This is a genomic window from Lysinibacillus sp. Y5S-8, assembly GCF_036894365.1.
GTDB classification, from domain to species: domain Bacteria; phylum Bacillota; class Bacilli; order Bacillales_A; family Planococcaceae; genus Lysinibacillus; species Lysinibacillus fusiformis_D.
Genome location: NZ_CP145889.1, coordinates 1 through 115,343, shown reverse-complemented (window position 1 = coordinate 115,343; position 115,343 = coordinate 1). Strand labels below are relative to the sequence as shown.

Here is a 115,343-nt window from a genome sequence, read left to right as displayed (position 1 = left end):
GGGATTCTCACCCGTCTTTCGCTACTCATACCGGCATTCTCACTTCTAAGCGCTCCACCAGTCCTTCCGGTCTGACTTCAACGCACTTAGAACGCTCTCCTACCACTGACATCGTAGATGTCAATCCACAGCTTCGGTGAATCGTTTAGCCCCGATACATTTTCGGCGCAGCGTCACTCGACCAGTGAGCTATTACGCACTCTTTAAATGATGGCTGCTTCTAAGCCAACATCCTGGTTGTCTGTGCAACGCCACATCCTTTTCCACTTAACGATTACTTTGGGACCTTAGCTGGTGGTCTGGGCTGTTTCCCTTTTGACTACGGATCTTATCACTCGCAGTCTGACTCCCGTGCATAAATATCTGGCATTCGGAGTTTGTCTGAATTCGGTAAACCGGGATGGCCCCCTAGTCCAAACAGTGCTCTACCTCCAGTATTCTCATCACGAGGCTAGCCCTAAAGCTATTTCGGAGAGAACCAGCTATCTCCAAGTTCGATTGGAATTTCTCCGCTACCCACACCTCATCCCCGCACTTTTCAACGTGCGTGGGTTCGGGCCTCCAGTAAGTGTTACCTTACCTTCACCCTGGACATGGGTAGATCACCTGGTTTCGGGTCTACGACCACGTACTATTTCGCCCTATTCAGACTCGCTTTCGCTGCGGCTCCGCCTTCTAAAGCTTAACCTCGCACGTAATCGTAACTCGCCGGTTCATTCTACAAAAGGCACGCTATCACCCATTAACGGGCTCTAACTACTTGTAGGCACACGGTTTCAGGATCTCTTTCACTCCCCTTCCGGGGTGCTTTTCACCTTTCCCTCACGGTACTGGTTCACTATCGGTCACTAGGTAGTATTTAGCCTTGGGAGATGGTCCTCCCAGATTCCGACGGAATTTCACGTGTTCCGCCGTACTCAGGATCCACTCAGGAGAGAACGAACTTTCGACTACAGGGCTTTTACCTGCTCTGGCGGACCTTTCCAAGTCGCTTCATCTAACTCGCTCTTTTGTAACTCCGTATTGAGTGTCCTACAACCCCAAGAGGCAAGCCTCTTGGTTTGGGCTCTTCCCGTTTCGCTCGCCGCTACTCAGGGAATCGATTTTTCTTTCTCTTCCTCCAGGTACTTAGATGTTTCAGTTCCCTGGGTCTGCCTTCAAGACGCTATGTATTCACGTCAAGATACTACGCGATTAAACGTAGTGGGTTCCCCCATTCGGAAATCTCCGGATCAAAGCTCACTTACAGCTCCCCGAAGCATATCGGTGTTAGTGCCGTCCTTCTTCGGCTCCTAGTGCCAAGGCATTCGCCGTGCGCCCTTAATAACTTAACCTATCAGCTTTCAATACACATCACATTTCGTTGTCAGCTTCACTCGTTCAATCAGTCACGTACTCAAGTACGCTCCTTCATTCACTCGATTGCTTCCTAGAACTGCTCGTGTCTTGAAACCTTTTAATGTTATTAAGCCTATAAAAAAACTTAAAAAAATAAATGTGTTTGTTACAATTTCAATGTCGTTTTATCCAGTTTTCAAAGAACAAGTTTTGAAGATGTTCATTCAAGAAGAATGAACCTTCAAAACTGAACGCAAAACGTAATCTTACAAACCCTAGGTTTGTATTCCGAAATAATCCTTAGAAAGGAGGTGATCCAGCCGCACCTTCCGATACGGCTACCTTGTTACGACTTCACCCCAATCATCTATCCCACCTTCGGCGGCTGGCTCCAAAAAGGTTACCTCACCGACTTCGGGTGTTACAAACTCTCGTGGTGTGACGGGCGGTGTGTACAAGGCCCGGGAACGTATTCACCGCGGCATGCTGATCCGCGATTACTAGCGATTCCGGCTTCATGTAGGCGAGTTGCAGCCTACAATCCGAACTGAGAACGACTTTATCGGATTAGCTCCCTCTCGCGAGTTGGCAACCGTTTGTATCGTCCATTGTAGCACGTGTGTAGCCCAGGTCATAAGGGGCATGATGATTTGACGTCATCCCCACCTTCCTCCGGTTTGTCACCGGCAGTCACCTTAGAGTGCCCAACTAAATGATGGCAACTAAGATCAAGGGTTGCGCTCGTTGCGGGACTTAACCCAACATCTCACGACACGAGCTGACGACAACCATGCACCACCTGTCACCGTTGCCCCCGAAGGGGAAACTATATCTCTACAGTGGTCAACGGGATGTCAAGACCTGGTAAGGTTCTTCGCGTTGCTTCGAATTAAACCACATGCTCCACCGCTTGTGCGGGCCCCCGTCAATTCCTTTGAGTTTCAGTCTTGCGACCGTACTCCCCAGGCGGAGTGCTTAATGCGTTAGCTGCAGCACTAAGGGGCGGAAACCCCTAACACTTAGCACTCATCGTTTACGGCGTGGACTACCAGGGTATCTAATCCTGTTTGCTCCCCACGCTTTCGCGCCTCAGTGTCAGTTACAGACCAGATAGTCGCCTTCGCCACTGGTGTTCCTCCAAATCTCTACGCATTTCACCGCTACACTTGGAATTCCACTATCCTCTTCTGCACTCAAGTCTCCCAGTTTCCAATGACCCTCCACGGTTGAGCCGTGGGCTTTCACATCAGACTTAAGAAACCACCTGCGCGCGCTTTACGCCCAATAATTCCGGACAACGCTTGCCACCTACGTATTACCGCGGCTGCTGGCACGTAGTTAGCCGTGGCTTTCTAATAAGGTACCGTCAAGGTACAGCCAGTTACTACTGTACTTGTTCTTCCCTTACAACAGAGTTTTACGAACCGAAATCCTTCTTCACTCACGCGGCGTTGCTCCATCAGGCTTTCGCCCATTGTGGAAGATTCCCTACTGCTGCCTCCCGTAGGAGTCTGGGCCGTGTCTCAGTCCCAGTGTGGCCGATCACCCTCTCAGGTCGGCTACGCATCGTCGCCTTGGTGAGCCGTTACCTCACCAACTAGCTAATGCGCCGCGGGCCCATCCTATAGCGACAGCCGAAACCGTCTTTCAGTGTTTCACCATGAGGTGAAACAGATTATTCGGTATTAGCCCCGGTTTCCCGGAGTTATCCCAAACTATAAGGTAGGTTGCCCACGTGTTACTCACCCGTCCGCCGCTAACGTCGAAGGAGCAAGCTCCTTCTCTGTTCGCTCGACTTGCATGTATTAGGCACGCCGCCAGCGTTCGTCCTGAGCCAGGATCAAACTCTCCATAAAAGAAATTTGAATAGCTCAAATTGTTTTGCTGGCATCATTTTTTGATGTCCAAAATTTTGTTTCATTCACTAACCGAAGTTAGTTACTGAAAACTTTATTGATTACGTTTTGCTTGTTCAGTTTTCAAGGTTCATTTCGTCAACCATCTTTCGACAGCAACTTTTATATTATAACAACATCTTTTCTCGTTGTCAACATCTTTTTCAAGAAAACTTTCATTCCCAGAAGAGACAACTTTTAAATCTTATCATAACCACTTTACCAAGTCAACATCTTTTTATTCAAATTGTTTTTGAAGTTTGATGTTAGTTCTTACGTCGTCTTAACGACAAGTAATAATTTATCACGTTATGATAGACTTGGCAAGTGTTTTTTTAATAAAATCTATTGAATTAAAAAAACATAAATTTATAAGCATTTTTGTGCATTTACGAGAATACCAAATTGAGATATTCTCTTTGCTTACTTAATTATTTGTTTTACTATACATCTCTTTCTTTTAAATCTCAATGTTTTAAAATAAAAATACTTATTTATTCTCAAGATACCATTTGTTTAGGGAAGGAAATCTCAGTGGTATTTGTTTGTAAACATTACTCCTTCAGATTTATAAATCAAAGTCTTGTAAATTGTAATCAACATAGCAATATAATTTCATGCTATAACGCTACTATGAATAAATCCCGTTGTCTTCTGGATAGTTTGAATCTAAGCATTTATGTTTAACCTTTCGCACAAACCTACTTTTAATTTTATAACCGCTATAACAACGTTTCCTATATAATTCACTATAAAGTTCTATTTAGTTTTTCATTTCCTAACAAATAAGCAGGCGCTAAAGTGCTTCTACTGCACTTTAGCGCCTGCTTACTGCTATTTATGTCCCTATTTAAGGTCATCCGCTTGAGGATCCACAATATTTAAGCACCATAAGAAATTGTCCCACGCAGAATACCAGCCACTGAAAACTTCAGAAGAGTCATCCCAACGAACGTCGAATTTCTTGTGGCCATCTATTTCTACTAAATATAAAGTAAGGTTCTCATCTTTTTTAGCAACCACTAATTTCATACCATTCTCAAGTTCTTCTTCAGTAAATGGCACATCAGAAACCGAACGTAGTTGTGCCTGTTCAAATACTTGTTTGTTAATAATTTTGTAATTCATTATAAGCCCCCAATAAAAATACTTCTTTTTATACTTTTTGAATTTGAAAAACATAGAACTATAAAAGTATAACCTAAATTTAATCCTCGTTTAAACAACTTAATTTTTTTATAGCTTAAAAAGAGGAGAACTCACCTATATTGTGAATTCTCCTCTTCATTCATTACTATTCTTTTATTGCTTCACGAAAAGACTTCATTACAATTTAACTATTTTGTAATATGACGCATTGTTGGGAATAATAATACATCACGAATTGATGGTGAATTTGTAAGAAGCATGATTAAACGGTCAATACCAATACCTAGTCCACCTGTTGGGGGCATACCGTATTCCAACGCTTCAATGAAATCGTTGTCCATTTCATGTGCTTCATCGTTACCAGCTGCTTTTTCTGCTAATTGCGCTTCAAAGCGTTGGCGTTGGTCGATTGGATCATTTAATTCTGTGAAGGCATTTGCATGCTCACGACGAACAATAAATAGCTCAAAACGATCTGTGAAACGCTCGTCCTCTGGATTCTTCTTCGCAAGAGGTGAAATTTCTACTGGATGACCATATACAAATGTTGGCTGCACAAGAGTCTCTTCTACTTTTTGTTCAAAGAATTCATTAATGATATGACCTACTTCATGAACATCTTTCACTTCTACTCCGTGCTCTTTTGCAAGTGCTTGCGCTTGCTCTTTTGTCATTGGCTGCCAGAAGTCTACACCTGTTGCCTCTTTTACAGCGTCTACCATGTGTACTCGTTTCCAACCTACTGCAAGGTTGATTTCATCTTCTCCATATTGAACTGTCGTTGTACCAAGAACTTCTTGCGCAACATGTGCAATAAGGTTTTCAGTTAGTGACATGATATCTTGATAATCAGCATATGCTTCATATAGCTCAATCATTGTAAATTCAGGGTTGTGACGTGTAGAGATTCCTTCGTTACGGAATACACGACCGATTTCATAAACTTTCTCTAAACCACCAACTATTAAACGTTTTAAATGCAATTCGATTGCGATTCGCATATATAGTTCCATATCTAGTGCATTGTGGTGCGTAATAAATGGACGAGCAGCTGCACCACCAGCAATCGTATGAAGCATTGGTGTTTCTACTTCTAAATATCCAGAGTTATCTAGATAATTACGGATTGCACGAATGATTTTAGAACGAGTTATAAATGTTTTTTTACTATCTTCATTTGTCATTAAATCTAAGTAACGTTGGCGATAACGTTGCTCAACATCCTGTAGGCCGTGGAATTTCTCTGGCATAGGACGAAGTGCTTTTGTAAGGAACGTGAAGCCCTCCGCTTTTACTGAAAGCTCTCCAACTTGTGTACGGAATACGTTTCCACGTACTCCAACAATATCTCCTAAGTCTGCTTGCTTAAATAATTCATATGCTTCCTCGCCTACATGATCTTGACGAACATAAATTTGAATTTGGCCACCTAAATCTTGAATATGGGCAAAGCCAGCCTTTCCTTTACCACGTTTCGTCATAATACGACCCGCAATAACAACCTCCTGAAGGTTTTCTTCTAGCTGCTCTTTTGTTTGGTCTGCAAATTGCTCACGCACTGCTGTTGATAAATGTGTACGCTCAAAACGGCTTCCGAAAGGGTCTTGTCCGTTTTCTAGTATTGTCGTCATTTTTTGGCGTCTCACCAAAAGTTGATCATTTAATTCTTCTATATTATTTGACACTTGTTTCACTCCTTAAGTAAATTGTCCGCGTTTACGTCCATAATATTTCTATTGTACACAATTTTAGTGCTGTAATCATCTGTTTCAATTTATTTTCAATCCAACAAAAGATGATTAATAATTCTAAAAATTAAAGTTAGCAACACAAAGGCGCCTCTTTTAAAAATACCGAGACGCCCTATACATATCACTATACAATTAATTCCTTAGCTTCTGGACCGACTAAATTAAATTTGCTCTCTTCATATTCCTGCACAAGGCCATTTAATAGCACACGAAGGTCTGCCGCCGTTTCTGTTTGATTAATAGCATTACGTGCTTTCCCATTACCACGAATTCCTTTTAAATACCATGACGCATGTTTACGCATTTCACGCACCGCAATTCCTTCTCCTTTTAATTGGAGAAGACGTTCAAAGTGTAGGAGACATACATCCATTTTTTCTCGAACACTTGGTTCTTCCTTTAACTCACCTGTTTCTAGGTATTGAACCGTGCGGTAAATCATCCATGGATTACCTAATGCAGCACGTCCAATCATGACTGCATCTACTCCTGTAGTTTCAAGCATACGTTTAGCATCTTGTGGTGTTTCCACGTCTCCATTACCAAGCACAGGAATGTTTAAATTCTCCTTCACTTGACGAATGAAATCCCAATTCGCTTTACCTTCGTACATTTGTACACGTGTACGACCATGAACCGCCACCGCTGCTGCCCCTGCACGCTCAACAGCTTGTGCATTTTCCACCGCAAAAATATGCTCGTCATCCCAGCCAATACGCATTTTTACGCTGACCGGTTTTTTGACAGCATCCACAACAGCCGCTACCATTTCATATACTTTATTTGGATCAAGTAACAAGCGGGCTCCTGCTTCACATTTAATGATTTTATTAACAGGGCACCCCATGTTGATATCAATAATATCAGCAGTTGTATTTTCATCCACATATTTCGCCGCTTCCACTAAAGTTGCTTTATCTCCACCAAAAATTTGCAATGACAGAGGATTTTCACGTTCATCGATATAAAGCATCCCTAATGTTTTTTCGTTTTTTTGGACAATACCCTTATCACTAATCATTTCAGCATACACGAGACCTGCTCCGAACTCTTTAACCGTTAATCGGAAAGCAGAGTTACAGATCCCAGCCATCGGCGCTAAAACCACTCGATTGTCCATGACGATATCGCCAATTTGAAACGGCTTCTCTGTTGTAAGACTCAACGTTGTCTTCCTCCTCTAAAAGCTTTTACCTATTATTTGCTATCTATTGTTAATGCTATGCATTGATCATTCATCCACACACTATTACTTAATGCACCGTTGAAAACTCTTCAAACGGACTCCATAGGATTATACCTTCATTTTCGCAATCCATTTGCTGCAACAGATCGTGCGCTTGTTGTAGCTGTACATCAAAGGGTGATGCTGCAATCTCTACTAATGGTACTAAGACGAATGCTCTTTCGTACATTCTTGGATGGGGAACTGTTAAACTCTCCGTTTCAATATTTTCGTGATTGTAAAGTAAAATGTCAAGGTCAATGATTCGTGGGCCCCAGCGAAATTCTCGAACACGCCCTAATTCCTGTTCTATGGATTGGCAAATCTTCAACATATCAGCAGAAGAAACATCTGTTTTTAGATGAACAGCAATATTTAAAAAATCTGCCTGATCTGTATAACCCACTGCAGCAGTTTCATAAACGGACGATACACAAATAAGCTTAATACCTTCCTTTTCCTTTAAAAGGGTAACTGCGTGCTGAAGATTCTCATATCTCTCTCCCATATTCGTTCCGATAGATAAATAGACATCCTTCATTAGAAATCACCTCTCGTTACCTCAACAGACACCTCTTTGTAATAGCCATGAATTGGTGGGTCTGGTTTAATTAGTTCTACACGAACTCCTTTTACTTTATCAGGGTAGGTTGTTAATATTGCATCCGCTACTCTCACGACCAAAGCCTCAATTAGCTTAAACGGTTCACCCTCCACAATATCACGGCATAATGCATAGACCTCTGCATAGTTCACTGTATAAGAGAGATCATCTGTTTCTCCAGCCTTTGTCATATCTACAGCAAGGGAAACATTTGCTCGAAAGCGTTGACCTAGAGTTGTTTCTGCTGCTAATACACCATGGTAGCCATAAAACTGCATGTCCTTTAAATGAATGTAATCCATCACGCTTCCTCCTTAAACAAACGTTTTCCCACTAAGACATCAGCCATATACGTTGCACGCGTCATTTCCTTTACATCATGAACACGTATCATATGACAGCCCTTTTCAATTCCATAAACCACTGTCGCACTTGTTCCTTCAAGACGCTCTTCAACAGGTAGTTTTAAGACATTGCCGATCATTGATTTACGTGACGTTGCTAATAATACAGGATAACCCATAGCTACTAAATCCTTTAAGTGTTGCATCATAACTATATTTTGGCCAGTATTTTTAGCAAAGCCGATACCTGGATCTAAGATGATATGATGTTCAGGAACCCCCGCTTGCTGAGCGATGGCAATACTTTTCTCTAAATCCATTTTTGCTGTCGCCCAAAAATCAACACCATAATCCATATTTTCGCGATTATGCATTAAAATAATAGGCACATGTAAATCCGCAGCAACCTGAGCAATTTCTGGCTCAGCCTTCGCACCCCAAATATCATTAATCATATGTGCCCCTGCTTCAATAGCGGCACGGGCTACATGTGCTTTATACGTATCAACGGAAATAACAGCCCTTACTTCTTTCGCTAATGCTTGAATAACGGGTACAATACGTGCAATTTCATCTTCATCTGAAATTCGTTCATACCCAGGGCGTGTAGATTCCCCACCTACATCAATTATTTTAGCCCCTTCAGCCACCATTTTTTTCGCTTGAGCAACAGCAGCTTCTACATTGTTGTATTTTCCACCATCTGAGAAGGAATCTGGTGTAACATTGAGAATCCCCATAACAAATGTTTCTTTTGTATAGTCTAATGTAATACCATTAAGCGTTAATGGTTTCTTATATTTTTCTAGCATGTAAACGCTCCCTCTATCCTTGCTCCACTTCTTGAACAAATGCCTCATGTAAACACGAATAAATCGGCCCATTATTACCTAAAAATTGCACATTCTCTAAGCTACTAATCGGCACAAGCTCTTGTACTGAATTGGTAATGAAGCATTCCGTACTTTGTAGTAAGTCTTCTTTTGTATAAAAACCTTCTTTAACTTCTAGATCGAGTGCAGAGGCCTTCTCTATAACCCACGCTCGAATAATACCCGGTAAAATACCTGTCTCTAAGGAAGGCGTATATAGTATATCATTTTTTATCCAAAAAACATTTGATGTCACACCTTCAGCCACATAGCCCTGTTCTGTTAAAAAGAACCCTTCTCGTTGTGCCAGTGATAGCATTTCAAAGCGGCCAAGCACGTTGTTACCATAATGATGTGATTTAACTCGCAATCCTTGTTCAGGTGTATTGCGTGGCGTTGAAAGCCATTGCGCAATTTTTTCCGTCCCACGTTTTGTATTCTGAAGTTCTTTTCGAAAGATAATGACATTGGGTTGTTTATATTCTGTTGGCTGTAATCCAATATGATGTTCTCCAGCTGATACATTTAAACGGAAGTAGCCATCCTGACCGCCAGCCAGCTTGTTTAACTGTTGCACAACTTCAAGTAAAAATTTTTCAGGATAGGTTAAATGAATGTGATACTGAGATAAAGCAAGCTGTAATCTATCCATATGCTCTTCCCAGCGAAATACCTGACCTCTATATGTGCGGAATGTTTCAAAAAAGCCCAATCCATATAAAAAGCCATGATCAAATGGAGAAATCCGCAAATCCTGTGCGTCCATATAGTTTCCATTCATCCAGCACTGCATCTATTCCACTCCTTCTACATACTTCTCTATAAATTGACGCAATAGTTTTTTGCCTTGCTCTGTCATAATAGATTCTGGATGATATTGTACACCCTCTATCGAATATTCCGTGTGACGAAGCCCCATAATTTCTCCCTCTTCTGTCCAAGCGGTTACTTCTAGACATGCCGGTAATGTCTCTTTTTCTACAATAAGAGAGTGGTAACGTGTGGCCTGGAAGGGATTTGGCATACCTTTATGCAAACCCACTTCAGCATGTAGCACAGGTGATGTCTTACCATGCATAAGATGCTCAGCTCGTATGACATTGCCGCCAAACACCTGTGCAAGTGCCTGATGACCCAGGCAGACCCCTAAAATCGGAATATTTCCCGCGAAATATTTAATAATGTTCAGGCTTTCACCTGCCTCATTTGGACTACATGGTCCTGGAGAAATAACAATCATATCAGGTGCAAGTTGCTCAATCTCCTCTACTGTTATATCATCATTTCGTTTCACTACTATCTCATGACCAAATTCACCTAAATATTGTACGATGTTGTAGATAAATGAATCATAATTATCAATCATTAAAATCATTTTGCTCGCTCCTCTGCCATTGCCTTTGCCTGCCACATTGCCTTCGCCTTATTTAAGGATTCCTGATACTCTCTTTCTGGCACAGAGTCAATGACAATACCTGCTCCAGCTTGAATATGTGCAACTCCATCTTTTATAAATGCTGTACGGATCACAATATTAAACTCCATATCACCTGTATAGCCGAGCCAGCCGATAGAACCTGTGTATAAACCTCGTCGTACAGGCTCCAGTTCTTCAATAATTTCCATGGTGCGGATCTTTGGCGCACCTGTAATCGTCCCACCTGGGAACATTGCACGGATAACATCTGCATTCGTTTTATCTTCCGCTATTTCTCCTCGTACATTTGAAACAATGTGCATGACATGTGAATAGCGCTCAATGACCATAAATTCGTCCACTTCCACTGTTCCATAGGCTGATACTCGTCCTAAATCATTGCGCTCTAAATCCACTAACATCACATGCTCAGCACGTTCTTTCTCATTATCAATCAACTCTTGTGCCAATGCTAAATCTTCCGCTTCGGATTTCCCTCTTGGTCGAGTACCTGCAATGGGTCTTGTCGATAATTCATTGCCATGACGTTTTACTAATAACTCGGGTGACCCAGAAACTACAGCAAAGTCAGGCGCTTCAATATAAGCCATGTATGGCGACGGATTAAACGCTCGTAAAGCCTCGTAGACATCCATCGCAGTCGCATTTAAGTTCTTGGACTGACGAACAGACAAGTTTACCTGAAACACATCACCCTGTGCTATATAGGTTTGAATTTTCTTTACAGCTTCTTCAAAATCAGTTCCTGCAAATGAGACAAGCAATTCATGCTCATCATTAGCAACTTCTACAGCATTTGTTTTTTCAAATTTACGCGCCTCTAAACCAGACTGTGCTGCAACCTGCCAGTTGTTAGCCCATTCTTCCAAGTTAACGTTACTATCTTCTAGCTTCATAAGAGTAACTGTATTCGTTTTCACATCATTTACTGCCCAACTATCAAAAATATAAAAATAGATATCTGGTATTTGCAAGTCATCCTTTGCCATATTAGGAAGTACTTCAATTTTACGTGCATAATCATATGCAACAAACCCAATAGCCCCTCCTTGAAAAACAGGAAGGTCCACATTATAAGAAATTCGATATTCCGCTACAAGCTCTTCCAGTAAAGCTAGAGGCTCACCTTGTAAAACTTCTTGTCTACCATTTCTCCAGTTTACTAAAAGTCCCTCCTCTACTGATTGTGCAGTAGCTAACGGATTCCAAGCAGCTATTGTAAAATGCCCTCCGCGTCCACTCTCTAAAAATACATGCGCTTGCTGTGTCTCTGTTTGCTTCTTATAGCTATAAAAAAATGAATCTGCATCCATTGTTAATGTTTTTGTAAGTATTGTTTTCAAGTTATTTTCCCCTTTAAACATGTGGTGTGATTCCATCTTAACTTGAATATTACATAGAAGCGAATATTTTTATAATTTTAATAGTGTCCATTTTTTTGCACTAAAAAGGACCCCTTTTAAAAAGGAGCCCTTACATAAAAATCTTTATTTAGTCTTCAAATTGGTATAAAGGTGTTGAAAGGTAACGCTCACCGTTAGAAGGTACAATGGCAAGAACATTCGAACCTTTACCTAAACGTTTTGCCGCTTCAATTGCAGCATAGATTGCAGCACCAGATGAAATACCACATAGAATACCTTCTTCACGCGCTACTTTACGGGCTACCTCAAAAGCAACCTCATTTTCAACAGGGAATACTGCAGAATAAACTTCTGTATCTAGTACTTCTGGTACAAACCCTGCTCCAATACCTTGAATTTTATGTGGCCCTGGTTGACCACCAGAAAGAACTGGTGAATCTTTTGGTTCAACAGCAATGATTTCAATGTTTGGATACTTTTCTTTTAATACAGCACCTGCACCTGTAATGGTACCACCTGTACCAACGCCAGCTACAAATGCATCAAGTGTTAGGCCATCAAATGCTTCTACAATTTCAGGACCTGTTGTCAGACGGTGAATAACAGCGTTCGCTGGATTTGTAAATTGTTGTGGGAGGAAGTAGCCATGCTCAGCAGATAGTTCTTCTGCTTTAGCAATTGCACCCTTCATACCTGCTGGACCAGGTGTTAACACAAGCTCTGCACCATAAGCTCGTAATAGGTTACGACGCTCTAAACTCATTGTTTCTGGCATAACTAGAATCGCTTTGTATCCTTTAGCAGCAGCAATCATCGCAAGACCGATACCTGTATTACCAGAAGTCGGCTCAATGATTGTACCACCCGGTTTTAATGTCCCATCTTTTTCGGCAGCTTCAATCATTGCTAAAGCTAGACGGTCTTTTACTGAGCTTCCTGGATTAAAATATTCTAATTTTACATACACAGTACCTTCATTTTCATTTGTTGCATGATTTAATTTTACAATTGGTGTTTTACCAACTAATTCAGCCACTGAATTCGCTAATCTACTCATTTACTAATCCACTCCCAATCCCTACTATTTTTATAGGTTTTACTTATTTTGTATTTTATCAATTTTTCCATTCGATTGTCAATAAATAAAACTTATATTTTCAGAATATTTATCATTACTTAAAAAGGAAAAGCCTTATCATCTGTCAACAAAAAAAGAATCTGCATCCATTGGGTATGTCACTACGAATGCCTGCAAGTTTGATCAGACTCATTTTACCCCGCAAAACCTGCAGACTCTTTTCATGTATTATTTTTCTTTTTTAGACTCTCCATAATACCAAGTAGCATTAAATTCAGACCAAAATGCTTCCGGTGTAACAGATTGCGTCAATTGCTCTAAAGCCAATTCACGCTCAATATGTTCTTTCACATCGTCATATGTAAAGGATTGTCCTTCTAATACCTCTTGCACTTGAACAATTCCATAATGACCATTATCTAACTTAAAGGCTTTACTTACCTCATTTGCCTTAAGAGATTTCACAGTATTAATAATGGTAGGGTCCACATTCTCCTGATTCTCTGTGAGGAAACCAATATCTCCTCCTAGACTGGCTGAAGCACTATCAACAGATATTTCTCGTGCCAGCACTGTAAAATCAGAGCCATTTTTCAATTCACCTAGTGCCTCATCAGCAGCTTTTTTTGAATCGACTTCAATAAAATTCGTACGATAGCTTGTTTTTGTATTATATAACCCCTGATTTTCCTCATAATACTTTTCAACACTTTCTTCCTCTATCACTACGTCCTTCGTGAGTACTTTATCCAATATAAGCTGTGAACGAATTTTTTGGCGTAGTTGCTCTACTGATAGATTTTGCATGGCTGTATCAAACTTATCTTGAGCAGAACGCATTAACGCAAGTTCAAGATCTATTTCTTTATCGGTAACTTTAATTTTATATGTTTTTGCTGCCTTTTCCATTACCGATTCATTTACTAAATTTTGTAGTGTTTCTTTACCATATCGTTCTTCCATGGCAATCATCCACTCTTGGCGCGTGATCACATCCCCATCAATGGCAGCGACTTGTTCGTCGCTACCAATTTCCTGACCTTTGTTTGGGATTAACCAGCTGATGAACCATAAAATATTTCCTAATAACAGAATCGCTATGACAGCTAAAGCAGGCTTTGTCTTTAAACGACGTTGCAGTAAAGGCGTTTGGTTTGGTGTTACAGTGGTTGAAGGTCGTCGATTACGCGTTGAGCTCATCAATAAACCCTTCTAGCTCATCCTTAGAAAAACTGTATGTCTCTAGGCAGAAGTGACACTCTGCTTCTGCTCCGCCATCCTCTTCAATCATTTCTCTAATTTCCGCTGCTCCTAAACCTAAAATTGCTGCACCAAACCGCTCTTTTGTACATTGACATTTAAATTCAACTGGCATGGAATCTAAAATTTGTAGATGTCCATTTCCTAAAACAGCTTCTAAAATTTGCTCTGGTGTAAAGCCTTTTTCAATCATTTTTGAAACAGGCTCTATTGTAGCAAGATGTTGTTCAATTTCATTGATTGTTTCTTCCTCACAGCCCGGCATTAATTGAAGAATAAATCCGCCTGCTGCAAGAATAGTGTTGTCTGGATTGACTAATACACCTAATCCAACTGATGATGGTACTTGCTCAGATGTTGCGAAATAATAAGTAAAGTCTTCAGCGATTTCACCCGAAACAATTGGTGTTTGTCCAGAGAACATATCTCTCAATCCAAGATCTTTAACAATTGTAAGAAATCCTTCTGTACCAACGCCTGCTCGAACATCTAACTTCCCTTGCTCATTTAAATCAAAGTGAACATGGGGGTTTGTAACAAATCCGCGTACTTCCCCATGTGCATTACTATCAATTACCATAGGGCCAATTGGACCGTCACCCTCAATTTTAATCGTGATTTTCTCTTCACCTTTTAACATAGCTCCCATCATGACAGCTGCTGTCATTGAACGACCTAAAGCTGCTGACACAACTGGCCAAGTATCATGACGACGTTGCGCTTCACCTACTGTAGCAGTTGTACGAGCTGCAAACACACGAACTTGCCCATTAAATCCTAACCCTCTTACTAAATAATCATTCATAAATGGAATGTCCCTCATTTCCTATTGGTTACGTTTATATAGCTTATATAAACCCTTCAAAGTTAAAAACGGATCCACAACATCAATGATTTGTGTCTCCCCTGCGATTAAATTTGCTAGCCCACCTGTAGCAATAACTAATGGCTCCTCTTTACTTTGTGCTTTCATCCGGTTAACAATGCCCTCTACTTGTCCTACAAAGCCATAAAAAATACCTGCCTGCATGGCAGAAACGGTCGTTTTCCCGACAATATGTGAAGGCCGTACTATTTCAATACGCGGCAATCTTGCAGCCTGTGTATAAAGAGCCTCTGTAGAAATCGTTATACCCGGCGCGATAGCACCACCCATGTAATCGCCCTTCTCATTCAAATAACAATAGGTTGTCGCTGTACCAAAATCAACTATGATACAAGGGGCTTTATATAAATCTAGAGCTGCTATGGCATTCACAATGCGATCTGACCCAACCTCACGCGGATTTTCGTATTTAATATTTAAACCCGTTTTCACACCCGGGCCAACTACCAAAGGCTTTCTTCGAAAATATTTCTGACACATCGCGTCTAATGAAAACATAATTGGTGGCACAACTGAGGATATAATAATACCTGTAATTTGTTCAAATGAAATGCCTGCATGATTAAAAAATGAAAGTACTTGCATAGCATATTCATCCTCTGTTTTATGAAGGTCCGTCACCATACGCCAATGGAAAGCTAATTGTTCGGTGTCATCATAGACACCTAATACAATATTAGAATTCCCTGCATCTAAAACTAAAATCAAGGCTGACACCTCCCCTATTATCATTGCACCTTTCATAAACCTAACATGACAGCTACAATCTAATTGAAATGAAGTTAAAATACTTTAGAAAATGATACCATACTTTTTACCTTGATTCAGCATTCATCTCCTTCCTCTAAAGGCGTGAGCGGAATGCTTACTTTATTTTTCCAGTGGATGTTCATCTATAACGATGAAAGCTTCTTTAAAAAGGAGCTCCCTAAATTAGGCAGCCCCTTTGAAAATCATTTAAAATTAAATTTTTCTGGATCTGGACCACAACGTAGACCATCATTCAATGCATCCAACTGTGTCATTTCTTGCTCAGATAACGCAAAGTCAAAAACATCAAGGTTTTCAGACATACGTGCCGGTGTCATCGTCTTTGGAATTGTGACAACATGATGCTGTACATCATAGCGTAACACAATCTGTGCCGGTGTCTTGCTGTATTTAGAGGCTAATTCTTGAATCAACGCTTCTTCAAGTAGAGAGCCATTCATCAATGGAGACCACGCCTCCACCTGTATACCCTTATCCTCACAATAGGCACGTACTTCCTCTTGTGTTAAATGTGGGTGAAATTCAATTTGATTAATAACAGGAATAACAGTCGTTTCCTTCAAAAGGCTTTCTAAATGATGCACATGGAAATTACTAACACCAATTGAGCGTACTCGACCATCTTGATAAATTTTTTCTAGTGCTTTGTAAACCTCAATATAATTTTGATCAATTCCTGGCCAGTGCACTAAATACAAATCTAAATAGTCTAATCCCATTTTCTCTAAACTGCTATCATATGCGGCAAGTGTTTTTTCATAGGAAAGACCATCGTTCCAAACTTTGGATGTGATAAATAGTTCTTCACGAGTTACTAAACCTTCTTCAATTGCGGCTTGTATTCCACGACCAACACTTTCTTCATTGCGATATACTTGTGCTGTATCAATGCTACGATAACCTTTAGCAATAGCTGTTTTTACGGCTTCTGCTAGGTCATCTCCTTCAGGTACTCGAAAAACACCATAACCAACCAAAGGCATCTTAAGTCCATTATTCAATGTTACATTTCCCACGTTAAACACTCCAATCTGTTTTCACTAACATTACATCTTCTCTCCACCCTAAGAGCAGAGTTATATGTAACTGTCTTACATAAATATATCCTAATGCTTATTAGCAAGAAAAGGCAAAGAAAAAGACTGTTTACCTAATTTTGGTAAACAGTCTTTTCTACTTTAATCACGTTTCTCATCGATACCTTTAGGAGCATCATTTGGTTCTTTACTTTCTTTTGCCAGATTTAAAGTTGTTGGGTTAGGCTCTTTGCTAAGTAGCTCTTTCTCAACAGTTGGTTCACCAATAGTATCTAATGTTGGCTTCGCTTCAATTTTCGGAGTGCTCTCCTCAATATTTTCTACGACCTCTGGCTCTGGTAAAATACCATGATCACGTAAATGTTCGATTTCCTGTGCATTTAATGTTTCTTTCTCCATTAAAGTATTGGCAATTAAATCAAGCAAATCACGCTTCTCCGTTAGGATACGTTTTGTACGCTCATATTGTGTATCAATAATTTTTTGCATTTCTTTATCAATTTCATAGGCTACTGAGTCAGAATAATTTTGATCTGAATTAAAGTCGCGACCAAGGAATACATTGCCACCCTGACTTGAACCAAATTGCATAGCACCAAGGTTTTCACTCATTCCGTATTCGGTAACCATAGCACGGGCAATGCTTGTAACCTTTTGGAAATCGTTATGTGCCCCAGTAGAAACTTCACCAAGAACAATTTCTTCAGCTACACGACCACCAAGAAGGCCTGCAATACGATCTAAGAGCTCTTGCTTTGTTGTAAAGAAACGTTCTTCCTTCGGTAACATAATCGCATATCCACCCGCTTGACCACGAGGAACAATTGTTACTTTGTGCACTGTATCCGCTTCATCAAGCTCAAGACCTACTACTACGTGACCAGCCTCATGGAAGGATACCAGTTTTTTCTCTTTGGCTGAATATACTCGACTTGCTTTAGCTGGACCCGCAATTACTCGGTCAGAGGCTTCATCGATATCCGCCATACTAATCGTACGTTTACTTTTACGAGCTGCTACAAGTGCTGCTTCGTTTAGTAAGTTTTCTAAATCTGCACCGGAGAAACCTGGAGTACGTTGAGCAACTGCAGCTAAATCAACTGTATCTGCTAAAGGTTTATTACGTGCATGTACTTTAAGAATTGCCTCACGCCCTTTTACATCAGGATGACCTACAGTAATTTGGCGGTCAAATCGACCTGGACGTAATAACGCTTTATCTAAAATATCTGGGCGGTTTGTTGCAGCGATGATAATAATACCTTCATTTGCTCCGAAACCATCCATTTCAACTAATAATTGGTTCAGTGTTTGTTCACGTTCGTCATGGCCACCGCCAAGACCAGCGCCACGTTGACGACCAACCGCATCAATCTCATCGATAAAGATGATACATGGTGCGTTTTTCTTCGCGTTTTCAAATAAATCTCGGACACGTGATGCACCGACGCCGACAAACATTTCTACGAAGTCAGAACCTGAAATTGAGAAGAAAGGAACGCCTGCTTCGCCTGCCACTGCACGTGCAAGTAATGTTTTACCTGTACCTGGAGGACCGACAAGTAAGATACCTTTTGGAATGCGTGCACCGATTTCAGTGAACTTGCGATGGTCTTTTAAAAAATCTACAACCTCTACAAGCTCTGCTTTCTCTTCATCAGCACCTGCTACATCTGTAAAACGAACTTTTTTCTTTTGGTCATCATAAAGTTTAGCTTTACTTTTACCAAAGCTCATCACTTTATTACCGCCACCCTGAGATTGGCTCATTAGGAAGAAGAATAAGAAAATGATGATGATGAAAGGAATAATTCCTGTAAAGAATTGAATCCATCCACTTGTTTCTGGTGCTGCTAAATAACTAATATTACTATCTTTATCCTTAGCAGCCTCATCGATACGGTCCATTAAAGATTGGTTATCACGAGGGATATTCACAGTAAAGCTTTGACCCTTCTCATAACCTTTCAGTGTACCTTCAACGATGTAAACTGATTTATCAGGTTGAATTGTAGCACTTGTTATTTCTTTCTTATCTAGAGCTTGTTGAAACTCATGATAAGATAACTCTTTCGTTGGTGAATTTCCACTATTGAAAGTACCAAAAATACCGATAATCACTAGGAAAATCAGTAAATAAAATATGGTATATCGAAATATTCGATTCATCTCCAGCCTCCTCATTACAAACAGAAAAATTATAAGTAAAATCTTAACATATCATGATTTCATCATACAACGAAAAGCCCTACTTAAAAAATGTTTCGTTCACTTTTGCCGTTATCAAAACAGTTTTAGGCCATCTTTATATGTCCCAGCGTAATTGTACCTGTTCCTTGGACTCGATATAGCTGAACATTGTGTCAAGATTTTGAATTATGTTAAACATAACGAAAAATACGTGACTTGCGCTGGAGGCCTTTGCATTTATAGCTGGTTTTTGTAACTTAGAAAGAATAAACTTCAGGCTTCAGTATACCAATATAAGGTAAATTACGATATTTTTCTGCGTAATCTAAGCCATACCCTACAACGAAGCCATCCGGCACTTCAAAACCAACATAGTCAGCAGATAAGTCCACTTTACGGCCTGATGGTTTATCTAATAATGTAACAATTTTGATGGACTTTGCTTTGCGGTATTTAAATAAATCTACTAAATAGCTTAACGTTAAACCACTATCGATAATATCCTCGATAATTAATACGTCACGTCCCTCAACGCTTGTGTTTAAATCTTTTAAAATTTTCACTTCACCCGATGACACTGTAGCATTACCATAACTAGAAACATCCATAAAATCTAATTCGATGAAAGAATCGAAGCGTTTCATTAGGTCTGTCATGAATGGCATTGCTCCTTTAAGCACACCAACAGCTAATGGGAATGCATCTTTGTATTCCTCTGTTAATTGTGCACCTAAATGTGCAATTCTTTCTTGCAGTTGTTCTTCTGTAATCATAATTTTTTCGATGTCGTTTTGTAACATATCGATTCCTCCTCGTGATGTATCAAAAAATTTTCAACCAATTACGGTGAAATATTTTACAAAGACCTTAGTCTACGATGAGCACTGTATCATCGTTTGGTTGCGGAGTGGTTGAAAAAAATATTCCCATACGCACACCAATTACCGCTACCACCTCATCAGATTGAGAAATCAGTAACGGCCAGCTATTTCGCTCATTTAAAGGAATCTTTTCATCTATAAAAAGGCGAGATAAGCGTTTTGGCTGATCCATTCCTTTTAACAGCATTCTGTCTCCGTCCTTGCGTGCCCGAATATAGAGCGGTAGTTGGAGTTTACTAGCGTTAAAATAAAAAAGCTGTGCAGTATCCGTCAGCAATTCAGACGATAAATCATGCAAATTGACTACGCATAAGCGTTCACCATTTGTCAGTGTTGTCCATCCATCAGCAGCCGTAATCATTTGTTTCTCAGGAGATGTTTGGCCCCCTAATGGCTTATTCTTCTGAATCGTTAATTTCCCGTAAAGGCGAACTGCTAGAAAATCTTCAGGCAAGTGAATTTCAGCATACCCTGCTGTTGTATCACAAAGCTTTAAAATTGAAGTCAATAAAGCATAACTTTGTATCGTATTTGAATCTTTGTAAAGATAGTTTAATAGTATTAAAATGAGCCTCCTTTGTAAAGCAAGTGGTACCAATTGAAAAGCCTCAATTTCCATGCTATATGTATTTTCGTTACTTCTTATGATGGTTTGAGAAAATACATTTTGGGCTAATGTCATTAAAAAGGTATCGTCTTCTTGCAATTGCTTTGTGAAATGGGCCACCTGCTCAGTCACTCTCGGATTTTCTGCCTCCAGTAAAGGCACCACATGATGTCTAAAGCGATTGCGTACATAGGTGTCTTTGGAATTGCTAGCATCTTCTCGATAATCCAAACCTTTTCTAAGTAAATATTCCCTTATTTCAGACTTTGTAACCGTTAAAAACGGACGAATTAATGATTTGCCTTCAAAACATCGTTGAGGACGTATGCCTTGCATACTGTTCATTGTTGCATTTTTTGTAAGGGCCATTAATACTGACTCCAGTTGGTCATCCGCATGATGTGCAGTTACAAGCTTATTGGCATTTGTTTTTCTCAAGATTTCTTTGAAATATCGATACCTCTCCCTACGACAAATTAACTGTGTATTACCATTTTCCTGTGCCATAATTGCAGGTATTGGAATCTCTGTAGCATGTAAGTAAACACCATTGTCGTCACAATACTTTTGGACAAATGCTCTATCTTCAGCAGAGTTTTGTCCTCTCAACATATGATCGACATGTACTGCTTCCACCTGAATGTTCCACTGCCCCTGTGTTTGGATAAAGTAATGGAGTAACGCCATAGAGTCTACCCCACCCGAAACGGCGATGAGAAGATGATCGCCTTGCTGTAATAATTGCTCTTCTTCAATAAATGTTTTGACCTTTAATTCAAATGACAAACGCTTCTCCTCCCCTTTTCGTTGTTATTTTAAGATGAATTACTCATAGAATACTGAGCTGGTCTAAAGACAGCCCATGTCGGTACAACATGCGTCACCTCTAACATTAATACTGTACAGTCATCTTCTATTTCGAAATACCCTTGGAATGATTGCATGATTGTTGTTAGCTTTTCTTGAATGGTTTTATTTGTACTTGCAACCTGCTGTGCAAAAGCTAAAAATGTTTCCTCTTGCTCATCCCAATCATCTACACTTGAAAACAGGCCATCTGAGTGCATTAAAATAACGTCTCCTGCCTTCAATTTTCTTTTTTCAGCTTCTACTGTTGAAATAGATAAAAATCCTACAGGTGCTGCATTACTTTCAACTTTCAGCACCTCTTTTCCACGTAAAATATAGGTCGACATACCTCCAGCCTTCCACGACCACAAATCACCATGCTGTAAATCAACAAGTGCAAAATCAAGTGTTGCATACATATCATCCTGTTGCTTTAATGACATAACATAATGCAATGTATGCATCGCCGTTTCTGGATTCATATTGTAATTAAGACACTCTCGCATCAAGTGGATCAATTTTCTACTTTCATGTTGTGCTTCTTTATTTTGCCCCATACCATCAGACAGCAAAATGGCAAATAGTCCTGGATGCAATTGGAAGAGGGCATGAGAGTCTCCAGAATATAGTGTTGCATCTTTCGACATGCTATATATATCATACTCTACTTCAAAGCTAATAGCTGATCTAAAGCATATTTGAACATGACGAAACGGTATTTCACAGGCTATTACTTTTTCTATTTCAAAAGGTTCATCGAAAATCTCATAAAGAATTGGCAGAATCATGCGTTCAGCTAATGTTGTATCTTCCTCCCAATTGACACGTGCTGGTGCTAAAGCACAAACAATCTTTCTTGCACCTGGCTTATTGCTAAGCACATCTAGTTGAAAACATTCAATATTGGCATCCTTTAAGCGTTCAGCAATATCCTTTTCTACACTAACAAATGAAATTGTATCCTCCTTCATCTCAGCGATTAACTGGTTTAAATGGTTACTCATATCACGAAGTTGCAGGGCAATCATTTTTTTACCATGAAAGTACTGCCCATTAATGCGTTCCCTATAAAGCTCTGTATCTAATTCCTCAAAAATCTTCGTCGATTTTACGCATTTATAGCGTATTTGTTCTTCTACACGATGAATAGCTGATTCCTTGCCTACTCCTTTCATATGAAACCAGTCTGTCACTAGCTTGTCCATACCGTTATTTTTAGCACCCCAGCAATGTTCATAGCGGAAACAGCTTAAACAAGTGTTCATTGGAGATACTTCCTTCGCAGCTTCAACTGGAGCCGTCATAAAGCGATCAAATACAAGCTCCTTCATGAATTGTACAAAATGCTGAAAATGCTCTAATTTATACGTTACATGTTCGGTTAACCAATTCTGTCGTGCCAGTAAAATCTCCTCACGTTGTGGGAAAAGCTTGTCCCTCACCCTATCTGAATATTTCTTTGGGATCGTTAGAAAAAGAATGCTCCCGATGGCAATGGAGGTAAAATACACGCTATCTAAAGGCAGTGTAGCGTCATAAAATAAAAAAAAGACACTTGGCAAAATACTACCGATCGCAACACCAAATCGACCACCTTTAGCTCCCATTCCTGCACACAGCCCCGTTAAGGTCGCAACTGAAAGCATCCCGGTAAATGAAAGCTTAGCAATACCGATAAGAGTTCCCAGCACTGCTCCGATTACCGTTGCTAATGGGACACTGCCAACCAATGCACCAAAACAGATAAAAAGCTGCAATAAAAAAATGGGAAGTGAAAAATAGCTAATCACAACTGCTTGCATCCCAGTAAGCATGGCAGCAAACACGACTAATCCAGAGCCTAGCTTCTCATATGTCCAATGACTCGTAAACCATTCATACGAGTTAACAAATAGCACTTGCATAAACAGCGTCATAATAAGAGCTAGAGCTGCCTCACAGCCTACATAAAATTGTACAAGCACTGGTGGTAAGCCTTGATACATCACCCCTTGCCACATTATTTGTACCAGTAATACAGCTAAAGACACCGCAATACTTTGGGGCAACTGCCAGTAACGGAAACGCATGATACATTCATACATAACAATTTGTAACGCTAGAATGAAGACTTGTCCAAAACCAAGGAAAAAACAACCTGCTAAACTACCGAATAAAACGAATTTGGCATACTCCCTATACTTTGTTCGAATAATGGCCCAAAAAGGAACTGAGAACGGTACAGCTGCTTCAAATACAACAGATTGAGCTAAGAAAAAGGCGGTTAAAAAAAAGAGAGAACCTATTAGGATCTGCTTCTTTTTCATACCGATCTTTTGGTCATCTACATTCGTTGTATTATACCATTCAATACTTGTCATTTAATTATCCCCTTTCCGCACTTTTGGTTATTATAAAAAATTATGTGCGGAAAGATTGTCTGACGTTGACAGAAAAAAAAATAAATATTTCGACTAATAGCTATTCATAAATACGAGAATTGGCAACAATTTCTTTCGCAACAGCTTAACATTCATGAAAAACGTTGAAAAATCCACTTATAAAAACAAAATTGTAATGACTTGCTATTCATCTTAAAGCTTAGTGCGAGGGCATTCTATAAGCTATCAATCACTTTATTCAACTGTTACCACGATACATTTCTACGTAAGAACAAAAAATCCGCTAAAATACCCTTCTATGCTAGTTTTCATGAAATATATTTTTTTAAAAAACCTACTTGACACTAGCACGTTTGGCTTGTATTATTTAACTTGTTGCTTAAACGACTATGCGGAAGTAGTTCAGTGGTAGAACACCACCTTGCCAAGGTGGGGGTCGCGAGTTCGAACCTCGTCTTCCGCTCCATATACTAATTGGCGGCCTAGCTCAGCTGGCTAGAGCGTACGGTTCATACCCGTAAGGTCGGGGGTTCGATCCCCTCGGCCGCCACCATAGTAGGCCCGTTGGTCAAGTGGTTAAGACACCGCCCTTTCACGGCGGTAACACGGGTTCGAATCCCGTACGGGTCATCTCAAATAGGCGCCTCAGAATTTAGTTCTGAGGCGCCTATTTTTATTGTAATCTATTAGTTGTCACTATTCCCATCTATCCGTCTGTTCATTTATAGCTATGTGACTGCGTATAAAAATATGGCATACTAAAGAAAAGAGTGTTTTTTAGGAGGTTAAATTCCCTTGAGTGCATTAACAAAAGCCGCGTTAATTTGCGGAAGTGGCTCGATGATTATTCTTATTTCGATTCTTATTAATTTACCTTTTTTTGTTCAAATAATCCTATTACTTTGTGGACTTGCCGTGAGTATGTACGGTGTTTTCTTACTTGTCACAATAGTTACTCATCCAGTGGAGAAAACATCCATAGCTTCTACCGATGAAAAAACAATAAACCCCACAAAAAAGAAAAAGAGACCTTCTTCTACTTTGTAGGTAAATGAAAAAAAGGGATTAGCTTTATTAAAAAAGCTAATCCCAACTCTATTTCATACACTTTTTCTACGATTAAAACAGTCAGCAAACTACCCTCTTCTAGCTCCGCGACCTCCGCGTTTTGATTCTGTAGCACGTTTAAGTGTTGCTAGACGTTCGTCACTATCTTTTAAGAAGCGTGCCATTTTTTGCTCAAAATTTTCTTTTGGCTGGTGGCGTTCGTTACGATCATTAGAACGATTATCACGACGTGGACGTGCTGGACGCTCTGGTCTCTCAGCTTGAGGCTTTGCTTTACGGATTGAAAGACCGATCTTCCCGTCCGCTTCAACATTCATCACTTTTACTTCAACTTCATCTCCAACTTTTAGATGCTCATTGATATCTTTTACATAATTGTCAGCAACTTCACTAATGTGAACTAAGCCTGTTTTGCCATCTGGCAGCTCAACGAATGCTCCAAAATTTGTGATTCCTGTTACTTTACCTTGTACCTTGCTGCCTACTTCAATTGACATAAAAAAAATGCTCCTCCTTAAAAATTAAGCGACTCATTTGAGCCATGTAATCAATTTAATCAAACCTTTTATTGCATTAAGCTTCTCTTTTCATTATATATAACAATAAAAGAGTGTCAACAATACACAGCTTTTCAGTCGTCTTTTTTATCTTCCTTATCTGGAATGATAAAAATAATCTCACCTTCATCAGATAAGTAATACTCTTTTCTTAATAGCTTTGCGATATATTCATCATCCTGTAATTGTTTGATTTTAAGATTTAATGTATCTTGTTCTTCTTTCAATTCAGTGAGATGCTGATTCGCTTCTTTCTTTAATTTCTCTTTTGCTGCTAAAGTTTCATTTTGATGTGATAGCACATTTAAGAGAAGAGCGATAATAATGACTGGTACAATCGCAAAAAAGACAATACGACGCAATTTACGTTTACGAGCCTGCTGTTTGCGATTTATAGCTCTATCCGTGTTACGGACATAGTCATTATCAAGCTTCGTGAAATTTTGTTGTTCATCATCTGATGAATGACGTCTAGTCATGCCCGCACCTCCGAAAATTATTGTTGCTTTCTATTATACTTCAAATATCGTAATTTTTTAAAAAAAGTGTAGGACAAATACGAATAAATTTTGACAAAAGGTCTTATAATAAACATTACTATATTTATGAATAGCTGCAAAATTTGTCGAATAACAGCGACTATGAAGCGTACAATGAACCAGAAGGGTCTCCAAGTTATATTCACCACAATTCTAGCAATGAAACGCAAAAAAGTTTGAAATAACGATTGATACAAAAAAATTCCGGCTATTTGCGCTAGCGGGTCATAAGCCCGCCAAGCGCCGTCTTTTAGCCAAAATAATAAATAGTATGTCGCTCCCCCAAGTAGAATCCATGTTATTAATTCAACAATCATCATCCACTTTCGAAGGCTTGACCTTTTTGGAGTTGAAAAAACTACGAGCCTTACACTATCAATAATGAAACCAACTGCTATACCGCTCAAAACCATGACAATTAATTGATATAATTGTTCACTAACAATCATCCAAATAACTTATGAAGGAAACCTTTCGAGAAGCCACTTTCCTCCTCGTCGTACTGTAAGGTTTTTACAGTTCCTTCAAGCGTCAATAATCCTTTATCAACATCTAAATGAACGATATGCAGTTCTTCTCCGCGAATTAACAAGTGCCCTTGGGACGTCTTAATGAAAAACTCTTCCTGATCAAAGCGTTCAATTGATTTTACAGAAGTCATGTCCATTCTTTTACGATTACGAATCGTTAAAATATGCTCTCCAGATGGAATTGTGTAACGATTACTTTCTTGATGTAGCGTCATTTTTTTCCTCCTTTAGTCGTCCTAGCTTCTGTTCACTTTATGCGGACAACCTTCAAAGCATGACAACTTTATTTAAGTTGTGTAATACTTTCATCCACAAAAGAAAGGTGGGACAACATTAGGAGATTTAAAAAATAAATTTAACTTTAATCCTCATCATCAATAAATTCAGGTTCAACCTTTTCTAGTCTTTCTTCCTTCAAAATGGTAAACATTTTTGCGGCATCTTCTTTTTTCACCGTATCACGTAATTCTTCTACACGTGCAGTCACTATTTTTTGACCAAAACGAATAGCTAGCTCATCTCCTGCTTTTACTGTACTACTAGCTTTCGCTACCTTATCATTGATTGTGATACGACCTTGGTCTGCCACCTCTTTCGCTAAAGTGCGGCGTTTTATTAAACGGGATACTTTTAAAAATTTATCTAGTCTCATCTTTTTACTCCTTTTCTAGTTGCTTTGCTTCATTCCAAAATGCATCTAATTGCTCTAATGTAAAATTGGAAAAAGACTTTCCACTGATCTTTACCTGTTCCTCTACATAACCGAAACGTCGTGCAAATTTTTCATTTGCATGTAGCATAGCCTCTTCTGGTGACAGTTTGTAGAAACGCGCTAAATTTACTAGTGTAAACAACACGTCACCAAATTCATCCAAACGGGATGCATTAGAGCCTTTCGTTACTTCCTGGCGAAATTCCTGCCACTCCTCATCAAATTTATCCCATGCCCCATCCACATCTGGCCAGTCAAAGCCCACTTTTGCAGCTCTTTTTTGGTAATTATATGCTGTTTGTAATGCAGAAGAGGCTCTATACTCCTCGTCTAATAGTGGTTTATTGCTAGTACCCTTTTCTTCAGCCTTAATAGCCTCCCAATTGGCCACGACATCGTCCGCATCTTCCACTGCAACATCACCAAAAACATGTGGGTGGCGGCGAATCATTTTTTCACTAATGGAAGCTAACACATCTTCAAGTGTAAAGTAACCTTCATCTTCTCCAATTTGTGCATGTAAAAATACTTGTAATAGCACATCACCAAGTTCCTCGATCATTGCAAAATCGTCCTCAGCATCTATAGCAGCCAAATATTCATGTGCTTCTTCGAGTAAGTATTTTTTTAACGACTCATGTGTTTGTTTTTGATCCCAAGGACAGCCATTCGGACCTCTTAGCGTTGCAATAATCTGACGGAATGTTGTCCAGTCTTTTAATGCCTCTTCTTGCGATTTTACAGGTGGTACATAGACTGTTGTTAAATTATTAACTTCTACACTTTGATCGAGTTCATAGAGAGGTACCGTGACAATCTGTTCTTGTGCAGACCCTGCAGCCGTCACAACCGTCACAGGGTACTCGTCATCATATTTCTCCATCAACGTTAGCTTTACTTCCGAGGCACTAAATGTATCGTATACTTGTGCGATCAAAATATGTTGACGCATGTTGATGTCATGCATTGAAAAGCGGGTACCATCAAGCAATTGAAAACCTTCTATTGGATCAATTTTTAATGCACCAAAAATCGGATCTATGAAACTCTGACCACCCTCAATAACTAACTTAATTTTGCCTTCATCCGCTGCTGCAATAAGCAGTTGCACTGTCTGTTCTGCAACTAATGGATGGCCTGGCACAGCATACATAATATCCTCAACAGCAGCAGCTTCAATAAGTGCATCTGCTATTTCCGCATAGACAGGCTGGAATGCATCATGTTTTTCATATACTTTATCAAAGCTTTCGAATTTAACACCCTCTGCTGCTAATTCCTCTAATACTGGGTGATCTATCGTACGTACATATAACTTTTTAGCAGCCTTTAATTTTCTATAAACACCCATTTGCAGCTGATTAAAATCTCCTGCACCTAAGCCAATAATTGTTAAAGTTTTCAATATTCACACCTACTTCTTTGAATTTAGCCAAAGTTGGTAAACAGCCATTCTACGTCCAAACGGCAATAAATACCACTCTTTCTCCACTAATACTCGTTTCTTCGCAATAACAGTCAGCATAACAAATGCCCCTATGGATACAGCTGTTAAACCGGTCACCAAAGCTACCATACGTGAAGACAGTGAATGGCTTAAGATTGCCGATACAAACTGTAACCAGACAAGTACAACGACTGCCATACTGAAAGATGCTGTCCCAACTTTTTTATAAAAATCGACAGATGCTAGCTGAATGCCCGTCAATGTTTTTAAATAAATAATTAGCAAAATCGCTGTTAATAATAATCCTATATCATTTACGATAGCCGCTCCTAATACACCTAACCAACCGATTAATCGTACATTCAGTATCATTTTTAGCAGAAAACCTAGCATTAAAAACAGAGCTGGCTTTTTTAATTTTCCATAGCCTTGTAAGATCGCTGTAAATGTAAGAATAATCGACAATGGAACAATTTGGAATACATAGACGATTAATACTTCGGATAAAGTATTCGTTTTGAAAAGCATTTCATTTAAATACGGCATAACTAGCATTAAACCCAAGGCCGCAGACCAGCCGAATAGTATGGACGCTTTGTATGTTAATTGTATAAATGGAACTGCACTGCGCCCCTCTTGTTTTTTAGATAAATGAGCAACAAGCGGAACAATAGCAAGCGACAATGAGGATGCAATGACAACACCTAGTTGAACTAAAGGTTGTCCACGATCATAAATACCTTTTGTTTCCTTCGCCATTGTAGGAGCCATGCCATTATCAATTAATGCTGAATATATCGTAAACGAATCGACAAGCTGATATCCAAGTAGTAGGAGACCACTCATACTGACACTTAAGCTTAGCCATGTCACCTCTTTAACAATGGGCAAACTTGAAATAGGATGTAGTTGTAGTTTAGTTAGCTTTAGCCCAAAACGTTTATATGAGATATAGGCAAGTAATAACAAGGCCGTAATTTCACCAATTACAGTACCAATAACAGCCATTCTACCTGCACCATAAAGGGATTTAGTAGTCGTCATAATGATAAATGTTCCTGCTAAAATAACAGTAACTCTTACCGCTTGTTCGAGGACTTGAGCATAAGCAATCGGCTCCATAATGCCTCTAGATTGGAAGCCACCTTTTAAAATAGCCAATGCTGGCATAACCAGTACTACAAATGAGCCTGAGCGAATCAATGGTGCTAATTGAGCATCTCCCATCAATTGGGCAATTTTTTCAGCTCCTCCAAATAAAACTGCAAAAAACAGTAGCGATAACACCGTCAAATACCGGAAAACCACACGCATAATAGTCCTTCGTCTTTCATTACGTTCTATTGTATCAACAATGCAATCATTATCTGCAAGCATTTTAGAAATGGCTATAGCAAAGCCACTAGATGTCCAAACAACGAAAATCGATATAACTGGATATACCTGTTGATAGATATAAAAGCCTTCATCTCCAACTAGATTTTGAAAAGGTACACGATAAATTGCACTAAGAACCTTTACAATAAGAGCCGCTATTGTCAATAAGGCGGCACCTTTCATGTAGCTTTTCATGCCAAAACGTTGCGACATAAATTGCCCTCTTTCCTTCTTAACAATGCCAATAGTATAGCATATCTCAAAAGTTTGACGCGCTAAGGAGCTATACTGTTCCTATATTGACCAATCTTTATGTACGCAAAAAAAGTTATTGTTCAGCCTTAAAGGTCATCGCAATAACTTTTCCATGCATCAACTATTCATTTGTTTAGCTAAGAAGTTTGCAGCTGTTTCCACTACTTTTACCTCTACTTCACCGACAAAATGCACTTTAGATAAGGCAATAATGCAACCTATCGGATCACCGTTCACCATAATAGGTGTCGCACAATACGATTTCACTTGCTCATATTGCCCAGGGACAATTTCAATCGTTGTCTCCATTTTTTCTATTTTTGTTGAGCGCTCTTCCATGAAGCTCTCCGCAAAGGATGTAATGCGACGGTTAATATATTCCTTTTTACCAATCCCTGCAACTGCGATTACCTCATCGCGGTCAGTGACAAATGCTGGTGTTCCTAATGTTTCATAAAGTGTTTCAACATATTCTCTTGCAAATTCACCCAAATCATTGATGGGCGAATATTTTTTTAATATGACTTCACCTTCACGGTCCGTATAAATTTCAAGCGGGTCGCCTTCACGAATACGTAGCGTCCTACGAATTTCTTTCGGAATAACCACACGCCCTAAATCATCAATACGACGAACAATTCCTGTTGCCTTCATTCTAATGCCTCGCTTTCGCTACAATGAAATTTTTATTCAACTATAGTATGGTTTTTTTTTAAACAATCTATGCAAAAACTGAAGAAAAAGGATTTCACAACCATCAAATTTTTTCAAAAAACTTTATTACTTACATCAATCAACTCCTTATTAGATTACCCAAGGAACAAATTTCTATAATCAATTCATAAAAAAAACTGGAAAAATAAAAAGGCTATCTTATCTCTTCCATAAAAAGATAAGATTAGCCTTTTGCTATTTTTTTGCCTTATCGATAATTTGCATTAGCTCTTCCAAAATATCAAAGGGTTGATATTTTCCGCTCTTACGCTCATCGATTGTTAATTTCAACTGCATGCCATCCATACCAAAACCAACAGCACGCTCAAACTTCATTGACGCTTCAATAATCTTACTGCCATCGACATTGGCTGTCCCCTGTTCGGATAATAGGATAGTAATAATTTTTTGCTTTTCCTTTACAGATACTACTCCAGCACCTAAGCCCCAAACCTTCATTCTTGCTATTCGTAGTAGACGCTCTGTTTCTATTGGAAGATCGCCAAATCGATCCTCCAATTCCTCCATGATTTCTTCGTACTCCTCCACCTGATCCATTGCCTTAATACGTTTATACATTTGGATTTTTTGATACCCATCTGGAATATAGGCATCAGGGATATAAGCATCAACACTCAGCAATATTTCTATATCTGGCTTTTCTTCTTTTTTCACGCCTGTTTGACGTTCAGCAATGGCATCCTGAAGCATTTGTGAGTATAAATCAAAGCCGACTGAATCGATAAAGCCATGCTGCTGCGCACCAAGTAAGTTACCTGCTCCCCGAATAGATAAATCACGCATAGCAATTTTAAAGCCGGAGCCTAGCTCAGTAAATTCTTTAATTGCCTGCAATCGTTGTTCCGCTACATCTGTCAATACTTTGTCACGTTGGTACATAAAGTATGCATAGGCTACCCTGTTAGAGCGACCAACACGTCCACGTAATTGGTAGAGCTGCGCTAAGCCCATGCGATCAGCATCATGAACAATTAATGTATTCACATTTGGTATATCGACGCCTGTCTCAATAATCGTTGTTGTAACAAGCACATCATAGTCACCCTCTAAAAAGGCTAAAATCACAGATTCCAGCTCTGACTCTGTCATTTTTCCATGCGCAAAGCCTATACGTGCTTCAGGGACAAGCACTTGAATCTCCTCAACCTTTCGAGCCATATCTTCTACTCGGTTATATAAATAAAACACTTGTCCGCCACGCGCCATTTCCCGCTCGATAGCTTCTCGCACTAATGCACCACTGTGCTCCATCACATATGTTTGAACCGGGAATCGGTTAGCAGGAGGCGTTTCAATAACAGATAAATCTCGGACCCCTACCATTGACATGTGAAGTGTCCTCGGGATTGGAGTTGCCGTTAAAGTTAAAACATCAACATTTGTCTTTAGCTGTTTAATTTTTTCCTTATGTGTCACACCAAAGCGTTGTTCTTCGTCAACAATTAACAAACCAAGATCTTGGAAAATTAAATCTTTAGATAAAATTCGATGTGTTCCTATAACTATATCAACGCGCCCTTCTTTTAAGCCTTTTAATGTGGCAGACTGCTCCTTTTTCGTTCGGAAACGAGATAACAGGCCAACATTAATGGCAAAATCCTGAAAGCGCTCACGGATGGTTTCATAATGCTGCTGGGCTAAAATCGTTGTAGGAACGAGGAATGCAACCTGTTTACCATCTTGAATAGCTTTAAATGCTGCACGAATGGCTACCTCGGTTTTACCATAGCCTACATCACCGCACACTAAACGGTCCATAGGGCGTTCTCGCTCCATATCTCGTTTCACTTCTACAATAGAACGTAGCTGATCCTCCGTTTCCTCGTAAGGGAACAATGACTCAAAATTACACTGGTCATCATTATCAGGTGTAAAAGCATGCCCCTTCTCAGCTTCACGCTTCGCATATAGCTTAATTAAATCGTCGGCAATATCCTGTACAGCAGAAGATACCTTCGCTTTAGCCTTTTTCCATTCAGCGCCACCTAATTTATGTAGCTTCGGTTCACGATCCTCTGACGCCACATATTTTTGGATTAAGTCTATTTGTTCTACAGGTACGTATAGTTTATCGTCTGCACGATAGCGAATATGCAAATAATCCTTATGTGTACCATTGACCTCTAATGTTTCTACACCAATATATTTACCAATCCCATGATGAACATGTACAACATAATCCCCTGGTTTAATTTCCGTATAGCTTTTAATACGTTCAGCATTAGTCATTTTTTGTGTACGTGCTTTTTTCTTTGCCTGCTGTTTAAAAAGCTCGTCTTCTGTGACAATTGCTAGACGTTGCAGGGGCAATTCAAAGCCACTCGACAAGCCACCATCTACTATATAGATACCAGGTTCTGTTGGTTCACCAATAGCCGTATGAATATCGTATTCTCCAAGCATGTGCTGAACTCGTTTAACACGTTCTTTATCTCTTGCAACAATCAGTACGGTAAATTTACCAAGTAACCAGCGTTCCACTTCGGTTTGAAGCAATGACATTTGTCCGTGAAATTGCTGCATTGGCTTACAAGAGAAATTAGTTGTCTTATTAAACGTTATTCCCGCAAATGTTCTTGAAAATAATGAAAATGATAGCTTTTGTTGTGACAGCATTGCTTGTATTTCTTTTAATGTAAAGGCAGGTTTGACATCATGAACCATTTTTCCTTCTTCAATTAAAGATAAAAACCATTCATCCTCTTCACGTTCCCATGCATCCATCACTTCTTGAATGCGTCCAAGCTCGTCAAAGAGCACAATACCATCTTGTGCAAAATAATCTCCTAAATAAGCTGTTTTATCGTATAATAATGAGCCATATTTATTTACGTAGTCGGGTAAATTTCCTTGCTGTAACAATTCAATATCATATTGAATATATTGATACAGAAGTTCTTTTGTCTCCTGCTTTTTAACCTTCTTTAGGCTTGCAGCCAATGCCGCTTCTAAACGGCCTGCTAATGCCTGCCTTTCTAATTTAGTTAGAATGACCTCTGAAGCAGGAAGAATACGAATCTTTTGTAATTTATCAATCGAACGTTGATCATCTGCTGAAAATGTTCGTATGGAATCAACCTCGGTATCAAATAATTCAATTCGAATAGGTGCTTCCAAATAAGGTGGATAAATATCTAGTATGCCTCCGCGCAACGCAAATTCTCCAGGTGTCGTTACCATTGAATTACGCACATAGCCCATTTCAACTAATGTTTGTAACCAAGTATCTATTTCAACCTCATCGCCTACAGCTGTTTGTAAAAAATATTGTAGCCAATGTTCCTTAGGCTGCATTATTTTACGTAAACCTGCCACTGGTATGACGTAGACAGCCTTCTCACCTCTAGCTAAGCAATCGAGTGTTGCAATTCGCTCCGCACGTAGTTCTGGTGAAGCAACAGAAAGGTCTGCTGCAATGAATTCATCCGCTGGATAATAATGAACATGCTCTTCACCTAATAATCCGGCAAGCTCATCAACCATCTTCTGTGCCTGCAGTAGATTAGGAGAAACAATGTAGATTGGCTTCTTCACATGCTCAAATAACGCATCGACCATTACGGGGCGTGCGCTTCCTGTTAAACCAGTAATAAGCTGTGATGCAGTTTGACCGCTCTGAATCTCCTGTAAAAATGATGTAATATGTTTATCCTGCGACACAAGCTGTCGTAAAACCTCCACAGTCAAAAGCTCCTTTCAGCATAAAATTCTAAATTTTCAATGCTATTATTCTAGTACTATTTTATTTATCTTTCTTATCAGCTATTTTATAAAATGGAAAAAGCCTTGAACACACATGAAGTGCGTCAAAGCATCCTTCCAATTATTGAATCCATTTATTGAGTGCGTGATAATCTGGATATTGTTTCAGCGAATCCTCACATTGCTCACAAATGCAGTGCACAGTCGTTTGTCCATGTTGATCTTTCTCAACATAATCATCTGCTTCTCCCAATTCAAAAATATGCAATTTTCGAATTGTATCATCTGCATCAAATGGTAGTGTCCCTATTTCTACTTCACAATGCCGACATCGGTAGCGAACTGACATCTCCAAATCATCCTCCTTTAAGCAGCTTTCTACTTAAAGTATAGACATTTATAAAACAGATTATGCACTTTCCAATGTCATCCGCATTGCAATAACTTGAAAATTAGAGAATTGATTTTTGCTTGTAGTGAATACTAATCACTACAAACATCAGCTGTCATGATAGTAAAAGGTCTGTAGTCATTCACCTTAAACCAGTCCAATTATCCAAAGACTTTAACGGAAATTTATTAGTGGCATTCCATCTATTTGCTAGCGTTAAAGTGATTCATCACATCAAGAAACGGCTTTGAAAGAGATGCTTCAACAGCATTTACAGAATTTTCAATGGCTTCTTCAATAAGACCTTGATCGTCCTTTGAAAATCTTGCTAATACATAGTCTGCTACCTTCATACCAGCTAGCGGGCGGCTAATCCCTACTCGGATACGATTAAATTCCTGAGTACCAAGATGCTGAATTAAGGATTTAATGCCGTTATGACCACCTGCACTTCCTTTTTGTCGCAGACGTAATTTACCTGTTTCTAAATCTAAGTCATCATAAATAACAATCAAATCTTCTACATCAATATCAAAATAATCCATAAGGGGACCCACACATTCCCCTGATAAATTCATATATGTTAAAGGTTTAACAAGTAGAACCTTTCCCTCAGGTCGATGTACAGTTGTATACATCCCATTAAATTTCGAGTTTGTTAAAGGTGTCCCCCATTTTTCTGCTAATGCATCAATAACATCAAAGCCAATATTATGTCTTGTATGTTCATAAGGTTTACCTGGATTTCCTAATCCAACGATAATTTTCATAAGTACCTCTCTCTTCTTTCCAATCTAATAGTCATTATTTTACCATATAGCACACCTAGAAAGCATTTTGTACAATCCTACTGACATAAAAAAGGCTAATAAGAAAGCCGTAGCCTTCTTATTAGCCTTACCCATTATTTACTTTTATACTTGCTCTTCCACACTTTCTGTAGTCTCTTCCTCTACAGAAGGAGGCGCCACAACGGTTACTAATATATAGTCATCTTCACTGATGATTTCAACAGGTATTTTTTCACGAATATCTGCTACCGTTAGGGATTCCCCGATTTTCAATGCTGAAATATCAACATCAATTGATTCAGGTAACGCCGCAGGTTTTACTTTCACTTTCAATTCTAAGTTAGGCTGCATTAAAATACCACCCTCACTTACTCCAACTGACTGACCAAGTAATTTAATCGGAACATCAGCTTCTAACTCTTCAGCCATATTAATAGCTAAAAAGTCGACATGATTTACTTCATCTTTCAATGAACATTGCTGTACCTCTGACACAACAGCATTCACTTTTTTCCCCTCTAACTCTAGTGAAAACACACTATTTTGCCCATTTTTTTGAATGGATTTTTTAAAATCTTTTGCAGCAATAGAAATTGGGGTTGAATCTAACTTATAGCCGTAAATAACTGCAGGAATGGCTCCCCCTTTTCTAAGTTGGGTTAATGTCGAACGATGCCCAGTTTCGCGCCTTGTAACACTTAATACTGTACTCATACCTCTTTATTCCCCTTCCAAGAAAATTATTTACGCCTTATCAACAATGTATTTGTTGAAGGCTATGATAATATTTAGCTCTATTTTTTAACTTAGAGTAAATATTATTAAGACACATTATCTATTATACCCCTTTGTGAGATGATTCACACCAAAAGCACTCATCTATTACGTCACCTTCACAAAAATGAATATAAAAAAGACAAATCCACCCAAAAAGGTAGATTTGTCTTTAACTCGCCATATTTATTAATCAAATAGAGTACTTACAGATTTGTTTTCATAAACACGAGAAATAGCATCAGCCATTAATTTAGCTACAGAAAGCTCCGTAATTTTAGGCGATTTTTTCTCTGCTGGCAACTGAATTGTATTTGTCACAACTAATTCTTTAATAGAAGAGTTTTCAATACGTTCAATCGCTGGGCCAGATAATACAGGGTGTGAGCAGCAAGCATAAACTTCTTTAGCGCCAGCAGCACGTAAAGCATCGGCACCAATTGTAATTGTACCTGCTGTATCAATAATATCATCAATCAAGATTGCCACTTTACCATCAACATTACCAACAATGTTCATAACTTCCGCAACATTTGGTTTCGGACGACGTTTGTCAATAATTGCAATCGGTGCTTTTAATCGTTCAGCCATTTTACGAGCACGTGTTACCCCACCATGGTCTGGTGAAACAATCACGATTTCATCATCTGGAATACCTTTAGATTTGAAGTAATCAGATAGTAATGGTACCGCCATTAAGTGGTCAATTAAGATATCGAAGAAACCTTGGATTTGAGGTGCGTGTAAATCTAATACGATAACACGTGTTGCACCAGCAGTCTCAAGTAGGTTAGCCACTAATTTAGCTGTAATTGGCTCACGCGCCTTGGCTTTACGGTCTTGGCGTGCATAACCATAATAAGGCATTACAACGTTTACTGTACGAGCAGACGCACGTTTAACTGCATCTACCATAATTAAAAGCTCCATTAAATGTTCGTTTACTGGTGCAGAAGTAGACTGCACGATAAACACATCACAACCACGAATACTTTCTTCAATGCTAATTTGAACTTCTCCATCGCTGAAGTGCTTAACAGAAGATTTACCTAATTCAACGCCCATTTCCTGCGCAATTTCTTGAGCTAATGGATTATTGGAATTAAGTGAAAATATTTTTAATTGTGAGTTTGCATAATGATACGGCATGATGGCCTCCTGTTTAGTTGATAATTATTTTGAATTTAATTTGCTTACATAATTCGGTTTGTTTTCTTGTCGTGCACGAGCTATTGCTAGTGCGTCTTCAGGAACTTCTTTAGTAATTGTAGAACCTGCTGCAATAAATGAACCTTTTCCAACTTTCACTGGTGCTACTAAGTTAGTATTACATCCTACAAATACATCATCTTCAATAATTGTTTTGAACTTGTTTTTTCCATCATAATTTACTGTAATGGAACCACAGCCAATATTGACGTTACTGCCTATTTCTGCATCACCAATATAGCTTAAATGCGATACTTTCGTATCATTATCTAGCTTGCTTTTCTTCACTTCTACAAAGTTACCAATTTTTACATGGCTACCGATGTCTGAAAGTGGTCGAATATGAGCAAATGGCCCAATAGCTGTATCATCCGCAATAGCGCTTTCACGTACAACAGAAGAGTGTACAGTTGTGCGGTCACCAATGCGACTATCTACAATTTGAGTATTTGGTCCAATTATGCAATCTTCACCGATAACAGTGGCACCTTCAATCATTGAGCCTGGTTGAATAACCGTATCGCGCCCAATAACTGCGTCTGCACTAATATGCGTTGTTTCAGGATGTATAATTGTGACACCATTACGCATATGTTTTTCATTGATTCTCGTACGCATTAATGTCTCAGCTTGTGACAAAGCCACACGATCATTGACACCTAATGTTTCTTCAAAATCATCAGTGACATAAGCTTCTACAATATCACCTTGCTTTTGTAAAATTTCAATGACATCCGGTAAATAATATTCACCTTGTGCATTGTCATTTTTCACAAGCTTCAATGTTTCAAATAATAATTTGTTATCAAAGCAGTATGTGCCCGTGTTTATTTCTTTTACTAATTGCTGTTCTGCTGAAGCGTCCTTTTGCTCAACAATTTGCTCAACCTGTCCGTTATCGCCACGTAAAATACGACCATAGCCAGTTGGATTTTCCGCAATCGCTGTTAAAATAGTTGCTTTAGCATTCTTTGCTTGGTGATGTTCGAATAAAGCCTGCATTGTTTCAGGACGAATTAGTGGTGTATCTCCACATACAACTAATGTAGTTCCTTCTTCGTTACCTAAAATAGCCTCAGCTTGTTGAACAGCATGAGCTGTACCTAACTGTTCGGCCTGCAGAACATACTCGCTTTTATCCCCAAGCTGTTGTTGCACTTTCTCTGCACCATGTCCAACAACCGTTACAATGCGATTTACATCTAACGTTTGAATATGATCCACCACATGTTGCACCATTGGTTTCCCACATACTGGATGGAGCACTTTATATAATTTGGACTTCATACGTGTACCTTGACCTGCAGCCAAAATGACAGCAAAAATATTGCTCATCTGTAAGTCCTCCAATACGCTCATTTTCTCTTATGACTATATAGCAAAATTCATCTCTTTTCAAGGCATGTAGAGTTGACAAAAAGATGAATTACAAAATCCATTGCACCTTATGCTCGAATGTCATGAAGTATATCCTGAAATTACTCATATTCTCTTTTTATCAAAATAAAAAGAACCCTTCCTACTAGAAGAGTTCTTCCTCATTTTCTACGCATTAATTTGTAGCAAATCCTTTAATAGGTATTTATTACCTTTTTATTACACACCAATACCCTCTAATTCTTCCTCTTTGCCCGTTTCCTCTATTTCGCTAGAGTTATGATAGGCGTTTAAAATGATCTCTTGAATTTTATTTCGAGTGTCAGAATTAATTGGATGCGCAATATCTCTAAACTCCCCATCCGGTGTTCGTTTACTTGGCATAGCTACGAATAAACCAGTATTTCCATCAATTACACGAATATCATGAACAACAAACTCATTGTCAAGTGTAATGGAAGCAATCGCACGCATGCGACCATCCGTCTGTACTCGACGTAATCTCACATCAGTAACTTCCATTTTCTCACCACCTCTCTTCTTAGATGCCTTCATGAAAATATCATATCCTCAATTACCGAATATTTTCCTTTTAATAGTCTATCAAATTTTCTAAAAAATTTGAATACTTATTAGAATAATATTTTTTCTTATATACGGAATTTTTGACAATTGTTTGTCAGCCTAAAAAAATTCCCTAAAAAGAAGAGCATTTCTCTTTAGGGAACTTAACGAATTATTTTATTTTACGATTGCGATAACTTCGATTTCTACTTTTACATCTTTCGGAAGACGAGCTACCTCTACAGCTGAACGTGCTGGTTTATGATCACCAAAATGGCCTGCATAAACCTCATTCATTGCGACAAAGTCGTTCATATCCTTCATAAAGACCGTTGTTTTCACAACATGATCTAAAGAAGTTCCAGCTTCCGCTAAAACTGCTTTTAAATTAGCGAACACTTGATTTGTTTGAGCAGTAATATCGCCTTCCACTAATTCACCTGTAGCTGTTAATGGAATTTGACCAGAGCTATAAAACATACCGTTAACAATAATCCCCTGTGAATATGGTCCGATTGCTGCTGGCGCATTTGTTGTTGCTACTACTTTCATTTGTCATGTCCCCTTTTAGAAAAATAGTTACCTTCACTTAATGCAATTGTACGATCTTTTTCGTTTACTTCATGAAGCTTTACAAGTGAATAATAATCATCTACTAAAGTTTCGTCCGCATGCTCAGCCTCCACAAGCACCGCAATGCCTGCTAGCTGACAGTCAAATTCCTCTAATAGATTTTTCATGCCGTTCATAGTACCACCGACCTTCATAAAGTCGTCAGTAATTAACACACGTTGTCCACTCTTCATGCTTCTTTTTGATAATACCATTGTCTGAATTCTTCTGGAAGAACCAGACACATAGTTAATGCTAACTGTAGAGCCCTCAGTTACTTTACTGTCTCTTCTTACAACTACTACTGGTACATTTAAATGTCTTGCAATGGCATGGGCAATGGATATCCCCTTAGTTGCTACAGTCATTATGACATCGATTTGTTGATCTGCAAAGGCAGAAGCAAAGACCTTCCCTACACGATTTATTAAATCTGGGTTTCCTAGCAAATCTGTCATAAATAAGTAACCGCCTGGTAACAATCGATCTGAATGTTCAAGCTCTGCCTTTAAATCCTGAATGACTAAACGTACTTCTGCCTCGGACATCTTCGGAATATACTTTACTCCTCCAGCAGCACCTGGCACTGTCATCAATAACCCGATTCCTTTTTCTTCGAATGTTTCCTTTACAATCGTTAAATCCTCACTAATGGATGACTTCGCAGATTGATATAGTTCTGAAAAATAAGTTAGCGGGATCAGCTGATGTGGATGTTCTAGTAAGTAGTACGTCATATCAACTAGTCGTTCACTACGCTTCCATTTCATGCGACCCTCTCCTAAACACGAATATTTATAGGTAAAATTAACACAAATTTGCGTTTCTAAGCAAGCGTATTCCGCTCACCTAAAATTCGCACTGCATACACTTCCTCACAAAAACCACGTAAACCATTATAAATGCGACTAACACGAGCTTCACTATCAACTAGTCCAAACACAGTCGGGCCGCTTCCACTCATTAACGTAGCATCTGCACCAAAGCGTTTCATTTGTTCTTTTAACATCACAACTTCTGGATGTAAGTTAAATGTTACAGTTTCCAAAACATTTCCTAATGAAGAACATAATAGCTCATAATCTTTTGTTTCTATCGCTTGTATCATTTGCTTGGTATTTGGATGTTTCAACCCTTCAACCTTAAGACCCCCATATACCTCAGCCGTTGACACGCCAATTTTAGGCTTTGCTAATACAACCCAACAGTTTGGAGGGGCTGGTAATTCAGCTATTTTTTCTCCACGGCCTGTAGCGAGTGCTGTGCCACCATAGACACAAAACGAAACATCCGAGCCAATTTTAGCACCCAGCTCCGCTAATTCATCTATCGATAACCCTAAATCCCAAAGCTCATTTAGTCCCTTTAATGTAGCTGCTGCATCACTACTGCCACCTGCAAGTCCAGCCGCAATGGGTATTTCCTTTTCAATAGTAATGGATACACCTTGCCTAATGCCGTATGTATCTTTAATGAGACGCGCTGCCTGATACGCAAAATTACGATGATCATTTGGTACAAAATTATCTGTTGAAATAATTTGAATAACACCGTCTTCTCGAGATTCAAGACTGATACGATCAGCTAAATCGACAGTTGTCATAACCATCTCTACTTCGTGAAAATTATCTGGCCTTTTATAAAGTACATCTAATGTTAAATTGATTTTTGCAGGCGCCTTTACATAAAGCATCTTTCTTCCTCCCTTATAGCTACACGTATAAACAGTTCTTTTTTTCGCGCAAGATTATTCATTTTATTTTACCATAATGAGAATGCGAAAATGGAAAAAAAGAACCGTTTACCCTGTTCGGAGTAACGGCTCTCTCTCGTCAGTTGTATTTGTTGTGTCAGTAAGGATTTTCATCCTTGCTGAATGAAACTTTATAAGATGACTACTTTAATAAAAATAGCCTACTTATGCTCTTGCTCATTACTTGCCCGTTCAGCCATTTCTATGGCACGTTTGACCATATTACCAGCATCTCGAGCTTTTATGCCGCCCCAGCCTTCCTTTTGCACAACATCATAAAATCCAAGCTCTTTTGCGATCTCTTCTTTTAATCGAGGTGACATGATACCTTTTCTAGGCATATAAACTCCTCCTTTAACAACTGACGAATTTAGTATGCCCGTGAAAACGCAAAACACTCATGTAGTTTTAACATACATGAGTGTTTCTAAAATATAGAAATAAGTACTAGAAACTATTTTGCGACAGCAGCTTTTGCTTCGTCTAAAAATGTAATCTCTACTGCTTCAGTTAAAATATCTGTGTAGCTATACGATACGCGCTTGCACGTATTGTCTTCTTGATCGAGCTCTACTACAAAGATAGCGCGATATGTCTCACGTAATATCCCTGCACACTCAACCGTTTTCTTGCGACCACCATTTGCTTTTAATTGCAAACGTTTACCCAAATGACAATCCAACGACTTTTTAATGTCCGCTAAAGTTTTTGGCATTTTCGCTTACACCTCACTACTAACTAGTATAAGCGAATCGCCCAAAAATGTCAACAAAATATAATATTTTATCAGCCCGTTATAAATCTTGTCAACTTATTTTTTATAAAAAGCATATATTTTTTTACATCCACGAAAAAATGTTAACAAAAATTCTTACTTTGCAAACACAGGATATAGTGCATCGGCTAATTTTCCAAACTCTTGAATAGTAAGTGTTTCTCCTCGACGAGTTGGCTCAATTGCTGCTGCCTCTAATGCCTGTAAAATTTGTTCCTTTTGTGCCTTCCCATTTGGTAAACCAGCTTGCAGATTATTGTAGATTGTTTTTCTTCTTTGAACAAAAGATGCTCGAGTCACAACAAATAAAAAATCCTCATCTATTACTTTTACTGGTGGCTCATCATGCTTGATGAGGCGAATAACCGCTGAATCGACATTAGGTTGTGGCATAAACACTGTTTTTGGCACAGTCATAGCAATATCAGCCTTAACATAATACTGAATCGCAATAGATAATGAACCATATTCCTTCGTTCCAGGCATAGCCGTTATACGATCAGCCACCTCTTTTTGCATCATGACAACAAAACCTCTGATTGGTAATCGGTCATTTAGCAATTTCATTAAAATTGGGGTAGTAACATAATACGGTAGATTGGCCACGACCATAATATTTTCAATACCTGGCATTTCCTCCGCAATAATCTTCGCAACATCTGCCTTAAGAATGTCAGAGTGGATAATAGACACATTATTATATGGACTAAGTGTGTCTTCTAACACAGGTAATAAACGTTGATCAATTTCAAAGGAAACAACCTTTTTGGCACTTCTCGCCAAATGCTCTGTTAGGGCACCAATACCAGGACCAACTTCAATTGCGCCACTATTTTCCGTTAAATTTGCGTGACTTACAATATTTCGTAAAATATTAGGATCAATTAAAAAGTTTTGTCCTAAGCTTTTTTTAAATGAAAATCCATATTTTTTTAAAATTTCCTGTGTACGAATTGGTGTTGCAATATCCTTATGCATCATTTTCCTCCTGATCTAACTGTGCGACCGCCGCACCAAATTGCTGTTCTGTAATCTGAAACATTTTTAACCTTTTATGAAGCTGTTTACCGTTTGTAGCACCGATATTTAAAATTTCTCCCAGTCGATCACGTCGCTGTTTTGATTGTGGATAGCCAATCAAACGTGCTGTCATTAAATCTTCCAGTGTAATATCATCTTCGTTTGGCACATCTTGTTTAGGGGTATAGACATGTCGTAATGCTTCCCGTATATCATCGTCAGCTGCATGCTCAATCCCCAAGCCTTTACCATTCTTCGCAATTGTTTTGGCTTTTGGTAAAAAGGCATGTTTCACTCCTTGAACACGCTCTTCAATAATGGCGCGTATTCGACGTCCTGGGTAGTCAGGATCCGTAAATACAATAACACCACGCTTTTCTTGAGCATGTTGGATTCGCTTCAATGTTTCTTCAGAGATAGCAGATCCATTTGTTTCTATAGTATCTGCTTGTACGGCACGCTTAATAGCTGTCGTATCATCTTTTCCTTCAACGACAATGATTTCTTTTATTTGCAAAAAGACTCCTCTTTTCTGTCTACCTTATCTTCTGACCATTTTACAACTGCAAGATACCGTTTGTACAGAAATACAAGGTTTGAACGAGCCTTCTAGCGAACGTACCGTCAAACATTGCTAATAATTAGCATTCCAACGCCTCCTTTACAGGGGCGTTTGTTGTACTTAATGTTTAAACAGTTGTTAAAACAAGAAAAAAGCTTCCCTGCCAGTCAAAACAGGAAAGCTCCATTAGTGAAATAACATTTTGATTAATTTTACAAATTTTTTAATTTAATACTTTAATACGCACTTTCTTACGTCCCCAGTTACGTGCCTGGGCATCTGTTTGTACAAGTATATCGATCTTATTACCCTTAATTGAGCCACCAGTATCTCCAGCGATAGCTGTACCATAGCCTTCAACCCATACTTTTGAGCCTAATTTAATAACAGAAGGGTCAACTGCGATTACCTTCATACCAGAATTTGAACGCAAGTTTATACCAGTTGCTGATGTACCAGTACAACCGTTGCAATATGGTGTATAAGCTGTTGCCGTTACATAGAATTCTTTACCACTAGCTGGCTCTGCTGAACCACGTGACACAGTTGCTGCACTTGCAACGACTGTTTTTGTGCCAATTGCAACGACTTGTTTTTTTGGCTCTTTTAAAATTGCCTCAGCTTGTAGGTTTTTAGCTACAACCTTGCCATTTTCTTTGACAACTTCATACGTACGAGAAATTGAGCCCTTCTCGCCTGTTGCCACTACCTTTTGTTTCCCCTTTTGCAATGAAGCATCCTGCTTCTTTTCAACTGCGAAATCTAAAGAGTCTTCCACTACATCGATAACCTTTTCTACGCGAACTACTGCGATTTTACTCTGTGGAGTAATAACGTCCTCCAGGTTATTTTCGACACGATCGAATTCATTTAACTGAATTCCTTGTTGTTTTAAAAAGTTAGCGACCGTAGTCGAAGTGGACCATACTTGTCTTTTATTTACGCCATCGACAAGCGCTACTTGAAACGCTTTTTGAATATCGATTTTGTTCTCTGCTCCTAGTTCAGTATCTAGACCTTGTGCTAAAGAGTCGTGTTCAGATACTTCAATATTTGCTTCCTTCAAAATGTCTTTCACTAGTGTTTCAGTTGTCCAAACTTTTGACTGATTTCCATCAACTGAAATAGTTACTTCTTTTGCCTGTTCCCATTGAATTGCTAATCCATTAACAATTTTGGTGTTCAGAGAGGGTGATATTTTATCATGCGCTGCTACATCTATATTTCGATCTTGTAATAATTGTTCTACAGTTTTGGCATGTGTTGAAACTTCGATTGTTTCTCCGTTTGCTTCAAGCGTTACGGCTTTTTTCGTACCTTGATAAAGTACGAAAGAGATTACAGATACAAACAGGACAAGTGAAATAATTCTTATCACTGCTTGCTTACTCCTCAATGATCCTAAGAACAAGTTTTTCATGGAATTATTTGACATGAAAAAACGCCTCCTTAATACAAGGTTGGATTATACGGACTAGTTTTGGCACTGTCAACCCGAAAGTATTTCTCTGAAAATTGACTTCTATGTTTTTGCCAACCACAAACCCTGTATTGGAGGCATCTAAGCTAGTTAATTGTCAATCCCAAAAAAAATTTTCGCATTGGCGGTAGTTGCTTGTGCAATTTCCTCAATTGTTAACCCCTTCAATCGCGCAATTTCCTCCGCAACTAAGGGCACAAAGCTTGGTTCATTACGCTTACCTCGATGTGGATGTGGCGCCAAATATGGTGCATCTGTTTCAATCATCAAGTGCTCTAGAGGTATTTCCGTAGCCACTTCCTTTGGCAGACGTGCATTTTTGAATGTCACTGGTCCACCAAGACTAATCATAAAATTCATAGCTATACATTCACGTGCGGTTTCTACACTCCCACTAAAGCAGTGCATAACACCCCCTACGGATGCTGCGTTTTCTTCACGCAAAATTTGTACAACATCCCCTGTTGCATCCCTGTTATGAATAATGATTGGCAAACCTAACTTTTGCGCTAATTGAATTTGCTTGCGGAAAAGTGCTTGTTGAACTTCTTTTGGTGACTTATCCCAATAATAGTCCAAACCTGTTTCACCAATGCCAACTATTTTTGGATGTGCAGCTAATTCCTCAATCCAATCTAAATCTTGTTGCGTACAATCAATAGCGTCTACTGGATGCCAGCCAATGACACCATAAACAAAATCATATTGCTCTATTAATTGCATTGTTCTATTAATGGTTTTACGGTCAAAACCAATAACAACCATTTTCTCTACTCTAGCTTCAAGGGCTCTATCAATTACCTCTTGAAGGTCTTCCTCATACTGATCTGCATTCAAATGTACATGTGTATCAATAAACATCCTCATTCTCCTAACATCGATTTTATTAAAATTTATTATTTCATATTTTTCGTAAGCATTACAATTTTGTTACAAACCATTCGGTATTGTGACATTCCACTTAATCGACAATACTTGCAATGATTCTATATACCCATAAAATCACATTTTTCATGCCGAATAAATTATTTCGAAATAACAATAACCTAATTTCTCTAACAGATTTGAAAAGCCTGCTGAATAATATGTATTCAGCAGGCCTTTCTTAGTTTGTTACTTTACTTTTGCACCATTCTCTAGTTTTGAATCAACTGATGCTAATTTTAAAATTCCATCTTTTTCACCAGCTAGAATCATTCCTTGTGATAATTCACCACGTAGTTTAACAGGCTTCAAGTTTGCTACGACGATCACTTTTTGACCGATTAAATCATCAGGTGTATAGAATTTTGCAATACCTGAAACTACTTGGCGTTGCTCATATCCTAGATCCACTTGAAGCTTTAATAATTTATCTGCTTTTGGAACAGTTTCACATGCCGTAACAGTCGCCACACGCAAATCAATTTTCATAAAATCATCAATGGTAATTTCAGGAATTTCTGGGTTTTCGTCAGTCTTTGAAGTCTTTTTAGTCTCTTCTTCTTGTGGTGTTTTCACAGAGCCACGCATTTCCTCACGAATATAAGCAATTTCAACTTCATTTTCCAAGCGTGGGAAAATTGGTATCCCTTTTTCTACCACTTTAATGTTTGTTGGAATAGTATTGCCGAATGTTTCAATTGTATCCCATGCTAAGAATTTGTCATCTAAACCTAACTGATCGATCATACGTTTCGGTGTTGTTGTCATAAATGGTTGTAACATGACAGCAATTTGGTGTAAGCTCTCTGCCAAATTTCGCATAACAGCTCCTAATTTTGGCTTATCTGACTCTTCTTTTGCTAACACCCAAGGCTGTGTCTCATCTATATATTTATTAGTACGCGACACCAGTGTCCATAAGTCAGCAAGAACGACACTAAATTGCATTTTTTCCATACTTTCTTCATATTTAATACGCACCGACTCAGCTTGCTCTTTTAATGCTGCATCAAATTCTGTCGATTGAAGATTTTCTGTAGGAATAATACCATCAAAATATTTATTAATCATTGAAATAGTTCGATTTAGTAAATTTCCTAAATCGTTCGCCAAATCAAAGTTTGTGCGTTCAATAAATGATTCTGGCGAAAATACACCATCAGAGCCGAATGGTAATTCACGTAAAAGGAAGTAACGTGTCGCATCTAGGCCATAACGTTCGATTAACATTTCTGGATAAATGACATTACCTTTTGATTTAGACATTTTACCGTCTTTCATCATAATAAAACCATGTGCAAATACTTTTTTCGGTAATGGTAAATCTAACGCCATTAAGAAAATTGGCCAATAAATTGTATGGAAGCGCACAATATCTTTCCCTACTACATGTACGTCTGCTGGCCAGTACTTGTTGAATAGTGTTTCATCGTCAGACATGTACCCTAGAGCTGTAATATAATTCGTTAATGCATCCACCCATACATAAATGACATGCTTTGGATCCCCAGGTACTTTAATCCCCCAATCGAAGGACGTTCTTGATACTGATAAATCTTCTAGCCCTGGTTTAATGAAGTTATTAATCATTTCATTTTTTCGTGATTCTGGCTCAATGAATTCTAGGTTTTCTTCATAATAAGTTAATAAACGATCTGCGTATTTCTTCATATTAAAGAAGTACGATTCTTCTTTTACTTTGTGTACTGGTCGACCACAGTCTGGACAGTTCCCATCAACTAATTGAGTTTCTGTAAAGAATGATTCACATGGTGTACAATACCAGCCTTCATATTCGCCTTTATAAATATCACCATTATCTAAAAACTTTTGGAAAATCTTTTCGACAGCTTTCGTATGTCGCTCTTGCGTTGTCTGTATAAAGTCATCATAAGAAATATCCATTAAAGACCAAAGCTTTTTCGCAGCATCTGCAATTTCATTTACATAATCTTGAGGGTGTTTCCCCGCTTCGGCTGCTTTTTCTTGTATTTTTTGCCCATGTTCGTCCATTCCTGTTAAAAAACGAACATCATAACCACGTAAACGTTTATAGCGTGCAATAGTATCAGATGCAACGGTTGTATATGCCGTACCAATATGAAATTTCCCACTTGGATAGTAAATGGGTGTTGTTATATAGAATGTTTTTTGTTGTTCACTCACAAGAACTGCCTCCATTGTTTTACAATATACTTTCTATTCTAACGAAGTACCAAATTCGTTTCAATGAAAGTTTATCATATGCGAAAATTGTCGAATAATATATTGAATCCATTAAATGACTTAAATAAGAATCTTTTTTACTATTACTGAAAATATTTATTAAAAACCTTTTAAAATGAATAAAATAACTGCATTCTTCTCAAAAATTTTTTTTAGAAAGCATAATATTAGTGTATTAATTAATTGACGTTTATGGCATTACTTGGTATGATAACTATCAGACAAGGAAATTATGTCGAAATTTGACGAAATACCAATATAACTTTTAATAATTAGGAGGAAATCTATTATGAAATCAACAGGGATTGTTCGTAAAGTCGATGAGTTAGGTCGTGTAGTAATTCCTATCGAGTTACGCCGTACGCTAGGTATTGCTGAAAAGGACGCTTTAGAAATCTATGTGGATGACGATAAAATCATCTTAAAAAAATATATGCCTAATATGACATGTGCTGTTACTGGTGAAGTTTCCGATGATAACTTCCGTCTAGTTGGAGGCAAATTAATTTTAAGTCCAGAAGGCGCTGAAATGTTAGTAAAAGAAATCCAATCTAACTTAAAAAAATAATTGATTGCTCACCTAAATCAAATACAATGATTTAGGTGTTTCTATTTATATAATTTACTATACCCAATTTCTGAACCCCTTATAATGTCCATGTCAGACCTTTCTATTTAAGGGTACTATTATTTACAGTTATTATCAATTTAAAATCAAATAAAGAGCTACCTTAGTAAGGTAACTCTTTACTATTATTGACTATGATATTCATTATAAACATCTCTTTTAGCTACTTGTCTCAACTTGGCTACTTCCTTAATGGCTTCTTTTGATGTTATATTCGATTGATCTATGATGAAATCAACATGTTCAATAATGGACATTGTCTCCCAATAGGCTTTTGCATGTTCATCTTCCTCTTCGGCAGAGCTATTGCCTTCAAGAACAATACAAAACTCTCCACGAATCTCCTGGGTTTGCGACCATTCTACAGCTTCAGCCAATGTGCCGCGTAAAAACTCTTCAAATTTCTTTGTCAGCTCACGCGCGAGGACAACGCGACGGTTTCCGAGTATTGCTTCCATATCTTTTAATGTATCTTTTAAGCGATGAGGTGCCTCATATAATAAGATAGTTTCTTGACGTTTTTTTAATTGCTCTAACTGCTGGCGTCGATCTTTTTTTCCACGATTCAAAAACCCATAAAAGAAAAATGGCTGTGGTGTTAATCCAGAGGCAATTAATGCTGAAATCGCAGCATTGGGACCTGGCACTGGCACAACTGGAAAGTTTTGAGCGATTGCTTTTTCAACTATGTCTGCACCTGGATCAGAAATACAAGGTAAACCTGCATCACTTACTAATGCAATTGTTTTCCCTTCGTGAAGCATAGATAATAATTTTTCGCCACCTACTGCTAAATTATGTTCATGGTAACTGATTAATGGTGTTTCGATATCAAAGTAATTACATAGCTTCTTTGTATTTCTCGTATCTTCTGCCGCAATAATATCGGCTTCTTTTAAAATGCGAAGTGCACGTACACTCATATCCTCTAGATTTCCAATAGGCGTTCCTACCAGATATAAACAACCTGTCAGATCGTGTATTGTACTTTTTTGTGATTTCACGATTCACCCCTCCTTATATAATTTATTTTCTGCATTCTTGTTAATTGCTTAAAAGCATATTCAGCACGCATTGCTTCTTGCTTTGTCTCAAACATTTCTTTATAAATACATTTCACTGGGCCTCTAGCTCTTGTATATTTTGCCCCTTTACCAGCGTTATGTACAGCAACACGCTTTTCTATATTATTTGTATACCCTGCATAAAGGGTTTGATCCGCACACTCTAGCACATAAAAGTAGTGATTACTGCTCTTTTCCATAAAGAATGTCTCTCACTTCTGCTGTATATTCGTTATTGCCATCATAGACATACAAGGGTGGCAAGATTTTTAAATCTGGTTTTCCATCTTTTATCCCTTCTATTAATAATGTATTGGCTTCTTTTCCTTTTTTCGGATAAATGAGTTGCATCCGTTTGGGCTCTAAGCGATTTGCTCGCATAGCTGTAACAATATCTAATAATCGACCTGGACGATGGACAAATGCCGCCTTGCCACCTTGCTTTAATAATTTACTTGCAGATTGAATGGCTTCCTCTAATGTTAAATATAATTCATGTCGTGCAATGGCATGATGTTCACTGAGATTTTTATCACTTGCTTCATGTGCTAAAAAATAGGGAGGATTGCAGGTAACAACATCATACTGTTCTATGCCTAAGTGTTTTGGTATTTCTTTTACATCACCAAGAATCATTTGAATTTGGTTTTCCAGTTGATTGTAATGGATGCTTCTCTCTGCCATATCAAATAAACGGGGCTGAATCTCAACTCCCGTAATTTCCCCTTTTGTACGTGCACTTAAAAAGAGAGGAATTACACCATTTCCTGAGCATAAATCAACAATTTTTCCCTTATGATAGGGGATATTGACAAACTTTGAAAGCAACACTGCGTCTAACGAAAACGAAAAGACAGAAGGACTTTGAATAATACGCAAATTCTCAGCCAATAAATAGTCTAATCGCTCATCATCCTTTAACCATTTTTCCATGCTTATTCCTCCTACACTACAAAACAAAAGACTGATACCACCGTAGTGGGAATCAGCCTTCTATTACACATTTTGTTTATTTAAAAATGATAGACAAAACAGACAATCTTCACCTTTACGTGAACTTCCAAAATGAACATGACAAACGTGGAAGCCTTCCTGGTATAAGCGAGCTAGGTTATCATAACCTTCACCTATATCTAGAGGACTCTCTTTCTTTACTTCAGCAGCTTGTACGGAGTTTGTATTAGAAAGTAGTTCTTCCAGACGTGTACGAAGATGATGATTTTCTGTTTCAAGCGCCTTATGCTCTTCCATCATTAACGCTACAAATTGTTTCAATGCACCAAATTGCTCCTGCATTGCTTCGAGCTGTTGTTCGAACTCCATAACGGTATCCAAGAAATTACGGTCCTTCACCCAAGCCACCTCGTTAAATTCTCTATCTTAAATAAGATTTTTTTCGCATGCTAGCAGTTCTTCTAGTGTATACTCAACTGTGCGTTCCTGCTCATGTAAATATACTTGAATAAGTCTTTCCAGCACATTTAACCCTACAACTTTCCCGCGACCATCTGGTGTCATCGCTACCTCACCTATATCTGGCATGCCCTCTTTTGCTTCTTCATATTCATCATTTTCATACTTTAAGCAGCACATTAAACGTCCGCAAAGACCTGATATTTTTGAAGGATTTAAAGATAAGTTTTGATCTTTAGCCATTTTAATAGAGACTGGCTCAAAATCACCTAAAAATGTGGAGCAACAAAGCATTCTTCCACACGGTCCGATACCACCTAATAATTTTGCTTCATCACGGACACCGATTTGGCGAAGTTCGATACGTGTTCTAAAAACCGAAGCTAAATCTTTTACAAGATCCCTGAAGTCAACACGTCCTTCAGCTGTAAAATAAAAAATAATTTTATTACGATCAAATGTATATTCAACATCTACAAGTTTCATTTCTAAATTATGTTCTATAATTTTAGTACTAGCGAGTTCAAATGCACGTTTCGACTCAGCTGCATTTTCCTCTACTTGTATACGATCACGATCATCTGCTGGTCTAAGTACTTGTTTTAGTGGTAATACAACATCATTATCACCTACTACTTTTTGAGGGACAACCACTTTTCCATACTCTACTCCGCGAGCTGTCTCTACAATAACATATTGACTATCTTCTAGTAGAAATGATGCCGGATCAAAATAATATATTTTACCCGCCTTTTTAAAGCGGACTCCTACTACATTATACAAATGTATATCCCTCCTGCAGATTTAGCATTAACTGCTCAATCAATAACGTCCTATTCATGTTACGCTGTAAAGAGGCGCGCGCTTGTAAAATAGATTCCATCTGACTTGATAGTCGCTCATAAGTGGAATGTAACGCAACTTCTTTAAATAGTGGTAACATGTCTGGATAAGTACAAGCTGCCTCGGGATTAGCTTTTATTGACACTATATCACGGTAAGCAAATAGTAGTAAATCCAATGCTTGCTCCATCTCGCCCTTTTCTTTAAAATGTGGTAACCACTCTTCATGTGCAATAAGCATTGCCTCGTGTACATTTTGCCGAATGGCCTCCACTAATTTTAACACTGTTTTTCGAGCGAGTGCAAACTGCTCATCATTTGCCAAAAATATAGCCATTTCGAGCTCGTTTGTCATCATGCTTACGGTTGAAGCCATCGAATCCGAAATATTATTGTCCTGTAAGTGCTTCAACAAAACATGACGTGGCATTTTTTGAAATTTGATATGTTGGCAACGAGAACGGATTGTTGGAAGTATTGACTGCATTTGCTCTGTTAATAATATGGCAGTTACTTCTCCATCCGGCTCCTCTAAAAATTTAAGTATCATATTGGCTGATGCTGTATTCAGACGGTCTGCATGATGAAGCACATAGATTTTACGCCCTTCTTCTACACCCATCATTTTCATCTCGCCAATAAGTTCTCGCATTTGATCAATTTTTATAAATTGACCATCTGGATAAATTTGATGAATATTTGGGTGATTTCCCGAATCCACACGTCTGCAATTTCGACATGTTTCACATGGAACATTTCCACTTGGTTGCTCACATAGCATTAATTTGACAAAAAAGGTCATAATACCTGCCTTGCCTGTCCCTTTTTCGCCATCAAAAATATATGCATGTGCTAATCTATTTTTGTCAAAAATCGTTTGAAGTTGCTTCATTACGACTGGCTGTAGCGTGAATAGCTCTTCAACATTCTTGGCCATACATTTTAATTCCTTCCTGTATCTACAACAAAAAGCGTAACTGTCTCCAATTCTTACTTTTTGAAAAGAAACATTACAGTGATTCCTAGTTTAATGGCAAGCTGCCAAATCAAAATTTGAAAAAAGCCCGCGCCTAAATGAGAATGAGACACGGGTTTTACATATATAAATTAATTAGTAAGCCTTTAATCTCACCGATTTTATCAAGGAGGTCTATCGCTTCTTTTTCCTCGTCTAAGAGATCTTGGGCAAGTTCGACAAGACGTGTATCAATAGTTTCAATGATTTTTAATCGTCTGCCTTCGCCAAAACGATTCCATGTATGTGATTGTTTTAAATCCATTCCATGTTCTACTGTCTCTTGTAGAAATCGTTTTACAAGCATTTTAAACTTAGCAAGTTCCCGTAAATTACGTGATCTTGCAACACGATCACCAGCACTCGAAATATCTCCTAATAAACGTGTTAGTTGCTCTGTTTGCAGCTTGTTACCTTGCTTAACGACCAGATCTCCAAATCGGTTATTTTGATTATTATTTTGTAGTGGCTCATTGCGATTTGTATTTAACCCGACACGTATATCTTGATTAATCTTCAAGCTGGTTTCGCCCCCACTATCTTTATCAATTTCTCCCTGCATTGGGATAAATATCAGGCTCATTAGATAAGCCTAATATAAGCGACCTCTTACGAATGGAGGCTACTTATTAAAAATGATGGAATTGTTCAATTGGTAAAACAAATACAGTAGCTCCTCCTACCTCTACCTCCACAGGATAAGGTATATAGGAATCGGCATTTCCTCCTAATGGAGAAACTGGTGCAACCATTTGCTCACGTGCTCGACAATTATCCCGAATAATATCTAAAAGTTTGGGTATGAGAGAGTCTTCAGTTCCTATAAGAAATGTCGTATTTCCTGAACGTAAAAATCCTCCTGTGCTCGCTAATTTAGTTGCGCGAAACTGATTTTTCGTTAAAGCATTTGATAAGCGACTGCTATCCTGATCTTGCACTACAGCTACGACTAACTTCATTCGCACTCACCCCTTTTATAAGATTCACCTAAATAGGTTTTCATACTATTCCTAAGCATTTATAAACATTAATACTTCGACTGTTATCCATGTGAAATTAATTACACCTGGGCATAATTACGTCCATATTTTATCAAGCTTACTCGTAATTCAGTAGGTATCTGTTGAATTAGATAAAATAATGGATAGTATCATTATATCACAATGTTGTGGACAACTTCATGCTTTTAGTGCATTGCTTCCAATAATAATAACCATACATCTTCAACAACATGCTCAATATGTTGGTCTGCATTCACTACACGTATACGTTCTGGGTACCGCTCTACTAGTTGTAAATATCCTTCACGTACCTTCTGATGAAACGGCAAACTTTCAACGTCTAAACGATTTATTTCTCTCTTGTTAGTTGCATGAATACGTGCTAATCCAACTTCTGGAGGAAGGTCAAATAATATAGTTAAGTCAGGTAATTTCTTACCGATAGCAAATTCGTTAATAGAAAGTACCTCATCAACACCTATTCCTCTTGCATAACCTTGATAAGCTAAAGATGAGTCGATAAAACGATCACATATTACCAACTGACCAGCATCTAAAGCTGGTTGTACTTTTTCAAAATAATGCTGACTTCTTGCTGCAGCATATAACAATGCTTCTGTTCGCTCGTCCATAGCTGTATGTGCAGGATTTAAAATAATTGTTCTTATCTTTTCTGCAATTTCGATGCCGCCTGGTTCTCTTGTTGCTAGAACGTCAATATTTTTTTCTGCTAGTCGCTCAGCTATCATTTGAATGATTGTTGTTTTCCCTGCTCCCTCTGGACCTTCGAATGTAATAAATAAATTGCTTTTCATGCTGTTATTGCCTCCAACTATCTAATGACCTGAATCATTTTTTCTGCTAATCGATGATTTCCTTGGAATGTCGCTCCTGCTGCTAATAGCTCTTCCAGTTGACTTAATTTTGCTACGGTTATTCTTTCTCCTGGGACAAGTAATGGAATACCAGGCGGATAAGGAATAATCATACTTGCTGAAACCCTTCCCATTGTACGCATATATGGTAACCATTCTTTACTTAATGATGCAATTTCATTAAAGGTATAAATAGGTTCAGTAATAGGTACAAAATGATAGGCTGTTTGAGAAGCAGCTATGCTATCCGTTTTAGCTGTGTTTAATAGCATTGTTATAGCTTCTTTTATGCGGACTCTTATTTCAGCAAATGGGTAAGGATATCCTTGCTTCAGCAAAGGTAACACAAATAATACTTGATTCGCATCAGCTAGTTCTCCATAGACATGCTTAGCTTCTAGTACCTCCTGTAATTGAAAACCACTATAACCATTGACACGTAACAATACCTTAAGTGGATCATCTACTTCAATTACTTCTAAGGAACCAATTGATCGTAATGCTTCAATCCATTGATTCTTTTTTTCTATTATATATGCCCCATCACTCTCCATATATGTCTGTACATAATAGCGAGCATCATCTAATGAGGCTAATAATACATAGGATGGGCTACTAGATTGCAGCATACGTAGATAGTGATGTATTTTGTCAGCATCAATTAATTTCGACTTAACATGCATAAAGGATGCCATCGTCATCGCAGGTAATGTCTTATGTGCTGATTGTACAACGACATCTGCTCCTAATGACAAAGCAGATGGTTGAAATAATGTACACGCATTAAAATGAGCGCCATGTGCCTCATCCACTAAGACAGGGATTTCTTTTTCATGACAATAAGCAATTTGTTGCTGTATTTCATTCGATGTCATCCCATAATAAGTAGGATATGTTAAAACGACAGCTTTCGCCTCTGGATAATTTTTCACTGCTTCTTTAAGATCTTTATAAGTGACATGCGTTGCCGTTAACGTTCGCTCATCCCAGATTGGTGAGACAAAAATAGGCTTAGCCCCCACAAGTTCAATGGCGTGGAAAATTGATTTATGGGCATTACGTTGGACAATAATGGTATCGCCTTTATCACATGTAGCATAAATCATCGCTAAATTCCCAACAGTAGAACCGCCCACTAGAAAGAAACTCTTCATTGCTCCATATGTATCTGCAAGTAAATTTTCTGCTTCTAATATCATTTCCTCAGGGTAATGCAAATCATCTAAACCTGTTAATTCAGTTACATCATAACGCATAACATCTTTAAATGCTTGCGGAAGATAGGACAGTTCGCCATGCTTATGACCTGGGACATGAAAAGAAATATTTTGTTGTTGTCTAAAACGTTCTAATCCCTCTATAATTGGCTTTTTCTTTTGCAAAACAAACACCCATTTTCGTTAGATTCTTATTTAATTATACGAAATTATAACGAGATAAAAAAGCTATCCCTCAACAAGGTTCTCCATATTTATCTGTTGAACTAAAATTTTTCAACAAAATGTCTTATTATCTCTGTTTCCATTGCATCTAGATTACTTTGAGTTTACTCCAAAAGAAACATCGTTTAGAGGCTATGTGACAACATAATTTAGTCACGCCGGCATTCTATTTCAATAGATATTTGAATAGCCACTAAAAAACAGACATTCTTTACCTCATTATCGAGGAGAGAACATTTAGTAAAAAAACATTTGCTCATTCAATATAAAAACCGATTATTGCCGTTATCTGCAATAATCGGTTCTCCCACCCTTTTCCACAAAACTATTCTTTCACCACTTTAACGGCCATTTCCTTTACTAATTGCTCCACTAGTCTTGGGACAAAATTATCTAAAACTGGATTCATCATTCCTGCTAAAAAGCCGCTAGCCTTCATTGTTAACTTACCAGTAAGTTGCAATGATTGATCTTGATTTTGTTTTATTTCAAATGAACCATCGCCATTTATCGGATCGGATAAGCCCTCCAAATCAAAATGTATCTGATGAGCATCTGATTTTTTCACCTTAAGCTCCACTTTAACAGCTTTTTGAATAATGCCAAAATCTCCTTGAAAGACCCAAATCATATCATTTTCATTCAGTAATTCGTGGTGTAAGTAACCTGGCATTAAAACGGCCCATTGTTCTTTATTTTGAATAAATTCCTCTAACTTTTCTTTCTGCATACTGATACTCTTACTATATTGTCCAGTTGCCATTACATTGCACCCCTTTGTATGTTTTAATCACTCCATTAAACTTTAACATTTTATAGGTCTCTAAATAAATAAAAAAACCACTGATTTCTCAGTGGTTACTTTGTTGCCTAGCGACGTCCTACTCTCACAGGGGGAAGCCCCCAACTACCATCGGCGCTAAAGAGCTTAACTTCCGTGTTCGGTATGGGAACGGGTGTGACCTCTTTGCCATCATCACTAGACTATGGTCGGCTTTCAATATACATCGCATTTCTTCGTCAGCTTCTGTCGTTCAGTCAGTCACGTACTTGAGTACGCTCCTTCCCTCTCTCCATTGCTTCCTCGAACTACTCGTATCTTGAAACCCTTCATAAAAGAAATTATTCTTTCAAAACTGGATAAACGGTTCATTGAATGGTTCAAACGTTTTTGGTTAAGTCCTCGATCGATTAGTATTCGTCAGCTCCATGTGTCACCACACTTCCACCTCGAACCTATCTACCTCATCGTCTTTGAGGGATCTTACTTACTTGCGTAATGGGAAATCTCATCTTGAGGGGGGCTTCATGCTTAGATGCTTTCAGCACTTATCCCGTCCACACATAGCTACCCAGCGATGCCTTTGGCAAGACAACTGGTACACCAGCGGTGTGTCCATCCCGGTCCTCTCGTACTAAGGACAGCTCCTCTCAAATTTCCTACGCCCACGACGGATAGGGACCGAACTGTCTCACGACGTTCTGAACCCAGCTCGCGTACCGCTTTAATGGGCGAACAGCCCAACCCTTGGGACCGACTACAGCCCCAGGATGCGATGAGCCGACATCGAGGTGCCAAACCTCCCCGTCGATGTGGACTCTTGGGGGAGATAAGCCTGTTATCCCCGGGGTAGCTTTTATCCGTTGAGCGATGGCCCTTCCATGCGGAACCACCGGATCACTAAGCCCGTCTTTCGACCCTGCTCGACTTGTAGGTCTCGCAGTCAAGCTCCCTTGTGCCTTTACACTCTACGAATGATTTCCAACCATTCTGAGGGAACCTTTGGGCGCCTCCGTTACCTTTTAGGAGGCGACCGCCCCAGTCAAACTGTCCGCCTGACACTGTCTCCTGCCCCGCTAAGGGGCATGGGTTAGAATTTCAATACAACCAGGGTAGTATCCCACCGACGCCTCCTTCGAAGCTGGCGCTCCGAGATCTCTGGCTCCTACCTATCCTGTACAAGTTGTACCAAAATTCAATATCAGGCTACAGTAAAGCTCCACGGGGTCTTTCCGTCCTGTCGCGGGTAACCTGCATCTTCACAGGTACTATAATTTCACCGAGTCTCTCGTTGAGACAGTGCCCAGATCGTTACGCCTTTCGTGCGGGTCGGAACTTACCCGACAAGGAATTTCGCTACCTTAGGACCGTTATAGTTACGGCCGCCGTTTACTGGGGCTTCAATTCGCAGCTTCGCTTGCGCTAACCACTCCTCTTAACCTTCCAGCACCGGGCAGGCGTCAGCCCCTATACGTCACCTTACGGTTTTGCAGAGACCTGTGTTTTTGCTAAACAGTCGCCTGGGCCTATTCACTGCGGCTCTCATGCGCTTGCACGCTCAAGAGCACCCCTTCTCCCGAAGTTACGGGGTCATTTTGCCGAGTTCCTTAACGAGAGTTCTCTCGCACACCTTAGGATTCTCTCCTCGACTACCTGTGTCGGTTTGCGGTACGGGCACCTCTCACCTCGATAGAGGCTTTTCTTGGCAGTGTGAAATCAGGAACTTCGTCCATACGGACTCGCCATCACAGCTCAACGTTACAGTGTGCGGATTTGCCTACACACACGCCTTACTGCTTGGACGCGCATAACCAACAGCGCGCTTACCCTATCCTACTGCGTCCCCCCATTTCTCAAACGGTGAGGAGGTGGTACAGGAATATCAACCTGTTGTCCATCGCCTACGCCTATCGGCCTCGGCTTAGGTCCCGACTAACCCTGAGCGGACGAGCCTTCCTCAGGAAACCTTAGTCATACGGTGGACGGGATTCTCACCCGTCTTTCGCTACTCATACCGGCATTCTCACTTCTAAGCGCTCCACCAGTCCTTCCGGTCTGACTTCAACGCACTTAGAACGCTCTCCTACCACTGACATCGTAGATGTCAATCCACAGCTTCGGTGAATCGTTTAGCCCCGATACATTTTCGGCGCAGCGTCACTCGACCAGTGAGCTATTACGCACTCTTTAAATGATGGCTGCTTCTAAGCCAACATCCTGGTTGTCTGTGCAACGCCACATCCTTTTCCACTTAACGATTACTTTGGGACCTTAGCTGGTGGTCTGGGCTGTTTCCCTTTTGACTACGGATCTTATCACTCGCAGTCTGACTCCCGTGTATAAATATCTGGCATTCGGAGTTTGTCTGAATTCGGTAAACCGGGATGGCCCCCTAGTCCAAACAGTGCTCTACCTCCAGTATTCTCATCACGAGGCTAGCCCTAAAGCTATTTCGGAGAGAACCAGCTATCTCCAAGTTCGATTGGAATTTCTCCGCTACCCACACCTCATCCCCGCACTTTTCAACGTGCGTGGGTTCGGGCCTCCAGTAAGTGTTACCTTACCTTCACCCTGGACATGGGTAGATCACCTGGTTTCGGGTCTACGACCACGTACTATTTCGCCCTATTCAGACTCGCTTTCGCTGCGGCTCCGCCTTCTAAAGCTTAACCTCGCACGTAATCGTAACTCGCCGGTTCATTCTACAAAAGGCACGCTATCACCCATTAACGGGCTCTAACTACTTGTAGGCACACGGTTTCAGGATCTCTTTCACTCCCCTTCCGGGGTGCTTTTCACCTTTCCCTCACGGTACTGGTTCACTATCGGTCACTAGGTAGTATTTAGCCTTGGGAGATGGTCCTCCCGGATTCCGACGGAATTTCACGTGTTCCGCCGTACTCAGGATCCACTCAGGAGAGAACAAACTTTCGACTACAGGGCTTTTACCTGCTCTGGCGGACCTTTCCAAGTCGCTTCATCTAACTCGCTCTTTTGTAACTCCGTATTGAGTGTCCTACAACCCCAAGAGGCAAGCCTCTTGGTTTGGGCTCTTCCCGTTTCGCTCGCCGCTACTCAGGGAATCGATTTTTCTTTCTCTTCCTCCAGGTACTTAGATGTTTCAGTTCCCTGGGTCTGCCTTCAAGACGCTATGTATTCACGTCAAGATACTACGCGATTAAACGTAGTGGGTTCCCCCATTCGGAAATCTCCGGATCAAAGCTCACTTACAGCTCCCCGAAGCATATCGGTGTTAGTGCCGTCCTTCTTCGGCTCCTAGTGCCAAGGCATTCGCCGTGCGCCCTTAATAACTTAACCTAACAGCTTTCAATACACATCACATTTCGTTGTCAGCTTCACTCGTTCAATCAGTCACGTACTCAAGTACGCTCCTTCATTCACTCGATTGCTTCCTAGAACTGCTCGTGTCTTGAAACCTTTTAATGTTATTAAGCCTATAAAAAAACTTAAAAAATAAATGTGTTTGTTACAATTTCAATGTCGTTTTATCCAGTTTTCAAAGAACAAGTTTTGAAGATTTTCATTCAAGAAGAATGAACCTTCAAAACTGAACGCAAAACGTAATCTTACAAACCCTAGGTTTGTATTCCGAAATAATCCTTAGAAAGGAGGTGATCCAGCCGCACCTTCCGATACGGCTACCTTGTTACGACTTCACCCCAATCATCTATCCCACCTTCGGCGGCTGGCTCCAAAAAGGTTACCTCACCGACTTCGGGTGTTACAAACTCTCGTGGTGTGACGGGCGGTGTGTACAAGGCCCGGGAACGTATTCACCGCGGCATGCTGATCCGCGATTACTAGCGATTCCGGCTTCATGTAGGCGAGTTGCAGCCTACAATCCGAACTGAGAACGACTTTATCGGATTAGCTCCCTCTCGCGAGTTGGCAACCGTTTGTATCGTCCATTGTAGCACGTGTGTAGCCCAGGTCATAAGGGGCATGATGATTTGACGTCATCCCCACCTTCCTCCGGTTTGTCACCGGCAGTCACCTTAGAGTGCCCAACTAAATGATGGCAACTAAGATCAAGGGTTGCGCTCGTTGCGGGACTTAACCCAACATCTCACGACACGAGCTGACGACAACCATGCACCACCTGTCACCGTTGCCCCCGAAGGGGAAACTATATCTCTACAGTGGTCAACGGGATGTCAAGACCTGGTAAGGTTCTTCGCGTTGCTTCGAATTAAACCACATGCTCCACCGCTTGTGCGGGCCCCCGTCAATTCCTTTGAGTTTCAGTCTTGCGACCGTACTCCCCAGGCGGAGTGCTTAATGCGTTAGCTGCAGCACTAAGGGGCGGAAACCCCCTAACACTTAGCACTCATCGTTTACGGCGTGGACTACCAGGGTATCTAATCCTGTTTGCTCCCCACGCTTTCGCGCCTCAGTGTCAGTTACAGACCAGATAGTCGCCTTCGCCACTGGTGTTCCTCCAAATCTCTACGCATTTCACCGCTACACTTGGAATTCCACTATCCTCTTCTGCACTCAAGTCTCCCAGTTTCCAATGACCCTCCACGGTTGAGCCGTGGGCTTTCACATCAGACTTAAGAAACCACCTGCGCGCGCTTTACGCCCAATAATTCCGGACAACGCTTGCCACCTACGTATTACCGCGGCTGCTGGCACGTAGTTAGCCGTGGCTTTCTAATAAGGTACCGTCAAGGTACAGCCAGTTACTACTGTACTTGTTCTTCCCTTACAACAGAGTTTTACGAACCGAAATCCTTCTTCACTCACGCGGCGTTGCTCCATCAGGCTTTCGCCCATTGTGGAAGATTCCCTACTGCTGCCTCCCGTAGGAGTCTGGGCCGTGTCTCAGTCCCAGTGTGGCCGATCACCCTCTCAGGTCGGCTACGCATCGTCGCCTTGGTGAGCCGTTACCTCACCAACTAGCTAATGCGCCGCGGGCCCATCCTATAGCGACAGCCGAAACCGTCTTTCAGTGTTTCACCATGAGGTGAAACAGATTATTCGGTATTAGCCCCGGTTTCCCGGAGTTATCCCAAACTATAAGGTAGGTTGCCCACGTGTTACTCACCCGTCCGCCGCTAACGTCGAAGGAGCAAGCTCCTTCTCTGTTCGCTCGACTTGCATGTATTAGGCACGCCGCCAGCGTTCGTCCTGAGCCAGGATCAAACTCTCCATAAAAGAAATTTGAATAGCTCAAATTGTTTTGCTGGCATCATTTTGATGTCCAAAATTTTGTTTCGTTCATTAACCGAAGTTAGTTACTGAAAACTTTATTGATTACGTTTTGCTTGTTCAGTTTTCAAGGTTCATTTCGTTAACTGCTGTTTCAGCAGCAACTCTTATATAATACCATGTCGTATATAATGTGTCAACATGAATTTTTAATTTATTTTCGTTTCAATCAGTTATATTAGCGACTTTTATAACTATATCATATTCTTTTCATATTGCAAGCTTTTTATAAAAAAAATATTAAAGCTGTTATTCCTAATACACCCGGAATACCTAAGACGGCAATAGTTAAGACTGAAAATAGATTGATGGGTACATTATATCCTATATAACCAATACCTAAATGGATTATAAATAATAATAGAAAAGCAAATGCAAATCTAAACCAAAACACCGATAACCCTTCTAAAATCTTACCTAGTTTAGCATGTCTTATTATTACATAAAGAAAAAGAAGCCCTACAGGAATACTAATACTCATAATTACTAACCAAGACAATATGGTTGCCCCCTCAATTAAATAATTATGAAAGTTTATGTTTCCTGTATCGCTTCTATGAATATTTAAATAAGAACTATTTTATTAATACCTTGCGAATTCTAGCTTCCTTAAATAAATAGAAATGAATACTTTCTGCTGTTTTGCGTTGAGCAATTACCCCGAGATCATAGTCATCCATTAATTCTTCTATTATCTTCGCCTGCTGTAAATCCTCTTTTGTTTCTTTTATAAGATTCACAAGCCTATCATCGAATTCTTTTTTTAACTTTCCTTTACTACGGAAGAACATATTAATCCCTCACTCATAATTCGCGTCGGCCTTCCATTGCCTTAGATAGCGTAACCTCATCTGCGTATTCTAAATCTCCCCCTACTGGCAATCCATGCGCAATACGAGTCGTACGAATCCCTGAAGGTTTGACAAGGCGAGATATGTACATAGCTGTTGCCTCACCTTCAATTGTTGAATTCGTAGCTAAAATAAGCTCTTGTACACTTTCATCTTGCAAACGCACTAACAAGGAAGCAACATTAATATCCTCTGGACCGATACCATCCATTGGAGAAATTGCACCTTGAAGTACATGATACATGCCGTTGTAGTCACGCATTTTTTCCATTGCAATAACATCCTTTGTATCTTGCACAACACAAATAATAGAATGATCTCGCTGCTTGTCTGCACAAATGTGACATGGGTCTACATCTGTTATATTGCCACAGACAGAACAGTAACTCAGGTTTCGTTTAGCATCAATCAATGCTTTAGAGAAAGATAATACATCGTCTTCTTTCATAGATAACACAAAAAACGCCAGACGAGCCGCGGTTTTCGGCCCGATACCTGGCAATTTCATAAAACTATCGATCAATTTAGATATTGGTTCTGGGTAGTACATATGATTACCTCCTAGAATGGAAGGTTTAAGCCTTGAGTGAATTTACCCATCGTTGAGTTTGTTTTTTCTTCTACCTTTTTCAACGCTTCATTTGTTGCAATAACAATTAGGTCTTGTAACATTTCGATGTCTTCTGGGTCTACTACAGCTTCATCTAGATTTACTGACACTACTTCACGCTGACCAGAAACTGTTACTTTTACCATGCCGCCGCCTGCAACACCTTCAAATTGCTCAGCATTTAAAGCCTCTTGAGCCTCCATCATTTCCTTTTGCATTTTTTGCATCTTTTTCATCATACCTTGCATATTTCCCATTCCACGCATAAATGTCTTCCTCCTAAAAATTTAATCTTCAATAATTTCAACAAAATCTTTACCAAAGAGCTTTTCAGCCTCTGTCACAAGTGGATCTTGTGAAGCAAGAGGTTGGGCATCATCGATAAATGGTTCATCTGGCATTTCTGCCGGTGGTGGCTCTAATAATTCTTCTCCATGCTCTGAGACAGCCTGTGATTTCTTTTGCTGTAGACTGTGATCACGGATAAACTCTTCACGCATTTTCAACCAAGATTCTTCTGGTATACATAGCATCTCGTACATTGTACCAGTTTGCCCAGCAATTAATTGTGTAAAGTGAGCCTTTAAAGATTGGTTATCGGCAACCATCTGACAATGAATATCATACTTGAATTTTAACACAAAAGCACTCGAAGATGCCGCAACAGGTTCAGCCTCTGCTAAAAGAGCCGATTGAGATTTTTGCATTTGATTTAATGCTTGTGCCCAAACTGACTTGATACGTTGCACATCTTGCTTTGTAGCATCTTTCAACACTTCCTGAATACGACCAGTGGGTGCTTTATAGCCATTCGGGTTTTTAGCACGAGGTCTTTGCTCTTTTTGCGCTGACGTCGTTTGCACAGGAGTTCCTGTTTGCAGTTGCAAGGATAATTGTTGAACCATCTGCTCAAGCGCTACCACCTTTTGCGTGAGTTCTGAGCTTTGTACAGTTTCGTTCATAGCCACTGTTTGATGCGCTAACCCTCCCGAAAATTGTGCCATTTTAAGCAATGCTGTTTCTAAGTAAATTTTCGTATGGTGAGAGAAACGCATCTCCTGCTGTATTTTTGCGAGTATATCAATATAGCCATAAAGCATATCTGGAGCAAATTCGTGTGCTAAAGTAAATACACGCTCCTCAGGGGACACTAACTCTAAAAGTTCAGCTAAATTATCACTTGTTTGAAGTAATAGTAAATCGCGGAAAAAAGTAATTAAATCTTCTGAAAGACGCAAGGGATCCTTGCCATCAGCTATAAGTTGCTCTAAAAGAGCTAGCATTTGAGCAACATCTTTTACTTTCAATGCTTCAGCTAAGTCATAAAAAACATCCTGACTAATTGAACCTGTAACTAATAATGTGTCCTCAAGCTTTAATTTTTCCCCACTAAATGACACAACTTGGTCTAGCAAACTTAAAGCATCACGCATTCCTCCTGCGGCTGATTGTGCGATCACCTTTAAACCTTGTTCTTCATATGGTAAATCAATATCTTCTAGGACAACCTTCATACGTTCAATAATATCATTGGTAGAAAGTCGCTTAAAATCAAAGCGCTGACAACGAGAAATAATCGTTGCAGGCAATTTGTGAGGCTCTGTCGTTGCTAAAATAAATACAGCATGAGGAGGTGGCTCTTCCAAAGTTTTTAAAAGAGCGTTAAAGGCACTTGTAGAAAGCATATGCACTTCGTCTATGATGTACACCTTATATCTACTGCTTGCAGGAGCAAAGCGAACCTTTTCTATAATATCCCTAATCTCTTCAACACGTGAATTCGAAGCCGCGTCAAATTCAATGACATCAGGATGGGAGCCATCCGTAATACTTATGCATGTAGCGCATTCATTACACGGTTCTTTCGATGGTGCATGTTCACAATTTAAGGCCTTCGCAAAGATTTTGGCTGTACTTGTTTTCCCTGTACCACGCGGCCCAGAAAATAAGTAAGCATGCGTTGTTTTATTTGCTAGGAGAGCATTTTGTAGCGTTCTTTTGACATGTGCTTGGCCAGACATTTCTCGAAAAGATTGCGGTCGATACACACGATAAAATGCTTGATACGTCACTGATTTCCTCTCTCCTTCTCCATTTAATTGAATAGTTATATTATAGCATTTGCCTTCTTATATAGAAAATGAAGTTACTAAATTTAAAAATAAAAAAGCACCCGCCTTATAGTAGACGGATGCTTTGAATTGGCAAGTTAATGCCGTGCACCTTTCCTTGACAGCCGCACATAAGCGTTACTCTTGTCGTTAGCTCGGATTAGGCAACCCCGCGGCACATGGATAAGACCACTTAATGCTGCTTCCTTCCGGACCTGACATGGTTCATGGGTATCCATTGCGCAGGACCCAATCGTCAACACTACGTGCAAAAGGCAGACCAAACAATACGGACAGCCTCGAAAAAGGAATTCAGTCTCGCTAGAGCGGATTGCGAGTTACAGGACACCGCTACCTTCCCACCTAGCACGGCAATAACTAGTATACTGACAGTTTGTATAAATTGCAACTTAATGCACAAATTATTTATTTCCAAGCCCTGAATAAACTACTTAAATTTTTTTCAAAAAAATATTGACGAGTGTCTCTAGTTATGATAAATTTATTTTTGTCGATAAGACAGCAGAGCAATATAACATGGAGGTATACCCAAGTCTGGCTGAAGGGATCGGTCTTGAAAACCGACAGGCGGGTAACACCGCGCGGGGGTTCGAATCCCTCTACCTCCTCCATTTTTAAAATTTCCGACTACAATTGTAGCCGTTTTTTTTTGCCAAAATTGTATGTATTACTTGTTAGATACCACTTCCGCCTCGGTTGTGGTATTTTTTATTATATGAATGATGGGAGGTTGTAATATTGCAATCGAAATTATCTATGATACGTGCTTCCCTTACTTGGATTTTCATTATTGCTGTCCTGACCGCAATTGGTAGTGAAATTAAAATTATGCCATTTGCTAATACAACATTCCGTTTTGGTTTAGGTACGATCATCTTCTTTTTATGCACACTACTTAAGCCTACACCGATTATTTTAGCCGGTATTGCAACAAGTATAGTGACAACAATTTTTCGTGTTATTAATTCCACGTTACACAACGTTCCAATTTCTGAGAGTCTATTTAACCATTTACCAGCCGCATTATTTTATGTATTGTTTGCAGTGTGCCTACAAATTTTAGATATTCAACAATATAGAGAAAAACCTTTAAAACTTGGTTTACTCGTCGCCTTTAGTGAGGTTATTAGTAATTTAGCAGAACAAATTTTTCGATTTTTTGTCCAAAATTATACTTTTTTATTTCTTCATGACCTCCTGATCCTATTAGCCGTAGCTATGTTACGCAGTTTTTTTGTAGTAGGTATTTATAGCTCTATTTTGATTGCTGAGCAAAAAAAACGAGTACAAGAAATGCTCAATATCGGCTCTGACCTCTATGTTGAGACCCTATACTTAAAAAAATCAATGAACCATATTGAAACTATTACAGCCAGCGGTTATGAATTATATCGACAGTTAAAAGTGCTAGGTTATCGAACTGAAAGTTTACAGGCACTTCATATTGCCCAGGAAATCCATGAAGTGAAGAAAGATTCTCAACGTATATATGCTGGTATTTCGAAGATTGTGGGCGAAAGAAGCTTCGGCCCTTTTGTATTGTCTGAATTATTGCATTATATTGAGGAAGGCAATAGGAAATACGCTGAATTACTCGGTAAGGATATACAATTTAATACATGTATAGACTTCGATTTTCAAACAAAGGAACATATTGCACTCCTTGCTCTTTTAAATAACTTATCTGCCAATGCTGTTGAGGCTATTGAAGAACAAGGTATCATTTCTATTGCTATTGGGCGCCAAGAAGATAATACTGTAATAACAGTATGTGATAATGGACAAGGAATTTCACAAGCAGATATTTCTGTTATCTTTGAACCTGGATACACAACCAAGTTCAATATTGATGGTGTAGCGGCAACTGGCATTGGGCTTTCACACGTTGCTGAATTAGTAGAAAAATTAAAAGGCTCAATAACCGTTGATTCAGACGATCAATATACAACGTTTAAAATCATAATTCCTACGCAAACTATTCAAACGGGAGAGACTTAAATGAGGTATTTTATTGTAGACGATGATCGTGCAAGTCGTGTTATGTTAAAACAAATTATTGAAGATAGCGGGCTAGGTACAGTTATTGGTGAGGCACGTAATGGTGAGGATGCCATACCACAGATTTTAATGACGCAGCCAGAATTTGTGTTAATTGATTTACTGATGCCCAAGCTCGATGGTATAGCAACAGTTGAGCAACTTATGCAAAATCGTTTTGAGGGACAATTTATTATGATTTCACAAGTTGTGAATAAGGAAATGGTTGGTGAGGCCTATGAACAAGGAATTGATTTCTTCATTCATAAACCAATCAACCGTATCGAAGTAGAAAATGTTTTGAAAAAAACAACTGAACAATTTCGACTTAAAAATTCGCTGTTAGTTATACGTCAATCACTTACAAACATTGAATTAACTGAACAAAAGGCTCATAAAGCAACATCACGAGATCATATTCAATCTATTTTAAATGATATGGGCATTGTCGGTGAAATTGGTAGTGAGGATATAATTGCCATTATAGAAACATTACTTGCACATCAACATAAGATTGCACCTCTTCCTCCATTAAAGGAGCTGTATGAAGAAATTGCAGCTGTGACAAAGGCTACACCCGATGACATATTAAAGGAAAGTAAAGCCATTGAACAGCGTGTGCGCCGAACAATATTAGCTGCAATGATTAATCTTGCTAATTTAGGGGTTGTTGATTATACAAACTCTGAATTCGAGTACTATGCCCCACGCTACTTTGATTTTAAAGAAATTCGCCAGCTCATGACACAAATTGAAGACCACGATAATCGTAAAGCAAAGGTTAATATTAAGAAATTTATTCAAGTTTTATATTCAGACATTTTAACAAAAATAAATTAATTTTCTCGGATTTTGTCGGATTCCGTAAGTCCTCTGTATTATTAAAGTAAGGCGTGTCCTGAAAATTTAATATTAGGGGAGGTACAAAGGATTTGAAAAAGAAATTTAAAATCAGTTTAGCCGCTCAAATTTTAATCGGTTTGATTTTAGGGATCATTATTGGTGGTATCTTTTACGGAAACCCCAAAATTGAGACATATTTACAACCATTAGGGGATATATTTTTACATCTTATTAAGATGATTGTTGTACCGATTATAATTTCGACTTTAATCGTTGGTGTTGCTGGTACTGGAGATATGAAGCAACTTGGACGATTAGGCGGGAAATCTATTATTTACTTTGAAATTATTACAACTGTTGCCATCGTAGTTGGATTACTTTCTGCGAACATTTTCCAACCTGGTGCAGGTATAAATATGAATGAACTATCTCAAGGTGATATTTCAAAGTATGTATCAACAACTGAAGAAGTACAGCATGAGGGGCCATTTGATATCATTGTAGGCATTGTCCCAACAAATATCATTCAGTCAATGGCTGAAGGTGATATGCTTGCGATTATCTTCTTCTCAGTTATTTTTGGTTTAGGGGTTGCTGCAGTTGGTGATCGAGGAAAACCAGTCTTAGACTTCTTCCAAGGGGTAGCAGATGCTATGTTCTGGGTAACAAACCTCGTAATGAAATTCGCTCCACTTGGGGTATTTGGTTTAATTGGTGTAACCGTTTCCAAATATGGGTTTGCCTCCCTGGTTCCACTTGCCAAATTGGCGATTCTTGTATATGCAACAATGCTATTCTTTATCTTTGTCGTTCTTGGCCTTGTGGCAAAATTCGCAGGAATTAGCATCTTCTATTTAATTAAAGTATTAAAAGATGAACTAATTTTAGCGTTCTCTACAGCAAGTTCTGAAGCTGTATTACCACGTGTTATGATGAAAATGGAGAAATTAGGTGCGCCAAAGGATATTGTTTCCTTTGTTATACCAACTGGTTACTCCTTTAACTTAGATGGATCAACACTCTACCAAGCCATTGCAGCATTATTTATTGCTCAAATGTACGGTATTCACCTAAGCATTGGTGAACAAATTACGTTAATGCTTGTACTAATGGTTACATCTAAAGGGATTGCAGGTGTTCCAGGAGTATCATTCGTAGTACTTCTAGCAACTTTAGGTACTGTCGGTATTCCACTTGAAGGACTAGCATTTATCGCTGGTATTGACCGTATTCTTGATATGGGACGTACAGTTGTTAACGTAATTGGTAACTCATTAGCGTCATTAGTAATGGCAAAATGGGAAGGTCGTTTCGATCGCGAAAAGATGAAAAATTACTTTAATGATAATGAAAATCTAGCGTAAGTTAAAAAAATCCTCACGATGTTGGATGGCATCGTGAGGGTTTTTTTATTTTGCTAATACTTTATCTAAATAAGCTATAATGGATTCTTTTCCATTGACATGTGCTTCCTGTGCACGCTTTTCATCTTTTTCGAGTTTGGCTTCTGCTGCTGCTACAATTTTTTCAGCCTCCTGCTGTGGCACGACAATCACACCGTCTACATCCCCAATTATATAATCACCAGGGAGAACTGTTACTCCCCCTATGGCAATGGGTACGTTTACTTGACCACCACCATTTTTATTGCCTGCAGCTACAGTAGAACCTAACGAAAATACAGGGAAATTTAGCTCCTGAATTGCTTCAATATCACGGATTACGCCATCTACAACAAAACCTTGTACACCAATGCCCTTTGCTAAGGAAATCACAAAATCTCCAGCTACCGCTCTATTCGTATTTCCTTTTGCATCAATTACTAAAATATCCCCTTCATTCGCTGCTCTAATTGCTTCCAATACTGCCCCATTTTCACCATCTGGTAAACGTACAGTCACAGCTCGCCCTGCAATTTTAAAATGATCTGCTAACGGCTTGATATCACTACGCAAATTGGTATGCCCACCTGTCGCATCTGATATAGCTGTAGTTGGTAGATGCTGAAAGCTTACTTCCACTTTTGTCATACATAACACCCCTATTATGATTGATGAAAGCCTTACACTATTATTGTAAATAAAAAATATAGACTATTTCAATATATATCGAAACTAAATGGAAAAAATGACAACGGCATTTCACCATTATTTTTTATGAAATATGTGTATTGATATTAAAATGGCATCATCTATTTAAAGGATAGTGCCCTGTTTAAGATTAAATGATTTCGATAAACTGCTTGGATTGTTCATCTAATGCTTCAGCAGCAGATGCAATTTCACTAAAATCATTTGTAGTGACGGTAATTTGTTCATTCGTTTTATCTGCTTTTTCAGCTATCCTTGTAATACTGTCTGTCACCTGACCAATTTCTCGTTCAATCCCTTCTACATTATCTTTCACTTCTGAAATGGATTGCTCAACTCTTACAGAAAGCTTTCGAACCTCTTTGGCTACTACATCAAAACCTCTACCGTATTCGCCAGCTCTAGCTGCTTCAATGGCCGCATTTAAAGCCAATAAATTAGTTTGTGAGGCAATCTCTTGAATCGTTTTGACAATGCCTTTTATAGAATCCGCTTGTTTTTGAAGCTGTGCAAGGTTACTTACATTTTCATTTGATTCCTGAGACACTTCTTGAATGGTTTCCAGTAGGTCCTGGCTATTTTGAATACCAGCCTCTGAACGCTGATAAAGCTCTTTAGACATACTCTTCAATTTGTCGGCTACGCTCATTATCTCATTTTGACGTTCAGTAATATTAGCAGCTATTTTAGAAACACCTATTACTTTTCTTGTATTATTTGCGAAAACAGGCATATATGTCGCTTCCAACCAAATTCTTTGACCGTTAGCATCGATTCGCTCAACTTTATCCTGATAGCTATTTCCAGCTGTTAGATTACGCCAAAATTTATCGTACTCGCTACTATTCGTAAAATCAGGCAAGCAAAGTTCTTTATGGTGCTTTCCTAACATCTCCTGTACGGTATAACCTAATGTTTGAGCAAATAGCTCATTGACGTATGCTACTCTTCTGTCCATATTAAAGCGGATAATTGCTATATTACGTTCAATGGCTTGTACTACTAAATCATCGGTTACTTGAGCATCTACACTGTGCATATACAACACCTCATCTATTTCTATTTTTTTACTTAAAATATAATTATTTAACTTTTATATTACATAAAAAACATGGGAATGCTCACCCATGTTTTTTTAATAAACGTAAAACACCTTTCGATGTCGTTGCCACATGAAAGAGCGCCTTTTGTTCTGCACGTATAAAGTCTTCCTCTAGCATTATTTTAAAATGCTTCAAAATTGCATTATAGAATCCATTTACATTATATAAAATGACAGGTTTTTCATGCAGTCCAATCTGTGCCCAAGTAAATACCTCAAAATATTCATCTAAAGTTCCTGCGCCACCAGGAAGAGCAATAAAGGCATCGGCTAACTCTGCCATTTTAGCCTTACGAATATGCATAGAGTCTACAAAATGAATCTCTGTTAATGAGGCATGTGCCAATTCTCTCTTCTGTAAATGAGTTGGCATCACACCAATTACTTCTCCACCCGCTGCTAAAACAGCATCGGCTACCTTCCCCATTAACCCTGTTTTAGAACCACCATAGACCACACCATGACCGCTGTTAGCTAGTGCTGTACCTAGCTCCGCCGCCTTCTCAGCATAAATAGGATTTTTACCTAAACCAGATCCGCAATACACTGCAATTCTTATAGTAATCCCTCCTATTCAAAAAACGTGAAACAATCAGCTATATATTGTCTCACGTTTTTTGGTCATTTACTTTTACTTTCGTAAATGGCTTGTTTGTTTTAGCATATGACTGATCCGGCTCACAATTGATTCAATGGCATCAGGATTTTTTAATAAATCATAATCGTTAATATCTAAACGAAGAACTGGACAGGAATTAAAGTTATTAATCCAGTTTTCGTAGCGTTCATGCATTTCTACCCAATAATCATTCGGTGTCTGTTGCTCCATGGCACGTCCACGCTCTTGAATACGACCAATAACCGCATCAATTGGTCCTTCAAGATAGACAAGCAAATCTGGATGTGGGAAATAGGGTGTCATCACCATAGCATCAAACAAATTTGTATATGTTTCATAATCTGTCGGACTCATTGTTCCTTTATCATAGTGCATCTTAGCAAAAATCCCAGTATCTTCGTAAATGGATCGATCTTGTACAAATCCTCCGCCATATTCAAAAATACGCTTCTGTTCTTTAAATCGCTCTGCTAAAAAGTAAACCTGTAAATGAAAGCTCCATTTTTCAAAGTCATCATAAAATTTATCAAGGTATGGATTCGTATCTACTTTCTCGAATGATGTACGAAAGTTTAGTGCCTCTGCCAATGCCTTTGTCATCGTTGATTTTCCTACACCAACAGTTCCTGCAATAGTGATGACTGTTTGTGGTGGAATATCATACTTCTCTCTTAAATTCATTATTGCAAACTCCTTTGTTGTAACGTATCTTTAATTATTTTTAAAACATGTTCTAAATCATTTGGATTTTTTACAAAATCAAGCTGATCTCCATTAAATCGAATAACTGGAATTTCAGGATGCATGTTCTCAAAATGCTGGATAAAGGAATGATAATCAGCCACAAGCTGCTCCATGTAATCTCGTGAAATCATCTTTTCAAATTCTCGACCACGCATGGCGATACGCTTCATTAATGTTTCAACGCTGGCATGTAAATAAACCACTACATTTGGAACAGGCATATCCTTCGTTAAAATTCTATAGATTTCCTCGTACTTGTCGTACTCAGTTGGCGCCAATGTACGTTTCGCAAATATTAAATTTTTAAAAATATGATAGTCTGCTACAACCGGTTTGGCATGCGCTAATCGAAATTTTTTAATATCCGTTAATTGCTTATAGCGATTACAAAGGAAGAACATTTCCGTTTGGAAACTCCACTCCTCAATGTTTTCATAAAACTTATTTAAAAAAGGGTTTTCGTCTACAATTTCTTTTAATAGATGGTAATTAAATGTCGCTGCTATCTCTTTCGATAAAGAGGTTTTACCAACACCAATCGGACCTTCTACCGTAACAAATGGAACCGTCACCAGAAGTTCCTCCTTTTTGTTCGATGGATTATCACGTTGTGCCCTAATTTGGCACCTCATTCATTAAATAAATCAGTACTTTTCATTCTATCATAGTAGGAAAATGAAAAACAGAATCAACCTATTGATTGTTCTAGTAAATTTCTCTGCGAGATTTTTCTCTAATTCATAGAAAAAAGACATCGAGAATATACTTCCCAATGCCCTTACAATTCTTATAATTTCACTCGCTGTAATCGTAGTGCATTCAATACTACCGATACCGAACTGAAAGCCATTGCCGCCCCTGCCACCCACGGAGCAAGTAGACCGATTGCAGCAATAGGAATACCTAATGTATTATAGGCAAACGCCCAAAATAGATTTTGTTTAATATTACGCATTGTTTTTCGACTCATTAGAATGGCATCTGCGATACTATTTAAGTCACCACGAATTAGCGTAATGTCTGCCGCTTCCATCGCAACGTCTGTTCCTGTACCGATTGCCATACCAATATTTGCGGTTGCCAGTGCAGGTGCATCATTAATACCGTCACCTACCATCGCTACTTTTTTCCCTTGAGCTTGAAGCTTTTTCACTTCATCTGCTTTGCCTTCAGGTAATACTTCAGCAATTACATGATTTACGCCTACCTCTGTTCCTATGGCTTGAGCAGTCCGTTCATTATCACCAGTCATCATGATGACCGTAATGCCCATATCCTGTAAACGATGAATAGCCTCTTTTGATGTATCTTTCACTGTATCAGCGACCGCTACTAAGCCTGCATATCGACCATTAATGGCAGCAAGCATCGCTGTTTTGCCGTTGCGTTCTAGTTGCTCCATGGTTGGTAATATATCATCAATATAAATTCCATATTGTTGCATTAATTTACGTGTACCAATGACAATACCTTGACCTGAGACAGTTGCCTGCACACCATAACCAGGTATTGCTTCGAAGAATTGAACTTCACCTAAAGCGATACCACGATCTTCTATACCGTGTACAATGGCTTCTGCTAGAGGGTGCTCTGATTGTTTCTCAGCTGCCCCAATTAAAGATAAAAAGCGTACTTCATCCTGCTCTGATGCTAATAAAACATCTGTAAGCTCAGGTTTACCATGTGTCACTGTACCGGTTTTATCTACAACTACTGTATCAATACTTTGTGTTTGTTCTAAATGTTCTCCACCTTTAAATAAAATACCAAATTCAGCTGCACGTCCTGAGCCTGCCATTATTGACGTTGGCGTTGCTAATCCAAGAGCACATGGACAAGCAATGACAAGTACTGCAATTAAAACCTCTAAAGCAGGTGTAAATTCACCAGGTCGAACCCATATAATCCAAATTAAAAATGTGACAATTGCAATGCCAACAACGATTGGTACGAAAATCCCTGAAATTCGGTCTGCCAAACGTTGAATCGGTGCTTTTGATCCTTGAGCATCTTCTACCACTTTTATGATTTGCGCTAATGCTGTATCACGACCAACCTTTGTCGCTATCATTTTAATAAAACCATTTTTATTAATCGTAGAACCAAATAATGGATCGCCTTGTTTTTTATCAACTGGTAGACTTTCCCCTGTTAACATTGATTCGTCAACGGCTGTTATTCCCTCTATTACCTCGCCATCAACTGGAATCTTTTCCCCTGGTTTCACTAACATTACATCGCCAATGATAACTTCTTCTAAAGGAATCTCTTTTTCTACACCATCACGTACAACAATAGCGGTTTTGGCTTGAAGTCCCATTAGTTTTTTTATGGCTTCAGATGAGCGTCCCTTTGCTTTTGCTTCAAATAATTTACCTAATAAAATTAATGTAATTAAAACTGCACTCGTTTCAAAATAAAGATGTGGACCATGATGTGATCCTATCGTCACAATTGCTTGATAGACACTATAGAAATAAGCTGCTGATGTCCCCATGACCACAAGTACATCCATATTTGCACTGCCATTGCGTAATGCTTTATAGGCACCTACATAAAATTGCTTACCAATAATAAATTGCACAGGAGTAGCCAATAGCATTTGGACCCATGGATTCATAAGGAATTCTGGCACATATAAAAATGACGTAAAGGAAAAATGGCCGACCATCGTCCAAAGCAATGGTAAAGAAAGAATAGCCGAAAAAATAAATTTCCGTTGTTGCTGTTTAATGGCTTTTTCACGGTAATCCACTGTTTCCTGCTCATCTGCCTTTTGATGAGCACCATAGCCTAACTTCTCTACCTTTGCAATGATATCTGCCATGGACACTTCTGATGGATTAAACTCAATCACCGCTTTCTCCAGTGCTAGGTTAACATTGGCAGAAGAAATACCACTTAGCTTATTTAACCCTTTTTCAATGCGAGTCGCACAAGCTGCACATGTCATACCCGTAATATCAAGCTCAGTCTTTTGTTTAACAACACCATAACCTAGTGCTTCTATTTTCTTTTCAAAATCTTCTTCAGTTAGCTTTTTTGAGTCATACTTAATAGATGATTTTTCTAGCGCTAAATTAACCGTCGCTTGTTCTACCCCATCCATTTTATTTAAGCCTTTTTCTATACGAGTGGCACAGGCTGCACACGTCATGCCTGTAATTTGCAAATTCGCTTCTTTTATATCAGAACTCATTTACCTTTCACCTCTCCTCATACCGACAGGGGGTATATATTTTTGAAAATAAGAGAGTGCTACAGGAGCACTCTGCAACTACTATTTTACATCATAGCCTTGATCATCAATTGTCTCTTTAATTTGATCAATGGATACTTGTGCATCATCAAATGCAACATCAACTAAACCATCTGCTAAATTAACTTTTACTTGTTCAACACCAGCTAAAGCACCAACATTTTTTTCAACTGCACTTACACAATGGCCACATGACATTCCTTGTACATTTAACGTTACGTTTTGCATAATAAAATCTCTCCTTTTAATATGGTTTATATTTATTTTTTCATTAACTTTTGAATCGTTACTACTAACTCATCTAAAACCGCTTCATCGCCCTCTGATAAACGATCTACAACACAACCCTTTAAGTGACCTTCTAATAATATTTTCGCCACACTATTTAATGCTGACTGTGTAGCAGATAGTTGCGTAATAATATCATCACAGTAAACGTCTTTATCAATCATTCCTTTAATGCCGCGAATCTGGCCTTCAATACGATTTAAGCGCGTTGTTAAATCCTTTTTCACACGCTCAGGGTGATGACTTTTTCGACAAGACGTAGCTCCCTCTGTATGACAAACATCATCTTTTACTGTGTCTTCCATTCTACCCCTCCTATCTCAACTTCATAATACTATACCCAAGAAGGGTATGCAAGTCATAAAAATTTTTTTATTCATGATGATGCTCATGATCATTTTTTAATTGGCATAAAATTGTATTTTCATGTTGATGTGATGCCGTTTCTAATTGAATGGTTACATGCTTAATACCCTTATGCTCAAGATTATGTTCAATTTTTCGTAGAATATGCTCACCATCAGCTATTTTTAACTGTTCATTGACAACCGCATGACAGGACAATGCATTCGTTCCACTAGTAATTGTCCAGATGTGTAGATCATGGATACTTTTTATTCCATCCGTCTGTTCTATTAGTTGAATAATCTCCTGAACATCTACATTTGAAGGTGTTCCTTCCATTAAGACATGGATTGAAGCCTTTGTGACATAGTAGCCACTTCTTACTACTAATAAAGCAACAATTACGCTCGCAAGTGGATCTGCCCAGCCCCAGCCAAAAAACATAATTAATAAAGCCGCAACAATTGCCCCTACAGACCCTAGCATATCGCTAAGTACATGTAAAAAAGCGCCACGCATATTTAAATTATCTTTTGTGTCACTGCCACGCATCATAATCCATGCCACTAAAATATTAATGAACAAACCAATCGTACTAATAATAAGCATTCCTGAAGTAGCTACTTCAGGCGGATTGGCAAAGCGTTTAAACGCTTCATAGAAAATAAATAATGCTATCCCTATTAATGTAATACCATTTAATACAGCAGCTAAAATTTCAAATCGTTTATAGCCATACGTTTTACTATAGCTAGCCGCCTTTTCTCCAAACATAAAGGCTAACATCGCAATACCTAAAGAGATAGAGTCACTTAACATATGACCTGCGTCTGATAAAAGAGCTAAGCTATTCGTTAAAAAACCACCAATTGCCTCTACTATCATATAGCCTGTAATAATAATAAACGACAGTAATAACACTTTTTTATTTGCACCATGTGTATGATCATGACCGTGATCGTGTTGATGTCCCATTTGTATTCCTCCATTTCATTTAATTATGTGTCGCATGCTCAATAGCTTGCTTCAATAAATTCATAATGTGATCGTCATCCTTAGAATAATACAAGGTTGTTCCCTCTCTTCGAAATTTCACTAAGCGTAAATTTTTTAAAAAACGTAATTGATGAGAAACAGTCGATTGGCCTAAATCTAAAATTTCAGCAATGTCGTTGACTGAATGTTCATCTGTACAAAGTAAGTTTAAAATGCGAATTCGAGTCGGATCACTCAATGCTTTAAAGGTTTGAGATACTACAAATAATGTCTCTTCATCTAAATGCTGAATTGCAATTTTTTGCGTTTCTGAACTTTTTATTGTTTCATCCATAAAAGTTTACCCCATTCTTGAATATTTATATATGAGCATGTGTTCATATATAAATATATAGGGTTATTTTAGGAATGTCAATAATCAACTATACTGAGGCATAATTACGTTCAGATTTAGCTTTGTGCTTACACAACGAGCTCCTTTCCGATTCCTTGACACCCGTTGAAAGAAAGTTAAAAGTAGCAATTACCAATTAAGCAGGATAAACTACTTTATAAGGAGAGGTTTTTAGTGGATATTTTTGAAACAGATCGTCTATTTATGAAACAAGCATTAAAGGAAGCCAAAAAAGCAGCTATACTTGGGGAAGTGCCTATAGGTGCTGTACTTGTTTACAATGGGGAAATTATTGCAAAAGCTCATAATTTACGAGAAACAACACAAAATGCAACAACACATGCTGAGCTAATGGTTATTCAAGAGGCTTGTAAAAAAATCGGCAGCTGGCGTCTCGAAAAAACAACACTCTATGTTACGCTTGAACCTTGCCCAATGTGCGCAGGTGCAATTTTGCAATCTCGTGTACCACGTGTTGTCTATGGTGCAAGAGATATCAAAGCAGGTTGTGTAGATTCACTCTATCGTTTATTAAACGATGCACGCTTTAACCATGAATGTGAAGTATCTGAAGGAATCTTAGCAGATGAATGTGGACAAATTTTAACCGATTTTTTCCGAACTTTACGTGAACGAAAGAAGGCAGAGAAAAAGGCACGACAAGCGGTAATCGCTGAAAAGGAAAAACCTAATTAATAATAAAATTTAATATAAAAAGAAAAAAGAAGGTGTCTTTGATAAGATACCTTCTTAATTTGTAGCAGTGGCATTTTCATAACACTACTTGTAATAACACTGAAATTCAGCACTATAAATCATTGACATACATAAACTGAAAAGGGAGAATATAACTAGTTACAATTTAGTTTTTTTAGTAAATAAATAAGGGGTTGTATGTTAATGCCTATTCTTGATAGAGTGAAGTTCGATGGATTACGTTCACGTGATTGGTTAATTTACAAGCATCCAACTGATAAGCTAGTACTTGGCACTACACTTATCGTCAATGAAGGACAAGTAGCTATTTTTGTAAAGGGCGGTCAAATATGTGACGTTTTCAATTCAGGAACACATGTTTTGTCAACTAATAACCTACCTATACTTCATAACATTGTAAATTTTGCTTATGGAGGGGAAACTCCCTTCTCAGCAGAGATTTACTTTATAAATCTCACAGTAAAAATGGATCTATATTGGGGAACTACTGATCCTATTCAGTTAATTGATCCAAAATACTTTGTAAAATTGCGTATAAGAGCATTTGGACAATTAGCTCTTCGACTTGATGACTACTTATTATTCTTTACAGAAGTTATTGGCTCTATGAATAAAGATGATATTGTTAGTTTTGAAAAGGTACAAGATTATTTTAAAGGTTCCCTTATTACATCTGTAAAAACTGAACTTGCAAGTAAAATTATTAATGAGAAAATTTCTGCATTGGAAATAACACCGGAGCTTCACAATATTTCAAATAGTTTAAAAGAAAAAATATCAGAAGAATTTATTAAATACGGCTTTATAACAGCACATTTCCATATTCAATCAATTAATTTCCCTGAAGAAGATTTTGAAAAAATAAATGAAATTTTACAAGATAAAGCAAAGTTTGAAATTATGGGTGACAATCGTTATGTAACACAACGTAGCTTTGATGTTTATGAGTCGGCTGCATCAAATGAAAATGGAGTAGCTGGGTTATTTGCAACTGGTGGAGTTGGCTTGGGTGTAGGACAAGGAATGGCATCAATGATGAACCAGCAAGTACAGCAACCTGGTCATCAGGCTACACATAAAATTTGCCCTTCTTGTCATGGTAGTATTTCATCTAGTAGTAAGTTTTGCAATCTATGTGGGGAAAATTTAGTACGAAAGGTCATTACATGTCATTCCTGTCACAATGAAAACGAAGAATCTTCTAAATTTTGTAGTTCTTGTGGAATTATTTTACTCAAATCTGTTTGTTCATGTGGACAAGAAATAGACGTTAATTCAAAGTTTTGTAATAATTGTGGCGCTCAGGTTAAATAAATTCAACAGTTTTTTCCATAACGATTTTTCAAATATATACTTAGAATACAATTGGAGGTATTAACATGAGCAATATCGTATGTCCACAATGTGGTGCACCTGCTGATATCACATTAACTCAATGTAAATATTGCGGGGAAAAATTTAATTTCCAAAATGAACAACAAATTGTGCAACAACCAATCTATCAGCAACCATCACAGCCTGTTTATCAAACGCAGCCACAACAAGTTCCTATGTATGATGGTATCGATCCTTCTTGGCCTATAAAAAGTAAAAATGTAGCTGGGGTTCTCGCTATATTTTTGGGAGGGTTCGGCATTCATAAATTTTATTTAGGTAAGGTTTTTCAAGGAATCATTTATCTTATTTTTTGCTGGACCTATATACCTTCCATTATAGCTTTTGTTGAGGGTATTATTTACTTACTCTCTAATGAACACAATTTTTCTGTGAAACATCGCGTTCGCCTTCGCTAACATTTTTTAAAAAGACTACTGTTGATGATTTAATTTTTCAACAGTAGTTTCTTATTTACTCTATTTTAGAAATTAAAAAAAGCTATTTTAGATTCTCCCCTAAAGGATGGTCTAAAACAGCTTTTATTTGTTTTTTATTTTGGTGCGATTACGTCTTTACCACCCATATAAGGTCTTAAAACTTCAGGAATCACTACGCTTCCATCAGCTTGTTGATAGTTTTCCAGGATAGCCGCAACTGTACGACCAATGGCAAGACCTGAACCATTTAATGTGTGAACATACTCTGGTTTTGCATTTGGCTCACGACGGAAGCGGATATTTGCACGTCGTGCTTGGAAATCCTCAAAGTTAGAACAAGAAGAAATTTCACGGTACATGTTTTGTGCTGGAATCCACACTTCTAAATCATATTTCTTCGCTGCAGTAAAGCCTAAATCGGCTGTACACATTTTTAGTTTACGATATGGTAATCCTAATAATTGCAGTACTTTTTCAGCATGACCTGTTAATAGCTCTAACTGTTCGTATGATTCCTCTGGTTTTACAAAACGAACTAGTTCTACTTTATTGAATTGGTGTTGACGGATTAAACCACGTGTATCACGACCTGCAGAACCTGCCTCTGAGCGGAAGCATGCACTGTACGCAGCAAAGCCTTGTGGTAAAGCCTCAGCTGGTAATATTTCATCACGATAGAAGTTCGTTACTGGAACCTCTGCTGTTGGAATCATGAAATAATCCGTTTCTTCTAATTTGAATACATCTTCCTCGAATTTTGGAAGCTGTCCAGTACCTGTTAAGCTATCACGATTTACAATAACAGGTGGTAGCATTTCCTCATAGCCATGCTCTTCTGCATGTAAATCCATCATGAACGTCATTAATGCACGTTCTAAACGAGCTCCAAGACCACGGTAGAATAAGAAACGGCTACCTGTTACTTTTGCGCCACGTTCAAAATCCACAATTTTCAAATCTGTCGCTAGATCCCAGTGTGCTTTAATATCAAAATCAAATGCTGGAATTTCGCCCCAAGTATATTCTTCAACATTGTCGTCCTCTGTTGTGCCTACTGGTACAGATTCATGAGGAATGTTTGGTAAACGCATCATCATATCTTTAAAGCGCTCTTCTACATCATTTAATTGATTGTCTAATTCTTTAATTTCATCGCCTACCTGACGCATACGAGCAATGACTTCATCTGCGTTTTCCTTGTTGCGCTTCATAATTGAAATTTGTTCAGATACTTTATTACGTTCTGCTTTTAATTCTTCCGTTTTAGCAATTAATTCACGACGCTTTGCATCTAAGCCTTCAAAGTCATCTAAGTTACCTAAATCTTCATTACGTGTTAATAGCATTTCTTTAATTTCTGCGAAATTATCGCGTACACGTTTAATATCTAACATATTCATACCTCCAATAGTTTCTTTAATGATGGGAAATTGTTGCATCAAAATAAACACAAAAAAGCCCTCATCCCTGGAAAGGGACGAGAGCTACCCGCGTTGCCACCCTAATTGACTAGGCGTATGCCTAATCCACTTATTTTATAACGGCATTTCAGCCGGCTACAGCCTACTTCACTCACTTCGACTGTGCAACTCCAGGACGGATTCACAAGTGCTTTTATCAGCTTCCACCAACCGCTGACTCTCTAAAAAAAACGTGCTTGCTACTACTTCCCATCATCGTGTTCAATTATTTAAATTTTAACCATACTGTACTATATGAAAACAAATTTTGCAAGTCATACCATAGAGGAGACAAAATATTCAAGAATTCGCATATCTGCTGTTAATTCAGGATGAAACGAACAACCTAATAAATGACCATCTTGCGCCAAAATTATTTTTCCGTCATGCTGAGCGAGAACATCAACATCTTTACCTACCGCTTCAATATGAGGTGCACGAATAAAAACTGCTGGAATACGTGCACCTATTTTAGGAATATCCAGTTGAACTTCGAAGCTATCTATCTGACGTCCAAATGAATTTCTTGCTACCGTCACATCCATAACTGCTAAATGCGGTTCGTCATCCACTAATTGATTGGCTAATAAAATTAATCCTGCGCATGTGCCAAACACCGGTAAACCTTGCTGTGCAAGTTCACGGATTGGCTCTAGTAGGTCAAAACGGTCCAGCAATTTTCGCATTGTCGTGCTTTCCCCACCAGGTAATACAAGTCCATCGAGATTTACTAAATCCTTCTTCTGTTTTACTAAAACCGCTTCACAATCAAGCGCTTCTAACATTTGGACATGCTCACGAACTGCTCCTTGTAATGCTAAAACACCAATTCGTTTCATTTTACCAGCCTCGCTCTTGCATACGTTCGTTTTGCCCAAGCTGTGCAATATCAATACCCTTCATTGGTACACCGAGCTCTTTTGATATTTCAGCAATTAGCTTATAGTCTTTATAGTGGGTAGTCGCCTCCACAATAGCACGCGCAAATTTTTCTGGATTTTCGGATTTAAAAATACCAGAGCCCACGAAAACGCCATCAGCTCCAAGCTCCATCATTAATGCAGCATCGGCTGGCGTAGCAACACCACCCGCCGCAAAATTTACTACTGGTAAACGACCAAGACGTTTAATTTCTCTTAATAATTCGAAAGGAGCCCCCAGTAATTTTGCCTCCGTCATTAATTCATCTTCTGTCATACCCACTACTTTACGTACCTGAGCATTTACTTTGCGAATATGTCGAACTGCCTCCACTATATTCCCTGTTCCTGGTTCACCTTTTGTTCGTAGCATTGACGCGCCTTCTCCGATACGACGGGCTGCTTCACCTAAATCACGACAGCCGCACACAAACGGTACTGTGTAATCACTTTTTAATAAATGGTATTCTTCATCTGCTGGTGTTAAAACTTCACTTTCGTCAATATAATCAACCCCCATTGCCTCTAAAACGCGTGCTTCAACGATATGCCCTATACGTGCCTTTGCCATAACAGGAATAGTTACAGTCGCCATTACTTCCTCCACAATACGGGGATCAGCCATACGTGCAACGCCACCTGCCTTACGAATATCTGAAGGTACCCTTTCTAATGCCATAACGGCTACAGCGCCTGCTGCTTCTGCTATTTTTGCTTGCTCTGCATTAATGACGTCCATAATAACGCCGCCCTTTTGCATTTCTGCCATTCCACGTTTTACTAACTCTGTACCTGTTTGTTTCATTTTCTAACCTCCACCTTTATGATGAAGTTTAGTATAATAGAAATTGACCATATAAAAATATCCAGTTTTCAAAACAATCATAGGGTCAGGAGGTTATACAACATGGATATGCTTTTATTTCAGCTTGAAAGAGATAGTGATAAACCGCTTTATGATCAACTTTATAACGGTATTAAGGATGCTATTATTTCCAAGAAAATAATGGTAGGAGAAAAATTACCGTCAAAAAGAAAATTATCCGATTTTTTAAACATTTCTCAAACAACAATTGAAATTGCTTATGCACAGTTATTAGCTGAAGGTTATATTATGTCTAAATCACGGATTGGCTACTTTGTTGAAGAAATAGATGAACTACCCTACATTCAGCAAGACAATGTAACCTCCGTCAATGAGCATCCAAAGAAAAAAACATACAAAATTGATTTTAATCCTGGTTCTATTGATATCGATGCCTTTCCGTTTCAAACATGGAGAAAGTATGCGAAAGAGCTTTTTGACGATACCTCAAAAGAATTATTATTAACAGGTGAACCTCAAGGTGAACTTTCTTTACGTACTGAGATTGCAAATTATCTATATCAATCACGCGGTGTTGTCTGTCATCCAGAGCAAATCGTAATTGGCTCTGGTACTGAACAGCTTCTGCCTATGATCCTACGTCTTTTTAACGACGATACCTGCTTTGCCCTAGAAAACCCAGGGTACCCAGCCGTGCATCGTATGTTTTCGCAGCATAGACGAAAAGTCTATCCGATTGCAGTGGATGAAGAGGGAATTATTATTCATGAGCTTGAAAAAACGAGCGCTAATGTCGTTTATGTTACACCCTCACACCAATTTCCTACCGGTGCGGTATTATCTGCCACTAGACGGGCACAAGCTTTAAATTGGGCTGCTCAGAGCTCCTCACGTTATATTATTGAAGATGATTATGATTCGGAATTTCGTTATGCTGGAAAACCAATTCCTGCACTACATGCCTTAGACCGAAATGATAAAGTGATTTACATGAGTACTTTTACAAAGTCATTAATGCCATCCTTGCGAGTAGCTTATTTTGTACTTCCACCTAAACTACTTGCCACATATAACGATGTCTTTAATTATTATTCATCTACTGTACCTCGCTTCGATCAGCATATCGTGGCAAATTTTATGCGAGACGGGCATTTTGCAAAGCACCTTAATCGAATGCGTAAAGTTTATCGAAAAAAACATGATAAGCTAACCTCCTTTTTAGAAAAATATTCTTCAGCGATTAAAATAACTGGTGAACAAGCTGGAATGCATATTTTATTAGAAGTACAGCATATTTTATCAGAAAAACAATTACAACAACTTGCTTCTCAAGCGGAGATTGGTATTTATCCGTTATCTGCTTATAGACTAGACCATTATGAATCTTCACATGCTCAATTTTTACTTGGCTTTGGTGGAATACCTGTTCAAACAATTGAACAATCCATTGAACAACTGATGGATTGTTGGGAAATAGAAAAAAATGACCCGTCTACTAGTTAGTAGATAGGTCATTTTCACTTACGTTTCAATCAATTGAATCTGATAGTGTTCAAACCATGTATGAATTTGCCCTAAATATGCTAAAAGCTGAGGCCCTGCCATTAATTGCCCATACCATGGAATTTTAAAAGAGCTACCTCCAGATTCAATTAACTCTGCAAGCTTTTGTCGTTCAAATAGTTCATGTAAAATTGAATTTTTATCGTGAAGGATTTCTTTCAACCATTTTTGAACACCTGCTGTATAAACAGGATGGTACGTTTTAGGATAAGGATTCTTTTTACGATACAACACTTCATCAGGTAATAAGTGTGCCATTGATTTTCGAAGTAACCCTTTTTCTATTCCATCCAAATTCTTCATTTCCCACGGAATATTCCAAGCATATTCCACAAGCCTATGATCTGCAAAAGGAACACGCACCTCTAAACTTGCCCCCATGCTCATACGATCTTTTCTTTCTAACAATGTTTGCATGAACCAGAGCATATTTAAATAAAACATTTCTCGATGTCTTGCTTCTGCCGGACTTTCTCCATCTAACAACGGTACTTCAGCCATTGTTTGTGTGTAGAGTTGATGTGCATAGGACTCAATTTTTAATTTTTTATCCCACTTCTCTTGAAGTAATCCACCTCTTTCAGACAATGAACGAATCCAAGGAAAACCCGAAGTTTTTTCTTGAAACCATGGGTATCCACCAAAAATTTCATCTGCACACTCTCCTGATAATGCTACAGTAAAATCTTTTTTTATTTCTCGACAAAACCATAATAACGATGAGTCGACATCTGCCATTCCAGGAGAATCCCGGACGATCACCGATTCTACTAATAAATCAATTAACTGCTGTTGCGTGATTTCCTCTGCATGATGTGTTGTCTGGAAAGTATCCGTCATTTTTTGAATCCAATACGTATCCGTTGATGTTTGGAAAGCATGTGGATTAAAGAAACGTTCATTATCTTCGTAATCGATAGAAAATGTATGCAATTTATGATTTTGTTGTTGAAATCTATTTGCTGCAATGCCGGTAATAATACTGGAATCAAGTCCACCTGAAAGAAATGTACAAATAGGTACATCTGAAATAAGTTGACGTTCAATAGCATCCGTCAATAAAAAACGAACATGCTCAGTAGTTTCCTCTAATGTTTCTTCATGCCTTTGGCTTTGTAGCTGCCAATATGGCCACTTTTTCAAGCCTTCTCTGGAAAACCGCATAGCATATCCCGGTCTTAATTCCTCGATATTTTGAAAAAGTGTCTTGCCTGGTGCTCTAGAGGGTCCTACAGCCATCATACTTGCCAATCCTTCCACATTTACACTTGCTTGAACCGTCGGATGTGCCAACAAGGCCTTCACTTCAGATGCAAAAAGCACACCGCCTTGTTGCTCTGTATAATACAAAGGTTTCACACCTAATCGATCTCGGCATAAAAATAGTGATTGTGTTTGCTCATCCCAAACACCGAAGGCAAAAATGCCATTTAAAAAATCTACACATTTTTCTTTCCACTCAATATAGGCAGTTAATAACACTTCCGTATCTGAATGTGTTGTAAAGCTGTGTCCTCTTTTTAAAAGTTCTTTACGTAACTCTTCCGTATTATAAAGTTCGCCATTGTATGTAATGACATAGTTTACGCCATCATATATTTTTTTCATTGGCTGTTTGCCGCCAATTAAATCGATAACTGCCAATCGTCGATGGCCAAATGCAATATGCTCACTACACCAAATATTTTCATCATCCGGCCCTCTTTTATTTAATGTTTGTGTCATCGATTTTAAAATTGTGTCACTTGTTCTTAAATCCCTTTGAAAACTAGCCCATCCTGTAATTCCACACATTTAGCCACATCCTTTCGCCTATTAGCTTATGCAGGACTATGCTAAAATGTGAAAAAGCACATGAATGCTTTATAACATTCATGTGCTCATTAACTATAGATTAAAATAGTCCTCCAACAAAGTCTGCAATGCCTCCCCATAAATTGCCGAAGAAGTTACCTATACCTTGGAAGAACAATGAAATACCGCTAGCACGCTCTACAGCCTCTGTTGTGACAACATCGGATGAAATATCCTTGCCATCGATAAAGCCGTAATCAGTGCCTTCTGTGCGCTCAATAACGACCTTTCCTACAACAGTGTCTTTCTTAACATCTGCCTCTAAACTCTTTTTATCTAAAACCAATGTAGGTTTATATAAATCTTTATCAGAAGACTTAATCATAAATGAAATTGGTTCTTTTACTGCAATCGCTACTTTGTCTTCTTTACCTTTTGTCACTTTTACTGTTTTTTGATCTTTGAATGTATAGTTCGCTGGTAAAATTTCTTGTTTAGAGAATTGTGAAAAACCATAATTAAATAATTTTGCTGTGGCATCAAAGCGAGCTGCATATGATCCTTGTCCATTTGCATCAACAGCTTTCATAACAACTGCAATCAAACGAGTGCCATTGCGCTCCGCAGTACCTGTGAAGCAGTGACCTGCAAAGTTTGTTGTACCTGTTTTTAATCCATCTACACCTTGATACTCATACACTAATCCAGGTAACATAAAGTTCCAGTTAGACATTTCAATTGCATCATCTGTGCCTTCACGGAACGTTTTCTTTGTAATTTGAGATGTTTCTAAAACCTTCGGGTGGTCTTTTAATAGATGATACGCCAATTTAGCTACAGATTTAGCAGGCATCACATTTTCGTCTTCTGGACCTGTACCTGATGGATGCATACCAAATAAATCAGCGTTATTAAGACCCGTAGAATTGACAAATTTATAACCCTCTAAGCCAAGTTCCTCTGCCTTTTTATTCATTAACTTTAAAAATTCAGTCTCAGAACCCGCAATCGTTTCGGCAATAGCTACGGTTGCCGCATTTGCCGAATAAATGGCCATGGCTTCGTATAACTCACGAATCGTGTAAGAGCCATCTCTACGTAAAGGTACATTACTTAATGCACGATTTTGAGACATACGATACGTATAATCTGTTACTTGATATTCCTGTTCCCACTTAACTGTCCCTGCATCAATCGCGTCCAGTAACAGGTATTCAGTCATCATTTTCGTCATACTTGCAATACCTAGTGAAGTATCTGCGTTTTGTTCATATAAAATTTTCCCTGAATCTGCGTCAATTAAAATCGCAGCATCCACTGTTAATCCCAAATCTGTTTCCGCATTTGCCTTTGCAGGAATACCCGCAAAAATACTAAATAATAAAACAGGAATTAGGAGTAAACGTAATACGGTGTTCATTTTCTTTTTCACCTTTAAAGCCCTCCAAAAAAATAATCTTGTCCTCGACATTTTATCATAGATAACAACAACCGTGTTGACTCTCTACCATAAAAAAATGCTCTCGCGCCATCTTTGTAGACGATGCGAAAGCATAAAAGTTGCAAGTAATTTATTACATGGAATAGTTTGGTGATTCTTTTGTAATCTGTACATCATGTGGATGTGATTCACGTAGACCAGCACCTGTCATTCTAACAAATTGTGCATTATCTCGTAGGTGCTCAAGATGTGGTGCTCCACAATAACCCATACCAGCGCGAATACCACCAATCAGTTGGTAAATTGTATCAGCTAATGGTCCCTTATATGGAAGGCGACCCTCAATACCCTCAGGTACTAATTTTTTCGCATCCTCTTGGAAGTAACGATCTTTAGAACCTTTTTCCATTGCTCCGATAGAACCCATACCACGGTAAACTTTGAAACGACGTCCTTGGAAGATTTCTGTTTCTCCAGGAGATTCAGATGTACCTGCAAGAAGTGAACCAAGCATTACAACATTACCTCCAGCTGCTAGAGCTTTTACGATATCACCAGAGTATTTAATACCGCCATCAGCAATAATTGTTTTACCAAGCTCACGAGCTACTGTAGCACAATCATATACTGCTGTAATTTGTGGTACACCCACACCAGCTACAACACGTGTAGTACAAATAGAACCTGGACCAATACCTACTTTAACAACATCTGCACCAGCTTCAAATAATGCACGTGCACCTTCTCCTGTAGCTACGTTACCAGCAATAATCTCTAACTCTGGGTAAGTTTCTCGGATTGAACGGATTGTTTGTAAAACGCCTTCTGAATGCCCATGGGCTGTATCGATTACTACAATGTCAACTTGTGCTTCTACAAGTTTCTCAATACGCACCATTGTATCTTTTGATACACCGACTGCTGCTCCTACTAGTAAACGACCATGTGTATCTTTAGCAGCATTCGGGAACTCAATTACTTTCTCGATATCTTTAATTGTAATAAGGCCAGTTAATCTACCTTCTTCATCTACAATTGGAAGTTTTTCGATTTTATATTGTTGAAGAATTTTTTCAGCATCCTCTAAAGTCGTTCCAACAGGTGCTGTAATCAAATCTTCTTTTGTCATTACATCTTCAATTTTTAAAGAGTAATCAGAGATAAAACGTAAGTCACGGTTTGTAATAATCCCTACTAGCTTTTGATTTTCCATACTATCAACAATAGGTACACCAGAGATTCGGTATTTACCCATTAGATGCTCAGCATCGAAAACTTGATGTGTCGGAGTTAAGAAGAATGGGTTTGTAATAACACCATTTTCAGAACGTTTTACTTTTTCTACTTGTTCAGCTTGCTCATCGATCCCCATGTTTTTATGAATAATACCGATACCGCCTTGACGTGCCATAGCAATCGCCATTTTAGACTCTGTAACTGTATCCATACCTGCACTGACCATTGGAATGTTTAATTTAATCTTTGGTGTTAATTGAACAGATAGATCAACATCTTTCGGTAATACTTCGGAATGAGCTGGTACTAATAATACATCATCAAAAGTTAAACCTTCTTTGGCAAATTTAGTCTCCCACATTTTCGTAACTTCCTCCTATAGTTAAAAGAATATTAATTGTAAGATTAACAACGTGGACTGCTACTGTCAAGAAACTTATAAAAGAAAGACAATTCAGATTTTTAATGATAGCAAATTTTAATTAAAAATCCAAATAAATAGCTACAGTAAAAATATAGAATGAGTTAGATATATTTAATTTTTTCATAATATTTCTTAGAAGGTAATTGTTTTTTGTAGAAAATCCTTTAAATTATTAAAGAATTTCATTAGGAAATAGGAAATAAAAAAACAGCCAGCACACAGCTGACTGTTTTATTGTGCCTAGCGACGTCCTACTCTCACAGGGGGAAGCCCCCAACTACCATCGGCGCTAAAGAGCTTAACTTCCGTGTTCGGTATGGGAACGGGTGTGACCTCTTTGCCATCATCACTAGACTATGGTCGGCTTTCAATATACATCGCATTTCTTCGTCAGCTTCTGTCGTTCAGTCAGTCACGTACTTGAGTACGCTCCTTCCCTCTCTCCATTGCTTCCTCGAACTACTCGTATCTTGAAACCCTTCATAAAAGAAATTATTCTTTCAAAACTGGATAAACGGTTCATTGAATGTTTCAAACGTTTTTGGTTAAGTCCTCGATCGATTAGTATTCGTCAGCTCCATGTGTCACCACACTTCCACCTCGAACCTATCTACCTCATCGTCTTTGAGGGATCTTACTTACTTGCGTAATGGGAAATCTCATCTTGAGGGGGGCTTCATGCTTAGATGCTTTCAGCACTTATCCCGTCCACACATAGCTACCCAGCGATGCCTTTGGCAAGACAACTGGTACACCAGCGGTGTGTCCATCCCGGTCCTCTCGTACTAAGGACAGCTCCTCTCAAATTTCCTACGCCCACGACGGATAGGGACCGAACTGTCTCACGACGTTCTGAACCCAGCTCGCGTACCGCTTTAATGGGCGAACAGCCCAACCCTTGGGACCGACTACAGCCCCAGGATGCGATGAGCCGACATCGAGGTGCCAAACCTCCCCGTCGATGTGGACTCTTGGGGGAGATAAGCCTGTTATCCCCGGGGTAGCTTTTATCCGTTGAGCGATGGCCCTTCCATGCGGAACCACCGGATCACTAAGCCCGTCTTTCGACCCTGCTCGACTTGTAGGTCTCGCAGTCAAGCTCCCTTGTGCCTTTACACTCTACGAATGATTTCCAACCATTCTGAGGGAACCTTTGGGCGCCTCCGTTACCTTTTAGGAGGCGACCGCCCCAGTCAAACTGTCCGCCTGACACTGTCTCCTGCCCCGCTAAGGGGCATGGGTTAGAATTTCAATACAACCAGGGTAGTATCCCACCGACGCCTCCTTCGAAGCTGGCGCTCCGAGATCTCTGGCTCCTACCTATCCTGTACAAGTTGTACCAAAATTCAATATCAGGCTACAGTAAAGCTCCACGGGGTCTTTCCGTCCTGTCGCGGGTAACCTGCATCTTCACAGGTACTATAATTTCACCGAGTCTCTCGTTGAGACAGTGCCCAGATCGTTACGCCTTTCGTGCGGGTCGGAACTTACCCGACAAGGAATTTCGCTACCTTAGGACCGTTATAGTTACGGCCGCCGTTTACTGGGGCTTCAATTCGCAGCTTCGCTTGCGCTAACCACTCCTCTTAACCTTCCAGCACCGGGCAGGCGTCAGCCCCTATACGTCACCTTACGGTTTTGCAGAGACCTGTGTTTTTGCTAAACAGTCGCCTGGGCCTATTCACTGCGGCTCTCATGCGCTTGCACGCTCAAGAGCACCCCTTCTCCCGAAGTTACGGGGTCATTTTGCCGAGTTCCTTAACGAGAGTTCTCTCGCACACCTTAGGATTCTCTCCTCGACTACCTGTGTCGGTTTGCGGTACGGGCACCTCTCACCTCGATAGAGGCTTTTCTTGGCAGTGTGAAATCAGGAACTTCGTCCATACGGACTCGCCATCACAGCTCAACGTTACAGTGTGCGGATTTGCCTACACACACGCCTTACTGCTTGGACGCGCATAACCAACAGCGCGCTTACCCTATCCTACTGCGTCCCCCCATTTCTCAAACGGTGAGGAGGTGGTACAGGAATATCAACCTGTTGTCCATCGCCTACGCCTATCGGCCTCGGCTTAGGTCCCGACTAACCCTGAGCGGACGAGCCTTCCTCAGGAAACCTTAGTCATACGGTGGACGGGATTCTCACCCGTCTTTCGCTACTCATACCGGCATTCTCACTTCTAAGCGCTCCACCAGTCCTTCCGGTCTGACTTCAACGCACTTAGAACGCTCTCCTACCACTGACATCGTAGATGTCAATCCACAGCTTCGGTGAATCGTTTAGCCCCGATACATTTTCGGCGCAGCGTCACTCGACCAGTGAGCTATTACGCACTCTTTAAATGATGGCTGCTTCTAAGCCAACATCCTGGTTGTCTGTGCAACGCCACATCCTTTTCCACTTAACGATTACTTTGGGACCTTAGCTGGTGGTCTGGGCTGTTTCCCTTTTGACTACGGATCTTATCACTCGCAGTCTGACTCCCGTGTATAAATATCTGGCATTCGGAGTTTGTCTGAATTCGGTAAACCGGGATGGCCCCCTAGTCCAAACAGTGCTCTACCTCCAGTATTCTCATCACGAGGCTAGCCCTAAAGCTATTTCGGAGAGAACCAGCTATCTCCAAGTTCGATTGGAATTTCTCCGCTACCCACACCTCATCCCCGCACTTTTCAACGTGCGTGGGTTCGGGCCTCCAGTAAGTGTTACCTTACCTTCACCCTGGACATGGGTAGATCACCTGGTTTCGGGTCTACGACCACGTACTATTTCGCCCTATTCAGACTCGCTTTCGCTGCGGCTCCGCCTTCTAAAGCTTAACCTCGCACGTAATCGTAACTCGCCGGTTCATTCTACAAAAGGCACGCTATCACCCATTAACGGGCTCTAACTACTTGTAGGCACACGGTTTCAGGATCTCTTTCACTCCCCTTCCGGGGTGCTTTTCACCTTTCCCTCACGGTACTGGTTCACTATCGGTCACTAGGTAGTATTTAGCCTTGGGAGATGGTCCTCCCGGATTCCGACGGAATTTCACGTGTTCCGCCGTACTCAGGATCCACTCAGGAGAGAACGAACTTTCGACTACAGGGCTTTTACCTGCTCTGGCGGACCTTTCCAAGTCGCTTCATCTAACTCGCTCTTTTGTAACTCCGTATTGAGTGTCCTACAACCCCAAGAGGCAAGCCTCTTGGTTTGGGCTCTTCCCGTTTCGCTCGCCGCTACTCAGGGAATCGATTTTTCTTTCTCTTCCTCCAGGTACTTAGATGTTTCAGTTCCCTGGGTCTGCCTTCAAGACGCTATGTATTCACGTCAAGATACTACGCGATTAAACGTAGTGGGTTCCCCCATTCGGAAATCTCCGGATCAAAGCTCACTTACAGCTCCCCGAAGCATATCGGTGTTAGTGCCGTCCTTCTTCGGCTCCTAGTGCCAAGGCATTCGCCGTGCGCCCTTAATAACTTAACCTAACAGCTTTCAATACACATCACATTTCGTTGTCAGCTTCACTCGTTCAATCAGTCACGTACTCAAGTACGCTCCTTCATTCACTCGATTGCTTCCTAGAACTGCTCGTGTCTTGAAACCTTTTAATGTTATTAAGCCTATAAAAAAACTTAAAAAATAAATGTGTTTGTTACAATTTCAATGTCGTTTTATCCAGTTTTCAAAGAACAAGTTTTGAAGATGTTCATTCAAGAAGAATGAACCTTCAAAACTGAACGCAAAACGTAATCTTACAAACCCTAGGTTTGTATTCCGAAATAATCCTTAGAAAGGAGGTGATCCAGCCGCACCTTCCGATACGGCTACCTTGTTACGACTTCACCCCAATCATCTATCCCACCTTCGGCGGCTGGCTCCAAAAAGGTTACCTCACCGACTTCGGGTGTTACAAACTCTCGTGGTGTGACGGGCGGTGTGTACAAGGCCCGGGAACGTATTCACCGCGGCATGCTGATCCGCGATTACTAGCGATTCCGGCTTCATGTAGGCGAGTTGCAGCCTACAATCCGAACTGAGAACGACTTTATCGGATTAGCTCCCTCTCGCGAGTTGGCAACCGTTTGTATCGTCCATTGTAGCACGTGTGTAGCCCAGGTCATAAGGGGCATGATGATTTGACGTCATCCCCACCTTCCTCCGGTTTGTCACCGGCAGTCACCTTAGAGTGCCCAACTAAATGATGGCAACTAAGATCAAGGGTTGCGCTCGTTGCGGGACTTAACCCAACATCTCACGACACGAGCTGACGACAACCATGCACCACCTGTCACCGTTGCCCCCGAAGGGGAAACTATATCTCTACAGTGGTCAACGGGATGTCAAGACCTGGTAAGGTTCTTCGCGTTGCTTCGAATTAAACCACATGCTCCACCGCTTGTGCGGGCCCCCGTCAATTCCTTTGAGTTTCAGTCTTGCGACCGTACTCCCCAGGCGGAGTGCTTAATGCGTTAGCTGCAGCACTAAGGGGCGGAAACCCCCTAACACTTAGCACTCATCGTTTACGGCGTGGACTACCAGGGTATCTAATCCTGTTTGCTCCCCACGCTTTCGCGCCTCAGTGTCAGTTACAGACCAGATAGTCGCCTTCGCCACTGGTGTTCCTCCAAATCTCTACGCATTTCACCGCTACACTTGGAATTCCACTATCCTCTTCTGCACTCAAGTCTCCCAGTTTCCAATGACCCTCCACGGTTGAGCCGTGGGCTTTCACATCAGACTTAAGAAACCACCTGCGCGCGCTTTACGCCCAATAATTCCGGACAACGCTTGCCACCTACGTATTACCGCGGCTGCTGGCACGTAGTTAGCCGTGGCTTTCTAATAAGGTACCGTCAAGGTACAGCCAGTTACTACTGTACTTGTTCTTCCCTTACAACAGAGTTTTACGAACCGAAATCCTTCTTCACTCACGCGGCGTTGCTCCATCAGGCTTTCGCCCATTGTGGAAGATTCCCTACTGCTGCCTCCCGTAGGAGTCTGGGCCGTGTCTCAGTCCCAGTGTGGCCGATCACCCTCTCAGGTCGGCTACGCATCGTCGCCTTGGTGAGCCGTTACCTCACCAACTAGCTAATGCGCCGCGGGCCCATCCTATAGCGACAGCCGAAACCGTCTTTCAGTGTTTCACCATGAGGTGAAACAGATTATTCGGTATTAGCCCCGGTTTCCCGGAGTTATCCCAAACTATAGGGTAGGTTGCCCACGTGTTACTCACCCGTCCGCCGCTAACGTCGAAGGAGCAAGCTCCTTCTCTGTTCGCTCGACTTGCATGTATTAGGCACGCCGCCAGCGTTCGTCCTGAGCCAGGATCAAACTCTCCATAAAAGAAATTTGAATAGCTCAAATTGTTTTGCTGGCATCATTTTGATGTCCAAAATTTTGTTTCGTTCACTAACCGAAGTTAGTTACTGAAAACTTTATTGATTACGTTTTGCTTGTTCAGTTTTCAAGGTTCATTTTATGTTTTCTCTTTGTTAAGAGCTAACTTTTATATAATAACATGTTTAATATTTAATGTCAACAGTTATTTTATTTTTATATTTTAGTAGTTGCTTATCTCAACAGCAACTTTTATATAATAACACCTCATTTATTATTGGTCAATAGTTTTATATAAATAATTTTAAACGAACTAAAATTTCAACCTTGGCCAATTCCGTAAAAATTGAATTGTACGATTTCTTCCTATTTCTAAAAGAGTTTCCTTTGTCTCCTCATTTAAATCAAATTGAGTTGCACTATAGTCTTCTACAGGAATAAAGATAATATCTCTTTCATGTCGCCTTGATATATACCTCTCATCATGTGCGTCTTTCATAGTTGAAAATAATGCTTCAAATAAGTTTAGGCCATTTTTAATTTCTTGCGGACATTGTTCTTCTCTCCTTCTGCTTAGCTTCAAACCCAAAATTGGTCGTACTTTTCGACCTTCTTTATCATCAAATATCCATAATGGGAAATTACTTAAAACCCCACCATCCACGATTACTGATTCTCCTTTGCCAGTTTTTAAGGTAACTGGTTCAAAGAAAAATGGTATACCACAACTCATACGTAGTGCACAAGCAACTGAAAAGTTCTTCGCATCAATCTGATATTTGTGTAGATCATCTGGTAAAACAATCATTCTACCATTGGTCAAATCTGAAGCTACTAATTTTAGTGAATCTTTAGGCAAATCTCCAAAAGTATATACACCTTTTGCAGCTAATTTTTGAAAAAACCATTTTTCTAATGCCTTTCCTTTATAAAGACCTAAATGATTATAAACATTTATCCATTTCATAAAAGGGAAAGGTAATATTGTTCTTCTAGGATCCAGTAATGAAGGTACATCCAATTCTTCTAGCATAGCTTCGATCTCTTTACCGCTATATCCCGCAGCAATAAACGCAGCTAAAATTGCACCTGCACTTGTACCAGCTACACGTTTAAAACGAAAATGTTCAGCTTCTAGTACTTGATATGCCCCAACCAGGGCAAATCCCTTCAAACCACCACCAGAAAAAACGCCATCAATCCACAAAATTTCCTCTCCTTTTTGATGTAATCTTTACAGTATAAGAGAGGGTAATGATGATTAGAACTAAAATTTATACTTTATTGTCGAAACCTAAAACATGGTTAACAACTTTTGTTTATGATTGAATTAATTTTTATCAATATATGGAATAGAAGGGATTTCATAAAAGGAAGGTAATTAGTATATACTGACCTATTAATTAAGAGAGGCGTTTTTTCTATGGCGGTTAAGAGTAAGTTACCCATTTGAAGTAAAAATGAGGGCAAATGAAATGAAGTAGCTTGTATACCAGTAAAACAAGTACTAAAGGAACTGAATATAAAACACACACAGTTAAAATGCTATTGAAACATTCGTAGAGGAGAAAGAGGCGAAACAGCCAGGTAAGGTAAGGGCAGGCAATACATTTCGTTATGGTTAAGGTGAAATCACTACATTTTTCAGAAATCTACCAACAAAAAAATAGTGTAACGATTTATGCAAAAATATAATTGGTCTTATAATGTCATAGTAGAGAAAGGAAGCGCACAGGACATTCCATACAAATAGCTGAAAATAAATTTAAATTAGTCAAGATTTTTATGCATGAACAACCCTTCATGATCATTTGATCCTCAAGAATACTGTTGTCATTGACTATATATTCCTGAATGTTTTTTGTTTCTTCCTACTGTATCTACATAATATCCACGACACCAAAACTCCCTGTTAATATATTTGTATTTCAGATTCGCCTGTCAATCAAATTTCATTAAACTACCTTTCCCTTTCAAATAACCCATATGAAACACTTAATTTTGGAGGATTACTCACCAACATATGAATATAATCAGGGCAGGCTGTTGCTTCGATAATTTCTGCTCCTTTCTTTCACCTAACTAGCAAAGGATTCTCCCTATATTAACTTTGATTTGTCCACAAATAATCTGCCTTCTATATTTTTGCGCAAAGACAATGTGATACTTATAATTCCATGTTGTGTGTGCTAAACTCTTGTTATCTATTTGGATCCCCTTTCGTACGAAGTCGGTTGACCAGACCTGAATTCATTATACGATTGGAGATTTTTTCTTGTCCATAGCTAGAAGCTCTTTAGAACCCCTCGCATAGCAAGGGGTTTTCAAAAGATACAAAAATAAAAAACAGCCAGCACACAGCTGACTGTTTTTATTGCCTAGCGACGTCCTACTCTCACAGGGGGAAGCCCCCAACTACCATCGGCGCTAAAGAGCTTAACTTCCGTGTTCGGTATGGGAACGGGTGTGACCTCTTTGCCATCATCACTAGACTATGGTCGGCTTTCAATATACATCGCATTTCTTCGTCAGCTTCTGTCGTTCAGTCAGTCACGTACTTGAGTACGCTCCTTCCCTCTCTCCATTGCTTCCTCGAACTACTCGTATCTTGAAACCCTTCATAAAAGAAATTATTCTTTCAAAACTGGATAAACGGTTCATTGAATGGTTCAAACGTTTTTGGTTAAGTCCTCGATCGATTAGTATTCGTCAGCTCCATGTGTCACCACACTTCCACCTCGAACCTATCTACCTCATCGTCTTTGAGGGATCTTACTTACTTGCGTAATGGGAAATCTCATCTTGAGGGGGGCTTCATGCTTAGATGCTTTCAGCACTTATCCCGTCCACACATAGCTACCCAGCGATGCCTTTGGCAAGACAACTGGTACACCAGCGGTGTGTCCATCCCGGTCCTCTCGTACTAAGGACAGCTCCTCTCAAATTTCCTACGCCCACGACGGATAGGGACCGAACTGTCTCACGACGTTCTGAACCCAGCTCGCGTACCGCTTTAATGGGCGAACAGCCCAACCCTTGGGACCGACTACAGCCCCAGGATGCGATGAGCCGACATCGAGGTGCCAAACCTCCCCGTCGATGTGGACTCTTGGGGGAGATAAGCCTGTTATCCCCGGGGTAGCTTTTATCCGTTGAGCGATGGCCCTTCCATGCGGAACCACCGGATCACTAAGCCCGTCTTTCGACCCTGCTCGACTTGTAGGTCTCGCAGTCAAGCTCCCTTGTGCCTTTACACTCTACGAATGATTTCCAACCATTCTGAGGGAACCTTTGGGCGCCTCCGTTACCTTTTAGGAGGCGACCGCCCCAGTCAAACTGTCCGCCTGACACTGTCTCCTGCCCCGCTAAGGGGCATGGGTTAGAATTTCAATACAACCAGGGTAGTATCCCACCGACGCCTCCTTCGAAGCTGGCGCTCCGAGATCTCTGGCTCCTACCTATCCTGTACAAGTTGTACCAAAATTCAATATCAGGCTACAGTAAAGCTCCACGGGGTCTTTCCGTCCTGTCGCGGGTAACCTGCATCTTCACAGGTACTATAATTTCACCGAGTCTCTCGTTGAGACAGTGCCCAGATCGTTACGCCTTTCGTGCGGGTCGGAACTTACCCGACAAGGAATTTCGCTACCTTAGGACCGTTATAGTTACGGCCGCCGTTTACTGGGGCTTCAATTCGCAGCTTCGCTTGCGCTAACCACTCCTCTTAACCTTCCAGCACCGGGCAGGCGTCAGCCCCTATACGTCACCTTACGGTTTTGCAGAGACCTGTGTTTTTGCTAAACAGTCGCCTGGGCCTATTCACTGCGGCTCTCATGCGCTTGCACGCTCAAGAGCACCCCTTCTCCCGAAGTTACGGGGTCATTTTGCCGAGTTCCTTAACGAGAGTTCTCTCGCACACCTTAGGATTCTCTCCTCGACTACCTGTGTCGGTTTGCGGTACGGGCACCTCTCACCTCGATAGAGGCTTTTCTTGGCAGTGTGAAATCAGGAACTTCGTCCATACGGACTCGCCATCACAGCTCAACGTTACAGTGTGCGGATTTGCCTACACACACGCCTTACTGCTTGGACGCGCATAACCAACAGCGCGCTTACCCTATCCTACTGCGTCCCCCCATTTCTCAAACGGTGAGGAGGTGGTACAGGAATATCAACCTGTTGTCCATCGCCTACGCCTATCGGCCTCGGCTTAGGTCCCGACTAACCCTGAGCGGACGAGCCTTCCTCAGGAAACCTTAGTCATACGGTGGACGGGATTCTCACCCGTCTTTCGCTACTCATACCGGCATTCTCACTTCTAAGCGCTCCACCAGTCCTTCCGGTCTGACTTCAACGCACTTAGAACGCTCTCCTACCACTGACATCGTAGATGTCAATCCACAGCTTCGGTGAATCGTTTAGCCCCGATACATTTTCGGCGCAGCGTCACTCGACCAGTGAGCTATTACGCACTCTTTAAATGATGGCTGCTTCTAAGCCAACATCCTGGTTGTCTGTGCAACGCCACATCCTTTTCCACTTAACGATTACTTTGGGACCTTAGCTGGTGGTCTGGGCTGTTTCCCTTTTGACTACGGATCTTATCACTCGCAGTCTGACTCCCGTGTATAAATATCTGGCATTCGGAGTTTGTCTGAATTCGGTAAACCGGGATGGCCCCCTAGTCCAAACAGTGCTCTACCTCCAGTATTCTCATCACGAGGCTAGCCCTAAAGCTATTTCGGAGAGAACCAGCTATCTCCAAGTTCGATTGGAATTTCTCCGCTACCCACACCTCATCCCCGCACTTTTCAACGTGCGTGGGTTCGGGCCTCCAGTAAGTGTTACCTTACCTTCACCCTGGACATGGGTAGATCACCTGGTTTCGGGTCTACGACCACGTACTATTTCGCCCTATTCAGACTCGCTTTCGCTGCGGCTCCGCCTTCTAAAGCTTAACCTCGCACGTAATCGTAACTCGCCGGTTCATTCTACAAAAGGCACGCTATCACCCATTAACGGGCTCTAACTACTTGTAGGCACACGGTTTCAGGATCTCTTTCACTCCCCTTCCGGGGTGCTTTTCACCTTTCCCTCACGGTACTGGTTCACTATCGGTCACTAGGTAGTATTTAGCCTTGGGAGATGGTCCTCCCGGATTCCGACGGAATTTCACGTGTTCCGCCGTACTCAGGATCCACTCAGGAGAGAACAAACTTTCGACTACAGGGCTTTTACCTGCTCTGGCGGACCTTTCCAAGTCGCTTCATCTAACTCGCTCTTTTGTAACTCCGTATTGAGTGTCCTACAACCCCAAGAGGCAAGCCTCTTGGTTTGGGCTCTTCCCGTTTCGCTCGCCGCTACTCAGGGAATCGATTTTTCTTTCTCTTCCTCCAGGTACTTAGATGTTTCAGTTCCCTGGGTCTGCCTTCAAGACGCTATGTATTCACGTCAAGATACTACGCGATTAAACGTAGTGGGTTCCCCCATTCGGAAATCTCCGGATCAAAGCTCACTTACAGCTCCCCGAAGCATATCGGTGTTAGTGCCGTCCTTCTTCGGCTCCTAGTGCCAAGGCATTCGCCGTGCGCCCTTAATAACTTAACCTATCAGCTTTCAATACACATCGCATTTCGTTGTCAGCTTCTCTCGTTCAATCAGTCACGTACTCAAGTACGCTCCTTCATTCACTCGATTGCTTCCTAGAACTGCTCGTGTCTTGAAACCTTTTAATGTTATTAAGCCTATAAAAAAACTTAAAAAAATAAATGTGTTTGTTACAATTTCAATGTCGTTTTATCCAGTTTTCAAAGAACAAAGATTGGTGGAGCCTAGCGGGATCGAACCGCTGACCTCCTGCGTGCAAGGCAGGCGCTCTCCCAGCTGAGCTAAGGCCCCAAGAGGTATATATGGTGGGCCTAAATGGACTCGAACCATCGACCTCACGCTTATCAGGCGTGCGCTCTAACCAGCTGAGCTATAGGCCCTCTTGGAAGTTTTATATTATTTAATAAACCTTCAAAACTGAACGCAAAACGTAATCTTACAAACCCTAGGTTTGTATTCCGAAATAATCCTTAGAAAGGAGGTGATCCAGCCGCACCTTCCGATACGGCTACCTTGTTACGACTTCACCCCAATCATCTATCCCACCTTCGGCGGCTGGCTCCAAAAAGGTTACCTCACCGACTTCGGGTGTTACAAACTCTCGTGGTGTGACGGGCGGTGTGTACAAGGCCCGGGAACGTATTCACCGCGGCATGCTGATCCGCGATTACTAGCGATTCCGGCTTCATGTAGGCGAGTTGCAGCCTACAATCCGAACTGAGAACGACTTTATCGGATTAGCTCCCTCTCGCGAGTTGGCAACCGTTTGTATCGTCCATTGTAGCACGTGTGTAGCCCAGGTCATAAGGGGCATGATGATTTGACGTCATCCCCACCTTCCTCCGGTTTGTCACCGGCAGTCACCTTAGAGTGCCCAACTAAATGATGGCAACTAAGATCAAGGGTTGCGCTCGTTGCGGGACTTAACCCAACATCTCACGACACGAGCTGACGACAACCATGCACCACCTGTCACCGTTGCCCCCGAAGGGGAAACTATATCTCTACAGTGGTCAACGGGATGTCAAGACCTGGTAAGGTTCTTCGCGTTGCTTCGAATTAAACCACATGCTCCACCGCTTGTGCGGGCCCCCGTCAATTCCTTTGAGTTTCAGTCTTGCGACCGTACTCCCCAGGCGGAGTGCTTAATGCGTTAGCTGCAGCACTAAGGGGCGGAAACCCCCTAACACTTAGCACTCATCGTTTACGGCGTGGACTACCAGGGTATCTAATCCTGTTTGCTCCCCACGCTTTCGCGCCTCAGTGTCAGTTACAGACCAGATAGTCGCCTTCGCCACTGGTGTTCCTCCAAATCTCTACGCATTTCACCGCTACACTTGGAATTCCACTATCCTCTTCTGCACTCAAGTCTCCCAGTTTCCAATGACCCTCCACGGTTGAGCCGTGGGCTTTCACATCAGACTTAAGAAACCACCTGCGCGCGCTTTACGCCCAATAATTCCGGACAACGCTTGCCACCTACGTATTACCGCGGCTGCTGGCACGTAGTTAGCCGTGGCTTTCTAATAAGGTACCGTCAAGGTACAGCCAGTTACTACTGTACTTGTTCTTCCCTTACAACAGAGTTTTACGAACCGAAATCCTTCTTCACTCACGCGGCGTTGCTCCATCAGGCTTTCGCCCATTGTGGAAGATTCCCTACTGCTGCCTCCCGTAGGAGTCTGGGCCGTGTCTCAGTCCCAGTGTGGCCGATCACCCTCTCAGGTCGGCTACGCATCGTCGCCTTGGTGAGCCGTTACCTCACCAACTAGCTAATGCGCCGCGGGCCCATCCTATAGCGACAGCCGAAACCGTCTTTCAGTGTTTCACCATGAGGTGAAACAGATTATTCGGTATTAGCCCCGGTTTCCCGGAGTTATCCCAAACTATAGGGTAGGTTGCCCACGTGTTACTCACCCGTCCGCCGCTAACGTCGAAGGAGCAAGCTCCTTCTCTGTTCGCTCGACTTGCATGTATTAGGCACGCCGCCAGCGTTCGTCCTGAGCCAGGATCAAACTCTCCATAAAAGAAATTTGAATAGCTCAAATTGTTTTGCTGGCATCATTTTGATGTCCAAAATTTTGTTTCGTTCACTAACCGAAGTTAGTTACTGAAAACTTTATTGATTACGTTTTGCTTGTTCAGTTTTCAAGGTTCATGTTCATTATTTCACTGTCACCTCTTGGCGACTCATTTATAATATCAAGATTCTAAAACTATGTCAACACTTTCTCCGAAAATATTTAAATACAATATAATTAAATGCGTTTAAACACCATCATAGCAAATAAGACTACTACCTAATGGATTAATATTGTCTGTTATTTTATAGAAATATACTATCCAGACACTTAGTAAAAAAGATGCAAACTATACTCAACATGGACATATACTTTACTAATGGCATTAAGAGTTAAAAAATGGCAAGCCATAATATATGGTTTGCCCTAATATTTTTTAAAGACTTGTTATAATTCGTGAAATATAAAAACTACGATTTTTTCCTAAATCGAAAATTTCTCCTGAATGGATTAATTTAATGAGTGGACGTGTTGGTGCAAATTTATTTACAAACATTACTTCACCACGTTCCAAATTAGACAGTTCAACAATCGTACCTATAGGAAGATCTGCAACAATATCGATTAAAGCACGTACTACTTTAATATCGAACTTCCCAAACTCAGATTCATTAATCATTTCTATAACTTTAAATGAAGATTGTTTTGATCTATATACTCGTTCACATGTCATAGCATGAAAGACATCTGCCACAGCTATAATTTGAGCAAAAATAGAGATATTAGCGATCTTTTCACCTTTCGGATAGCCGCTTCCATTTAAACGTTCATGATGTTGGAAAATTGCCTCTTTCATTGTCTCCTTTAAAATCGTTAAATCTTTTACCATATTATAGCTATAAATTGGATGTTTATAAATTTCATCATATTCTTGCTCTGTTAAAGGTGTCTTCTTATCTCTAATACGTGGGTGTACTTTAGCCATACCACAATCAGCTAATAAACCACCTATTGCAACTTGAATGGTAATCCCTCTATCATAACCAAGCTTTTGAGCAATTACTGCGGAAATCAAACCAGTTGCAACACAATGGTGATACAAGTAGTCTTTCGCATTTGAATACTCATTTAAATCAAATATAATTGTACGATCATCTAGGACCATCTCCACTAGAGGTAAAATAATTGTCCTTGCCTTGGCAATATCTACTTTTGCTCCGGCTTCCCAATTTTTAAATTCTTTTTTGAATTGTTCAACAGAATTATTATAGACTTTTCTAAAAGTCGGTATTTCTTCTATCACAACCTCAACATCATTTTCTTTCTTCTCTACTCGAGTGTCGTTTTCATTTTTATAAACGGGGACGTTGAAAATATTAAACGCATGAAATACTTGCAAATGTACGTAGGAAATCATCGTATCTTTAAAAATGATTGGATACTGTGTATTAGCAAAAATATCTTCAGAAATTACTTTACCAACGCCTAACTCTGAAATTGGAACATATATAGTTTCCACGAAATGAACACCTCTCCACTGTTTCTTGCTTCAAATAAGGTATCTTCATTTTATCATGGAATTCTAAATAATTACTTATTTTTCATTATTTACGTAAAAAAAACCGATGAACGACATGTAATTCTGTCGTCATCGGTTGAAATTATTCCTCTATTTCATCTTCTTCGTCTTCTGGAGACTCTTCAGCTTTTTCAACTTTAGCTACAGTCGCAACTAATTCGTCGTCTCCTAATCGAATTAAACGAACTCCTTGCGTACTACGTCCAATTAATGAAATATCATTGATATCCATACGGATCAACATACCATTGATTGTAATAAGCATGAGATCTTCAGAACCATCAACTGTTTTCACAGCTACCATAGGTCCATTTTTATCTGTAATCTGGATAGTTTTCAGACCTACACCACCGCGACTTTGTAAACGATATTCATCTTCAGAAGTACGTTTACCGTAACCTTTCTCAGTAACAACTAAAATTTCTTGCCCTGGTTCAACAATCTCCATGCCTACTACTTCGTCACCATCACGTAGCTTAATGCCTCGCACTCCACCAGCTGTACGACCCATAGAACGAATGTCATCTTCTTGGAAACGAACGAGCATACCATCGCGTGTACCAATAATCACTTGCTTATCTCCATCTGTTAGACGTACAGAAATAAGATCATCATCTTCTCGTAAGCTAATAGCTATTAAACCATTTGTTCGAATGTTAGCAAATTGTGAGACAGGTGTACGTTTCGTAATACCTGTTTTCGTCGTAAAGATAAAGTAAGCATCTTCATCAAACGATCCAACGCGAATCATGGCTGTTACTTTTTCACCTTTATCTATGTTGAGTAGGTTTACAATTGGTAATCCTTTAGCGGTACGACCGAACTCTGGAATTTCATATCCTTTTGCTCTAAATACTTTACCTTTTGACGTAAAGAATAAAATTGTATCATGGGTAGAGGTATTCATTAGATGCTCTACAAAATCATCTTCGTTTGTACCCATTCCTTGTACACCACGACCACCACGCTTTTGACTACGATATGTATTCGCAGCTAAACGCTTGATATAGCCATTATGTGTTAAAGTAACAACTGAGTTTTCAACAGGAATTAAATCCTCATCCTCAATCATTTCTAGACCACCAGATGTAATCTCAGTACGGCGTATATCATTAAAACGTTCTTTCACCTCTAAAATTTCAGTACGAATAATATCCACAATTTTTTCTTCATCCGCTAAAATTGCTTTTAAATCCGCAATAAGAATTTGAAGCTCTTGGTATTCTGCTTCAATTTTTTCACGTTCTAATCCACTTAAGCGAACTAAACGCATATCTAAAATAGCTTGAGCCTGGCGCTCTGATAAGCTAAAACGCTCCATTAATTGCGGCTTTGCTTCTTCGCCGCTACGTGAACCACGAATAATGGCAATTATTTCATCAATATGATCGAGTGCAATTCGTAAGCCTTCTAAAATATGAGCACGATCTTCAGCCTTTCGAAGTTCGAATTCTGTACGACGACGAATAATTACCTTTTGGTGCTCTAAATAATGGTAAAGCATTTCTTTTAAGCCCAATACTTTTGGTTGACCATTTACTAATGACAGCATATTGATACCAAAGCTTGATTGCATAGCTGTTTGTTTATATAAATTATTTAAAACTACATTAGCGTTGGCATCTTTACGAATTTCAATGACTACTCGCATACCGCGACGGTCAGATTCATCACGTAAATTTGTAATACCATCTATTTTTTTATCACGCACAAGCTCTGCAATTTTTTCAATAAGCTTAGCCTTATTCACTTGGTAAGGTAATTCATGAATAAGAATGGTTTCCTTACCATTTGACTTTTGCTCAATTTCGACCTTCGCGCGAATAATGATGGAACCACGTCCAGTTTCATAAGCTCTGCGAATACCACTACGCCCTAAAATCAATCCTCCAGTAGGGAAATCAGGACCTGGAATAATATCCATTAACTCCTCAGTAGTAATGGCTGGATTTTCAGAAAGTGCTATAACAGCATCAATTGTTTCTCCTAACTGGTGAGGAGGAATATTCGTTGCCATACCAACGGCAATTCCCGCAGCACCGTTCACTAAAAGGTTTGGATAGCGACTTGGTAAAACAATTGGTTCTTTTTCTGATCCATCATAGTTATCAGTGTAGTCAATTGTATCTTTATTGATATCACGAAGCATTTCCATAGCTATTTTAGACATACGTGATTCTGTATAACGCATGGCTGCTGCTCCATCACCATCAACAGAGCCAAAGTTTCCGTGACCATCAACAAGCATATAACGATAACTAAAATCTTGCGCCATACGTACCATTGCATCATAAATGGATGAGTCACCATGTGGATGGTACTTACCCATTACATCCCCAACAATACGTGCTGATTTTTTGTAAGCTTTATCTGCGGTGTTACCTAATTCCTGCATCCCATATAAAATACGACGATGAACTGGTTTTAATCCATCACGTACATCAGGTAATGCACGCGATACAATTACACTCATTGCATAATCAAGAAAGGATGTTTCAATTTCTTCTGTGATATTAACTCCTTTAACACCGGAGCGTTCTTGTTCTGACAAAGTGTAGACCTCCTCTCAAGAAAAATTAGATATCTAAATTAGCGTATACGGCATTTTCCTCGATAAATTGACGACGAGGTTCAACTTCATCGCCCATTAAACGCTCAAATGCTTGGTTAGCTTTAATTGCATCATCTAATTCTACTTGTAATAATGTGCGGTACTCTGGATCCATTGTTGTTTCCCAAAGTTGCTCAGCGTTCATTTCACCAAGACCTTTATAACGCTGCACATTTGGTTTTGGCATTTTGGGTAGTCGTTCTATAATTTCTTTTAATGTTTCTTCATCGTAGCAGTACTCAATATGCTTACCTTGTTTCACTTGATAAAGTGGTGGCTGTGCAATATAAATATAGCCTGCTTCTATAAGTGGTCGAAGGAAACGGAAGAAGAATGTTAAAAGTAATGTACGAATATGTGCTCCATCGACATCGGCATCTGTCATGATAATGATTTTATGATAACGAGCTTTTTCTAAATTAAACTCCTCACCAATACCTGTGCCGAATGCTGTAATCATTGCACGAATTTCCGCATTCGATAAAATTTTATCTAGTCGAGCTTTCTCAACGTTAAGAATCTTACCACGTAAAGGCAAAATCGCTTGGAAGTGACGGTCACGTCCAGATTTAGCCGAACCGCCGGCTGAATCACCCTCAACAATATAAATTTCACAATCAGCGGGGATAGTAGAAGAACAGTCAGCTAATTTACCCGGTAAGCTTGATACTTCAAGTGCATTTTTACGACGAGTAAATTCACGTGCCTTTTTCGCAGCTACACGTGCACGGGCAGCCATTAAACCTTTTTCTACAACCTTACGAGCAACAGTTGGATTTTCTAACATAAAACGTTCAAAGCCATCTGAGAATAATGAATTAGTAATTTGACTTACTTCTGAATTCCCTAGCTTTGTTTTCGTTTGTCCTTCAAATTGTGGATCTGGATGTTTAACAGAAACAATAGCTGTTAACCCTTCACGTACATCCTCGCCTGTAAGATTTGCATCAGATTCTTTAAGCAATCCATTTTTTCGAGCATAGTCGTTAATAACACGTGTAAGTGCTGTTTTAAAACCAGACTCATGTGTACCGCCTTCATACGTATTAATATTATTAGCAAATGAAAAAATATTAGAGGAGAATCCAGCATTGTATTGCATAGCAATTTCCACTGAGATGCCATCCTTCTCTCCAAGAACATCAATTGGATCATGGATTGGCTCTTTAGATTGGTTTAAATGCTCAACATAAGATCGAATACCACCTTCATAGTGATATGTAGTGGAACGAACCTCTTCTTCTCGTTCATCAGCAATCGTAATCTTAATACCACGATTTAAATAAGCCAATTCTCTAATACGATGAGCTAAAATATCATATTCATAAACAGTCGTTTCTTTAAAAATTTCTGGATCAGCTTTAAATCGAGTTGTTGTACCATTGTGGTTTGTTTCACCGATCACCATTAATTCTTGAACAGTTTTCCCACGTTCAAACTTAATTTCATGAATATGACCTTCACGATGAACCTGAACAATTGTTTCAACAGAGAGTGCATTCACCACTGATGCCCCAACTCCATGAAGACCACCAGAAACTTTATAGCCTCCACCGCCAAATTTACCACCAGCATGTAAAACTGTCATAATAACTTCAACAGCTGGCTTACCCATTTTTTCTTGAATGCTAACTGGAATACCTCGACCGTTATCTTCTACGCGAATCCAGTTCTCTTTTTCAATTGTTACTTGTATATCTGTACAAAATCCTGCAAGAGCTTCATCGATACTATTATCAACAATTTCCCATACTAAATGGTGAAGCCCTTTAGAACTTGTTGAACCGATATACATCCCTGGTCTTTTACGTACTGCCTCTAAACCTTCTAGTACCTGTATCTGATCGGCTTCATAAGCTTGGTTTTGTAAACCTTCGTTCTCTATAGCCACGGCTTTCATCTACTCCTTCATAACATCATTGTGTGTAAATGAATGAACAGTCAACCGAGCTGACTATTACCATTCTTTTGTAATCTAAAAAACTACCCTGGCTAACTTTTTTCAATCGCACCTTGTTTCACGTGGAACAGTTGAGCCTGTTCCATCGTTTCATGATGAATTCCATCCACACTTGTAGTTGTTACAAAGGTTTGGACTTCACCTTGAATGGTATTTAATAAATGCGATTGACGATAATCATCGAGTTCCGACAAAACATCATCTAAAAGTAGTATGGGTGTTTCTTTTGTTTCTTGTTTAATTAATTCAATTTCAGCAAGCTTTAAAGACAATGCAGTTGTACGTTGTTGTCCTTGAGAGCCATAAGTTTGAACATCATAGCCATTTACTAAAAACTGCAAATCATCACGGTGTGGGCCAACAAGTGTCACACCCCTGTCAAATTCACGTTCTCTCGCTTCAATCAATTTTTGATGTAAAGTATTTTCAATTTCACTGGTAGAGTGTTCTTTTTCAATACCAGCTACCGTACGATATTTTATAACCAGTGTTTCCTTACCTTGTGATATGCCTGCGTGTATAGGTTCTGCCCACTCCTGCAATAAATCCATAAATTGAAATCTTTTACGAATAATTTGGGTAGCTGCATGAATATATTGTTCATTGTAGACCTCATACATCACATCATTTGACATGGACTTGCCTTGATTCATCTTTAAGAAATGGTTACGTTGTTTTAAAACTTTTTGAAAGGTCAATAAATCATGTAAATAGACAGGCGAAATTTGCCCAATCTCCATATCAATAAAACGTCGGCGTATTTGAGGACTCCCCTTTACAACGTTCAAGTCTTCTGGCGCAAACATAACAACGTTCATTTGACCAATATAATGACTGAGGCGACTTTGCTCTATATGATTTATCTTGCCCTTTTTACCTTTCTTTGTAATCGTAAGTTCGATTGGTAAAATACCATGCCTTTTTTTAACGGCCCCTTCTATTTTACCATAGTCTGAATCCCAACGTATCAATTCTTTATCGTTCGTTGTTCGATGGGATTTAGCCATTGCTAAAACATAGATGGACTCCATAACATTTGTTTTTCCTTGAGCATTTTCACCAATAAAAACATTAATTTTTGGAGAAAAGTTTAAAGCTAAGGCATCATAGTTACGATAATTTGTAAGTTTTATTTGCTCAATATACATAATTTATTGTCCAGCTGGTCCTACGATTTGGAAGCGACCACATCCTGGAATATTTATAACGTCTCCGTCACGTAATTTTCGACCTCGACGATCGTCTACTTCTCCATTTACATATACAGCATTTTCTTGTAAAAACCACTTGGCCATGCCACCTGAACTAATGGCATCAGTAATTTTTAAAAGCTGCCCTAACGTGATGAACTCCTCATCAATTTTAATGTCCTGCATAGTGTGTTTCCCTCCGAATACAGACTGTCTATCTCTCTATCATACCTAAAATTACGCCATAAGTAAAAAAAGATAGTCACAATAGCGACTATCTTAGCAGTTATGAAATTCTTAATAAGTTCGTACAGGTAAAATCAATTGTAAAATAGCATCATCGTGAACGGAGCGTAAAATAAATGGTCTCATCGCTCCTGTAAATTGAATAACTACATCTTGGCCATCAATTGCTTTTAAAGCTTCCATCATATATTTTGCACTGAAGGAAATTTTCAAGCTTTCTCCTTCTAATGATTCAACAGGAATTTCTTCTTGCACTTTACCGATCTCAGGAGAATTAGAAGAAACTTCAACTGCTTGGTTATCTAATATTTCAAAACGTACAACATTGTTTCGATCTCCTCGTGCAACAAGTGACGCACGGTCGATAGCTTGTAATAAAGCTTTACCGTTAATCGTTACATTTGTTTGATATTCTTCAGGGATTAAACGCGTTGTATCTGGGTAATTGCCTTCCAGTAAACGAGAGAAGAATAATACATCACCAGTTTTAAATAATACTTGCTGGCTTGTAATAACAATTTGCACTAAATTTGTAGAATCTTCTAGTACTTTATTTAATTCATTTAAACTTTTCCCTGGAATAACTACGCTATGTTCAACTTCTGGTAAATTTTCCAATTGTACTTTACGTCTTGCTAATCGATGACTATCTGTTGCAACACAGATTAAAGTTTCGTTTTTGATCTGCCAGTTTACACCTGTCAACACTGGTCTACTTTCAGAAGTGGCAACTGCAAATACTGTTTCACGGATAATTGTTTTTAAAAGATCAGCCGGAATAGTAAATTTTTGATCTTCCGTTAATTCTGGTAATAATGGGTACTCTGCTGCATCAGAGCCAATTAGATGGAACTCAGATTTACCTGATCGAATATGCGTTTGGAAACCTGGTGTTACTTGGATTTCAACATCGTTTGTTGGTAATTTACGTACAATTTCATTAAACATACGTGCTTGTACAACAATAGATCCTGTTTCAGTAATGTGAATAATTTGTTGTCCATCTTCTTCTACTGGAATAAATGTTTGAATTGTAATATCAGCATCACTACCTGTTAAGCGAATACCTTCTTCTGTTACATCAATTTTAATCCCCGTTAAAATTGGAATAGTTGTTTTTGAACTTACTGCTTTCATGACATCATTTAAACCCTCTAATAAACGGTCACGTAAAATATCAAATTTCATTCTATTTCCCTCACATATTTATATTATTTATTTATATAAAATAAAAAGATATAGTAATAGGCCCTGTGGATTTGTGGATAAGTGTATTTTTATGAATAAAATCAGTCTATCCACATGTAGATAGACTGTGTATAAGTTTGTGTTTAAATAGTTGGTTTGTCCACAGTAATTACTTACCTAACATACTACGAATTTGTTTAACATCTTGTTGTAGTTGAACGTCATCTTTCAACATAGAAGATATTTTTTCGTGTGCATGGATGACAGTCGTATGGTCGCGACCACCAAATTCTTCGCCAATTTTCGGCAGCGAAAAATCTGTTAATTCGCGTGATAAATACATAGCGATTTGACGTGGGAAAGCAATTAATTTTGTACGTTTTTTGGCAGAGAAATCTTCTAAACGTATATTAAAATGTTCCCCTACTGCATTTTGAATATCTAGTATTGTCACTGCTCGCGGCTTTGAATTTGGGATTATATCTTTTAATGCCTCAGCTGCTAATGTTGCCGTAATATCTTTGTTCACCAGTGAAGAATAGGCGACGACGCGAATAAGCGCACCTTCAAGCTCCCTAATATTGGAGTCAATCTGGTTCGCAATATAAAGCATTACTTCATTTGGTACCTCTAGACCATCTGCTTTTGCTTTTTTGCGCAAGATAGCTATACGAGTTTCCAAATCAGGCGGCGCAATATCAGTTATTAACCCCCACTCAAAGCGTGAACGTAGCCGATCTTCCAATGTTGGAATTTCCTTAGGAGGACGGTCACTGGATATAACAATTTGTTTTGATTCTTCATGTAAAGTATTAAAAGTGTGGAAAAATTCTTCTTGAGTTGATTCTTTTCCAGCAAGGAATTGAATATCATCAATTAGCAGTACATCCACGTTGCGGTACTTATTGCGAAAATCAAGTGCTTTGTTATCACGAATAGAGTTAATAAATTCATTTGTAAATTTCTCGGATGATAAGTAGACTACTTTTGCATTTGGATTATGTTCTAAAACATAATGGCCAATGGCATGCATTAAGTGTGTTTTACCTAGCCCAACTCCCCCATAAATAAAGAAAGGATTATATGCCTTTGCAGGGGCTTCAGCGACAGCTAACGAGGCAGCGTGTGCAAAGCGGTTACCAGAGCCAATAACAAACGTATCAAAAGTATATTTCGGATTTAACATACCTGGTGAAATATCATGGTGATCGTTATTTTTCGCTTGGATAATCGGCGCCGGCAAATCGAAATCGTCCGAATCCTGGTTTTTTTGAACAACAAATTTAATAAGCAAGTCTTCGCCTGTAAGCTCCGTTAATATACCTGTAATCAAATGAATATAATGATTCTCAAGCCAGTCTCGAGCAAACGAATTAGGCGCAGCTATTGTCACAGTGGAACCACTACCATTATAAGATAGTAGTTTTGTAGACTTTAGCCACGTTTCGAAGCTTGGTTTAGAAATTTTTTGTTCAACTTGAGCCAGGACATTATTCCATAGTTCTTCTAAATGTTCCAA

At 39.5% G+C, this 115,343-nt stretch carries 92 protein-coding genes, 6 tRNA genes, 11 rRNA genes, 1 other RNA gene, 1 pseudogene and 1 other annotated feature (1 of these 112 running past the window's edge); of the genes and pseudogenes, 13 read left to right on the top strand and 98 right to left on the bottom strand.

The genetic code is table 11. The features are described from left to right. The 20 genes from V6670_RS00555 to V6670_RS00460 form a co-directional block, all read right to left on the bottom strand. Positions 1-1,334: ribosomal RNA gene (locus V6670_RS00555) — 23S ribosomal RNA — on the bottom strand (it extends 1,594 nt beyond the left edge of the window). Positions 1,335-1,642: 308 nt separating this feature from the next. Then, positions 1,643-3,194 (bottom strand): 16S ribosomal RNA (locus tag V6670_RS00550). The 16S and 23S rRNA genes sit together here, the layout of an rRNA operon. Before the next feature lie 885 nt (positions 3,195-4,079). Further along, the gene (locus V6670_RS00545) at positions 4,080-4,361 is read right to left on the bottom strand and encodes a hypothetical protein (RefSeq protein ID WP_036123109.1); all 282 of its coding nucleotides are present in this window, start codon (positions 4,359-4,361) and stop codon (positions 4,080-4,082) included. Positions 4,362-4,570: 209 nt separating this feature from the next. Continuing rightward, a complete protein-coding gene (gene lysS / locus V6670_RS00540) occupies positions 4,571-6,076 on the bottom strand; it encodes a lysine--tRNA ligase (RefSeq protein ID WP_338652227.1) in 1,506 nt (501 codons plus the stop codon). A 181-nt stretch (positions 6,077-6,257) separates the two neighbouring features. After that, positions 6,258-7,298: a tRNA dihydrouridine synthase DusB gene (gene dusB, locus V6670_RS00535; RefSeq protein WP_338652226.1), complete on the bottom strand. Its 1,041-nt coding sequence runs from the start codon at positions 7,296-7,298 to the stop codon at positions 6,258-6,260. 88 nt (positions 7,299-7,386) lie between these two features. Beyond that, on the bottom strand, positions 7,387-7,899 hold the full coding sequence (gene folK, locus V6670_RS00530) for a 2-amino-4-hydroxy-6-hydroxymethyldihydropteridine diphosphokinase (protein ID WP_338652225.1): 513 nt from the start codon (positions 7,897-7,899) through the stop codon (positions 7,387-7,389). Further along, positions 7,899-8,264, bottom strand: coding sequence for a dihydroneopterin aldolase (folB, locus tag V6670_RS00525; protein WP_036120703.1), 366 nt, complete (start codon positions 8,262-8,264; stop codon positions 7,899-7,901). Before folB ends, folK begins: the two co-directional genes overlap by 1 nt. Beyond that, positions 8,264-9,118 carry a dihydropteroate synthase gene (gene folP, locus V6670_RS00520; RefSeq protein ID WP_338652224.1) on the bottom strand — a complete coding sequence of 285 codons (855 nt, stop codon included), beginning with the start codon at positions 9,116-9,118 and terminating at the stop codon, positions 8,264-8,266. The genes folB and folP overlap by 1 nt, the downstream gene beginning before the upstream one ends. Before the next feature lie 13 nt (positions 9,119-9,131). After that, entirely contained in the window at positions 9,132-9,971 is an 840-nt protein-coding gene (pabC, locus tag V6670_RS00515) for an aminodeoxychorismate lyase (RefSeq protein ID WP_338652223.1), read from the bottom strand. Further along, on the bottom strand, positions 9,972-10,553 hold the full coding sequence (gene pabA / locus V6670_RS00510; protein WP_089934837.1) for an aminodeoxychorismate/anthranilate synthase component II: 582 nt from the start codon (positions 10,551-10,553) through the stop codon (positions 9,972-9,974). It abuts the gene before it with no gap. Next, complete coding sequence (locus V6670_RS00505) at positions 10,550-11,980, bottom strand: anthranilate synthase component I family protein (protein ID WP_338652222.1); 1,431 nt, start codon at positions 11,978-11,980, stop codon at positions 10,550-10,552. Before V6670_RS00505 ends, pabA begins: the two co-directional genes overlap by 4 nt. 127 nt (positions 11,981-12,107) lie before the next feature. After that, positions 12,108-13,037, bottom strand: coding sequence for a cysteine synthase A (cysK, locus tag V6670_RS00500; RefSeq protein WP_141905728.1), 930 nt, complete (start codon positions 13,035-13,037; stop codon positions 12,108-12,110). Positions 13,038-13,286: 249 nt separating this feature from the next. Further along, positions 13,287-14,258, bottom strand: coding sequence for a peptidyl-prolyl cis-trans isomerase (locus tag V6670_RS00495; RefSeq protein ID WP_036120685.1), 972 nt, complete (start codon positions 14,256-14,258; stop codon positions 13,287-13,289). Next, positions 14,242-15,123, bottom strand: coding sequence for an Hsp33 family molecular chaperone HslO (hslO, locus tag V6670_RS00490; protein ID WP_036120682.1), 882 nt, complete (start codon positions 15,121-15,123; stop codon positions 14,242-14,244). The genes V6670_RS00495 and hslO overlap by 17 nt, the downstream gene beginning before the upstream one ends. 21 nt (positions 15,124-15,144) lie before the next feature. After that, a complete protein-coding gene (locus V6670_RS00485) occupies positions 15,145-15,912 on the bottom strand; it encodes a type III pantothenate kinase (protein ID WP_141905726.1) in 768 nt (255 codons plus the stop codon). A gap of 245 nt (positions 15,913-16,157) precedes the next feature. Next, positions 16,158-16,958 carry an aldo/keto reductase gene (locus V6670_RS00480; RefSeq protein ID WP_271913508.1) on the bottom strand — a complete coding sequence of 267 codons (801 nt, stop codon included), beginning with the start codon at positions 16,956-16,958 and terminating at the stop codon, positions 16,158-16,160. Positions 16,959-17,153: 195 nt separating this feature from the next. Next, entirely contained in the window at positions 17,154-19,181 is a 2,028-nt protein-coding gene (ftsH, locus tag V6670_RS00475) for an ATP-dependent zinc metalloprotease FtsH (protein WP_141905724.1), read from the bottom strand. 278 nt (positions 19,182-19,459) lie between these two features. Then, complete coding sequence (hpt, locus tag V6670_RS00470; RefSeq protein WP_036120670.1) at positions 19,460-20,002, bottom strand: hypoxanthine phosphoribosyltransferase; 543 nt, start codon at positions 20,000-20,002, stop codon at positions 19,460-19,462. 67 nt (positions 20,003-20,069) lie between these two features. Continuing rightward, positions 20,070-21,476 (bottom strand): tRNA lysidine(34) synthetase TilS, encoded by a 1,407-nt coding sequence (gene tilS, locus V6670_RS00465; RefSeq protein WP_338652221.1) that lies wholly within the window; start codon positions 21,474-21,476, stop codon positions 20,070-20,072. A gap of 29 nt (positions 21,477-21,505) precedes the next feature. Beyond that, positions 21,506-23,899 carry a SpoIIE family protein phosphatase gene (locus V6670_RS00460; RefSeq protein WP_141905722.1) on the bottom strand — a complete coding sequence of 798 codons (2,394 nt, stop codon included), beginning with the start codon at positions 23,897-23,899 and terminating at the stop codon, positions 21,506-21,508. 412 nt (positions 23,900-24,311) lie between these two features. Between V6670_RS00460 and V6670_RS00455 the strand changes: the two genes are divergently transcribed. From V6670_RS00455 to V6670_RS00440, 4 genes are all read left to right on the top strand, one after another. Continuing rightward, positions 24,312-24,386 (top strand) — tRNA-Gly (locus tag V6670_RS00455). Positions 24,387-24,396: 10 nt separating this feature from the next. Then, positions 24,397-24,473, top strand: a tRNA-Met gene (locus V6670_RS00450). A 5-nt stretch (positions 24,474-24,478) separates the two neighbouring features. Next, positions 24,479-24,550 (top strand) — tRNA-Glu (locus V6670_RS00445). A 165-nt stretch (positions 24,551-24,715) separates the two neighbouring features. Continuing rightward, entirely contained in the window at positions 24,716-24,967 is a 252-nt protein-coding gene (locus V6670_RS00440) for a hypothetical protein (protein WP_338652220.1), read from the top strand. 89 nt (positions 24,968-25,056) lie between these two features. Here V6670_RS00440 and V6670_RS00435 read toward each other — a convergent pair whose 3' ends face one another. The 25 genes from V6670_RS00435 to metG all read right to left on the bottom strand — a co-directional run bounded on the left by V6670_RS00435 (position 25,057) and on the right by metG (position 49,240). Next, positions 25,057-25,485: a S1 domain-containing RNA-binding protein gene (locus V6670_RS00435; protein WP_004229154.1), complete on the bottom strand. Its 429-nt coding sequence runs from the start codon at positions 25,483-25,485 to the stop codon at positions 25,057-25,059. A gap of 134 nt (positions 25,486-25,619) precedes the next feature. After that, positions 25,620-26,024 (bottom strand): septum formation initiator family protein, encoded by a 405-nt coding sequence (locus tag V6670_RS00430; RefSeq protein ID WP_036122366.1) that lies wholly within the window; start codon positions 26,022-26,024, stop codon positions 25,620-25,622. Between the two features lie 17 nt (positions 26,025-26,041). Next, a complete protein-coding gene (gene yabQ, locus V6670_RS00425; protein ID WP_141905720.1) occupies positions 26,042-26,533 on the bottom strand; it encodes a spore cortex biosynthesis protein YabQ in 492 nt (163 codons plus the stop codon). Beyond that, a complete protein-coding gene (gene yabP, locus V6670_RS00420) occupies positions 26,530-26,829 on the bottom strand; it encodes a sporulation protein YabP (protein WP_004229167.1) in 300 nt (99 codons plus the stop codon). The genes yabQ and yabP overlap by 4 nt, the downstream gene beginning before the upstream one ends. A gap of 146 nt (positions 26,830-26,975) precedes the next feature. Further along, on the bottom strand, positions 26,976-27,266 hold the full coding sequence (locus V6670_RS00415; protein ID WP_036122359.1) for an RNA-binding S4 domain-containing protein: 291 nt from the start codon (positions 27,264-27,266) through the stop codon (positions 26,976-26,978). 4 nt (positions 27,267-27,270) lie between these two features. Then, the gene (gene mazG / locus V6670_RS00410) at positions 27,271-28,731 is read right to left on the bottom strand and encodes a nucleoside triphosphate pyrophosphohydrolase (protein ID WP_338652219.1); all 1,461 of its coding nucleotides are present in this window, start codon (positions 28,729-28,731) and stop codon (positions 27,271-27,273) included. Between the two features lie 9 nt (positions 28,732-28,740). Next, a complete protein-coding gene (locus V6670_RS00405; RefSeq protein ID WP_338652218.1) occupies positions 28,741-30,363 on the bottom strand; it encodes an oligosaccharide flippase family protein in 1,623 nt (540 codons plus the stop codon). Positions 30,364-30,522: 159 nt separating this feature from the next. Beyond that, positions 30,523-31,059 (bottom strand): stage V sporulation protein T, encoded by a 537-nt coding sequence (spoVT, locus tag V6670_RS00400; protein WP_036122344.1) that lies wholly within the window; start codon positions 31,057-31,059, stop codon positions 30,523-30,525. A gap of 255 nt (positions 31,060-31,314) precedes the next feature. Next, positions 31,315-34,821 carry a transcription-repair coupling factor gene (gene mfd / locus V6670_RS00395; RefSeq protein WP_338652217.1) on the bottom strand — a complete coding sequence of 1,169 codons (3,507 nt, stop codon included), beginning with the start codon at positions 34,819-34,821 and terminating at the stop codon, positions 31,315-31,317. Positions 34,822-34,963: 142 nt separating this feature from the next. Further along, positions 34,964-35,191 carry an anti-sigma-F factor Fin gene (locus tag V6670_RS00390; RefSeq protein WP_004229176.1) on the bottom strand — a complete coding sequence of 76 codons (228 nt, stop codon included), beginning with the start codon at positions 35,189-35,191 and terminating at the stop codon, positions 34,964-34,966. 245 nt (positions 35,192-35,436) lie between these two features. Then, on the bottom strand, positions 35,437-36,003 hold the full coding sequence (pth, locus tag V6670_RS00385; protein WP_338652216.1) for an aminoacyl-tRNA hydrolase: 567 nt from the start codon (positions 36,001-36,003) through the stop codon (positions 35,437-35,439). A 144-nt stretch (positions 36,004-36,147) separates the two neighbouring features. Beyond that, positions 36,148-36,738: a 50S ribosomal protein L25/general stress protein Ctc gene (locus tag V6670_RS00380; protein WP_141905715.1), complete on the bottom strand. Its 591-nt coding sequence runs from the start codon at positions 36,736-36,738 to the stop codon at positions 36,148-36,150. Positions 36,739-36,987: 249 nt separating this feature from the next. Further along, positions 36,988-37,947: a ribose-phosphate diphosphokinase gene (locus V6670_RS00375; protein WP_036122331.1), complete on the bottom strand. Its 960-nt coding sequence runs from the start codon at positions 37,945-37,947 to the stop codon at positions 36,988-36,990. A 24-nt stretch (positions 37,948-37,971) separates the two neighbouring features. After that, on the bottom strand, positions 37,972-39,342 hold the full coding sequence (gene glmU / locus V6670_RS00370) for a bifunctional UDP-N-acetylglucosamine diphosphorylase/glucosamine-1-phosphate N-acetyltransferase GlmU (protein WP_141905714.1): 1,371 nt from the start codon (positions 39,340-39,342) through the stop codon (positions 37,972-37,974). 261 nt (positions 39,343-39,603) lie between these two features. Continuing rightward, positions 39,604-39,906: a septation regulator SpoVG gene (spoVG, locus tag V6670_RS00365; protein ID WP_036122325.1), complete on the bottom strand. Its 303-nt coding sequence runs from the start codon at positions 39,904-39,906 to the stop codon at positions 39,604-39,606. A 219-nt stretch (positions 39,907-40,125) separates the two neighbouring features. Continuing rightward, entirely contained in the window at positions 40,126-40,500 is a 375-nt protein-coding gene (locus V6670_RS00360) for a RidA family protein (protein ID WP_141905713.1), read from the bottom strand. Then, positions 40,497-41,330, bottom strand: a complete 834-nt coding sequence (purR, locus tag V6670_RS00355; RefSeq protein WP_004229190.1) for a pur operon repressor — start codon at positions 41,328-41,330, stop codon at positions 40,497-40,499. Before purR ends, V6670_RS00360 begins: the two co-directional genes overlap by 4 nt. 56 nt (positions 41,331-41,386) lie before the next feature. Next, positions 41,387-42,253, bottom strand: a complete 867-nt coding sequence (gene ispE / locus V6670_RS00350; protein WP_036122319.1) for a 4-(cytidine 5'-diphospho)-2-C-methyl-D-erythritol kinase — start codon at positions 42,251-42,253, stop codon at positions 41,387-41,389. Between the two features lie 221 nt (positions 42,254-42,474). Continuing rightward, positions 42,475-42,654 (bottom strand): small, acid-soluble spore protein, alpha/beta type, encoded by a 180-nt coding sequence (locus V6670_RS00345; protein ID WP_036122317.1) that lies wholly within the window; start codon positions 42,652-42,654, stop codon positions 42,475-42,477. Between the two features lie 113 nt (positions 42,655-42,767). Continuing rightward, a complete protein-coding gene (locus tag V6670_RS00340; RefSeq protein ID WP_004229199.1) occupies positions 42,768-43,028 on the bottom strand; it encodes a Veg family protein in 261 nt (86 codons plus the stop codon). A gap of 156 nt (positions 43,029-43,184) precedes the next feature. Beyond that, positions 43,185-44,066, bottom strand: coding sequence for a 16S rRNA (adenine(1518)-N(6)/adenine(1519)-N(6))-dimethyltransferase RsmA (gene rsmA / locus V6670_RS00335; protein ID WP_338654419.1), 882 nt, complete (start codon positions 44,064-44,066; stop codon positions 43,185-43,187). After that, positions 44,059-44,625 (bottom strand): ribonuclease M5, encoded by a 567-nt coding sequence (rnmV, locus tag V6670_RS00330; RefSeq protein ID WP_036122312.1) that lies wholly within the window; start codon positions 44,623-44,625, stop codon positions 44,059-44,061. Before rnmV ends, rsmA begins: the two co-directional genes overlap by 8 nt. Before the next feature lie 268 nt (positions 44,626-44,893). Then, entirely contained in the window at positions 44,894-46,105 is a 1,212-nt protein-coding gene (locus V6670_RS00325) for a ubiquitin-like domain-containing protein (RefSeq protein WP_338652215.1), read from the bottom strand. A 135-nt stretch (positions 46,106-46,240) separates the two neighbouring features. Beyond that, positions 46,241-47,011: a TatD family hydrolase gene (locus tag V6670_RS00320; RefSeq protein ID WP_271912007.1), complete on the bottom strand. Its 771-nt coding sequence runs from the start codon at positions 47,009-47,011 to the stop codon at positions 46,241-46,243. A 252-nt stretch (positions 47,012-47,263) separates the two neighbouring features. Next, positions 47,264-49,240 (bottom strand): methionine--tRNA ligase, encoded by a 1,977-nt coding sequence (gene metG / locus V6670_RS00315; RefSeq protein WP_338652214.1) that lies wholly within the window; start codon positions 49,238-49,240, stop codon positions 47,264-47,266. Between the two features lie 349 nt (positions 49,241-49,589). Between metG and V6670_RS00310 the strand changes: the two genes are divergently transcribed. Then, positions 49,590-49,868, top strand: a complete 279-nt coding sequence (locus V6670_RS00310; protein ID WP_004229214.1) for an AbrB/MazE/SpoVT family DNA-binding domain-containing protein — start codon at positions 49,590-49,592, stop codon at positions 49,866-49,868. A gap of 185 nt (positions 49,869-50,053) precedes the next feature. On the opposite strand, the gene rsmI is transcribed toward V6670_RS00310, so the two are convergent. The 20 genes from rsmI to ffs all read right to left on the bottom strand — a co-directional run bounded on the left by rsmI (position 50,054) and on the right by ffs (position 67,538). After that, positions 50,054-50,932: a 16S rRNA (cytidine(1402)-2'-O)-methyltransferase gene (rsmI, locus tag V6670_RS00305; protein ID WP_141905708.1), complete on the bottom strand. Its 879-nt coding sequence runs from the start codon at positions 50,930-50,932 to the stop codon at positions 50,054-50,056. Next, the gene (locus V6670_RS00300; RefSeq protein WP_036122300.1) at positions 50,929-51,192 is read right to left on the bottom strand and encodes a GIY-YIG nuclease family protein; all 264 of its coding nucleotides are present in this window, start codon (positions 51,190-51,192) and stop codon (positions 50,929-50,931) included. The genes rsmI and V6670_RS00300 overlap by 4 nt, the downstream gene beginning before the upstream one ends. After that, on the bottom strand, positions 51,176-51,925 hold the full coding sequence (locus V6670_RS00295) for a tRNA1(Val) (adenine(37)-N6)-methyltransferase (protein ID WP_338652211.1): 750 nt from the start codon (positions 51,923-51,925) through the stop codon (positions 51,176-51,178). Before V6670_RS00295 ends, V6670_RS00300 begins: the two co-directional genes overlap by 17 nt. A 63-nt stretch (positions 51,926-51,988) precedes the next feature. Beyond that, the gene (gene yabA, locus V6670_RS00290; protein WP_004229222.1) at positions 51,989-52,345 is read right to left on the bottom strand and encodes a DNA replication initiation control protein YabA; all 357 of its coding nucleotides are present in this window, start codon (positions 52,343-52,345) and stop codon (positions 51,989-51,991) included. Between the two features lie 27 nt (positions 52,346-52,372). Then, complete coding sequence (locus V6670_RS00285; protein ID WP_141905706.1) at positions 52,373-53,188, bottom strand: stage 0 sporulation family protein; 816 nt, start codon at positions 53,186-53,188, stop codon at positions 52,373-52,375. Then, the gene (gene holB / locus V6670_RS00280; RefSeq protein ID WP_141905705.1) at positions 53,181-54,185 is read right to left on the bottom strand and encodes a DNA polymerase III subunit delta'; all 1,005 of its coding nucleotides are present in this window, start codon (positions 54,183-54,185) and stop codon (positions 53,181-53,183) included. Before holB ends, V6670_RS00285 begins: the two co-directional genes overlap by 8 nt. 157 nt (positions 54,186-54,342) lie before the next feature. Further along, on the bottom strand, positions 54,343-54,783 hold the full coding sequence (locus V6670_RS00275) for a YaaR family protein (protein ID WP_141905704.1): 441 nt from the start codon (positions 54,781-54,783) through the stop codon (positions 54,343-54,345). 109 nt (positions 54,784-54,892) lie between these two features. Beyond that, entirely contained in the window at positions 54,893-55,222 is a 330-nt protein-coding gene (locus tag V6670_RS00270; protein WP_004229230.1) for a cyclic-di-AMP receptor, read from the bottom strand. 227 nt (positions 55,223-55,449) lie between these two features. Beyond that, complete coding sequence (gene tmk, locus V6670_RS00265) at positions 55,450-56,079, bottom strand: dTMP kinase (protein WP_036122276.1); 630 nt, start codon at positions 56,077-56,079, stop codon at positions 55,450-55,452. 17 nt (positions 56,080-56,096) lie between these two features. Further along, the gene (locus V6670_RS00260) at positions 56,097-57,530 is read right to left on the bottom strand and encodes an aminotransferase class I/II-fold pyridoxal phosphate-dependent enzyme (protein WP_338652210.1); all 1,434 of its coding nucleotides are present in this window, start codon (positions 57,528-57,530) and stop codon (positions 56,097-56,099) included. A 376-nt stretch (positions 57,531-57,906) separates the two neighbouring features. Beyond that, positions 57,907-58,344, bottom strand: coding sequence for an SRPBCC family protein (locus V6670_RS00255; RefSeq protein ID WP_338652209.1), 438 nt, complete (start codon positions 58,342-58,344; stop codon positions 57,907-57,909). 105 nt (positions 58,345-58,449) lie between these two features. Further along, a 5S ribosomal RNA gene (rrf, locus tag V6670_RS00250) occupies positions 58,450-58,565 on the bottom strand. Between the two features lie 187 nt (positions 58,566-58,752). Beyond that, positions 58,753-61,680, bottom strand: a 23S ribosomal RNA gene (locus tag V6670_RS00245). 307 nt (positions 61,681-61,987) lie between these two features. Beyond that, a 16S ribosomal RNA gene (locus V6670_RS00240) occupies positions 61,988-63,540 on the bottom strand. A 280-nt stretch (positions 63,541-63,820) separates the two neighbouring features. Beyond that, the gene (locus tag V6670_RS00235; RefSeq protein ID WP_036122146.1) at positions 63,821-64,093 is read right to left on the bottom strand and encodes a pro-sigmaK processing inhibitor BofA family protein; all 273 of its coding nucleotides are present in this window, start codon (positions 64,091-64,093) and stop codon (positions 63,821-63,823) included. 76 nt (positions 64,094-64,169) lie between these two features. Then, positions 64,170-64,385 (bottom strand): YaaL family protein, encoded by a 216-nt coding sequence (locus V6670_RS00230; protein ID WP_036122143.1) that lies wholly within the window; start codon positions 64,383-64,385, stop codon positions 64,170-64,172. A gap of 13 nt (positions 64,386-64,398) precedes the next feature. After that, the gene (gene recR / locus V6670_RS00225; protein WP_036122141.1) at positions 64,399-64,995 is read right to left on the bottom strand and encodes a recombination mediator RecR; all 597 of its coding nucleotides are present in this window, start codon (positions 64,993-64,995) and stop codon (positions 64,399-64,401) included. An 11-nt stretch (positions 64,996-65,006) separates the two neighbouring features. Next, positions 65,007-65,321, bottom strand: coding sequence for a YbaB/EbfC family nucleoid-associated protein (locus tag V6670_RS00220; RefSeq protein WP_036122138.1), 315 nt, complete (start codon positions 65,319-65,321; stop codon positions 65,007-65,009). 21 nt (positions 65,322-65,342) lie between these two features. Beyond that, positions 65,343-67,127 (bottom strand): DNA polymerase III subunit gamma/tau, encoded by a 1,785-nt coding sequence (gene dnaX, locus V6670_RS00215; protein ID WP_330494076.1) that lies wholly within the window; start codon positions 67,125-67,127, stop codon positions 65,343-65,345. A 143-nt stretch (positions 67,128-67,270) separates the two neighbouring features. Further along, positions 67,271-67,538, bottom strand: an RNA gene (gene ffs, locus V6670_RS00210) — signal recognition particle sRNA large type. A gap of 167 nt (positions 67,539-67,705) precedes the next feature. On the opposite strand from ffs, the gene V6670_RS00205 reads away from it, so the two are divergent. The 4 genes from V6670_RS00205 (at position 67,706) to V6670_RS00190 (ending at position 71,431) form a co-directional block, all read left to right on the top strand. Further along, a tRNA-Ser gene (locus tag V6670_RS00205) sits at positions 67,706-67,798 on the top strand. 127 nt (positions 67,799-67,925) lie between these two features. Beyond that, positions 67,926-69,185: an ATP-binding protein gene (locus tag V6670_RS00200; protein WP_338652208.1), complete on the top strand. Its 1,260-nt coding sequence runs from the start codon at positions 67,926-67,928 to the stop codon at positions 69,183-69,185. Further along, on the top strand, positions 69,186-70,064 hold the full coding sequence (locus V6670_RS00195) for a response regulator (RefSeq protein WP_338652207.1): 879 nt from the start codon (positions 69,186-69,188) through the stop codon (positions 70,062-70,064). Positions 70,065-70,156: 92 nt separating this feature from the next. Then, on the top strand, positions 70,157-71,431 hold the full coding sequence (locus V6670_RS00190; RefSeq protein WP_141905877.1) for a cation:dicarboxylase symporter family transporter: 1,275 nt from the start codon (positions 70,157-70,159) through the stop codon (positions 71,429-71,431). A gap of 45 nt (positions 71,432-71,476) precedes the next feature. Here V6670_RS00190 and V6670_RS00185 read toward each other — a convergent pair whose 3' ends face one another. From V6670_RS00185 to V6670_RS00140, 10 genes are all read right to left on the bottom strand, one after another. Next, positions 71,477-72,097, bottom strand: coding sequence for an RraA family protein (locus V6670_RS00185; protein ID WP_338652206.1), 621 nt, complete (start codon positions 72,095-72,097; stop codon positions 71,477-71,479). A 190-nt stretch (positions 72,098-72,287) separates the two neighbouring features. After that, on the bottom strand, positions 72,288-73,196 hold the full coding sequence (locus V6670_RS00180; RefSeq protein ID WP_338652205.1) for a methyl-accepting chemotaxis protein: 909 nt from the start codon (positions 73,194-73,196) through the stop codon (positions 72,288-72,290). 82 nt (positions 73,197-73,278) lie between these two features. Next, positions 73,279-73,806 carry a TIGR00730 family Rossman fold protein gene (locus V6670_RS00175; RefSeq protein WP_058843213.1) on the bottom strand — a complete coding sequence of 176 codons (528 nt, stop codon included), beginning with the start codon at positions 73,804-73,806 and terminating at the stop codon, positions 73,279-73,281. A gap of 84 nt (positions 73,807-73,890) precedes the next feature. Next, positions 73,891-74,559 (bottom strand): deoxynucleoside kinase, encoded by a 669-nt coding sequence (locus V6670_RS00170; RefSeq protein ID WP_036122086.1) that lies wholly within the window; start codon positions 74,557-74,559, stop codon positions 73,891-73,893. Continuing rightward, positions 74,559-75,194, bottom strand: a complete 636-nt coding sequence (locus V6670_RS00165; protein WP_036122083.1) for a deoxynucleoside kinase — start codon at positions 75,192-75,194, stop codon at positions 74,559-74,561. Before V6670_RS00165 ends, V6670_RS00170 begins: the two co-directional genes overlap by 1 nt. Before the next feature lie 215 nt (positions 75,195-75,409). Next, a complete protein-coding gene (locus V6670_RS00160) occupies positions 75,410-77,821 on the bottom strand; it encodes a heavy metal translocating P-type ATPase (RefSeq protein ID WP_101966290.1) in 2,412 nt (803 codons plus the stop codon). Between the two features lie 81 nt (positions 77,822-77,902). Beyond that, positions 77,903-78,109, bottom strand: a complete 207-nt coding sequence (copZ, locus tag V6670_RS00155; RefSeq protein WP_058843215.1) for a copper chaperone CopZ — start codon at positions 78,107-78,109, stop codon at positions 77,903-77,905. A 32-nt stretch (positions 78,110-78,141) separates the two neighbouring features. After that, complete coding sequence (locus V6670_RS00150) at positions 78,142-78,474, bottom strand: metal-sensitive transcriptional regulator (protein WP_036122075.1); 333 nt, start codon at positions 78,472-78,474, stop codon at positions 78,142-78,144. A gap of 67 nt (positions 78,475-78,541) precedes the next feature. Then, positions 78,542-79,489, bottom strand: a complete 948-nt coding sequence (locus V6670_RS00145; RefSeq protein WP_058843216.1) for a cation diffusion facilitator family transporter — start codon at positions 79,487-79,489, stop codon at positions 78,542-78,544. A gap of 19 nt (positions 79,490-79,508) precedes the next feature. Next, positions 79,509-79,844, bottom strand: coding sequence for a metalloregulator ArsR/SmtB family transcription factor (locus V6670_RS00140; RefSeq protein WP_036122070.1), 336 nt, complete (start codon positions 79,842-79,844; stop codon positions 79,509-79,511). 234 nt (positions 79,845-80,078) lie between these two features. On the opposite strand from V6670_RS00140, the gene tadA reads away from it, so the two are divergent. The 3 genes from tadA to V6670_RS00125 all read left to right on the top strand — a co-directional run bounded on the left by tadA (position 80,079) and on the right by V6670_RS00125 (position 82,414). Next, positions 80,079-80,600 (top strand): tRNA adenosine(34) deaminase TadA, encoded by a 522-nt coding sequence (tadA, locus tag V6670_RS00135; protein WP_338652204.1) that lies wholly within the window; start codon positions 80,079-80,081, stop codon positions 80,598-80,600. Between the two features lie 204 nt (positions 80,601-80,804). Beyond that, on the top strand, positions 80,805-81,935 hold the full coding sequence (locus tag V6670_RS00130; RefSeq protein WP_338652203.1) for an SPFH domain-containing protein: 1,131 nt from the start codon (positions 80,805-80,807) through the stop codon (positions 81,933-81,935). Between the two features lie 236 nt (positions 81,936-82,171). Beyond that, positions 82,172-82,414 (top strand): TM2 domain-containing protein, encoded by a 243-nt coding sequence (locus V6670_RS00125; RefSeq protein WP_338654417.1) that lies wholly within the window; start codon positions 82,172-82,174, stop codon positions 82,412-82,414. A 134-nt stretch (positions 82,415-82,548) separates the two neighbouring features. Here the strand turns inward: V6670_RS00125 and serS are convergent, their stop codons facing one another. The 3 genes from serS to pdxS all read right to left on the bottom strand — a co-directional run bounded on the left by serS (position 82,549) and on the right by pdxS (position 85,620). After that, positions 82,549-83,829 carry a serine--tRNA ligase gene (serS, locus tag V6670_RS00120; protein ID WP_141905872.1) on the bottom strand — a complete coding sequence of 427 codons (1,281 nt, stop codon included), beginning with the start codon at positions 83,827-83,829 and terminating at the stop codon, positions 82,549-82,551. A 76-nt stretch (positions 83,830-83,905) separates the two neighbouring features. Next, positions 83,906-84,121, bottom strand: a binding site (T-box leader). A gap of 49 nt (positions 84,122-84,170) precedes the next feature. After that, positions 84,171-84,734, bottom strand: a complete 564-nt coding sequence (pdxT, locus tag V6670_RS00115) for a pyridoxal 5'-phosphate synthase glutaminase subunit PdxT (RefSeq protein WP_338652202.1) — start codon at positions 84,732-84,734, stop codon at positions 84,171-84,173. Position 84,735: 1 nt separating this feature from the next. Next, positions 84,736-85,620 carry a pyridoxal 5'-phosphate synthase lyase subunit PdxS gene (pdxS, locus tag V6670_RS00110; protein WP_338652201.1) on the bottom strand — a complete coding sequence of 295 codons (885 nt, stop codon included), beginning with the start codon at positions 85,618-85,620 and terminating at the stop codon, positions 84,736-84,738. A 102-nt stretch (positions 85,621-85,722) separates the two neighbouring features. Between pdxS and V6670_RS00105 the strand changes: the two genes are divergently transcribed. Further along, positions 85,723-87,144: a PLP-dependent aminotransferase family protein gene (locus tag V6670_RS00105; protein WP_338652200.1), complete on the top strand. Its 1,422-nt coding sequence runs from the start codon at positions 85,723-85,725 to the stop codon at positions 87,142-87,144. Positions 87,145-87,162: 18 nt separating this feature from the next. Here the strand turns inward: V6670_RS00105 and asnB are convergent, their stop codons facing one another. The 20 genes and pseudogenes from asnB to dnaA form a co-directional block, all read right to left on the bottom strand. Further along, positions 87,163-88,998 carry an asparagine synthase (glutamine-hydrolyzing) gene (asnB, locus tag V6670_RS00100; protein WP_338652198.1) on the bottom strand — a complete coding sequence of 612 codons (1,836 nt, stop codon included), beginning with the start codon at positions 88,996-88,998 and terminating at the stop codon, positions 87,163-87,165. A gap of 100 nt (positions 88,999-89,098) precedes the next feature. Continuing rightward, a complete protein-coding gene (locus V6670_RS00095) occupies positions 89,099-90,430 on the bottom strand; it encodes a D-alanyl-D-alanine carboxypeptidase family protein (protein WP_338652197.1) in 1,332 nt (443 codons plus the stop codon). Between the two features lie 142 nt (positions 90,431-90,572). Beyond that, positions 90,573-92,036, bottom strand: coding sequence for an IMP dehydrogenase (gene guaB / locus V6670_RS00090; RefSeq protein WP_036122042.1), 1,464 nt, complete (start codon positions 92,034-92,036; stop codon positions 90,573-90,575). A gap of 301 nt (positions 92,037-92,337) precedes the next feature. Further along, positions 92,338-92,453, bottom strand: a 5S ribosomal RNA gene (gene rrf / locus V6670_RS00085). Between the two features lie 187 nt (positions 92,454-92,640). Further along, positions 92,641-95,568 (bottom strand): 23S ribosomal RNA (locus V6670_RS00080). A 307-nt stretch (positions 95,569-95,875) separates the two neighbouring features. Continuing rightward, positions 95,876-97,428 (bottom strand): 16S ribosomal RNA (locus tag V6670_RS00075). A gap of 307 nt (positions 97,429-97,735) precedes the next feature. Beyond that, positions 97,736-98,629 carry a patatin-like phospholipase family protein gene (locus V6670_RS00070; protein WP_036124545.1) on the bottom strand — a complete coding sequence of 298 codons (894 nt, stop codon included), beginning with the start codon at positions 98,627-98,629 and terminating at the stop codon, positions 97,736-97,738. A gap of 502 nt (positions 98,630-99,131) precedes the next feature. Continuing rightward, positions 99,132-99,630: pseudogene (gene tnpA / locus V6670_RS00065) on the bottom strand (IS200/IS605 family transposase). 168 nt (positions 99,631-99,798) lie between these two features. Next, positions 99,799-99,914, bottom strand: a 5S ribosomal RNA gene (gene rrf, locus V6670_RS00060). 187 nt (positions 99,915-100,101) lie between these two features. Continuing rightward, a 23S ribosomal RNA gene (locus V6670_RS00055) occupies positions 100,102-103,029 on the bottom strand. 215 nt (positions 103,030-103,244) lie between these two features. Further along, positions 103,245-103,320, bottom strand: a tRNA-Ala gene (locus tag V6670_RS00050). A gap of 12 nt (positions 103,321-103,332) precedes the next feature. After that, a tRNA-Ile gene (locus V6670_RS00045) sits at positions 103,333-103,409 on the bottom strand. A 94-nt stretch (positions 103,410-103,503) separates the two neighbouring features. After that, a 16S ribosomal RNA gene (locus V6670_RS00040) occupies positions 103,504-105,056 on the bottom strand. A gap of 430 nt (positions 105,057-105,486) precedes the next feature. Continuing rightward, positions 105,487-106,569 carry an HD-GYP domain-containing protein gene (locus tag V6670_RS00035; protein WP_036119578.1) on the bottom strand — a complete coding sequence of 361 codons (1,083 nt, stop codon included), beginning with the start codon at positions 106,567-106,569 and terminating at the stop codon, positions 105,487-105,489. Positions 106,570-106,711: 142 nt separating this feature from the next. Next, positions 106,712-109,180 carry a DNA gyrase subunit A gene (gyrA, locus tag V6670_RS00030; protein ID WP_141904596.1) on the bottom strand — a complete coding sequence of 823 codons (2,469 nt, stop codon included), beginning with the start codon at positions 109,178-109,180 and terminating at the stop codon, positions 106,712-106,714. Between the two features lie 25 nt (positions 109,181-109,205). Beyond that, positions 109,206-111,140, bottom strand: a complete 1,935-nt coding sequence (gene gyrB / locus V6670_RS00025; RefSeq protein ID WP_051891598.1) for a DNA topoisomerase (ATP-hydrolyzing) subunit B — start codon at positions 111,138-111,140, stop codon at positions 109,206-109,208. A gap of 92 nt (positions 111,141-111,232) precedes the next feature. After that, positions 111,233-112,348, bottom strand: coding sequence for a DNA replication/repair protein RecF (gene recF / locus V6670_RS00020; RefSeq protein ID WP_036119574.1), 1,116 nt, complete (start codon positions 112,346-112,348; stop codon positions 111,233-111,235). 3 nt (positions 112,349-112,351) lie between these two features. Then, entirely contained in the window at positions 112,352-112,576 is a 225-nt protein-coding gene (yaaA, locus tag V6670_RS00015; protein ID WP_036119572.1) for a S4 domain-containing protein YaaA, read from the bottom strand. Between the two features lie 111 nt (positions 112,577-112,687). Further along, complete coding sequence (gene dnaN, locus V6670_RS00010) at positions 112,688-113,824, bottom strand: DNA polymerase III subunit beta (RefSeq protein ID WP_036119570.1); 1,137 nt, start codon at positions 113,822-113,824, stop codon at positions 112,688-112,690. 169 nt (positions 113,825-113,993) lie between these two features. Then, on the bottom strand, positions 113,994-115,343 hold the full coding sequence (dnaA, locus tag V6670_RS00005; protein ID WP_036119568.1) for a chromosomal replication initiator protein DnaA: 1,350 nt from the start codon (positions 115,341-115,343) through the stop codon (positions 113,994-113,996).

What these genes read in the sequence shown, in the direction of transcription:
- V6670_RS00495 (WP_036120685.1), bottom strand. Translation starts at nt 14,258, where the DNA reads ATGAGCTCAACGCGTAATCGACGACCTTCAACCACTGTAACACCAAAC.
- V6670_RS00325 (WP_338652215.1), bottom strand. Translation starts at nt 46,105, where the DNA reads ATGTCAAATAATTCCATGAAAAACTTGTTCTTAGGATCATTGAGGAGT.
- V6670_RS00345 (WP_036122317.1), bottom strand. Translation starts at nt 42,654, where the DNA reads ATGCCTAGAAAAGGTATCATGTCACCTCGATTAAAAGAAGAGATCGCA.
- V6670_RS00185 (WP_338652206.1), bottom strand. Translation starts at nt 72,097, where the DNA reads ATGACAAAAGTGGAAGTAAGCTTTCAGCATCTACCAACTACAGCTATA.
- spoVG (WP_036122325.1), bottom strand. Translation starts at nt 39,906, where the DNA reads ATGGAAGTTACTGATGTGAGATTACGTCGAGTACAGACGGATGGTCGC.
- glmU (WP_141905714.1), bottom strand. Translation starts at nt 39,342, where the DNA reads ATGAGCAATATTTTTGCTGTCATTTTGGCTGCAGGTCAAGGTACACGT.
- yaaA (WP_036119572.1), bottom strand. Translation starts at nt 112,576, where the DNA reads ATGCAGGACATTAAAATTGATGAGGAGTTCATCACGTTAGGGCAGCTT.
- V6670_RS00380 (WP_141905715.1), bottom strand. Translation starts at nt 36,738, where the DNA reads ATGAGTACAGTATTAAGTGTTACAAGGCGCGAAACTGGGCATCGTTCG.
- V6670_RS00180 (WP_338652205.1), bottom strand. Translation starts at nt 73,196, where the DNA reads ATGCACAGTGTAGATGCTCAAGTAACCGATGATTTAGTAGTACAAGCC.
- V6670_RS00430 (WP_036122366.1), bottom strand. Translation starts at nt 26,024, where the DNA reads ATGACTAGACGTCATTCATCAGATGATGAACAACAAAATTTCACGAAG.
- V6670_RS00360 (WP_141905713.1), bottom strand. Translation starts at nt 40,500, where the DNA reads ATGAAAGTAGTAGCAACAACAAATGCGCCAGCAGCAATCGGACCATAT.
- yabP (WP_004229167.1), bottom strand. Translation starts at nt 26,829, where the DNA reads ATGACGCTACATCAAGAAAGTAATCGTTACACAATTCCATCTGGAGAG.
- rsmA (WP_338654419.1), bottom strand. Translation starts at nt 44,066, where the DNA reads ATGCATAAGGATATTGCAACACCAATTCGTACACAGGAAATTTTAAAA.
- dnaN (WP_036119570.1), bottom strand. Translation starts at nt 113,824, where the DNA reads ATGAAATTTGATATTTTACGTGACCGTTTATTAGAGGGTTTAAATGAT.
- V6670_RS00295 (WP_338652211.1), bottom strand. Translation starts at nt 51,925, where the DNA reads ATGGAAAAATGGTTAAAGGATGATGAGCGATTAGACTATTTATTGGCT.
- V6670_RS00130 (WP_338652203.1), top strand. Translation starts at nt 80,805, where the DNA reads ATGCCTATTCTTGATAGAGTGAAGTTCGATGGATTACGTTCACGTGAT.
- guaB (WP_036122042.1), bottom strand. Translation starts at nt 92,036, where the DNA reads ATGTGGGAGACTAAATTTGCCAAAGAAGGTTTAACTTTTGATGATGTA.
- copZ (WP_058843215.1), bottom strand. Translation starts at nt 78,109, where the DNA reads ATGCAAAACGTAACGTTAAATGTACAAGGAATGTCATGTGGCCATTGT.
- pabA (WP_089934837.1), bottom strand. Translation starts at nt 10,553, where the DNA reads ATGATTTTAATGATTGATAATTATGATTCATTTATCTACAACATCGTA.
- pabC (WP_338652223.1), bottom strand. Translation starts at nt 9,971, where the DNA reads ATGCAGTGCTGGATGAATGGAAACTATATGGACGCACAGGATTTGCGG.
- holB (WP_141905705.1), bottom strand. Translation starts at nt 54,185, where the DNA reads ATGGCCAAGAATGTTGAAGAGCTATTCACGCTACAGCCAGTCGTAATG.
- purR (WP_004229190.1), bottom strand. Translation starts at nt 41,330, where the DNA reads ATGAAATGGAAGCGTAGTGAACGACTAGTTGATATGACGTACTACTTA.
- V6670_RS00220 (WP_036122138.1), bottom strand. Translation starts at nt 65,321, where the DNA reads ATGCGTGGAATGGGAAATATGCAAGGTATGATGAAAAAGATGCAAAAA.
- ispE (WP_036122319.1), bottom strand. Translation starts at nt 42,253, where the DNA reads ATGCTTTATGTAAAGGCGCCTGCAAAAATCAATTTAACATTAGATGTA.
- folK (WP_338652225.1), bottom strand. Translation starts at nt 7,899, where the DNA reads ATGAAGGATGTCTATTTATCTATCGGAACGAATATGGGAGAGAGATAT.
- recR (WP_036122141.1), bottom strand. Translation starts at nt 64,995, where the DNA reads ATGTACTACCCAGAACCAATATCTAAATTGATCGATAGTTTTATGAAA.
- serS (WP_141905872.1), bottom strand. Translation starts at nt 83,829, where the DNA reads ATGTTAGATATTAAACGTGTACGCGATAATTTCGCAGAAATTAAAGAA.
- V6670_RS00300 (WP_036122300.1), bottom strand. Translation starts at nt 51,192, where the DNA reads ATGGAAAAGAGCAGTAATCACTACTTTTATGTGCTAGAGTGTGCGGAT.
- V6670_RS00105 (WP_338652200.1), top strand. Translation starts at nt 85,723, where the DNA reads ATGGATATGCTTTTATTTCAGCTTGAAAGAGATAGTGATAAACCGCTT.
- V6670_RS00545 (WP_036123109.1), bottom strand. Translation starts at nt 4,361, where the DNA reads ATGAATTACAAAATTATTAACAAACAAGTATTTGAACAGGCACAACTA.
- ftsH (WP_141905724.1), bottom strand. Translation starts at nt 19,181, where the DNA reads ATGAATCGAATATTTCGATATACCATATTTTATTTACTGATTTTCCTA.
- spoVT (WP_036122344.1), bottom strand. Translation starts at nt 31,059, where the DNA reads ATGAAGGCAACAGGAATTGTTCGTCGTATTGATGATTTAGGGCGTGTG.
- V6670_RS00505 (WP_338652222.1), bottom strand. Translation starts at nt 11,980, where the DNA reads ATGTTTAAAGGGGAAAATAACTTGAAAACAATACTTACAAAAACATTA.
- pdxT (WP_338652202.1), bottom strand. Translation starts at nt 84,734, where the DNA reads ATGAAACGAATTGGTGTTTTAGCATTACAAGGAGCAGTTCGTGAGCAT.
- tmk (WP_036122276.1), bottom strand. Translation starts at nt 56,079, where the DNA reads ATGAAAAGCAATTTATTTATTACATTCGAAGGTCCAGAGGGAGCAGGG.
- V6670_RS00140 (WP_036122070.1), bottom strand. Translation starts at nt 79,844, where the DNA reads ATGGATGAAACAATAAAAAGTTCAGAAACGCAAAAAATTGCAATTCAG.
- yabQ (WP_141905720.1), bottom strand. Translation starts at nt 26,533, where the DNA reads ATGATTGTTAGTGAACAATTATATCAATTAATTGTCATGGTTTTGAGC.
- pdxS (WP_338652201.1), bottom strand. Translation starts at nt 85,620, where the DNA reads ATGAAACAAACAGGTACAGAGTTAGTAAAACGTGGAATGGCAGAAATG.
- V6670_RS00170 (WP_036122086.1), bottom strand. Translation starts at nt 74,559, where the DNA reads ATGAATTTAAGAGAGAAGTATGATATTCCACCACAAACAGTCATCACT.
- hslO (WP_036120682.1), bottom strand. Translation starts at nt 15,123, where the DNA reads ATGAATGATTATTTAGTAAGAGGGTTAGGATTTAATGGGCAAGTTCGT.
- V6670_RS00415 (WP_036122359.1), bottom strand. Translation starts at nt 27,266, where the DNA reads ATGAGACTAGATAAATTTTTAAAAGTATCCCGTTTAATAAAACGCCGC.
- V6670_RS00230 (WP_036122143.1), bottom strand. Translation starts at nt 64,385, where the DNA reads ATGTTCTTCCGTAGTAAAGGAAAGTTAAAAAAAGAATTCGATGATAGG.
- V6670_RS00340 (WP_004229199.1), bottom strand. Translation starts at nt 43,028, where the DNA reads ATGCCAAAAACTTTAGCGGACATTAAAAAGTCGTTGGATTGTCATTTG.
- V6670_RS00145 (WP_058843216.1), bottom strand. Translation starts at nt 79,489, where the DNA reads ATGGGACATCAACACGATCACGGTCATGATCATACACATGGTGCAAAT.
- V6670_RS00460 (WP_141905722.1), bottom strand. Translation starts at nt 23,899, where the DNA reads ATGACAAGTATTGAATGGTATAATACAACGAATGTAGATGACCAAAAG.
- hpt (WP_036120670.1), bottom strand. Translation starts at nt 20,002, where the DNA reads ATGTTACAAAACGACATCGAAAAAATTATGATTACAGAAGAACAACTG.
- V6670_RS00435 (WP_004229154.1), bottom strand. Translation starts at nt 25,485, where the DNA reads ATGTCAATTGAAGTAGGCAGCAAGGTACAAGGTAAAGTAACAGGAATC.
- gyrB (WP_051891598.1), bottom strand. Translation starts at nt 111,140, where the DNA reads ATGAAAGCCGTGGCTATAGAGAACGAAGGTTTACAAAACCAAGCTTAT.
- recF (WP_036119574.1), bottom strand. Translation starts at nt 112,348, where the DNA reads ATGTATATTGAGCAAATAAAACTTACAAATTATCGTAACTATGATGCC.
- V6670_RS00125 (WP_338654417.1), top strand. Translation starts at nt 82,172, where the DNA reads ATGTATGATGGTATCGATCCTTCTTGGCCTATAAAAAGTAAAAATGTA.
- V6670_RS00320 (WP_271912007.1), bottom strand. Translation starts at nt 47,011, where the DNA reads ATGTTTATTGATACACATGTACATTTGAATGCAGATCAGTATGAGGAA.
- V6670_RS00405 (WP_338652218.1), bottom strand. Translation starts at nt 30,363, where the DNA reads ATGTCGCAACGTTTTGGCATGAAAAGCTACATGAAAGGTGCCGCCTTA.
- folP (WP_338652224.1), bottom strand. Translation starts at nt 9,118, where the DNA reads ATGCTAGAAAAATATAAGAAACCATTAACGCTTAATGGTATTACATTA.
- cysK (WP_141905728.1), bottom strand. Translation starts at nt 13,037, where the DNA reads ATGAGTAGATTAGCGAATTCAGTGGCTGAATTAGTTGGTAAAACACCA.
- asnB (WP_338652198.1), bottom strand. Translation starts at nt 88,998, where the DNA reads ATGTGTGGAATTACAGGATGGGCTAGTTTTCAAAGGGATTTAAGAACA.
- V6670_RS00270 (WP_004229230.1), bottom strand. Translation starts at nt 55,222, where the DNA reads ATGAAGTTAGTCGTAGCTGTAGTGCAAGATCAGGATAGCAGTCGCTTA.
- pth (WP_338652216.1), bottom strand. Translation starts at nt 36,003, where the DNA reads ATGAAAATTATCGTTGGATTAGGAAATCCAGGTAAACCTTATGAACAT.
- V6670_RS00160 (WP_101966290.1), bottom strand. Translation starts at nt 77,821, where the DNA reads ATGAGTTCTGATATAAAAGAAGCGAATTTGCAAATTACAGGCATGACG.
- V6670_RS00255 (WP_338652209.1), bottom strand. Translation starts at nt 58,344, where the DNA reads ATGGCAACTGGACAATATAGTAAGAGTATCAGTATGCAGAAAGAAAAG.
- V6670_RS00375 (WP_036122331.1), bottom strand. Translation starts at nt 37,947, where the DNA reads ATGCCGTATCATTATGCAAACTCACAATTAAAAATATTTTCACTTAAT.
- V6670_RS00310 (WP_004229214.1), top strand. Translation starts at nt 49,590, where the DNA reads ATGAAATCAACAGGGATTGTTCGTAAAGTCGATGAGTTAGGTCGTGTA.
- folB (WP_036120703.1), bottom strand. Translation starts at nt 8,264, where the DNA reads ATGGATTACATTCATTTAAAGGACATGCAGTTTTATGGCTACCATGGT.
- V6670_RS00390 (WP_004229176.1), bottom strand. Translation starts at nt 35,191, where the DNA reads ATGTCAGTTCGCTACCGATGTCGGCATTGTGAAGTAGAAATAGGGACA.
- V6670_RS00150 (WP_036122075.1), bottom strand. Translation starts at nt 78,474, where the DNA reads ATGGAAGACACAGTAAAAGATGATGTTTGTCATACAGAGGGAGCTACG.
- V6670_RS00195 (WP_338652207.1), top strand. Translation starts at nt 69,186, where the DNA reads ATGAGGTATTTTATTGTAGACGATGATCGTGCAAGTCGTGTTATGTTA.
- V6670_RS00480 (WP_271913508.1), bottom strand. Translation starts at nt 16,958, where the DNA reads ATGCCTTTGGTTGGTTATGGTGTTTTTCGAGTACCTGAAGGAGATGAC.